The organism is Aeromicrobium panaciterrae (assembly GCF_039537165.1).
In the GTDB taxonomy this organism is placed as follows: Bacteria; Actinomycetota; Actinomycetes; order Propionibacteriales; family Nocardioidaceae; genus Aeromicrobium; species Aeromicrobium panaciterrae.
On the sequence record NZ_BAAAZZ010000002.1, the window covers coordinates 3350159 to 3434489 of the forward strand.

Annotated in this window: 74 protein-coding genes and 1 tRNA gene (1 of these 75 only partly in view); 29 read left to right on the top strand and 46 right to left on the bottom strand. The window is 67.1% G+C overall.

The features are described 5' to 3' along the window. From ABD683_RS17415 to ABD683_RS17425, 3 genes are all read right to left on the bottom strand, one after another. Positions 1–1062: the 5' portion of an RNA polymerase sigma factor gene (locus ABD683_RS17415; protein ID WP_344771335.1), read on the bottom strand. It extends 411 nt beyond the left edge of the window; 1062 of the gene's 1473 nt are visible here — the first part of the coding sequence; its start codon is at positions 1060–1062; its stop codon lies off the left edge, out of view. Between the two features lie 108 nt (positions 1063–1170). Then, the gene (locus tag ABD683_RS17420; RefSeq protein WP_344771336.1) at positions 1171–2649 is read right to left on the bottom strand and encodes a glutamate-cysteine ligase family protein; all 1479 of its coding nucleotides are present in this window, start codon (positions 2647–2649) and stop codon (positions 1171–1173) included. 18 nt (positions 2650–2667) lie between these two features. Further along, positions 2668–3636 carry a DUF4192 domain-containing protein gene (locus ABD683_RS17425; RefSeq protein WP_344771337.1) on the bottom strand — a complete coding sequence of 323 codons (969 nt, stop codon included), beginning with the start codon at positions 3634–3636 and terminating at the stop codon, positions 2668–2670. A gap of 118 nt (positions 3637–3754) precedes the next feature. Here ABD683_RS17425 and ABD683_RS17430 point away from each other — a divergent pair, with 118 nt between their 5' ends. The 3 genes from ABD683_RS17430 to ABD683_RS17440 all read left to right on the top strand — a co-directional run bounded on the left by ABD683_RS17430 (position 3755) and on the right by ABD683_RS17440 (position 8293). Then, entirely contained in the window at positions 3755–5062 is a 1308-nt protein-coding gene (locus tag ABD683_RS17430; RefSeq protein WP_344771338.1) for a DNA polymerase IV, read from the top strand. After that, complete coding sequence (locus tag ABD683_RS17435) at positions 5059–7188, top strand: S9 family peptidase (RefSeq protein WP_344771339.1); 2130 nt, start codon at positions 5059–5061, stop codon at positions 7186–7188. The genes ABD683_RS17430 and ABD683_RS17435 overlap by 4 nt, the downstream gene beginning before the upstream one ends. Before the next feature lie 157 nt (positions 7189–7345). Beyond that, positions 7346–8293: a sigma-70 family RNA polymerase sigma factor gene (locus ABD683_RS17440; RefSeq protein WP_425548519.1), complete on the top strand. Its 948-nt coding sequence runs from the start codon at positions 7346–7348 to the stop codon at positions 8291–8293. On the opposite strand, the gene coaE is transcribed toward ABD683_RS17440, so the two are convergent. The 4 genes from coaE to ABD683_RS17460 form a co-directional block, all read right to left on the bottom strand. Next, positions 8290–8919 carry a dephospho-CoA kinase gene (coaE, locus tag ABD683_RS17445; RefSeq protein WP_344771340.1) on the bottom strand — a complete coding sequence of 210 codons (630 nt, stop codon included), beginning with the start codon at positions 8917–8919 and terminating at the stop codon, positions 8290–8292. The genes ABD683_RS17440 and coaE overlap by 4 nt on opposite strands. A gap of 11 nt (positions 8920–8930) precedes the next feature. Next, a complete protein-coding gene (locus tag ABD683_RS17450) occupies positions 8931–9755 on the bottom strand; it encodes an SH3 domain-containing protein (protein WP_344771341.1) in 825 nt (274 codons plus the stop codon). Between the two features lie 112 nt (positions 9756–9867). Further along, complete coding sequence (locus tag ABD683_RS17455; RefSeq protein ID WP_344771342.1) at positions 9868–10929, bottom strand: phosphatase PAP2 family protein; 1062 nt, start codon at positions 10927–10929, stop codon at positions 9868–9870. A 50-nt stretch (positions 10930–10979) separates the two neighbouring features. After that, complete coding sequence (locus tag ABD683_RS17460) at positions 10980–11948, bottom strand: GlxA family transcriptional regulator (protein ID WP_344771343.1); 969 nt, start codon at positions 11946–11948, stop codon at positions 10980–10982. Positions 11949–12042: 94 nt separating this feature from the next. Between ABD683_RS17460 and ABD683_RS17465 the strand changes: the two genes are divergently transcribed. Beyond that, positions 12043–12180 (top strand): hypothetical protein, encoded by a 138-nt coding sequence (locus ABD683_RS17465; protein WP_344771344.1) that lies wholly within the window; start codon positions 12043–12045, stop codon positions 12178–12180. A 77-nt stretch (positions 12181–12257) separates the two neighbouring features. Here ABD683_RS17465 and rpsA read toward each other — a convergent pair whose 3' ends face one another. The 3 genes from rpsA to pgfA all read right to left on the bottom strand — a co-directional run bounded on the left by rpsA (position 12258) and on the right by pgfA (position 16253). Further along, positions 12258–13727: a 30S ribosomal protein S1 gene (gene rpsA, locus ABD683_RS17470; RefSeq protein WP_344771345.1), complete on the bottom strand. Its 1470-nt coding sequence runs from the start codon at positions 13725–13727 to the stop codon at positions 12258–12260. A 169-nt stretch (positions 13728–13896) separates the two neighbouring features. Beyond that, positions 13897–15159, bottom strand: coding sequence for a M18 family aminopeptidase (locus tag ABD683_RS17475; RefSeq protein ID WP_344771346.1), 1263 nt, complete (start codon positions 15157–15159; stop codon positions 13897–13899). 83 nt (positions 15160–15242) lie between these two features. After that, complete coding sequence (gene pgfA, locus ABD683_RS17480) at positions 15243–16253, bottom strand: cell envelope lipid trafficking protein PgfA (protein WP_344771347.1); 1011 nt, start codon at positions 16251–16253, stop codon at positions 15243–15245. A gap of 206 nt (positions 16254–16459) precedes the next feature. Between pgfA and ABD683_RS17485 the strand changes: the two genes are divergently transcribed. Genes ABD683_RS17485 through ABD683_RS17495 form a run of 3 tightly spaced genes read left to right on the top strand, consistent with a single transcriptional unit; the run spans position 16460 to position 20230 of the window. After that, a complete protein-coding gene (locus ABD683_RS17485; RefSeq protein ID WP_344771348.1) occupies positions 16460–17185 on the top strand; it encodes a class I SAM-dependent methyltransferase in 726 nt (241 codons plus the stop codon). A 3-nt stretch (positions 17186–17188) separates the two neighbouring features. Continuing rightward, positions 17189–19081, top strand: a complete 1893-nt coding sequence (locus tag ABD683_RS17490; protein ID WP_344771349.1) for a hypothetical protein — start codon at positions 17189–17191, stop codon at positions 19079–19081. Positions 19082–19084: 3 nt separating this feature from the next. Beyond that, on the top strand, positions 19085–20230 hold the full coding sequence (locus ABD683_RS17495; RefSeq protein WP_344771350.1) for an acyltransferase family protein: 1146 nt from the start codon (positions 19085–19087) through the stop codon (positions 20228–20230). Here ABD683_RS17495 and ABD683_RS17500 read toward each other — a convergent pair. Further along, a complete protein-coding gene (locus tag ABD683_RS17500) occupies positions 20188–24345 on the bottom strand; it encodes an alpha-(1->3)-arabinofuranosyltransferase domain-containing protein (RefSeq protein WP_344771351.1) in 4158 nt (1385 codons plus the stop codon). The genes ABD683_RS17495 and ABD683_RS17500 overlap by 43 nt on opposite strands. Next, positions 24312–25046: a class I SAM-dependent methyltransferase gene (locus tag ABD683_RS17505; RefSeq protein WP_344771352.1), complete on the bottom strand. Its 735-nt coding sequence runs from the start codon at positions 25044–25046 to the stop codon at positions 24312–24314. Before ABD683_RS17505 ends, ABD683_RS17500 begins: the two co-directional genes overlap by 34 nt. A 159-nt stretch (positions 25047–25205) precedes the next feature. Between ABD683_RS17505 and ABD683_RS17510 the strand changes: the two genes are divergently transcribed. From ABD683_RS17510 to dprE2, 4 genes are all read left to right on the top strand, one after another. Beyond that, entirely contained in the window at positions 25206–26294 is a 1089-nt protein-coding gene (locus ABD683_RS17510; RefSeq protein WP_344771353.1) for a glycosyltransferase family 4 protein, read from the top strand. 391 nt (positions 26295–26685) lie between these two features. After that, positions 26686–27564, top strand: a complete 879-nt coding sequence (locus ABD683_RS17515) for a decaprenyl-phosphate phosphoribosyltransferase (protein WP_344771354.1) — start codon at positions 26686–26688, stop codon at positions 27562–27564. Beyond that, positions 27561–28907, top strand: a complete 1347-nt coding sequence (gene dprE1 / locus ABD683_RS17520) for a decaprenylphosphoryl-beta-D-ribose oxidase (protein WP_344771355.1) — start codon at positions 27561–27563, stop codon at positions 28905–28907. The genes ABD683_RS17515 and dprE1 overlap by 4 nt, the downstream gene beginning before the upstream one ends. A gap of 7 nt (positions 28908–28914) precedes the next feature. Beyond that, positions 28915–29667: a decaprenylphospho-beta-D-erythro-pentofuranosid-2-ulose 2-reductase gene (gene dprE2 / locus ABD683_RS17525; RefSeq protein WP_344771356.1), complete on the top strand. Its 753-nt coding sequence runs from the start codon at positions 28915–28917 to the stop codon at positions 29665–29667. Here dprE2 and ABD683_RS17530 read toward each other — a convergent pair. Continuing rightward, on the bottom strand, positions 29617–31305 hold the full coding sequence (locus tag ABD683_RS17530; RefSeq protein ID WP_344771357.1) for an MmpA family trehalose lipid delivery protein: 1689 nt from the start codon (positions 31303–31305) through the stop codon (positions 29617–29619). The genes dprE2 and ABD683_RS17530 overlap by 51 nt on opposite strands. A 48-nt stretch (positions 31306–31353) precedes the next feature. Between ABD683_RS17530 and ABD683_RS17535 the strand changes: the two genes are divergently transcribed. Continuing rightward, positions 31354–32556, top strand: a complete 1203-nt coding sequence (locus ABD683_RS17535; protein WP_344771358.1) for an MATE family efflux transporter — start codon at positions 31354–31356, stop codon at positions 32554–32556. A gap of 53 nt (positions 32557–32609) precedes the next feature. Here ABD683_RS17535 and polA read toward each other — a convergent pair whose 3' ends face one another. Further along, complete coding sequence (polA, locus tag ABD683_RS17540; RefSeq protein WP_344771360.1) at positions 32610–35273, bottom strand: DNA polymerase I; 2664 nt, start codon at positions 35271–35273, stop codon at positions 32610–32612. Between the two features lie 30 nt (positions 35274–35303). Further along, the gene (locus ABD683_RS17545; protein WP_344771361.1) at positions 35304–35921 is read right to left on the bottom strand and encodes a GNAT family N-acetyltransferase; all 618 of its coding nucleotides are present in this window, start codon (positions 35919–35921) and stop codon (positions 35304–35306) included. 115 nt (positions 35922–36036) lie between these two features. Between ABD683_RS17545 and ABD683_RS17550 the strand changes: the two genes are divergently transcribed. The 5 genes from ABD683_RS17550 (at position 36037) to ABD683_RS17570 (ending at position 41004) form a co-directional block, all read left to right on the top strand. Beyond that, positions 36037–36846 carry a DUF554 domain-containing protein gene (locus ABD683_RS17550; RefSeq protein ID WP_344771362.1) on the top strand — a complete coding sequence of 270 codons (810 nt, stop codon included), beginning with the start codon at positions 36037–36039 and terminating at the stop codon, positions 36844–36846. A 255-nt stretch (positions 36847–37101) separates the two neighbouring features. After that, complete coding sequence (locus tag ABD683_RS17555; protein ID WP_344771363.1) at positions 37102–38331, top strand: branched-chain amino acid ABC transporter permease; 1230 nt, start codon at positions 37102–37104, stop codon at positions 38329–38331. 9 nt (positions 38332–38340) lie between these two features. Then, positions 38341–39336: a branched-chain amino acid ABC transporter permease gene (locus tag ABD683_RS17560; RefSeq protein WP_344771364.1), complete on the top strand. Its 996-nt coding sequence runs from the start codon at positions 38341–38343 to the stop codon at positions 39334–39336. Further along, a complete protein-coding gene (locus ABD683_RS17565; RefSeq protein ID WP_344771365.1) occupies positions 39326–40231 on the top strand; it encodes an ABC transporter ATP-binding protein in 906 nt (301 codons plus the stop codon). The genes ABD683_RS17560 and ABD683_RS17565 overlap by 11 nt, the downstream gene beginning before the upstream one ends. Further along, positions 40228–41004: an ABC transporter ATP-binding protein gene (locus ABD683_RS17570; RefSeq protein ID WP_344771366.1), complete on the top strand. Its 777-nt coding sequence runs from the start codon at positions 40228–40230 to the stop codon at positions 41002–41004. Before ABD683_RS17565 ends, ABD683_RS17570 begins: the two co-directional genes overlap by 4 nt. Positions 41005–41236: 232 nt before the next feature. Here the strand turns inward: ABD683_RS17570 and ABD683_RS17575 are convergent, their stop codons facing one another. The 7 genes from ABD683_RS17575 to ABD683_RS17605 form a co-directional block, all read right to left on the bottom strand. After that, on the bottom strand, positions 41237–42511 hold the full coding sequence (locus tag ABD683_RS17575; protein WP_344771367.1) for an ABC transporter substrate-binding protein: 1275 nt from the start codon (positions 42509–42511) through the stop codon (positions 41237–41239). A gap of 153 nt (positions 42512–42664) precedes the next feature. Then, positions 42665–43285 (bottom strand): ANTAR domain-containing response regulator, encoded by a 621-nt coding sequence (locus ABD683_RS17580; protein ID WP_344771368.1) that lies wholly within the window; start codon positions 43283–43285, stop codon positions 42665–42667. Between the two features lie 27 nt (positions 43286–43312). Beyond that, a tRNA-Leu gene (locus tag ABD683_RS17585) sits at positions 43313–43388 on the bottom strand. Between the two features lie 31 nt (positions 43389–43419). Then, positions 43420–44871 (bottom strand): pyruvate kinase, encoded by a 1452-nt coding sequence (gene pyk, locus ABD683_RS17590; RefSeq protein WP_344771369.1) that lies wholly within the window; start codon positions 44869–44871, stop codon positions 43420–43422. Positions 44872–44936: 65 nt separating this feature from the next. Continuing rightward, positions 44937–46400 (bottom strand): glutamate synthase subunit beta, encoded by a 1464-nt coding sequence (locus ABD683_RS17595; RefSeq protein ID WP_344771370.1) that lies wholly within the window; start codon positions 46398–46400, stop codon positions 44937–44939. Then, on the bottom strand, positions 46393–50937 hold the full coding sequence (gene gltB, locus ABD683_RS17600) for a glutamate synthase large subunit (protein ID WP_344771371.1): 4545 nt from the start codon (positions 50935–50937) through the stop codon (positions 46393–46395). Before gltB ends, ABD683_RS17595 begins: the two co-directional genes overlap by 8 nt. An 83-nt stretch (positions 50938–51020) precedes the next feature. Next, positions 51021–51749, bottom strand: coding sequence for a VIT1/CCC1 transporter family protein (locus tag ABD683_RS17605; protein ID WP_344771372.1), 729 nt, complete (start codon positions 51747–51749; stop codon positions 51021–51023). Positions 51750–51879: 130 nt separating this feature from the next. Here ABD683_RS17605 and ABD683_RS17610 point away from each other — a divergent pair, with 130 nt between their 5' ends. Then, the gene (locus ABD683_RS17610) at positions 51880–52239 is read left to right on the top strand and encodes a DUF805 domain-containing protein (protein WP_344771373.1); all 360 of its coding nucleotides are present in this window, start codon (positions 51880–51882) and stop codon (positions 52237–52239) included. A gap of 57 nt (positions 52240–52296) precedes the next feature. On the opposite strand, the gene lgt is transcribed toward ABD683_RS17610, so the two are convergent. The 4 genes from lgt to trpC are packed head-to-tail and all read right to left on the bottom strand — an operon-like array spanning position 52297 to position 55991. Further along, positions 52297–53130 (bottom strand): prolipoprotein diacylglyceryl transferase, encoded by an 834-nt coding sequence (gene lgt / locus ABD683_RS17615; RefSeq protein WP_344771374.1) that lies wholly within the window; start codon positions 53128–53130, stop codon positions 52297–52299. Between the two features lie 11 nt (positions 53131–53141). Continuing rightward, positions 53142–53939, bottom strand: coding sequence for a tryptophan synthase subunit alpha (gene trpA, locus ABD683_RS17620; RefSeq protein WP_344771375.1), 798 nt, complete (start codon positions 53937–53939; stop codon positions 53142–53144). Next, the gene (gene trpB / locus ABD683_RS17625; protein WP_344771376.1) at positions 53936–55132 is read right to left on the bottom strand and encodes a tryptophan synthase subunit beta; all 1197 of its coding nucleotides are present in this window, start codon (positions 55130–55132) and stop codon (positions 53936–53938) included. Before trpB ends, trpA begins: the two co-directional genes overlap by 4 nt. Positions 55133–55184: 52 nt before the next feature. Then, entirely contained in the window at positions 55185–55991 is an 807-nt protein-coding gene (trpC, locus tag ABD683_RS17630) for an indole-3-glycerol phosphate synthase TrpC (RefSeq protein ID WP_344771377.1), read from the bottom strand. Between the two features lie 107 nt (positions 55992–56098). Here trpC and ABD683_RS17635 point away from each other — a divergent pair, with 107 nt between their 5' ends. The 3 genes from ABD683_RS17635 to ABD683_RS17645 are packed head-to-tail and all read left to right on the top strand — an operon-like array spanning position 56099 to position 57597. Continuing rightward, positions 56099–56488, top strand: a complete 390-nt coding sequence (locus ABD683_RS17635; RefSeq protein ID WP_344771378.1) for a DUF4190 domain-containing protein — start codon at positions 56099–56101, stop codon at positions 56486–56488. Positions 56489–56536: 48 nt separating this feature from the next. Next, entirely contained in the window at positions 56537–57310 is a 774-nt protein-coding gene (locus tag ABD683_RS17640; RefSeq protein ID WP_344771379.1) for a hypothetical protein, read from the top strand. Beyond that, positions 57307–57597, top strand: a complete 291-nt coding sequence (locus ABD683_RS17645; RefSeq protein ID WP_344771380.1) for a DUF4190 domain-containing protein — start codon at positions 57307–57309, stop codon at positions 57595–57597. The genes ABD683_RS17640 and ABD683_RS17645 overlap by 4 nt, the downstream gene beginning before the upstream one ends. Here ABD683_RS17645 and ABD683_RS17650 read toward each other — a convergent pair. The 8 genes from ABD683_RS17650 to hisF are packed head-to-tail and all read right to left on the bottom strand — an operon-like array spanning position 57594 to position 64272. Then, positions 57594–58004, bottom strand: a complete 411-nt coding sequence (locus ABD683_RS17650; RefSeq protein ID WP_344771381.1) for a DUF2752 domain-containing protein — start codon at positions 58002–58004, stop codon at positions 57594–57596. The two genes, ABD683_RS17645 and ABD683_RS17650, sit on opposite strands and share 4 nt — an antisense overlap. An 8-nt stretch (positions 58005–58012) precedes the next feature. Further along, positions 58013–58672, bottom strand: a complete 660-nt coding sequence (locus ABD683_RS17655; protein WP_344771382.1) for an RDD family protein — start codon at positions 58670–58672, stop codon at positions 58013–58015. Between the two features lie 42 nt (positions 58673–58714). Beyond that, complete coding sequence (locus ABD683_RS17660; protein WP_344771383.1) at positions 58715–58915, bottom strand: HGxxPAAW family protein; 201 nt, start codon at positions 58913–58915, stop codon at positions 58715–58717. 38 nt (positions 58916–58953) lie between these two features. Next, positions 58954–59532 (bottom strand): Trp biosynthesis-associated membrane protein, encoded by a 579-nt coding sequence (locus ABD683_RS17665; RefSeq protein WP_344771384.1) that lies wholly within the window; start codon positions 59530–59532, stop codon positions 58954–58956. Next, positions 59529–59867, bottom strand: a complete 339-nt coding sequence (hisI, locus tag ABD683_RS17670) for a phosphoribosyl-AMP cyclohydrolase (RefSeq protein ID WP_344771385.1) — start codon at positions 59865–59867, stop codon at positions 59529–59531. The genes ABD683_RS17665 and hisI overlap by 4 nt, the downstream gene beginning before the upstream one ends. Before the next feature lie 13 nt (positions 59868–59880). After that, on the bottom strand, positions 59881–61701 hold the full coding sequence (locus ABD683_RS17675) for an ABC transporter ATP-binding protein (protein WP_344771386.1): 1821 nt from the start codon (positions 61699–61701) through the stop codon (positions 59881–59883). Continuing rightward, positions 61698–63521 (bottom strand): ABC transporter ATP-binding protein, encoded by a 1824-nt coding sequence (locus ABD683_RS17680; RefSeq protein ID WP_344771387.1) that lies wholly within the window; start codon positions 63519–63521, stop codon positions 61698–61700. Before ABD683_RS17680 ends, ABD683_RS17675 begins: the two co-directional genes overlap by 4 nt. Beyond that, a complete protein-coding gene (gene hisF, locus ABD683_RS17685) occupies positions 63511–64272 on the bottom strand; it encodes an imidazole glycerol phosphate synthase subunit HisF (protein ID WP_344771388.1) in 762 nt (253 codons plus the stop codon). Before hisF ends, ABD683_RS17680 begins: the two co-directional genes overlap by 11 nt. Positions 64273–64321: 49 nt before the next feature. Here hisF and ABD683_RS17690 point away from each other — a divergent pair, with 49 nt between their 5' ends. The 3 genes from ABD683_RS17690 to ABD683_RS17700 are packed head-to-tail and all read left to right on the top strand — an operon-like array spanning position 64322 to position 65914. After that, positions 64322–64978, top strand: a complete 657-nt coding sequence (locus ABD683_RS17690; protein WP_344771390.1) for a hypothetical protein — start codon at positions 64322–64324, stop codon at positions 64976–64978. Continuing rightward, positions 64978–65565: a hypothetical protein gene (locus tag ABD683_RS17695; RefSeq protein WP_344771392.1), complete on the top strand. Its 588-nt coding sequence runs from the start codon at positions 64978–64980 to the stop codon at positions 65563–65565. Before ABD683_RS17690 ends, ABD683_RS17695 begins: the two co-directional genes overlap by 1 nt. 1 nt (position 65566) lies before the next feature. Then, positions 65567–65914: a hypothetical protein gene (locus ABD683_RS17700; RefSeq protein ID WP_344771393.1), complete on the top strand. Its 348-nt coding sequence runs from the start codon at positions 65567–65569 to the stop codon at positions 65912–65914. On the opposite strand, the gene ABD683_RS17705 is transcribed toward ABD683_RS17700, so the two are convergent. Genes ABD683_RS17705 through hisD form a run of 6 tightly spaced genes read right to left on the bottom strand, consistent with a single transcriptional unit; the run spans position 65911 to position 70800 of the window. After that, positions 65911–66432, bottom strand: coding sequence for a DUF1707 SHOCT-like domain-containing protein (locus ABD683_RS17705; protein WP_344771394.1), 522 nt, complete (start codon positions 66430–66432; stop codon positions 65911–65913). The two genes, ABD683_RS17700 and ABD683_RS17705, sit on opposite strands and share 4 nt — an antisense overlap. Before the next feature lie 4 nt (positions 66433–66436). Beyond that, complete coding sequence (priA, locus tag ABD683_RS17710) at positions 66437–67162, bottom strand: bifunctional 1-(5-phosphoribosyl)-5-((5-phosphoribosylamino)methylideneamino)imidazole-4-carboxamide isomerase/phosphoribosylanthranilate isomerase PriA (protein ID WP_344771395.1); 726 nt, start codon at positions 67160–67162, stop codon at positions 66437–66439. 23 nt (positions 67163–67185) lie between these two features. Next, entirely contained in the window at positions 67186–67821 is a 636-nt protein-coding gene (gene hisH, locus ABD683_RS17715) for an imidazole glycerol phosphate synthase subunit HisH (RefSeq protein WP_344771397.1), read from the bottom strand. Next, a complete protein-coding gene (gene hisB, locus ABD683_RS17720; RefSeq protein WP_344771398.1) occupies positions 67818–68417 on the bottom strand; it encodes an imidazoleglycerol-phosphate dehydratase HisB in 600 nt (199 codons plus the stop codon). Before hisB ends, hisH begins: the two co-directional genes overlap by 4 nt. Continuing rightward, positions 68414–69490 (bottom strand): histidinol-phosphate transaminase, encoded by a 1077-nt coding sequence (locus ABD683_RS17725; protein ID WP_344771399.1) that lies wholly within the window; start codon positions 69488–69490, stop codon positions 68414–68416. The genes hisB and ABD683_RS17725 overlap by 4 nt, the downstream gene beginning before the upstream one ends. Beyond that, positions 69490–70800: a histidinol dehydrogenase gene (hisD, locus tag ABD683_RS17730; protein WP_344771627.1), complete on the bottom strand. Its 1311-nt coding sequence runs from the start codon at positions 70798–70800 to the stop codon at positions 69490–69492. The genes ABD683_RS17725 and hisD overlap by 1 nt, the downstream gene beginning before the upstream one ends. 25 nt (positions 70801–70825) lie before the next feature. Here hisD and ybaK point away from each other — a divergent pair, with 25 nt between their 5' ends. Beyond that, complete coding sequence (ybaK, locus tag ABD683_RS17735; RefSeq protein WP_425548520.1) at positions 70826–71317, top strand: Cys-tRNA(Pro) deacylase; 492 nt, start codon at positions 70826–70828, stop codon at positions 71315–71317. A gap of 117 nt (positions 71318–71434) precedes the next feature. Here the strand turns inward: ybaK and ABD683_RS17740 are convergent, their stop codons facing one another. Together ABD683_RS17740 and dnaE are read right to left on the bottom strand one after the other, a co-directional pair. Continuing rightward, positions 71435–71944: a hypothetical protein gene (locus ABD683_RS17740; protein ID WP_344771400.1), complete on the bottom strand. Its 510-nt coding sequence runs from the start codon at positions 71942–71944 to the stop codon at positions 71435–71437. Beyond that, the gene (gene dnaE / locus ABD683_RS17745; RefSeq protein WP_344771401.1) at positions 71941–75468 is read right to left on the bottom strand and encodes a DNA polymerase III subunit alpha; all 3528 of its coding nucleotides are present in this window, start codon (positions 75466–75468) and stop codon (positions 71941–71943) included. The genes ABD683_RS17740 and dnaE overlap by 4 nt, the downstream gene beginning before the upstream one ends. Positions 75469–75593: 125 nt before the next feature. On the opposite strand from dnaE, the gene ABD683_RS17750 reads away from it, so the two are divergent. After that, complete coding sequence (locus ABD683_RS17750; protein ID WP_344771402.1) at positions 75594–75995, top strand: iron chaperone; 402 nt, start codon at positions 75594–75596, stop codon at positions 75993–75995. Positions 75996–76110: 115 nt separating this feature from the next. Here the strand turns inward: ABD683_RS17750 and ABD683_RS17755 are convergent, their stop codons facing one another. Next, the gene (locus ABD683_RS17755; protein WP_344771403.1) at positions 76111–77334 is read right to left on the bottom strand and encodes a pyridoxal phosphate-dependent aminotransferase; all 1224 of its coding nucleotides are present in this window, start codon (positions 77332–77334) and stop codon (positions 76111–76113) included. A 41-nt stretch (positions 77335–77375) separates the two neighbouring features. Between ABD683_RS17755 and ABD683_RS17760 the strand changes: the two genes are divergently transcribed. Both ABD683_RS17760 and ABD683_RS17765 read left to right on the top strand, forming a co-directional pair. Then, positions 77376–78038, top strand: coding sequence for a hypothetical protein (locus ABD683_RS17760; RefSeq protein ID WP_344771404.1), 663 nt, complete (start codon positions 77376–77378; stop codon positions 78036–78038). Between the two features lie 550 nt (positions 78039–78588). Beyond that, positions 78589–79152 (top strand): hypothetical protein, encoded by a 564-nt coding sequence (locus ABD683_RS17765; protein WP_344771405.1) that lies wholly within the window; start codon positions 78589–78591, stop codon positions 79150–79152. A 76-nt stretch (positions 79153–79228) separates the two neighbouring features. On the opposite strand, the gene ABD683_RS17770 is transcribed toward ABD683_RS17765, so the two are convergent. From ABD683_RS17770 to ABD683_RS17780, 3 genes are read right to left on the bottom strand one after another with little or no spacing between them, the layout of a single operon-like run. Further along, on the bottom strand, positions 79229–80170 hold the full coding sequence (locus ABD683_RS17770; protein ID WP_344771406.1) for an RluA family pseudouridine synthase: 942 nt from the start codon (positions 80168–80170) through the stop codon (positions 79229–79231). Next, positions 80167–80697 (bottom strand): signal peptidase II, encoded by a 531-nt coding sequence (lspA, locus tag ABD683_RS17775; RefSeq protein WP_344771407.1) that lies wholly within the window; start codon positions 80695–80697, stop codon positions 80167–80169. Before lspA ends, ABD683_RS17770 begins: the two co-directional genes overlap by 4 nt. After that, on the bottom strand, positions 80670–81071 hold the full coding sequence (locus tag ABD683_RS17780) for a TraR/DksA family transcriptional regulator (RefSeq protein ID WP_344771408.1): 402 nt from the start codon (positions 81069–81071) through the stop codon (positions 80670–80672). The genes lspA and ABD683_RS17780 overlap by 28 nt, the downstream gene beginning before the upstream one ends. A gap of 28 nt (positions 81072–81099) precedes the next feature. On the opposite strand from ABD683_RS17780, the gene ileS reads away from it, so the two are divergent. Then, on the top strand, positions 81100–84300 hold the full coding sequence (gene ileS, locus ABD683_RS17785) for an isoleucine--tRNA ligase (RefSeq protein ID WP_425548521.1): 3201 nt from the start codon (positions 81100–81102) through the stop codon (positions 84298–84300). The last annotated feature ends 31 nt before the right edge of the window (positions 84301–84331 follow it).

An 84331-nucleotide genomic window follows, 5' to 3' on the forward strand; every position in this document is an offset into this window, starting at 1 on the left:
GCGGCCGAGGTCCTGCAGCATCTGGCGCTGGACGCGGGCGAGCTTGTTGATGACCTCGACCATGTGGACGGGGATGCGGATCGTACGGGCCTGGTCGGCCATGGCGCGGGTGATGGCCTGACGGATCCACCACGTCGCGTAGGTCGAGAACTTGAAGCCCTTGGTGTAGTCGAACTTCTCGACCGCACGGATCAGACCGAGGTTGCCCTCCTGGATCAGGTCGAGGAACAACATGCCGCGGCCGGTGTAGCGCTTGGCCAGCGAGACGACGAGTCGGAGGTTGGCCTCGAGCAGGTGGTTCTTGGCACGACGACCGTCGACCGTGATCCACTCGAGCTCTTCGAGCATCTTGGCCGAGATGCGTCCGCCCTTGGCGAGCTTCTCCTCGGCGAACAGTCCGGCTTCGATGCGCTTGGCCAGCTCGACCTCCTGGCCGGCCGTCAGCAGCGAGACCTTGCCGATCTGCTTGAGGTAGTCCTTGACCGGGTCGGCCGTCGCACCGGCGACCATGACCTGCTGCACGGGCTCGTCGGACTCGTCGGCCGCCGAGATCGTGTAGGACGACTTCTCGTCCTCCTTGAGGGTCGGGTCGGTCGCGAGGTCCTTCTCGAACTCCTCGTCCGGGATGTCGGGGAGGATCTTGTTGCCGTCGGCATCGACCTGGACCGCCGGCACCTCGAGCGCGTTGGTCAGGTCGACACCCGCGGGGATGTGCGACTCATCGGTCGAGTCGGTCTTCGCGGCAGCGGCTGCCTTCTTGGCGGGCGCCTTGGCAGCAGGCGCGGCCTTCTTGGCGGGAGCGGACTTCTTGGCGGTGCTGGATGCGGTCTTGGTCACAGTCGTTTCTGTTTTCGCAGTGGTCTTGGGTGTGGACTTCTTCGGCGCAGCCTTGGTGGCTGGAGCCTTCTTGGTCGGCCCAGCCTTGGTGGACGATGCCTTCTTTGCCGCCGCCTTGGCGGGTGCCTTCTTGGCGGGTGTTGCTTCCTTCGTGGACTGCTCCTTCGTGCTGCCGCTGAGGCGTTTGGTGACCGCGCGGAGGCGGGACCCTGATGCGGGATTCACCGGCACGTCAGCCTCACAAATCAGTAGAAGGGCGCAGCAATGAGGCCTGTGGTCAACCTCTGTGCCAAGTGTGACACGTCGGGTCAAAGGAACGCGACCCAGGGCTGCTCAGGCGTGTCGCGGCCAGGTGTGCACCGGCTCCCCCGCGTGCATGAGCTCTTCGTAGCGCTGCGTCGTCACCCGCATCGCTTCGGCGCGGTCAGGAGTCGTACGCGTCTGGTGCTCGAACTCCTGGATGAGCCAGGTCGAGCCGTTGCGGCCTGTCGAGCAGCGGCTCTCCACGATCCCGAGCAGCCGGTCGCGTACGGCCCGGTCGACGCCAAGCTGGTCCAGTCCCACCTCGGCGAGCGGCAACAGGTGCGTCGAGACCAGCTCACGCGCCGGGATGTTGCCCAGGCGCGGCCAGTAGAGCTCGGCCTCGATGCCGGAACGTGAGGCCTCGTGAAGGTTGTCCTCCGCGGTACGAAACGACAGCTGCGACCACACGGGACGCTCGCTTGAAGCCAGGATCTTGACCAGCCCGTAGAACAGCGCCGCATTGGCCATCGTGTCGACCACCGTCGGGCCGGCGGGAAGCAGCCGGTTCTCGATGCGCAGGTGCGGTCGACCCCCGGCGACGTCGTAGATCGGGCGGTTCCAGCGATAGACCGTGCCGTTGTGCAGGCGGAGCTCCGCCAGGCTCGGGACGCGCCCCGCCTCCAGCTCCTCGAGCGGGTCCTCGTCCTCGACGATCGGCAGGAGAGCCGGGAAGTAGCGAACGTTCTCCTCGAAGAGGTCGAAGACCGAGGTGATCCAGCGTTCGCCGAAGAACACACGTGGCCTGACGCCCTGCGCCTTCAGCTCCTCGCTGCGCGTGTCGGTGGCCTGCTCGAACAGCGCGATGCGCGTCTCGTGCCACAGCTGACGGCCGAGCAGGAACGGTGAGTTGGCACCCATCGCAACCTGGGCTCCCGCGATCGCCTGGGCGGCGTTCCACATCGGGGCGAAGTCTTCGGGATCGACCTGCAGGTGCAGCTGGGTGCTCGTACAGGCGGCCTCGGGGATGATCGTGTCGGCCGTCGTGCTCAAGCGGTCGACTCCCTCGATGACGATCTCGATGTCCTCGCCGCGGGCGGCGAGGATCTGGTCGGACAACAGGTGGTAGCGCGGGTTGGCCGACAACGACTCGCGGCTCAGGTGCCCGTCCTGGAGGGTGGGGAGGATCCCGATCATCAGCATGTGCGCGCCGACGTCAGCCGACTTGGCCTGCGCCGCGTTGAGGTCGTCGCGCAGGGTCAGCTCGAGGACCTCGAGTCCCTTGCCCTCGACGCGACTCGGTGGGACGTTGATCTCGATGTTGAACAGGCCCAGCTCGGTCTGGAACGCATCGTCGGCGATCGCCTCGAGCGTCTCGACGTTCTTGAGCGCCGGGTCGCCGTTGGCGTCGACGAGGTTGAACTCGATCTCGACGCCGACATGGGTGTGGTCGACCGTGAGGTCACGCTCGCTCAGCATCCGGGCGAACACGTCGAGGCATCGCCGGACCTTGGCGCGGTAGAGCGTACGGTCCTCGCGACTGAACTCTCGTGCCTCCACGTCCTGGCCCATGCAGCAACACTAGGGCGGTTATCGCTCCTCGGCAGCGATTGCGAACCACCGCTCCGGCGCGATCCCAGCCTCGAGGATCCCGATCAGCGTGTTGGCCGCCCCGTAGTCAGGCGCGACGTCGAGGGCACGTTCCACCGCGATCAGCGCCTGCGCACCGTCCCCCGTCAGCCACGCCGCAAACGCAGCCAGCGTCAGCACTGCCGGCTCGCACGGCGGTACGACGTTTTGCGCGAGCAGGGTGAAAAGGCTCAGCATGGCGGGCGCGTTGTCGCGGGTCATCAGGCTGACGACGGCGTCGCGGACCTCCGTCGTCGAGACCCACACCGAGAGCAGCACGATGTCGTCGTCGCTCAGCCGGAGCCCGGAGAGACCGCGGTCGAGGATGTCTTCCACCGCACGGAACGCCAGGTCGACGAGCCCGTCATCGGGCGAGTCGGCGATCACCGCGATGACCTGCGGGACGACGGCCATCGTCGCGCGCAGGAGTTCTGCGCGACGTGGATCCTGCACCGGCGCGAACCGTGCCACGAGGGCGGCCCGGTCGGGCAGGATCTGCTGACCCGCCGCCACCGCCTTGACGATCGCGAGGTGGTGGTCGGACACCTCGTACGCGATCCCCCGCTCCGGGAAGTCGGGCACGTCGAGCCAATAGCGGCACTTGTCGGCCCTGACCGCCAGGACCAGCTCGATCTCCGCGAGGTGTGGACGCACGGCTGAGAGCAGCTCACGGGCGACGTCCTGCTGCTCCGTCACGGCGACCAGGATGGCGCCTTCCGCACCCTGGTGGCGCAGGTGGCCCGCGACCAGTCGGCCGAGCTGGTCCGCGTCGTCCGGGTGGGGCAGGTCGACGCGCATCCTGAAGCCGAAGCGACGTCTCGGCCCGTGGGTCGCCACGGCCACGAGCGACTCGTACGGCCTGAAGCCGAACAGGGTCGGGAGTGCGTTGAGCACGTCGGAGACGTCGTGGGCCGTATAGGTGTCGGTCATCCCGCCACGCTCGCCTGCTGCCGGCGCCTCGGGCACGACTCGGCGGGTCGCCTGTGGAACTCGCGTCAGTCGTGCCGGGCTGTGCACAGCTGTCGGCACGGCACGACAGACTGTGACCATGCGGTCGACGGCGAGCATCATGCACCTCGACCTCGATGCGTTCTTCGCGTCGGTCGAGCAGCGTGACAAGCCGTCGCTGCGGGGCAAACCGGTGATCGTCGGCGGCATCGGCCCACGCGGAGTCGTGGCGACAGCCTCCTACGAGGCACGTGTGCACGGCGTACGGTCGGCGATGCGTACCGCAGAGGCGCGGGCCCGCTGCCCTCATGCGGCGTTCCTCGGGGGCAGGTTCGACGCCTACCGTGAGGCCAGCCTCCTCGTCATGACGAGGCTCCGCGAGGCCTCGCCGGTCATCGAGCCACTCTCGCTCGACGAGGCCTTCGTCGACCTCGCTGCCGGACCCGACTTCGATCCCGGGGCCGTCCAGCAGACCGTCGACGCAATCCGCGCAGACATCGCCGACCTGACCGGAGGCCTGACGGCGTCGGTCGGCGTCGCGTCCTCGAAGCTGATGGCCAAGATCGCCAGCGAGATCAACAAGCCCAACGGCGTGTTCATCGTGCAGCCCGGCACCGAGGCCGACGTGCTCGGCCCCATGCAGGCCACCGCGATCCCGGGAGTCGGTCCTGCCACCGCCGACAAGCTCCGGCGTGTCGGCATCTCCACGGTCGAAGACCTCCGGTCCCCCAGCGAGGACGAGCTCGTACGCCTGTTGGGCCAGTCGTCAGGACGGTCCCTCTTCAGGCTGGCGCGTGCCGAGGACGATCGCGCCGTCGAGCCCTCTCGCGAGACCAAGTCGGTCAGTGTCGAGGACACCTTCGAGCACGACATCTCCGACCGGGCGCAGCTCGAGATCATCGTCGACCGGATGGCGCGATCGGTGTCCGGGCGGCTCCGCAAGAACGGGCTCTCGGGCCGTACCGTGACGCTCAAGCTGCGCCACCACGACTTCGAGACCCACACGCGGTCCTCCACGCTCGCCAACCCCACCGACAACGCACGCATCCTCGGGGCCACGGCCCGTGCGCTGCTCGAGGCAGAAGACGTGACCAACGGGCTGCGTCTCCTCGGCGTCGGAGTCAGCGGACTCGCCGACTGGGTCCAGGAGGACCTCTTCGCGTCCGAGGACGACGACCTCGAGGAGGAGGAAGCCGCCGAGGCAGCAGACGCGGCTCGACCCACCCGCTACTACCCCGGTATGGACGTGCACCACGACGACCACGGTGACGGCTGGGTCTGGGGTGCGGGGCTCGGTCGAGTCACGGTCCGCTTCGAGACCCGGCACACGCCGCCCGGACCCGTGCACACGTTCAAGGTCGACGACCCCGCACTGGGCGCGGGCCACGCGGGTACGTTTGCCGAATGAACGCGCCCGCACCACGAGCCGAGATCCGACCCATCGTCCGCAGCCACCACGGCGACGACTTCGTCGACGACTACGAGTGGCTGCGCGACAAGGACGACCCGGCGACGCTGGCCTACCTCGAGGCCGAGAACGCCCACACCGACGAGGCGACGGCGCACCTCGAACCACTGCGCCAGCAGATCTTCGACGAGATCAAGGCGCGCACGCTCGAGACCGACCTCTCGGTGCCCGTACGACGCGGCGACTGGTGGTACTACGGCCGCACCGTGGAGGGCCAGCAGTACTCGATCCGCTGCCGGTGCCCGATCGACGACGCCGACGACTGGAATCCGCCGACGCTCGACGCCGAGACACCCATCGAGGGCGAGCAGGTCATGCTCGACTCCAACGTCGAGGCCGAAGGACACGAGTTCTTCTCGCTCGGCGCGTTCAGCGTCAGCGACGACGGCAACCTGCTGGCCTGGAGCGTCGACACCCAGGGCGACGAGCGCTACACGATCAAGGTCAAGGACCTGCGTACGGGCGAAGTGCTCCCGGACGAGATCACCGCGACGAGCGGCGGTGCGACATGGTCGGCCGGCGCGACCCACCTCTTCTACACGACCGTCGACGACGCGTGGCGTCCTCACCAGGTGTGGCGCCATGCCCTCGGTTCCACCGGGGACGACGTCCTCGTGCTCGAGGAGCCCGACGAGCGCTACTTCGTCGGTGTCGGCCGCACCCAGTCCGACCGCTACCTGGTGATCGGTCTGTCGTCCAAGATCACCAGCGAGGTACGAGTCCTCGAGGCCGACGATCCCGAGGGCGAGTTCCGGGTCGTGCTCCCCCGTCAGGACGGTGTCGAGTACTCCCTCGAGCACGCCAACATTGGCGGCCAGGACGTGTTCCTCGTGCTGCACAACGACGGTGCGATCAACTTCGAGCTGGTCTCGGTCCCGGTCGACGACCCGACATCTCGCACGGTGCTCGTTCCCGGCAGTGATGCCGTACGCCTCGAGGACGTCGACGTGTTCGAGGGCCAGCTCGTCCTGTCCTACCGGCGCGACGCGCTGACCCGGATCGGCATCATGCTGATCGACGAGCGCCTGCCCCACGGCATCGGTCCACTGCAGGAGATCCTGTTCGACGAGGAGCTGTTCACCTGCGGCGTGGGTGCCAATGCCGAGTGGGCCCAACCGCTCATCCGGGTCGGTGTCGGATCGTTCATCACCCCGGCGTCCGTCTACGACTACGTCGTCGCCACCGGCGAGCTGATCCTGCGCAAGCAGGCACCCGTCCTCGGCGGCTACGACCCGGCCGACTATGAGCAGCACCGCACCTGGGCCGTGGCCGACGACGACACGTTGATCCCGGTCTCCGTGGTCTGCCGCAAGGACACCCCGCGTGACGGCACCGCTCCGGCGCTGATCTACGGCTACGGCTCCTACGAAGCCAGCATGGACCCAGGCATGTCCATTGCCCGCCTGTCACTCCTGGACCGCGGCTTCGTCTTCTCGATCGCGCACGTACGCGGTGGCGGCGAGCTGGGTCGTCACTGGTACGACGACGGCAAGATGCTGCACAAGCGCAACACGTTCACCGACTTCATCGCGAGCGCCCGCCACCTCGTCGACGAGGGCTGGACCTCGGCCGACCGGCTGATCGCCGAGGGCGGCAGCGCCGGAGGACTGCTGATGGGTGCCGTCGCCAACCTCGCGCCCGACGCGTTCGCCGGAATCGTGGCAAGCGTCCCGTTCGTCGACAACCTCACGACGATCCTCGATCCCAGCCTGCCGCTGACGGTCATCGAGTGGGACGAATGGGGCAACCCGCTGGAGGACCCTGAGGTCTACGCCTACATGAAGTCGTACGCGCCCTACGAGAACGTCGGCGAGCACGCCTACCCCGCGATCCTGGCGGTGACGAGCCTTCACGACACGCGCGTCCTCTATGTCGAGCCGGCCAAGTGGGTGGCCAGGCTTCGAGCCACCAGCAGGACCGAGAAGCCGATCCTGCTCAAGACCGAGATGCACGCGGGTCACGGCGGTGTCAGCGGCCGCTATGCGTCGTGGAAGGAGCGGGCCTGGGAGCTCGCCTGGATCATCGACACGGCGCTGAGGTCGAGGAGCTCCGGCGACGAGCGCTGAAGCGCGCCAGGGAGCGAAGCGACCGTGAGCGTCCCGCGGCGCAACCGCCGCTTGCGAGGCATGGTGAGCCGAAAGGCTCGATGGACAGGTGACATAAGAACCACCTGAGAGCGGAATCCTTGGGGTACGTGTTGCGTTGACATCAGTACAGACTCTGATGGGAGGCGTTCAGTTGAACACCAAGACAGAAGGCAAGGACAGCGTCGGCATGTACCTCGCCGAGATCGCTCGCACTCCCCTGCTCGACGCCGCACGCGAGGTTGAGCTCAGCAAGACCGTCGAGGCGGGACTCTTCGCCCGGCACCTGCTCGAGGAGGGCCGCGTCGGCCGCAAGAAGGGCGGCGCACCCAAGTACGCGACCGAGGAAGAGCTGCAGTGGCTCGCCGACGAGGGTGACCGCGCGGTCCAGGAGTTCATCCAGGCCAACCTTCGACTCGTCGTCTCGATCGCCCGCAAGTACGGACGGTCGGCGATGCCGATGCTCGACCTGGTCCAGGAGGGCAACACGGGGCTCATCCGCGCCGTCGAGAAGTTCGACTACGCCAAGGGCTTCAAGTTCTCGACCTACGCCACCTGGTGGGTGCGCCAGGCGATCACGCGCGGCATCGCGCAGCAGGCCCGGGTCGTACGCCTTCCCGTGCACGTCGTCGAGGAGCTCAACCAGGTGACGGCCGCCCGCCGCAACCTCGAGCGTCAGCTGGGCTATGACCCGGAGCCGCAGGAGATCGCCCTCGAGCTCGACATGGACGTCGACCGCGTCATCGACCTGATGGCGTGGGGCCGTGACCACGTGAGCCTCGATTCCCCTGTCGACGAGGACGGCGACACGTCGTTGGGCGACCTGATCGCCCGTGAGACGGCGCCGGGCCCCGATTTCGCGGTACTCGATGACGAGTCGCGCCAGCTCATCTCGACGCTGGTCGATCATCTCGGCGAGCGCGAGGCCGACATCGTACGAGCCCGCTACGGCCTGCTCGACGGACGCCAGCAGAAGCTCGCCGACATCGGCAAGCGGCACGGCATCTCCGCCGAGCGCGTACGCCAGCTCGAACGCGAGGCCCTGGCGACGCTTCGGCGGATCGCCGATCCGGAGATCGCCGCCTAGAGCGCGCTGTCGCGGCCGGCCCCCTCGGCCGCGGCAGCCCTGAGCACGAGCTCGTCCCAGACCCCCCCGACGATGGAGTCGAGCTCGTCAATCGGGCCGGTGTTGTCGATCAGCAGATCGGCGGCACCGGTCCTTTCTTGTCTCGACGCCTGCGTGGCGATGCGCGAGCGTGCCTCGTCCTCGGACATGTCACGGGTGGCCTTCAGCCGCTCGACCTGGAGGTCGACCGGCACGTCAACCACCACGACGACATCACAGTGCGCGGCCGCGCCCATCTCGACGAGCAGCGGGTTGTCATGGATGACGATGGCGTCGTCGCCCGCGGCGAGCTGCCGCGCGACCGCGAGGTCCCGGATCGCCGGGTGCGTGATCGCCTCGAGGTCGCGCCGCGCCGACTCGTCCGCGAACACCACGGCACCGAGTGCGGGACGGTCCAGCGTGCCGTCGGCGGCAATGACCCCGGAACCAAATCTCTCGGCGATCGCCTGCAGCGCAGGACTCCCCGGCTCGACGACCTCACGGGCCAGCTTGTCGTAGTCGATGATCACCGCGCCGTGCGATGCCAGGAGGGCGCTGACGGTGCTCTTGCCCGAGCCGATACCGCCGGTGAGCCCGACCGTCAGCACGTGCGTGTCCCCTACTTCGCGGCGTTGCCGTAGGTGGTGACGTGCACGTGATCCATGTGGTTGGCCGTCGCGCCGCCACGGTCGCTCATGGCTCGCCAGGAGCCCGAAGTCGCGGGACGCCAGATGTGCTGGTGCCAGATGATGTATTCGATGCCGAGCTCGGCACGATGCTGCTGCAGGAACTCGGCGATGTCGTAGCCGATCGGGTTGCCCGTGCCGACCATGATGTCGATCGCCTGCCCGGTGGCGTGCTCGCCCCGGCCGGCGAGACCGCCGTAGCGGGTGATGCTCGGGAACAGCAGGCACACGGCCCGGTGCACCTTGATGGTGTCGGGGCGCAGGCCACGCTCGACTCCGGAGCCGGAGGCGCACGGCGCCGTACCGAGCGGCATGTCCTTGGCGATGTCCTTGGCGACGACCCAGCGCGGAAGGTCCTTGTGCATGACCTGCGCCCACTCACCCGACGTGACACCCGTGACGTCGACCTTGTCACCGACGCTCAGAGTCGCGAGAACCGGGGAGGACTCACTGGCGGCGGCGTGGATCTCGACAGTCTTCTGCGCGTAGCGCTGGCCCTTGACCAGCTCGTCGGCCGCGGCCTCGTTGAGCAGCGGCGCACGATCGGCACTTCGGCTGACGTCAGCGGGTCCTTGGTCGATCGACGCGGCGATCAGGTCTGCCCTCCCGGAGGGGACGACTGGTTCGTCGGCTCCGCTGACTGCTGCCGCGGTGCCTGCCGACACGATCGCGACCATCCCGATCGTCGGGACGACGTGTGAGGCCATGCGCCGGGTGAGGGCGGGCTTTGCCGCATGCCTGTGGCGTGAAACTGCCACGGTATGACCACCTTGGGGGGTTGACGACTGTCCGTTCAGCTCTCGAGTGAACCATACTTGGTCCGGAGGATCACCTTGATCCCGACATTGCCCGCCTGACGGGTGACCGAGGTCACGAATTGCCCGGTCTGGCGGCAAGACCTTCGGCTCGGGAGCGTCGAGAACGCGGCACGGCCGTCGCATCGGCCTCCCCTGGCTCCTCCGGAGCGGCGAAACGCTCGGCGACCCAGGCCGCCACGAAGCCCATCAGCAGGCCGGCGATGACGTCCGACACGTAGTGCCAGCCGAAGTAGACCGTCGCGACCATCGTGATCACGAGGAATGCCCGCAGTGCCTGCACGATCAGCCGGTGCAGGCCCGCGCGGTGCGCCACAATGCAGGCCGTCGCCGCGATGGCGACGTGGAGGGACGCGAATGCCGCGATGTTCTGCACCGTGTGCGTGTGGGCAGGGTCGGCAAGTACGTCGAGTCGCTCGGTCCACATCGACTGCTGCAACGAGGTCGTGGATGTCGGGGTCAGCTCAGCGAAGTCCTGAGGTCGGTCGTAGATCGGACCGAGAGTCGGCAGGGCGAAGTTGAGGATGACGCCCATGATCCAGTCGAGCGACACGGCGGTCACCCACCACGAGCTGATGCGGTCGCGTCGAGCCCACACCAGTGCGATCGCCAGCGACGCGGGCAGCAGGACGATCCATGCGATGTAGAAGAACGACAGCACATGCGCAGCCACACCCGTGCCGAGCAGGTCATGCAGCAGTGCGGCCGGCCGGTGTCCGCCGAGCATCGCCTTGTCGACCCGGGCCAGGTCGCCGTCGTAGAGGTGGTGGTTGGCGAAGGGGACCATGCCTTTGAGGTTGCGGATCGACGCGTACGTGACGTACCAGCCGATCAGGCCCACCAACATGAACCGGAGGCTGGCCAGCTGCCAACGCTCCCGGGTGACGTCGACGATGCGGGCCCGAACATCACGCCACGACGATGCGCGGATCACGGCACGGGGAACGATGTCGAGCAGCAGTGCCACCAACACGATGGCGGGGAGCCGGATGAAGGTGGGGCCGGTCGACCCGTCCGGATCGCGAAGTGGGAGGTCGACGTACCAGGCAACCATCGCTGCAGCGATGACGCTGCTGACGGCGAGCGCGCTACTGAGCTCTAGACCTGTTCTGCGCACGGTTCGAGGGTAGTCCTTTTGTGGGGTGACTCGCAGTTCGGGGCGGCGCGCTACGCGCCGACTTCGACGGGCTGGATCGTGCCGAACGTCTTGCGGTACTGCTGCGGAGTCGTGCCACGGGCTGCCGTGAAGTGGTGTCGCAGCGTCGCTGCATTGCCGAAGCCGACTCGTGTCGCGATCTGCTCGACCGCCAGCGTCGAGTTCTCGAGCATCTCCTCGGCCAGGTGGAGTCGCTGCGTCGTGAGCCACTGGAGCGGCGTCGTGCCGGTCTCGTCGCGGAACCGGCGCGCGAACGTACGTGGTGACATGTGGGCCTGGGCCGCGAGGCGTTCGACCGACAGCTGCTCGTCGAGGTGGTCGACGGCCCACGCAAGCAAGGGCGAGAGGGTGTCGCACTCCGTCTGCCCCATCGGTGTTCGGACGAACTGGGCCTGGCCGCCGTCGCGGTGCGGCGGCACGACAATGCGGCGAGCGGTCGACGCGGCGACCTTGGCGCCGAACGTCTGGCGCATCAGGTGCAGTGATGCGTCGATCCCGGCCGCCGATCCGGCGCCGGTGAGGATGTTGCCGTCCTGCACGTAGAGCACCTCCGGCCGCACGATCGCCCGGGGATACATCCGTGCCAGCCGGTCGCCGTATCGCCAGTGTGTCGTGCACTCGCGACCGTCGAGCAGCCCGGCCTCGGCGAGCATGAACGCCGCGGAGCAGTGCGCATAGATGATCGCGCCACGCTCGAATGCCGCTCTGGCCACGTCGAGCACCAGCGGGTCATGGTCGAGGAACTCATACTTCGGGGAGAAGCACACCAGGTCAGCGTCAAGCGTGGCCTCCAGGCCAGCGTCGACGTGCAGGTCGAATCCGGCGCGCCCGCGTACGCGACCCGGCCTGGGCGTACACACGCGGAAGTCGAACACGGGGTTGTCGTCCTCGGGGTGATAGGGCTCGCCCCACACCTCACAGATCGAGCCCAGGCCGAACGGCTCGGCTCCGTCCTGGACGATCACGGCAACGGTCTTCATGGACGCGACCCTGCCACATATGTGGCAGGAAATCAACGAATGCTGGCATTACTGCCACTGGTGGCGGGATATTCGCAAGAGCAGAATTACTGCCATGTTGATCCTCATCGCACTTCTGGTGACTGCCGCAGGAGCTGTGCTCGTCGCACAGGTCCGCAAAGACGGGTATGGTTCCCGCCCCGCACCCCGAAGCCACTACGACGACGTCGACCCCCGACCCGTCGCCCTCTGAGCTCGCTCTGGGCGACCCTCCGGAAACACCAGAACCCCCGATCCAATGGATCGGGGGTTCTGGCGTGAGCTGGCGTCCTACTCGGCGCCGCCCGTGAGCTTCTCACGAAGTGCCTGCAGAGCCTCGTCGGATGCGAGCGAGCCCTCCGCCTGCGGAGCATCGGCGTCGCCGGCGGTGTCCGAAGAGTAGTTGGTGGCTTCGCTGGCCTCGGCGCCGGCCTTCTCGGCCTCTTCGATCTGCTTCTTGTGCGCTTCCCAGCGCTCGTGAGCCTCGGCGTACTGCTTCTCCCATGCGGCGCGGGCTTCGTCGAAGCCGTCCTGCCACTCGCCGGTCTCGGGATCGAAACCTTCGGGGTAGATGTAGTTGCCGTCGGCGTCGTAGGACGACGTCATGCCGTAGAGGGTCGGGTCGAAGTCGTCACCGACCGAGGCCTCGGTCTCGTTGGCCTGCTTGAGCGACAGCGAGATGCGGCGACGCTCCAGGTCGATGTCGATGATCTTGACCATGACCGAGTCGCCGATCTGGACGACCTGCTCGGGGATCTCGACGTGACGCTCGGCGAGCTCGGAGATGTGCACCAGGCCCTCGATGCCCTCCTCGACGCGAACGAACGCACCGAAGGGAACCAGCTTGGTGACCTTGCCGGGCACGATCTGGCCGATCTGGTGCGTACGCGCGAAGTGCTGCCACGGGTCTTCCTGCGTCGCCTTGAGCGACAGCGAGACGCGCTCGCGGTCCATGTCGACGTCGAGAACCTCGACGGTGACCTCGTCGCCGACCTGGACGACCTCGTTCGGGTGGTCGATGTGCTTCCACGACAGCTCGGACACGTGGACGAGTCCGTCGACGCCACCGAGGTCCACGAACGCACCGAAGTTGACGATCGAGGAGATGACACCCTTGCGGACCTGGCCCTTGGTGAGCTCGGTCAGGAAGTTCTGGCGTACGGCCGACTGGGTCTGCTCAAGCCAAGCACGGCGCGACAGGACCACGTTGTTGCGGTTCTTGTCGAGCTCGATGATCTTGGCCTCGATCTTCTGACCGATGTAGGGATCGAGGTCGCGCACGCGGCGCATCTCGACCAGCGACGCAGGCAGGAAGCCGCGCAGGCCGATGTCCATGATCAGGCCGCCCTTGACGACCTCGATGACGGTTCCCTCGACCACGCCGTCCTCGGCCTTGATCTTCTCGATGTCGCCCCAGGCGCGCTCGTACTGGGCGCGCTTCTTGGACAGGATCAGTCGACCTTCCTTGTCCTCCTTCTGGAGGACCAGGGCTTCGACGCTGTCGCCGACCGAGACGACGTCATGGGGATCGACGTCGTGCTTGATGGAAAGTTCGCGGGAGGGGATGACGCCCTCGGTCTTGTAGCCGATGTCGAGAAGAACTTCGTCGCGATCGACCTTGACGATGATGCCGTCGACGATGTCGCCGTCATTGAAGTACTTGATGGTCAGGTCGATGGCGGCGAGGAAGTCTTCCTCAGAGCCGATGTCGTTGACCGCAACCTGCGGTGCCGCAGATGGAGTTGCGATGCTGCTTGTCATATAGGAGTTGCTCCGTTGGATGGATGGAATTGATGGGCACGCATGAAAACCCTTGGATCGTGATGATGGTGCACGAGCACGAGCCTGCTCTGTCCGAGGTCGTACAGGCCATTCAGCGCACCTGCAAGCGTACGCGACGAGCGCCCTGAGCGCTAAGTCGGGTCAGTCGTCAGAGCGAAGCGGGAGCAAGGAACGCGGCGAGGGCCCGCGCGTACAGGTCGACGTCGTCCGCGCCCATCATCTCCCGGGCCGAGTGCATGGCCAGCTGGGGTGCTCCGACATCGACCGTGAGGATGCCGGTACGTGCCGCGCTGAGCGGTCCGATGGTGGATCCGCACGGCAGGTCGGCGCGGTGCTCGTAGCGCTGCAGCGGTACGTCGGCCTGCTCGCAGGCGCGTGCGAACAGCGCCGCGCCCGACGAGTCGGTGGCATAGCGGAGATTGACGTTCACCTTGAGCACGGGTCCCCCGCCGACCGCGATGCGATGGAGCGGCTCGTGACGGTCGGCGTAGCTGGGATGTGTCGCGTGTGCCATGTCGCCCGACGCGCACACCGACGCGGCGATCGCGCGATGCTGGTCGTCACGCGAACCGCCGGCGGCGATCACGATGCGCTCGAGCACCGTGGCGAGGAGATCAGACTGCGCCCCGCGCTCGGACGTGCTGCCGACCTCCTCATGGTCGAACAGCGCCAGCACGGGACGCATGCCGGCGACCGGCGTCGCCGAGAGCAACGCCTGCACGCCGGCAAAGCAGGTGACCTGGTTGTCCAGACGCGGAGCCGAGACCAGGCCTGACGACGCGCCCGTGAGTCGGCTCGGAGCGGTGTCATGGGCCATCAGCTCGAACCCGAGGATGTCGCCCGCAGCGACTCCAGCGCGATCGGCGACCCAGTCCATGAAGGAACCGGGCGACGTCGACCAGATCGCGTTGACGTGACGCTGAGGGTCGAGCTCGACACCCTTGCGCTCCGCCGAGAGGTGGATCGCGAGCTGAGGCACCCGCAGGACCGGCTCATCGATGTGGACGAGCCGGTGCTCGCCGCCGCGGAGGGCCAGGCGCCCGGCGATCCCGAGGTCGCGATCGAGCCATGAGTTGAGCCAGGCCCCGCCATAGGGCTCCATCGCCACGACGCCGAGCCCGTCGCTCGTCAGGTCGTGGTGCTGCTTGAGCCGAAGGTTGGGGCTGTCGGTGTGCCCGCCGACGATGCGGAACCCGTCTTGCGGGCTCGAGCTCGACTCGGTCGACCACGCGACGAGCGACCCACCACGCACGACGTAGTAGCGTCCCTGCTCCCCCGGCCACTCGTCGCGCTCGTTCAGCCGTACGTAGCCGGCGGCGTCGAGCCGGGCCGCGACGGTCGCGCACACGTGGAACGGCGTGGGTGACTGGTCGACGAACGTGCAGAGGTCGGCGGCATCGGCGAGAACCATGAAACCCACCCTAGGTCGTGCGAACGCACGGGTGCCGCGCCCCCGGCGGGGACGCGGCACTCGTGGTGGAGAAGTACGACGGGTCAGCGGGTGCCGACGAGCTCTCCCTTGTCTGCCTTGCGGACGCCCTCGGCGTTGCCGCGACGGCTCATGAGACCTGCAGCGATGAGCAGGACGCCCAGGATTCCGCCGCCGACAGGGATCCACGTCTTGACCGCGGTGAGCAGCATCGCCTTGGTCTTGTATTCGTCGACCGACGCCTGGATGGTGTCGTCGGTGAGGCCGAGCGTCGCCTTGGTCGTGGTGGCCCTGCGCTCACCGTTGACCTCGAGGTAGCTGTCCTGGGCCTCCTCGCCCACGATGACGACACCGGTGACGGGATCGACGCTGAACGTGCGGTGGACCGAGTAGATTCGGTCAGCCGTCACGGTCGCCTCGTCGGATCCGACCAGGTCACCGGGCACGTCGATCGTGCCGGTCTTGACGGGCTCGATGGTCTGCTCGAACTTGTAGACCTTCATCCCCTTGACCTTGCCCTCGCCGACGTACGTGGCGTCGACACCCTTCTTGAGGGTGCCGTCCCACCACTGGTAGGTCTTCTTCTGCGTGTCGAACGGGAACTTGAAGTACAAGCCCTCGAACGAGAACGGCTTGGTGATCTCGCCGTCGGACTCGTTGCTGGTGTCCTTGTAGGCGACTGCCTCGCCAGTGTTGGCGTCGAAGGCGACCCGATCGATCGTGCCGCTCAGCGGCGCGTCGGTGGAGTTGCCACAGTCGAAGCTGGGCTTGTCGGTGCATGTGTAGTTGTCCCACACCGCCACGTCGCGACCGAGCTCCTTGCTGGCCTTCTTGCTCGCGTCGACGTCGCCGGTGACCACGGTCGTCGACTTCAACGGGCCAGTGACGACCTTGACTCCTGCAGCCACGTCGAGATATTCGGCATCGTCCCCTGGCGCCGTTGCCGCAACGCTCAGCTGCTCGGTGTTGAGCGGCACGACCGCCAGGCGGTCGTACATGTAGAACTTGGACAAGCCGGCGAGTGCCAGCATGAATGCACCCAAAAACAGCGCAGCTGTCCCCAATTTCTTTCCCACAGTGGGCTCCCTCCACCTGTATTGATCATGTGAACGCTACCAGTCAGGTGGGTCACACCCCTCAACGACGAACGGCGCCGTTTGATGTCGTTTCTCACCCGCGTTTCGGCGTCATGAAGCGGCGTTCGGGCCGTCCAGACATGGACCTCCGATGTGCGAGGATCTGGCAGTGCGACGCATCTGGTCGCGGGTTGAAAGGAATCCCGGTGGACTTCGAGGACGTCCAGCGCGACTGGACCCGGCTCGGCAAGGACGACCCCCTGTGGGCGGTCCTGATCATGCCCGGAACCAAGGACGGACGGTGGGATCCCGGCGAGTTCCTGGCCACGGGCCGCATCGAGGTCGATGCCGCGCTCGCACACCTGCGATCCGTCGGGGGTCCGGCGTCGTTCGACCGCATCCTCGACTTCGGCTCGGGTGCCGGGCGCTTGAGCCAGGCTTTGGCCGCGCACGGATCAGTGACGGGTGTCGACATCTCGGCGCCGATGATCGAGACCGCACGGTCGCTCGATCCCCGCGGCACCTGCGAGTTCGTGCTCAACACCCGCCCCGACCTCAGCCTGTTCGACGACGCGTCGTTCGACCTCGTCTACTCCAGCCTGGTCCTCCAGCACATGCCTGAGCATGTCGGCACCGTGTTCCTGGAGGAGATGTGCCGGGTGCTTCGCCCCGGTGGCGCCCTGGTGATCCAGGTCGTGTCGACCCCGACGCTCAGCATCAAGGGCCTGGCGTTCCGCTACGCGCCCCGTCGTCTGCTCGGGTGGGCGCAGACCCGCCTGCTGAGCTATCCCGCGCCCATGCACATGCAGGGCTACCCGGACACGAAGTTTGCACGCATCGTCGCGAGCTCGCTCGACATCCTGGACAGCGAGACGGACGAGACGTACGGCGGGCACTGGGTCAATCGCCGGCACTACGCGATCAAGCGCTGAACCGTGTCCACCACGACTGACTCCCCCGCGTCCGCGACACCGTCCGCAGCGGCCAGGCGATCTGGGCTGCGGACCACGACGCTGGTCACGATCGGCGCGCTGGCAATCCTGCTCGCCCAGCTGGCGATCCGTACGATCCTGGGGCGCCACGGCTACTTCAGCCTCGATGACTTCGTGTTCTACACGAACGCGTCCCACTCAGACCTCTGGGACCACGACTTCCTGATGACGCCCTACAACGGGCACGTCATGCCCGGCGCATTCGCATGGGTGTGGATCAGCACCAAGCTGGCACCACTCGACTTCAACGTCGTGTTCGCAACCATGATGGCGTTCCAGCTCGTTGCGGGACTGTTGATGTGGCACCTTCTGCGTCTGATGTTCGGCAACCGCCCGGCGATCCTCCTGCCACTGGCCGTGTTCGCCTTCTCGCCCATCACCCTGCCGGCGTCGTGGTGGTGGGCGGCGGCGATCAACCAGCAGCCGCAGCAGATCGCGATGCTTCTCGTGCTGATCTGTCATGTCCGATACGTACGCAGCGGCCGCTGGGTGTGGGCCCTGGCCGGACCGGTCGCCCTCGCAGTGGGCCTGCTCTTCTTCGAGAAGACTGCGGTGATCGTCCCGTTCGTCGGACTGCTGACCTGGCTCCTCTTCAGCGAGGGGTCGCTGCTCAGGTCGTTGCTGACCGCGCTGCGTCGATACTGGCTGACCTGGATCGGCTACGTCGTCGTGCTGGTGCCCTACACGGCCTACTACGTGCTGAATGTCCCCGACCAGGCATCGACCAAGCCGACATCCGCCGGCTACCTCGAGCTGCTCGACACCGTCATCCGCAAATCTCTCCTGCCCGGGTTGCTCGGCGGACCATGGCGTTGGTCCGACACCGGCGTGGTCGACAGCAGCGCAAACCCCCATCCGCTGATGCAGCTCCTTGCGTTCGTCGTCGTCGGCGTCGTCGTGGTGCTGTCGGTCATCGTGGGACGCTCGACCGCCATTCGGGCATGGATCCTGTGCGCGTTCTACCTGCTGGTCCTCACGACACTGCTGACGTTGACGCGCGGCGGCGTCATCGGTGGCATGGTGATCGGTTCGGAATACCGCTACCTCACGGACTTCTGCCTGATCGCCGCACTGTGCGGTGCACTGGCGTTCCTTCCGGCGCAGTTCGCACCGTGGTGGCGCACGCAGAACGACGACACCCACCTCCCGATCCCGCGCACGATCTCCGGCCTCGAAGTCAGCCCGTTCGCGGCACTGCTGGTGGTCATCCTGATGGCCGGCTCGGTGTGGTCGGCCCACCTGTTCGCCGACCGGTGGACCAACAGTCCCACGCGGACGTACGTCGCGAATGCCACCCGGACCATGCAGGACCTGAAACCCGGCGACAAGCTGTACGACGGTGCCGTGCCCACCGCCGTGGTGTGGAAGCTCCTCCCACCGGCCAATGTCCCGAGCAACATCCTCGGGCCGCTCGGCCTCGACGCCCCGACGCTGGCCCCGGGCGAGACGACGAGTCGCCTGCGCGAGTTCTCCGCGGTGGGCGAGCTCGAGCCGGTCCACATCGAAGGCGTGAGCCCGAAGGTCTTCGACTCCCCCGACTGCCTCGCGACGATCGCCGGCAAGGCGCGCACCCTCCCGCTCGCCGCCACGATGTTCGAATGGCCCTGGATCATGCAGATCGACTACGTGGCACCTCACTCGGGCACGCTGACGATTCGCGCCGGCACGACCACCACCACGGGTGTCATCGGGGGCCCCACGGGCAAGAACCATGACCTCCGCACGATCTATGCTTCACTCAGTGGCCCCTATGCCTCGGTCACCCTCACGGCTCCCGGCAACGACTTCTGCATCAAGCGACTCTCGATCGGGAATCCCCAACCGAGTGGATGGTGAACCATGACGACTCCCACGCGTGAGCGAGTCGCACACCTGTCCACGACGTTCCCCGCGCTGACGGGGCTGCGTGCGGTTGCCTCGGTCGCGGTGGTCGTGACTCACGTCGCCTACTGGACGGGCCGCTACCAGACCGACACGATCGGCCTGTTCTGGGCGAGGCTCGACTCCGGGGTGGCCCTGTTCTTCGCCTTGTCGGGATTCCTGCTCTTTCGTCCGTGGATCAGCCGACTCGTCGACGAGGCGCCATATCCGGCCACGGGCCGCTACGCCTGGAACAGGATCTTGCGGATCATTCCCGCCTACTGGATCGTGGTCGCGTTCGGCCTCGCACTCGTCGATTCACAGACGGGCAACGGCGTCAGCGGCATCGTTCGACACCTCACGCTGACCCAGATCTACGGATCGGGACACCTGCACGGCGGGCTGACCCAGACGTGGAGCCTGGCCACCGAGATCGCGTTCTACGCGCTGCTGCCCCTCCTCGGGTGGTTCGTCGTGTGTGTGGTGTGTCGGCGCACGTGGCGCCCGGCCCGCATACTCGTGTTCCTCAGTGCGATGTGCCTGCTCAACTTCGCCTACTACGTGCTGGCCTATCATCTTGACGGCATCAGCCCGTCGAGCCTGATGTGGCTGCCGGGCTTCCTCAGCTGGTTCGCGGTCGGGATGGCACTCACCGTGATCGTCGCGATGGCACGGACGAACGACGGCTGGGCGCGGCGTCTGCTCGCGATCGCGGCCGACTCGCCCGTCGCCTGCTGGATCGCCGCACTTGCCCTGCTCGCCCTGGCCTCGACACCCATGGCCGGTGTGCCGTCGCTCTACCAGGAGAGTGCCGGGACAGCCATCACGCGCAACGTCCTTTACGCGGGCATGGCGTTCCTCATGATGATTCCGCTGGTGACCGACAGGCCCAACCTGATGCAGCGGGCCCTCTCGTGGTCGCCCATGCAGTGGCTGGGCACCATCTCGTACGAGCTCTTCCTCGTGCACGTGATGCTCCTGGAGCTCGCGATGCACCTGCTCGGATTCGAGACCTTCACCGGCTCGATGCTCCTGGGCTTCATCGTGACGATGGCGATCAGCGTCCCGGCCGCGTGGGCGCTCTACCGCGTGCTCGATGCCCCGTTGAGACACTTCCACCGCTGAGCCGACGGCCACGGGGCGCAAGCGATCGCCAGCGCGGCGAGCACGAGAATCTGTGTCACGGGTCGGTCACCGAGATAGTCGCCCACGCCACCAGCTCGTCGTACGACCACGAGTGCACCCGCGACCCCGAAACCCACCACCAGCAGGCCCGCGGCCACCGGAGACACGAACCAGAACCGCCGTGCCGCCAGCGTGACCAGCACGGCCACGGTGCCGATCGCTGCACCGACCGTGCCCCCGATCAGTCCGAGGCCCACCATCACGAGCAGCGACTGGGCCACGCGCGACTGCGCTGCCCGGATCACGATCGACCGCTCCGGGCGACGCCGTCCCAGAAGCAGGGCCAGGACGGCCAGCAACCCCAGCAGGACGAAGCCGGCGAGGAGAGCTCCGCTGAAGATCGTCGAAGGGACGTACGTCAGCGTGACGACACCGGCCGCGCCGGCCGGCACCACGAAGCCCTGTTTCCAGCCGTCGATCGTCACCGGATCAAGCTTCTTGCCGTGCAGCTTCGCCACCCAGCCCGCGTTGATGTTCTCGTTGACGGCGAGGTAGGACACCTCGTCCCGCTGAGGAACCGGCACCTTTCGGTCGTCGTCGGTCCAGCGCGTGGGTGACAACGAGATGGCGCCCGCAACGGTCGACGGGCCGGAGCCGGCCCGCGTGAGGGCGACCTGCGTGGGACGCCACGCATCATCGGACAGGAGGGTCATGTCGTGCATGCCCGGGGACAGCTCTGCCGAGCCGCCGCACAGCGTCAGGTCGACGGGGCGCCCGGCCAGCAGGTCCTCGCTCGGCGCTGCCACCGACGTCTCATAGATGACATCGTCGATCTGCACTCGTGGCCCGACTCCGCACGGCGCGACGATCTCGCGCTTGGTCAACGGCGGGTTGGAGGCGACGCCTCCGTCGACCAGGATCTCGCTGATGCCGATGTTCAGGAACGTCAGCTCGCCCGTGGCCGCATCTGCCGTCGCGGTGCGCTCGTCACCCGTGAACTCAAGCTTGAACGACGTGGCCTTGGTGGCGGGGAAGTCGACGTGTCCGTCTGGCGGCACCAGGCGCCGGTAGCTGTGGCGGCCGATCGTCACCACGACGCTCGCGGGTCGCGACGCAGCCATGCGGTCGGCGTAGACGAATCGCAGGCTCGACACGGTTCGCTGCTCGCCGAGCTTGACCGAAATCGACGGTGCATCGTCGCGGAAGCTGGCCACCCACGTCGTACCCGGGTCACCGTCGACCAAGGCGAACGAGTTGGCGTCGACGAGATCGAGTGCACTCGAGGAGGCCTCAGCCGTGACCTCGCCCGTCGCGAGCTTCCGGTAGATCGAGTTGACCCTGTCGCCCGGTCGCATCGCGGCCCGAGCCGTCACGGTGAACGTCCCGCCCCGTTCGAGCATGAACGAGCGCTGGACGCCGTGGTCGTCTTCCCCTCCGCGGCGAACACCCGGACTGCAATGAGTCGGCTCGTCCGTGACCCTGACACAACCGTCGTGGTAGCCGGCGGTGTTGGTGGCGAGGACGACATCGGGTCCACCCACGATGTCGTCAGGAGTGGCCACACGGTAGCGGATCGGTAGGTCGTCGACGCTGAGCTCGGCGACACGTACCGGCACGAGGCTGTCGTCGGACCTGGTGAACCGCAGTTGCAGCTTGCTGGTCACACGGCGGTCGATGTCGATCGTCCAGACATCCGGGTCCGTCGTGCTCTGCTCGGCGTCGAGGAGCGTCCCTTCTCCGTCGACCTGCGCCGCGATGCGACGGATGTCAGGACCGTCGCCGGCGCGCATCCGGACGGAGACCCTGGAGGCCGCGATGGGGTCGTCCAGCGTGATCGTGACGGTCTGTGGGGTGGCGATGGTCTCGGGCAGTGTCGACCAGAACGTCCCCGAGTCGCCGTCGAACATGGCGCGTACGGATCGGTCCTGTCGGATGACGCCGAAGCTGTCCGCATCCGACAACGATGACGATGCGACGACACTGCGAACACCGACCCACTCCCCCTGCGAGCCGTGCCTGCTGACCGAGTAGGGCACGTAGTCGGGGAACTTGCGGCCCAGCGTGAACAGGTCCCGGGCTGTCATGGTCGACGACTGGTTGTTGCCGATGCGTCCGAAGCTGACCTCACGGCGACGGTAGGAGTCGGTCAGGTATGACGGGCCCGACGGGACTGCACCGCCCTTGGCCAGGTCGCCCGACATGATCGTCGCCCCTGACGGCAGCTGATCGTCGTCGGCCAGGTCGAGGAGCGACTGCGAGTCACCGCTGACGACCGACGCGTCGGAGACGGAGGTGAGCGATGCCCGGTCGGGAGTCGTGGTACCGACGGCCCAGATCTCGACAGCGTGCCGAGGTGGGCTGAGGTTGGCATCGTTGAGCGTCGCCGTCTGGCTCGTGGCATCGATGACCGGACCAAGGCGCTTGACGATCGTGAACCCTGGCGACTGCGACAGCACCTGCTCGACGAATCCCGTACGTGTGTGAGCCTCGGCGCCTGAGAGGTCGTGCCGGACCACGACATAGCCGAAGCCCTGTCGGGCGAGGTAGTCAGCGAATCCTGGGGATGGTTGACCGGCCGCGAACTGACGCTCGATCGAGTCGAGCATCCGAATGTGACCTGCTGGTGTCAGCGGGATCGTGTTGCGGACCTCCCACTCCGAGGAGGTGAGCGCCTGCAGTATCTCGTCGTTCGTCGTGCCCCAGATGTAGCGACCGAAGCGAGCACCGGGCGCAAGGAGTGCTCGACCGTTCGGGTGGTCGTCAAGCCACTTCCCTGTCTCCGACCAGTAGGTGGGCACCGACGCATAGCTGTCGCTGGGGCCGAGTCGCCCGATGACGGCGGTCGACGCCACCCCGACGACGGCGAGGGCGACGATCCCCGGCCACAGGACGGATGCGATGTCTCGCTCGGCCCAGGCGCGCCGAAGATCGAACCTGCTGAGCAGGGACACCACGCCGATCGACAACGCAAGCCGAATCAACACGTCGAACTTGTGCACATTGCGAAGAGGCGAGAGTGCTCCGTCAAGAGCCGCGTTCTGCGACTCGGCGAACCATCCTTCAACCGTGCTGAGATGACCGAAGGTCACCATCGCAACACCGACCAGGAGACAGGTCACGACCCACAGCCGTTCGGCCGACCGGAGCAGCATCACCCCGAGGAGACCGGCTCCGGCCACGACCACCGTGTTGGCGATCAGTGCGCCGCTGGAGACCAGATCGGCACCGATCTGCCACGGAGATCCGAATCCTCCCGAGATGAAGCCCACCCAGTGGGACGTGCCACGAACCGTCTCGATGAGGTTCGTGACCCGGGTCGTCTCCGCCGCGGTCTCGATGTAGTCGAGGAAGTCGGGGCTGAATCGTCCGAGCATCAGCAACGGCACGACCCACCACAGTGTCGCTGTCGCGACGAAGAGAGCCCACCACGCAGCCAGCTTGGCGACCGTACGGTCCCACCGCCTGGTCAGGAACCAGAGGACCGCAGGCAGCACCGCCGCGAGGTTGACCGCGCCGTTGACGCCGCCCATCAGCCCGACCGCGAGCGCCGACAGCGCTGCTGCCCGTGCCAGGCCCTTGCCGCGGCCCGACGCGACCGTCACGAGGGGCACCAGAACCCACGGTGTCAGCGCCGCCGGATAGCCCTCAACCGATGCGGCACCCAGGACACCGAGGATGCGTGGCGCGAGCGCGTACGACAGCGCACCGACGTACCGGCTCCAGCTGGTGCCGATGTCGAGCGCGACCAACAACCGGTGAGCACCGAGGAACGCGATCGACAGCAGCGCCGCCCACCAGACCCGTTGGGCGACCCATTCGGGAAGGTGGAGGACGTCGAACAACGCGAAGAATGGCCCCATCGGGAACAGGTAGCCATAGGCCTGGTTCTGGACCTGCCCCGCAAACCCGCTGGCGTCCCACATGTGGAACGCACGTTCCATGAATCCAACCGGATCGATCGTCAGATCTGCCTTGGTGTCGCCGACGAGCCGCCCGGGTGACTGGAGGACGCACACGACCAGGAACACCAGGCAGGTCGTTGCTCGCCGTACGGCCCAACGTCGGTCCGTGCTCTCCGGCATCACGTCTTGCGCAGGACGATCGCGAGATTCCATGTCACCACCTCGCGCAGGCCCGGGATCCGCAGCACCCACCACGCCCAGCGAGGGAGGTATCTCGGGATTGTCGCGACGACGTGGCCGCCTGTCTGGCTGCGGGCCCATGTGAGGCCGGCTGACGCAGTGATGACGAACAGCGACTCCCCGAACTTGTTCTTGGGGGGTTTGCCGTTCTTGCGCTCGTAACGCCGGGCGGCACGGTGACCCCCGAGGAAGTGCCACGGCGCGGTCTCATGTCCGCCGTGCCATCCGTACCAGAGCGTGTAGGACAGGAACACCAGCCCGCCTGGCTTGGTGACGCGCACCATCTCGTCGGCCATCGTCCAGGGCCTGTTGACGTGCTCGAGCACATTGGACGAGTACGTGACGTCGAAGCTGCCGTCGGCGAACGGCAGCTGCATGCCGCTGCCGAGCACCGTGCCGGGCTCGGGGTCGCCGAGTCCCGACAGCTCGCCGAGATCGGCATCGAGCGAGTTGTAGGTTGCGCCGTCAGCGCGGAAGGCGTCGGCGAAATAGCCCGGTCCCCCGCCGACGTCCAGGACCCAGGCCCCGTCGAGGTCGGTGTACGTGGCGATCTGGTCGACAGAGTCGCGAGCCAGCGTGCCGTAGAAGTGATCGGGGTCGGTCTGCTCGACCTTGAACGCCTTGTAGAGGCTCAGGGACCGCCGAAACGTGGGGCGAAACGGCTGGACTGGCACTGGTCCAACGTTACCCGAGGGGTCGTTCACCTCTGGTAGAATCCATTAGCTGCGTTGAGGGACGCAACGCGTGGAGTTTGGGAGAACGCCACGGAGGGAGCAACGCCGGGCGGTTCCGCCGGCAGCTGAGGGAGGCGCCGGTTTCGGCCGGGCAACGCTATGCACGTACTTTTCTGCAACTGGCGCGACACCAAGAACCCTGAGGGTGGCGGTTCCGAACGCTACGTCGAGAACATGGCACGCGGCCTCGCCGAACGTGGCCACACTGTCACCATCGCCTGCGCGACCCACGATCGTGCCCCGCGCACCGAAGTCGTCGACGGGGTCCGCTTCGTTCGACGTGGCAGCAAGATGGACATCTACCTGCGTACGTTCTTCGCGCTCCTGCTCGGCCGCTACGGCAAGGTCGACGTTGTCGTTGACGTGCAGAACGGCTTGCCGTTCTTCACCCGCCTGGCCACCCGCAAACCCGTCGTGGTGCTGGTCCACCACGTCCACCGCGAGCAGTGGCCGGTCGTCTACCCCGGCCCGGTCGGCAAGCTCGGCTGGTGGATCGAGAGCGTCCTGTCACCGCGGCTCTATCGCAAGAGCAAGTATGTCGCCGTGTCGACCGCGACACGTCACGAGCTCATCGAGCTCGGCGTCGACCGCGACCGGATCACGATCGTCCACAACGGCAATGATCCTGCGCCGATCGTCGAAACGGTCCGGTCAGCCACGCCACGGGTCAGCGTCGTCGGTCGGCTGGTGCCCCACAAGCAGGTCGAGCACGCGATAGACGCGGTCGCCGAGCTCAGCGCGACGCATCCCGAGATCACGCTCGACGTCATCGGGGCGGGATGGTGGCATGACGAGCTCGTCGAGTACGCCGCACGGCGCGGTGTCGACCGACATGTCACGTTCCACGGATTCGTCGACGACCAGACCAAGCACGAGCTGCTCGCGCAGTCATGGGTGATGGCTTTGCCGTCGCTGAAGGAAGGGTGGGGCATCGTGATCGGCGAGGCCGGTACGCATGCGACCCCGACCGTGGCCTACAGCACGGCCGGCGGCACCACCGAGTCGATCGATCACAAGGACTCCGGCGTGCTCGCCGACGACCCGACCGAGTTCACCCAGGCGATCCGTCAGCTGGTGGAGGACCGTGAATGGCGTGAGTTCCTCGGTCAGGGAGCGCTGACGAAGTCGCGGTCCTTCACCTGGGAAGCGTCACAGAGCGAGTTCGCCGGAGTCGTTCTCAGCGCGTGACACCAAGACCCCAGGGCGGTGTCCTCCGGGAGGCTCGTCCTGCGTGTTCGCGGAATGCAAGAAGCGGGCGCCCCCGAGGGGCGCCCGCTTCTCATCTCAGAGATCAGTTGGATCCGTAGCTCACGTTGCTTGTCGTGTCCCGATGAGCCGAGCCAGCGTTTTCCTGGGACTTCACGACGCCCACAACGGTCGCTCCAGCCAGACCAAGTCCTGCCACGATGGCGATGATGCCACCGGTAATAGTTCCCACGGTGCCGCGAGTTTTGTTTGCCACAGTTGAGTCCCTCCCTCAATCAGATCGAGCCTACCAGCGTCTCGGGGTCACCCTCAAAATCCACGCGCCTCGCTCACGGGGCACGTGGCCCACGGTCCGCACTACGCTGAGCAGATCATGCCGAGCCGTTTGCGCACCGCTCACGCCATCGTGCGCACCATGCGTCCGAGGCAGTGGGCCAAGAATGTCCTCGTGGTCGCGGCGGCGCTCGCGGCCGGTGTTCTCGGTGACGACAACAACATCGCGATCATCATCGGTACGTTCGTGGCGTTCACGCTCGCGGCGTCGGCTGTCTATCTCTTCAACGACGCGCGTGATGTGGACGCCGACCGCAAGCACCCGCGCAAGAAGCTCCGTCCTGTTGCCGCCGGCCAGCTGTCGGTGCGCACGGCCGTGACAGCTTCGGTTGTCGTGGCTGGCGCCGGACTCGGGCTCGGCACGGCGATCGACCGCGACCTCGGCGTCACCCTGGCGGTCTATGTCGTGATCCAGGTCGCCTACGCCCTGTGGCTCAAGGATCAACCTGTCATCGACCTCGCGATCGTGTCGGCGGGCTTCCTGCTTCGCGCGATCGCCGGCGGTGTCGCGGTCGACGTGCCCCTGTCGCAGTGGTTCCTGCTCGTCGCGTCCTTCGGGTCGTTGTTCATGGTCGCGGGCAAGCGCTACTCCGAGCTGCGGAGTCTCGGCACGGAGATCGGCACCCGGCGCACCCTCGAGGAATACTCCGTCTCCTACCTGCGATTCGTGTGGAGTCTCGCCGCCGCCGTCACGATCACGGCCTACAGCCTGTGGGCGTTCGAGATCAAGAACGAGTCCGGCGTCGACTGGCAGGCGATCTCGATCGCGCCGTTCGTCATGGGTCTGCTGCGCTATGCCGTCGACATCGATCGTGGACTCGCCGACGAGCCCGAGGAAGCCGTGCTCCGCGACCGCGTCCTCCAGGTCATCGCCGTGAGCTGGCTCGTGATCTTCGCGATCGGTGTCTACTCCACATGAACGAGTCACTCACCGGCTGGGGCGGTACGAGCGCCAGCACCGCGCGCGTCGAACGGCCCGCCGATCTCGAGGCGCTGCGCAACGAGCTCAGAGCGGTCGGCGATCGGGGTGTCATCACCCGCGGTCTGGGGCGCAGCTACGGCGACCCGGCGCAGAACGCCGGCGGAACCGTGCTCGACCTGACCGAGTGGGACTCCATCCTCGACATCGACACGCGAGCGCCTTCCGTACGCGTCCAGTCCGGCATCAGCCTCGACCGACTGCTCCGCGCCCTCCTCCCCCTCGGGCTCTGGCTCCCGGTCGTGCCCGGCACCCGCCACGTGACGGTCGGCGGGGCGATCGCCGCGGACGTGCACGGCAAGAACCACCACGTCGACGGCAGCTTCGGCAACCACGTGTCCTCGTTCGACATCCTGCTGGCGTCTGGCGACACCGTGACGGCGACTCCGGACGGCAACGACGCCGAGCTCTTCTGGGCGACGGTCGGGGGCATGGGGCTGACCGGAGTCGTGCTGGAGGCGACGATCCGGCTCAAGGAGGTGGAGACCTCCTACTTCGTGGTCGACACGCGGCGCGCCCGCAATCTCGCCGAGGTGCTGGCTGCGCTCGAGACGGGCGACGACAGCTACACCTACTCCGTCGCGTGGTTCGACACCGCGACGACGGGAGACTCGCTCGGCCGTGGCGTCGTCATGCGCGGCAACACGGCGCCCCGTGAGGCCCTGGATCCTGAGAAGCGCCGATCCGCCCTCGAGTTCGCTGCACCGCAGCGCGGTCGCGTGCCCGTCGAGCTGCCGGTGGGCCTGGTCAACCGGTTCACCGCCAGGGGGTTCAATGCGCTCTGGTACGCCACGGCTCCACGGCATCGTACCCACGAGATCCAGGACATCACGCAGTTCTTCCATCCGCTCGACATCATCGGTGACTGGAACCGCGTCTACGGTCCCAAGGGTTTTTGCCAGTACCAGTTCGTCGTGCCGTCCGGCGAGGAAGCAGCGTTCACCACGATCGTCGAGACGATCGCCCGGTCAGGCCACGTCTCGTCGCTGAACGTGCTCAAGCGCTTCGGCCCCGGCAACCGCGCACCGCTCTCGTTCCCGATGGCCGGTTGGACGCTTGCGGTCGACCTTCCCGTACGCGCTGGACTCGCCACGTTGCTCAACCACCTCGATCAGATCGTCCTTGCCGCGGGAGGGCGGGTCTATCTCGCCAAGGACTCCCGCACCTCAGCTGCTGCGATCGCCCGGATGTATCCCCGGATCGACGAGTTCCGTACGGCACGAGCTCGATTCGACCCGACCAGCACCTTCCGTTCAGACCTGTCACGACGACTCGACCTGTGAGGCACCCATGATCAACGCGCTCGGCACACCACAGCACGTGCTGCTGCTCGGCGGCACGTCCGACATCGCCCTCGCAATCGCCGAGGCCTACGCCGCGCAAGGGCCCGGGCTGACGGTGACTCTCGCGGCGCGCGCCGGAGAAGGTCGCGATGCTGCCGTCGGCCAGCTCCACGCAAGGGGTTGCGCCGTAACGGCCCTCGACTTCGAGGCGCTCGACACCGCGAGCCACGGTGCACTGATCGCCGGGATCGAGGACGACATCGACATCGCGGTCGTGGCCTTCGGGCTCCTCGGTGATCCCGAGGAGGCGTGGACCGACGTCCACGTCGCCCGCGAGCTCGCCGAGGTCAACTACGTCGGCGCAATCACGACCGGGGTCGCCCTCGCCGCCCGCATTCGTACGCAGGGCCACGGCGTGATCGTCGCTCTCTCGAGCGTCGCCGGCGAGCGTCCTCGCCGCTCCAACTTCGTGTACGGCTCCACCAAGGCCGGGTTCGACGCGTTCTACACCGGGCTCGGGGAGGCGCTGCGCGAGCTGGGTGGCCGGGTGCTGGTGGTCCGCCCCGGCTTCGTGAGATCCAAGATGACCAAGGGACTCGAACCCGCTCCGCTCGCCACCACGCCCGAAGCGGTTGCCGAGGCGGTCGTGAGCGCCGTACGCGACGGCAAGGAGCAGATCTGGGTCCCCGGCACGATGCGGGTCGTGATGTCAGGCCTCCGGCACGTCCCGCGGGCGATCTTCCGCAGGCTCCCGGTCTGATCGGCGGAACGCGGCGACGACACCGCCGAGCAATGTCAGCCCGGCCAGGATCCACGCCGACGCCATGATGCTGCGATGGCCCTCTGAAGTCGCTGCCGAGGCTGCGCCCGGAAGGGTGAACACACGGAGCCCATCGTCGTTCACGTCGAGCTCGTCGGCCCCCTCCACCAGGCTCAACGCCTCGTCAGCCCCAGGGGCCTCGGTGTCGACCACAATGATGCCGATGTGCTGGTTCGGCAGCTCGCCGAGGACGTTCGCTCCCCCGAGTACGTCCTTGATCAGCCGGGCACGCGGGTCCTCCCCCTTGATCGTCGTGCCGGACACGTCGAGCTCGTCGTTCGTGATGGTCGTGCGATCGAAGAACCGGCCAGCGGGGTCGAACACCGGTGTGTCGTGGTTCCAGTCCGGTTGGCGATAGGACGAGAACGGAAGCACCAGGATGTCGCCGCCGACATCGCTGTCCTGAATTGCCGCACGCGCGTTCGACCACGCAGCAGGGTAGGTCACCGGCTCGAGTCGGCCGGCCACACCCCAGGCAAGATCAGGGAGCGCGGCGAGCGGAAGCATGACTCCCAGCACCGCGATCGGTGCTGACCACGGCCGGGCGCGGTGAAGGAGGGCACCGACACCAGCTCCGAACGCGACTGCCTGCAGTGGCACCACGAGTGCAAGCCATCGCGTCCCGTCGCGAACGAGACCGCCGCCGGGCACGTCCCGGACGATGCGCTCGATCACATCGGGTGCGAGCCAACCTGCGAGTGCCATCGCAACACCCACCGCGCCGGCCGACACGAGCACGCCGAACGATCGCCGATCGTCACGCCACATCGTCACGATGCCGACCAGGACGACAACGCCGATCAACGCAGCCAGGACAGCCGTGAGTCCGAGTGTGCGCGACGTTGGCACCACTTCGGAGTTCCAGATCCCTCCGAGTGTCAGGACCGATCCCGCACGGCCGAGGTGACCCTCGCCTCGGGCTGCGAACAAGTCGACCGCTGCGGGATCGGATCGTCCGCCCGCGTGCAGCACGCCGGCGGCGATCCACGGAAGGTTGAGGAGTCCCGTCAGGGCGAGCACGGGAAGGATGCGCCTTCGCCCGGCGAGGAGCACGACCACCAGACCCATGATTCCTGTGGCGGGTGACAGCGCGGTTCCGGCGAGTGCGAGCACCACGACGGGCCAACGCGCACCGTCGAGCAGTGCCCAGGCCAACCAAGCAAGCGCCGCGGTTGCCAGCAGCAGCGGCCACTGGCCCAGCACCAGCCGCTCGGCCACGAACGGGTTCCAGACCGCGAACGTCGCACCAGCCAGCTGGGCCGCCAGCGGCCGCTCACGAAGCAGTCGGCCGACACCCGTCGCCAGCAGGAACAGGGCGGCGACCAGCACGATCCGTTGCACGATCGCCGCGGGAATCACCGCGCCCAGCAATCCGACGACGGCATCTGACGGCACAGCCCTCGGCAGCGCAGACCCGAGGCCCCAGATCTCCGGACGACCGAGGTCCAGGTGCGGGACCCAGACCATGTCGTACGACAGGACGTACCCGTGTCCAAGCAGCGGCGCACACACCGCGAGGGCGAGGACCGCGGCCCAGATGGGCACGATCGCACGACGGAGATCACCGGGGAGCGACACGTCGGCCCTTTCGTCATGGCGTTGGCCAGCCACGGCTATTGTGCCGTGGTGAGGTCCAAGCGGCAGGCGATGACCGGTGGAACTCTCGTCGCCGCAGGAATGATGGGCATGAACCTTGCGGTCTACGGGTTCAACATCGTCTCGGCACGCATGCTCATCCCGCAGGAGTTCGGCGCACTCACCGCCCTGTTCGGCATCATCCTGGTCGGCAACGTCGCCTCCCTCGGCCTGCAGGCCGTCACGGCACGGCGACTGGCGGTCGATCCCCTGAACCGCGACCAGATCATCAGCGCGACCGCACGGGTCACGTTCACGGTGGCCGCTGCCGTGGGGGTGCTCGTCGCGCTTCTCACCGTCGTGCTGACGCCGGCACTCAAGCTCGACAGCTACTGGCCGGTGATCCTGTGCGGTGCGACGCTGGTGCCACTGACGATCATGGGCGCGGAGGCCGGCGTCGCGCAGGGAACGTCACGGTGGGGATCACTGACCGCGATCTACCTGGGCAACGGCATCGGGCGTGTCATCGGCGGAACGCTCGCGCTGGCCGTCTCCCCCACCACGACGTCGGCGATGATCGGCATCGCCCTGGGGTCCTGGCTTCCCGTCGCGGCGGGCGCGAGGCTCCTGCTGGGCCACTCCGACTCCGGCCACCCGATCAGCCGCCGCCCGCTGTTGCGTGAAGCCGTGCTGTCGACGCACGCGCTGCTCGCGTACTTCGTGCTCAGCAACATGGACTCGCTGATCGCGCGCAACCGCTTCGATGTCCACGACAGCGGCTTGTACGCCTCGGGGCTCATCCTCGCCAAGGCTGCGCTGTTCTTCCCACAGTTCGTCAGCGTCGTGCTGTTCCCCGACCTCGCGCGCGCCACGACTCATCACGCCCGCCTGCGGGCAGTCACCCTCGTCGCCGGCTTCGGGGCGCTGGCGGTGGCGGCCACGGCCGTCCTCCCGCATGTGGCGCTGATCCTGGTCGGTGGCGACAAGTACGCCGACGTCACCGACCGGCTGTGGCTGTTCGCCCTCGCCGGCTCACTGCTCGCGATCGTCCACCTGCTGGTGTTCGACGCGCTGGCCCGGCACGCACACGGCATCGTCTTCATGCTCTGGGGAGCCGTCGCGGCGGTCGTGGCTGTCGCGTACGGGCTCGACGTCAGCTTCACGGGCCTGGTGCTCACGGTCACCGTTGTCGCCGCAACCCTGGCCGCAATCGTCTGGATCACCCCCGGCGAGCGCGGAGACGTCGCGTCCTGAAGTCTGCGGGCCGATGGCTCGCCCGTAGCGCCGTCCGCGTCACACTCGCTGAGTCAGTGGCCGGCTTCGTGCCAGGTCCTGCCGATGCCCACGGACACGTCGAGCGGCACCGACATGTCAGCGGCCGACGCCATCTGCGCGCGTACGACCTGCTCGACCTGCTCGAGCTCACCCGGTGCAACCTCGAACACGAGCTCGTCGTGCACCTGCAGCAGCATCCGTGACGCGAGTCCGGCCTCGTCGAGGGCACGCTCGACGTTGAGCATCGCCACCTTGATGACGTCGGCGGCGGAGCCCTGGATCGGTGCGTTGAGCGCCATGCGCTCGGCCATCTCACGGCGCTGGCGGTTGTCGCTGACGAGGTCAGGAAGGTAGCGGCGGCGGCCCAGGATCGTCTCGGTGAACCCGGTCTGACGCGCCTCGTCGACGAGTCCGCGGAGGTAGTCGCGTACGCCACCGAACCGGGAGAAGTAGTCGTCCATCAGACCCTGCGCCTCGCTGGTGGAGATGCTGAGCTGGGCGCTGAGGCCGTAGGACGACAAGCCGTAGGCGAGACCGTAGTTCATCGCCTTGATGCGCGCCCGCAGCTCGGTGTCGACCTCCTCGGGCGGGACCGAGAAGACCTTGGACGCCGTCACGGTGTGGAAGTCCTCGCCGGACTTGAACGCCTCGATCAGGTCGGCGTCCTCCGACAGGTGTGCCATGATGCGCATCTCGATCTGGCTGTAGTCGGCCGTCAGGAGCGTCTCGTAGCCCTCGCCGACGCAGAACGCCTCCCGGATGCGCCGACCCGATGCGGTGCGGATCGGGATGTTCTGCAGGTTGGGATCGTTGGAGCTCAGGCGACCCGTGGCGGCGATCGTCTGCGCGTACGTCGTGTGGATGCGCCCGTCGGACGAGATCGACTTGCGCAACCCGTCGACCGTCTGGCGCAGCCGGGTGACGTCGCGGTGCTCCAGCAGGTGCTGGAGGAACGGGTGCTCGGTCTTGACGTACAGCTGTTGCAACGCCTCGGCATCGGTCGTGTAGCCAGTCTTGGTGCGCTTGGTCTTGGGCATGTTGAGCTCGTCGAACAGCACGACCTGGAGCTGCTTGGGCGAACCGAGGTTGATCTCCCTGCCGCCGATGGCGGCGTAGGCCTCCGAGGCGGCATCAGCGGCGCGCGCGGCAAACTCCGACTCCAGCGAGATCAGGTGGTCGTCATCGATCGCGATGCCTGCACGCTCCATGCGGGCGAGGGTCGCCACCAGGGGCAGCTCGACCTCGCGGATCAGCGGTGTGCCGCCGACCGACTCCACTTCCTCGTCGAGCACCACCGAGAGGTCGAGCGTGGCCCGCGCACGCAGCATGCCGGCCTCGGCTCCTGCATTGTCGGTGTCGAGCGTCAGCTGGCCCGAGTCCTCGGAGTCGTCGCGCAGCTCCCGCTTGAGATAGCGCACCGAGAGGTCGGCGAGATCGTACGAACGCTGGTCGGGGCGCACGACGTAGGCCGACAGCGCGGTGTCGGCGGCAACACCGCGCAGCGTCCAGCCGCGGACCGCGAGCGCCAGCGCAGGGCCCTTCACGTCGTGCAGGACCTTGGGTCGCTCGGGATCTGCAAGCCAGTCCGCGATCGCAGCGTCGTCGTCCGGGGTGATCTCGTCGGCGTTGATCCAGGCGGCGGAGGTGTCGGAGGCGACGGCCAGGGCGACGACATCGCCCGTGCCTCGGCCCCAGGAGCCCTGCACGTGCAGCCCGAGGCGTACGCCGGGCTTGGAGTGCTCGGCCAGCCACGCCGGGACTCCACCGGGTTGGAGGTTGACGCCGTCGAGGTCGAACCCCTCCTCGGTCTGCGGCTCGACCTCACCGAACGCCTCGAACAGGCGGACCCGCAAGGCATTGAACTCGAGCGCGTCAAAGACCGTGTGGATCGCCTCACGGTCCCAGACCGTGTCGAAGCCGAGATCGGCTGGTCCCGCCGGCAGGTCGAGGTCACGGATCAGTGCATTGATGCGCCGGTTGCGGAGCACGTCGTCGAGGTGCTCACGGAGAGACTCCCCCGCCTTGCCCGGGATGTTGTCGACGTCGGCGACGAGCGCATCGAGGGTGCCGTACTGGTTGATCCACTTGGCGGCAGTCTTGGGGCCGACGCCCGGCACGCCCGGCAGGTTGTCGCTGGTCTCACCGACGAGTGCCGCGATGTCGGGATAGTGGAACGGCGCGACGGCGTACTTCTCCTCGACCGCGGCGGGAGTCATGCGGACGAGATCGGACACTCCTTTGCGGGGATAGAGGACCGTTGTCGTGTCGGTGACGAGCTGCAGCGCATCGCGGTCGCCGGTGCAGATCAGGACCTCCATGCCGGCCGACTCGGCGCGCGTCGTCAGGGTGCCGATGATGTCGTCGGCCTCGAAGCCGACCTTCTCGAACGTCTGGATGTGCAGGGCATCCAGGATCTCCTTGATCAGCGGGATCTGGCCGCTGAACTCCGGCGGCGACTTCGAGCGGTTGCCCTTGTAGTCGGCGTACTGCTCGAGGCGAAACGTCTGGCGAGAGACGTCGAACGCCACCGCGACATGCGTGGGCTTCTCGTCGCGCAGCACGTTGATCAGCATCGAGGTGAACCCGAACACCGCGTTGGTGCTCTGTCCTGTCGTCGTCGAGAAGTTCTCGACAGGAAGGGCGAAGAAGGCGCGGTAGGCGACGGAATGACCGTCGATCAGCAGTAGGCGGTCCACACCGGTGACTCTATGACACGGCTCGGACAGTCAGCGACGGGTGCCAGCGCCCAGCGCATCGGCCTGGCGGCGGCGCAGCGTGCGGCGTACGGCGATCAGCTTGCCCGTGTCGCGCGAGTTGGTGGCCTTGCCCGTCAGCCGCGAACGGAGCTTGCTGGCCTGGATCGCCCGGACGATCGCGATCTGGTTGAAGCCGATCTTCGCGAGATAGCGCTGGGGCTCGCGGGAGTGCACCGGGATCGATGCGACGACGATCTCGCAGTTGTGGTCCTCGCCGTGGTGAGCCGCGGCCGACAGGAGCATCGAGGCGACCGAACGGCGCCGGAATCGCGGCGACACCTGGATCTCGGTGACGATCAGGACCCGGGTGAGGCTGATGGGCGTCAGGGTGTTGAGCGAGAAAACTGTCGCACCGACGATCTCCTCGTCCGAGACGGCCACCACGATGCGCTTGTTGGGCTGGCCGAGGTTGACGTCGAGTGCGGCGGCAGCCTCGGCGACGCCGGGCTCGCGCCACAGTGCCTGCTGCGTGAATGCCTCCGAACCCTCGTCCTTGCTGGCGGCAGCACACTCAGACCACAGCGCGATCAACGCAGCTGCGTCATCACGGTCCGCGTCCCGCAGGACGATGGGATTTCTGGCCGACATAGGATCCTGATTCTGTCCATGACACCGGGGCGAGCCCGGCGCGAATGTCACACTACCGCTGGGCGCTGCTGTCGTAGTTGAAAAGTTGTCGATCGAGCATCGAGGGAGACCATACATGTTCACCGGGGCCGGCACGCTCACCAACGTTGCGACGGTGATCGCCGGATCCGGGCTCGGGCTGCTCATCGGTCATCGACTGAGTGAGCGCGTACGTTCCACCGTGACCTCGGCACTCGGACTCGTGACGCTGCTCATCGCGGCGCAGTCCGCGTTCGCGGTGTCCGATCCGGAGCTCATCGACGCGGTCGGGAGCAGTGCACCGGTCCTTGTCGTCCTCGGCTCCCTGGTGATCGGCGGAATCGTCGGATCGTGGTTCCGCCTCGAGGACAGGCTCGAGGATGCCGGCGGTTGGCTCCAGCGCAAGCTCGTACGCCGAGGCCCCCTGAGCCCTCCGGAGCCAGACGTCCCCAGCATCCTGGAAGCCGACGCGGCCACACCTCCAGCCAGCGCCGGGCGGGAGCGGTTCGTCGAAGGATTCGTGATCAGCTCCCTGGTCTTCTGCGTCGGGCCCCTCACGATTCTCGGCTCGATCAACGAGGGACTGGGCAATGGCGCCGACCAGCTCCTGCTCAAGGCCGTCCTCGACGGGTTTGCCTCGCTGGCGTTCGCGGCGTCGTTCGGGATCGGGGTGATGGCGTCAGCCTTGTCCATCGCGGTCATCCAGGGGACCTTGACCGCGCTCGGAGCGTTGCTCGGCTCGTTCCTGCCCGATGCGCACCTCCTCGCACTCACGGCCACGGGTGGGTTGATCCTGGTCGGAGTCGCGTTCCGATTGCTCAACCTCAAGGCCATTCCGGTGGCTGACCTGCTCCCCGCGCTGGTCATCGCACCCATCCTGTGCCAGATCGCCGTGGCGGTGAATTGATCGCAACCGAACTGTTACCTGCCAACAACTCGACAAGGCATGCGCTGCTCCATCACGGGGCTATAGTCCGTTGAATCATCCGCAAACCTTCCAGGCAATGCCGACAGGAGTACATGCGTGCGAATGCGACTCGCGGCCCTACTCGCAGCAGTGGTGGGAGTGTCCATCCTCCTCGGTCCGGCGCCGGCGCTAGCCACGGCGACACCGACACCCACACCCTCCGCGGGCACTGCAACACCCGACCAAAACCCGATCGTGGACGGTCAGAACGTCACCGTCACGCTCAAGGACCTCAACGGCGGCAAGGGTGAGCCCCAGCCGGTTCCCGGTGTCGAGCTCACGGTCTACGCCGACAAGAAGGGCGGCAAGGTCCTCGGCACGCAGGTCACCGACAAGCTCGGCCGGGTCAGCATCGCGATCCCCGGCAACGGCGTGTACGTCGTCGAGCTCGAGCCGGACACGCTGCCAGAAGGTGTCAAGCTCAGCGGGGCGGGTGAGACCGACAAGACCATCACGGCGCGCCTCGGCGGCAGCAACTTCGTCCAGTTCCAGATCGGCGCAGTTGTCGTCAAGGCGGCGTCGTTCAGCAGCAAGCTCACCGACGCCACGACCTCGGGCCTCAAGTACGGCTTGATCATCGCGCTGGCAGCGCTCGGGCTGTCCCTGATCTTCGGCACCACGGGCCTCACCAACTTCGCCCACGGCGAGCTCATCACCTTCGGCGGCATCGTGACCCTCGGCTTCAACCGCGGGCTCGGCTTCCCGGTGATCGTGGCCGGTTTGCTTGCCGTGCTTGCCTCGGCTCTGTTCGGGTTCGCCCAGGACCGTGTGTTGTGGCGGCCGCTCCGCAACCGCGGCACCGGACTGATCGCCATGATGATCGTGTCGATCGGCTTCGCCCTGCTGTTGCGCAGCATCTACCAATACACGGTGGGCGGCAGCACCGAGACCCTGAGCCAGTACGTCGCACAGGGGCGCACCGACTACGGGCCGATCGCGCTCTCCGACAAGGAGGTCGCGATCTTCGGCATCTCGATCGTCACCCTGGTCGTCACCTGCATCGCCCTGATGCGTACCCGGCTCGGCAAGGCCATGCGGGCCGTGTCGGACAACCCGGCGCTCTCCGCCTCGTCCGGCATGCGCGTCGACGGCGTCATCTCGGCCGTCTGGATCCTCGGCACCGCCCTCACCGGGCTGTCGGGCGTGCTCCTCGCGGTCCAGCAGCAGGTCAACTTCCAGATGGGGTTCAAGATCCTCCTGCTGGTCTTCGCCGCGGTCACCCTCGGTGGCCTCGGCACGATCTGGGGCGCGCTGCTCGGCTCCCTGGTCATCGGCCTGATGGTCGAGGTGGCCCCGGTCCTCTCGATCGGCGGCTGGCACCCGGTCCCGGCCTCCATCAAGGATGTCGGGGCCCTCCTCGTGATGATCCTGATCCTGCTCGTCAGGCCCCAGGGCATCCTCGGCAAAGCTCAGCGGATCGGATAAGGGGGAACCATGGACTTCGGAACAGTCATCGACGCCGCCTTCTCGGCGGCCCTCGGCCCCCAGGCCATCGTCTTCGCACTCGCCGCGATCGGGCTCAACGTCCATTTCGGCTACACCGGACTGCTCAACTTCGGTCAGGCCGGCTTCATGTCGATCGCCGCATTCGGTCTCGCCGTCAGTGTCGTGACCTGGGACATCAACTTCTGGCTCGCGGTCGCGATCGGGCTCGTGGGTTCGGTCGTGCTGGCACTCGTGCTGGGTGTGCCGACGCTGCGCCTGCGCGCCGACTACCTCGCCATCGTCACGATCGCAACGTCGGAGATCCTGCGGCTCATCTTCGGCGCCGTCGAGTTCAAGGACACCTTCGGTGGGTCCAACGGCCTCACCGGGTTTGCGAGCACCTACAAGGACCTCAATCCCTACAACGACGGCCTTGACCTCGGTTTCGTGTCCTTCAGTCGCGGCGACATGTGGAACATCACGGTCGGCTGGTCGCTGGTCGCGATCTGCTGCCTCATCGTGTGGTCCCTGATGCGCAGCCCGTGGGGTCGCGTGCTCCGCTCGATCCGTGAGGACGAGGACGCCGTACGTTCACTGGGCAAGAACGTCTTCGCCTACAAGATGCAGGCACTCGTGCTGGGCGGCCTCTTCGGTGGCATCGCCGGCATCTACCACATCCTCAAGCAGGGCTCGGCCGTGCCGACCGACTTCAACACGACGTTCACGTTCTACGCCTATGCAGCGCTGCTGATCGGTGGCGCCGCACGTGTGCTCGGACCGGTCGTCGGCTCGATCATCTTCTGGTTCCTGATCGCCGGCCTCGGCTCGTTCTTCGGCCAGGCCACCTCGGGCGCCGATCCGTTGATCCCCGACTTCATCATGACCAACACCCAGTCCAGCCTCATCCGGTTCATCATGCTCGGCTTGGGCCTCATGCTCCTGATGATCTACCGACCACAGGGGATCTTCGGAGACCGAAGGGAGATCGCGATCGATGCCCGTTGAACTCAGCAACGCACGCAAAGCACTCGAGGGCGTACCCGCCGAACCAGGGGCTCCCAAGCCCGATCCGATCGTCAAGGGCAGCAACATCGTCCGTACGTTCGGCGGTCTCCGGGCCGTCGACGTCGAGCACATCGAGATCCAGCGAGGCGTCATCACGGCCCTCATCGGTCCCAACGGTGCCGGCAAGACCACGCTGTTCAACCTGCTGACCGGCTTCGACGCCCCCGACGAGGGCAGCTGGTCGTTCAACGACAAGCAGCTCGGCAAGGTGCCGGCCTTCAAGGTGGCACGCCTCGGCATGGTCCGCACGTTCCAGCTGACCAAGGTGCTCTCCAAGCTCCGCGTCATCGACAACATGCTCCTGGGAGCGACCGGACAGCGCGGCGAGAAGTTCTGGTCAGCGCCGTTCAAGAGCCTCTGGAGCTCGCAGGAGGACGAGATCACGACGCGTGCCGACGCACTGCTCGAGCGGTTCAAGCTCGACGCCAAGCGCGAGGACTTCGCCGGATCGCTCTCCGGCGGCCAGCGCAAGCTGCTCGAGATGGCACGCGCTCTCATGGTCGACCCCGAGCTGATCATGCTCGATGAGCCCATGGCGGGCGTCAACCCGGCGCTCAAGCAGTCACTGCTCGGTCATGTGAAGTCGCTGCGCGACGAAGGACGTACCGTCCTGTTCGTCGAGCACGACATGGACATGGTCCGCGACATCTCCGACTGGGTCATCGTCATGGCGCAGGGACAGATCGTCGCCGAGGGCACTCCCGACTCAGTCATGGCCGACCAGCGCGTGATCGATGCCTATCTGGGCGCCCACCACGACACCGACATCACCGAGGTCGACATCGAAGAGCTCGAGGAGCTCGCCGAGGCCGAGCTCGACGAGGAGGCAAAATGACCGAGACCTCGGAGTCGACCGAGCGCGACAAGCACCTCGCCCACGCCGAGGGCGCTGTCCTGCGGGCTGACAACCTCGTCGCCGGCTATCTCCCCGGCGTCAACATCCTCAACGGCGCCGACCTCTACTGCCAGCCGGGCGAGCTCGTGGGCATCATCGGCCCCAACGGCGCCGGCAAGTCGACGCTGCTCAAGGCGCTCTTCGGCCTGGTCAAGATCCACGAGGGCAACGTCCAGCTCAACGGTGAGGACATCACCGGCCAGCGTGCCGACCAGCTGGTGTCCAAGGGCATCGGTTTCGTGCCGCAGAACAACAACGTGTTCCCCAGCCTGACGATCGAGGAGAACCTCGAGATGGGCTGCTATCAGGAGCCCAAGAGGTTCAACGAACGCTTCGGGTTCGTCACCGACCTGTTCCCGCGCCTCGGAGAGCGTCGCAAGCAGCGCGCCGGTCAGCTGTCGGGTGGTGAGCGCCAGATGGTCGCGATGGGCCGCGCGCTGATGATGGATCCGGCGGTGCTGCTGCTCGACGAGCCGTCTGCCGGCCTCTCCCCTGTCCTGCAGGACGAGGTGTTCGTGCAGACGCGCAACATCAACAAGGCGGGCGTCTCGGTCGTCATGGTCGAGCAGAACGCCCGACGCTGCCTGCAGATCTGTGACCGTGGCTACGTGCTCGACCAGGGCCGCAATGCCTACTCCGGCACCGGCAAGTCACTGGTCAACGACCCCAAGGTCATCGAGCTCTACCTGGGCACGCTGGGCCAGAACGCCTGAGACCGAGCGCGCTCCGCGTGTGAGCTCGAAGCGCCGCTGACGACGTGTGAGCGTCCCGCGGCGAAACCGCCAGCTTGCGAAGCGTCGTGAGGTGAGCTCCCCACGTGGGCACATCAGCTCACCGCACCACACCGCGGCCTGCCCGGGCACGCAGGGCCGACCGGACACAGCAAGACCCCCGGCACCGAAGCACCGGGGGTCTTGCCTGTTCAGGCGGTTGTGATCCTTCGGATCAGATGTTGCCCTTGATGTACTTCACGGGCGAGATCTTGTTCGCCGCGTCGTACTCGTAGATGCCGATCGATGCCGCCGTCGGGCTACCGGTCTTGCCGAACTCGATCTCGCCGGAGACTCCGTCGTAATCGATGTCAGCACCCTTGTCGTCCTTCAGGAGCTTCGCGCAGGCGTCGAACGACGTGCACTTCTCGCCGCCCTTGCTCACGTTGATCATTTCCTTGGCGATTGCCTCACCCGAGTCGTCACCAGCAGCGATCGCGGCAAGAGCAGCGAGGACCGTGGCGTCGTAGGACTCACCCGCGTACGAGTAGTCCTTCAGGTCAGGGTTGACCGTCTTGAGGCGAGTCTTGAACTCGTCACCCGAGTCGGCGCCGGGGATCGTTCCCTTGGTGCCCTTCAGCGTTCCCGGGGGAAGCTGCTTGGTACCGGTGGTGCTGTAGTCCGAGGTGTTGCCGTCGACGAAGTACGTCGGAACGTCCTTCGGGCCAGCGCCGGCCTGGATCAGCTTGGGAATGATCGTCGTGGTCTCGTCGAACGCGATCAGGACGACTGCGTCGGCCTTGGCGTCGGCGATCTGCGTGATCTGCGTGTCGCCCGGGCCGTTCTTCTCGTCGTAGAGCACCGAGACGGCGACCTTGGAACCTGCGTCTTCGAGGTTCTTCTTGACTTCCTTGGCCAGCGTCTCGCCGTAGGCGTCCTGGCGCGCCAGGATGGCGACGTTCTGACGTCCGTCCTCGATGAGGAGGTTGGCGAGCACGGCACCCTGCAGGATGTCGGAAGGAGCCGTACGGAAGTACAGGTCGGGCTTGGAGTAGTCACCCTCGTCGAACGACGTCGACGTGTTGGCGGGCGAGATCTCCACCGTGCCGGCCGACATGATCTTGTCGATGACGGTCAGCGAGACGCCCGAGGAAGCAGCACCGACGATGACGTCGGACTTGGCCTTGAGCAGCTTGTCAGCCTCGGCCGGAGCGATGCCGGAGTCGGTGTCACCCGAGTCGGCCTTGACGCCGACGACGTCCTTGCCCAGAACGCCACCAGCGGCGTTGATGTCCTTGATTGCGAGGTCGACGCCAGCGAACTCCGGCGGGCCGAGGAACGCGAGGCTACCGGTCTGCGGGAGGAGCTGACCAACGGTCAGGACGCCGTCTCCCTTGGCGGCAGGCGCGTCACCTTCACTCTTGTCGTCGCTTCCACCACACGCAGCGAGCACGAGAGCTCCCGCTGCAGCGATAGCAGCAAGACGATATGTCTTGTTACTGCGCTTCATCAATCCTCCGGATAAATAGAGAGTCCAGGGCACTCACGTGCCCAAGAGCGTCAATGTATGTCCGAACGTAGTCGCCGACGGGTGCATTTGCATCGGACTTCTCAGGTTGAGAGACAACGTCATCGAGTTGTAACCAAGGCAAATTTGAGGCCCTCAGACGCCCTGACCTGCGGCTTCGCCGAGGCCCGGGCCATGGTCGATCACGCCCTGCGCGACCTGCAGCATGGGAATCCTCAGATCCATGGCTGTGCGCTGGATCCAGCTGAACGCCTCGGGCTCCGTGAGCCCCAAGGCCTCCTGCAGCAACGACTTGGCCCGCTCGACCGCCTTGCGGGTCTCGAGGCGGCCCGTGAGGTCACCGACCTCCTTCTCGAGCGCCGCGATCTCGCCGAATCGGCTCATCGCCATCTCGATCGCCGGAACGAGGTCCGACTTCGAAAACGGCTTGACGAGGTAGGCCATCGCCCCCGCGTCCCGGGCCCTCTCGACGAGCTCACGCTGGCTGAATGCCGTCAGCATGACGACCGGCGCAATGCGCGCGGCTGCGATCTGCGAGGCTGCGGCGATGCCGTCGAGCTTGGGCATCTTGACGTCCATCACCACGAGGTCGGGGCGGTGCTCCATCACGAGGGCGATCGCAGCCTCGCCGTCGCCGGCCTGACCCACGACGTCGTAGCCCTCCTCGGCGAGCATCTCGGCGAGGTCAAGGCGGATCAGTGCCTCGTCCTCGGCAATCACGACCCGAGGAGCCGAAGCGCGGCTGGAGCTGGACACGTCGGCAGGCTATCCCTTCGATGTCAATGGTGTCCCGGGTGGGATTCGAACCCACACTGGATCGGGTTTGAGCCGATTTCCTCTGCCGTTGGGATACCGGGACAGGCAGCCGCTCAACCCTATCGAACGGAGCTTCAGCCCTGGGGGTCGCCGTAGGCCGGCGCGACCCTGTTGATCGCGTCACCCATGTTGTGGATGCGCAGGGCGTTGGTGGAGCCCGGGATTCCGGGAGGGCTGCCGGCGACGATGACGACCTGCTGGCCCTCGCCGCACCGGCCGATCTCCAGCAGCGCCTTGTCGACCTGCAGGACCATGTCGTCGGTGTGCTTGACCTCGGGCACCAGGAACGTCTCGATGCCCCAGCTCAGCGCCAGCTGGTTGCGCACCTTCGGGTCAGGCGTGAACGCGATGACCGGCACACGAGAGCGGTAGCGCGTCATACGCCGTGCCGAGTCGCCCGTCGTGGTGAACGCGACCAGGAAACGGGCATCGACCGCCTCCGCGACCTCGGAGGCCGCCCGGCAGATGACGCCAGACTTGGTGCGCGGTTTCCACACGAAGGCCGCCATGCGCGGCAGTCCGTGGTCCTCGGTCGACTCCACGATGCGAGACATCGTGTTGACGGTGTGGATCGGATAGTCGCCCACGCTCGTCTCACCCGAGAGCATGACGGCGTCGGCGCCGTCGAGCACGGCATTGGCGACGTCGGAGGCCTCGGCGCGAGTCGGACGCGGCGCGGAGATCATCGACTCGAGCATCTGGGTCGCGACGATGACCGGCTTGGCGTTGCGGCGGGCCTTCTCGACGATCAGCTTCTGCACGATCGGTACGTCCTCGAGCGGCAACTCGACGCCGAGGTCACCGCGGGCCACCATCACGCCGTCGAACGCGTCCATGATGCCGTCGAGGTTCTGCACGGCCTGCGGCTTCTCGATCTTGGCGATGACGGGGACGACGATGCCCTCCTCGTCCATGATCTTGCGCACGTCGTCGTAGTCAGCCGCCTCGCGCACGAACGACAGCGCGATGAAGTCGACGCCGAGGTGCAGCGCGAAGCGGAGGTCGTCGACATCCTTCTCGCTCATCGCGGGCACGCTGACCATGACACCGGGGAGGTTGATGCCCTTGTTGTTGCTGATCTGGCCCGCGGTCTCGACGGTGCAGGTGACGTCTGTCTTGGTCACCTTGGTGGCGCGGAACCGCATACGCCCGTCGTCGATCAGGATCTCGTCCCCGGGACTGACATCGCCGGGCAGGCCCTTGTAGGTCGTGGAGGAACGCTCGGAGTCGCCGAGAATGTCATCTGTCGTGATCGTGAAGGTGTCACCGACCGCGAGGTCGACAGGTCCGTTGGAGAACTTGCCGAGCCGGATCTTGGGACCCTGCAGGTCGGCGAGAATCGCGATGGCCTTGCCGTGCTTCTCGGCAGCCTCGCGCACCCACGCATAGTTCTGCTCGTGGTCAGGCTGCTCGCCGTGGCTCATGTTGAGTCGCGCGACGTCCATCCCGGCTTCTGCCAGCTGAAGGATCTTGTCGGCTCCCGCGACCGCTGGACCGAGGGTGCAGACGATCTTTGCTCTACGCACGACATCAACCTATCGAGTTGGCACGGCTACCCGCGAGTCACTTAGTGGTTTGAGACAACTTATTCTTAGACCGTGAGCGGACGGGCGGTCGGAGGGATCGGCGCAGGCAGGCTGGTGGACCCCGAGAGGTACGCATCGACGCCTGCCGCAGCCGACCGGCCCTCGGCGATCGCCCACACGATCAGCGACTGGCCGCGACCCGCGTCACCCGCGACGAACACTCCGTCAACCGACGACATGTAGCTGTTGTCGCGCTTGATGTTGCCGCGTTCGTCGAGCTCGACGCCGAGCTGGTCGACCAGCCCCTCGGTCTCGGGGCCCGTGAATCCCATCGCGAACAGGACGAGCTGTGCCGGGATGACCTGCTCGGTGCCCTCGATCTCGGTGAGCTTGCCGTCGATGAACTCGACCTCGACGAGCTTCAGCCCCGAGACGTTTCCGTCCTCGCCGAGGAACTCCTTCGTCGAGACCGAGTAGACGCGCTCCCCGGCCTCTTCATGGGCCGACGACACGCGGTAGATCATCGGGTAGGTCGGCCAGGGCTGGTTCTCAGGGCGCTCCTCCCCCGGGTTGGGCAGGATCTCGAGCTGGGTGATCGACGCGGCACCCTGACGCACCGACGTGCCGAGGCAGTCTGCACCGGTGTCGCCGCCGCCGATGATCACGACATCCTTGCCGGTGGCCACGATCTGGCCTTCGACCTCTTCACCCAGTGCGACGCGATTGGCCTGGGGAAGGAAGTCCATCGCCTGGTGGATGCCGCCGAGCTCACGACCCGGCACGGGCAGGTCACGGCGTACGGTCGCGCCGATCGCCAGGACGACGGCGTCGTAGCGGTCACGCAGCTGCGAACCGGTGAGCGTGTCACCGACCTGGACGCCGGTACGGAACACCGTGCCCTCGCGCTCCATCTGGTTGATGCGGCGCTCGACCTGGATCTTCTCCATCTTGAACTCGGGAATGCCGTAGCGCAGCAACCCCCCGGGCTTGTCGTCGCGCTCATAGACCGCGACGGTGTGGCCCGCACGGGTCAGCTGCTGGGCCGCGGCCAGGCCGGCCGGACCGGAACCGACGACCGCGATGGTCTTGCCGGTCAGCCACTCGGGCGGCTCGGGCCGGACCTGACGGTCATCCCACGCCTTGTCGATGATCGAGACCTCGACGTTCTTGATCGTCACGGCATCGCGGTGGATCGCCACGACGCACGCAGTCTCGCACGGAGCCGGGCACAGTCGGCCGGTGAACTCCGGGAAGTTGTTGGTCGCGTGCAACCGGTCGAGCGCCTCGTCCCAGTCCTCACGCCAGACGAGGTCGTTCCACTCCGGGATCAAGTTGCCCAGCGGGCAGCCGTTGTGGCAGAACGGGATGCCGCAGTCCATGCAGCGACCGGCCTGCTCGCTGATGATCGGCAGCAGAGCCTTGCCGGGCCCACCGGGGTAGACCTCTTTCCAGTCCTTGATGCGTTCTTCGACGGGTCGCCGCGGCGCCAGCTGTCGGGGAGTCGTGATGAAACCGCGTGGGTCAGCCACGTGCAGCCACCTCCATCATTCGTGTCGTGGTGTCTTCGTCTGACAGTCCCTCGGACTCGGCTTCCGCACGGGCCTCGAGGACGAGCCGGTAGTTGACCGGCATGATCTCGGTGAAGCGTTCGAGCGAATGCTCCCAGGAGCCGAGGAGCTGCTCGGCGACGACCGATCCGGTCTCCTCGAGATGCCTGCTCACCAGGGACTTCAGTGCCACCGCCGCTTCACCGTCGACAGCCCGCAGCTCCACCATCTCGGTGTTGACCAGGGTCTTGTCGAGGTCGAGTACGTACGCCGCGCCGCCGCTCATGCCGGCCGCGACATTGCGGCCGGTCGGCCCGAGGATCACGACGCGTCCACCGGTCATGTATTCGCAGGGGTGGTCGCCCACTCCTTCGACGACAGCACTCGCGCCGGAGTTGCGTACGCAGAACCGCTCACCGACCTTGCCGCGCAGGAAGATCTCGCCTCCGGTCGCGCCGAAGCCGATCACATTGCCGGCGACGATCTGCGCCTCGGCCGTGAACTGCGCGTCCCGAGGGGGCCGCACGATGATGCGCCCGCCGGACAGGCCCTTGGCGACGTAGTCGTTGCCATCGCCCTCCAGCCGCAGCGTGATGCCCGAGGGCAGGAACGCGCCGAACGACTGGCCGGCCGACCCAGTGAAGGTCAGGTCGATCGTGTTCTCGGGCAGCCCGGCACCCCTGTAGCGCTTGGTGACCTCGTGGCCGAGCATCGTGCCGACCGTACGGTTGACGTTGCGGATCTCGAGCTGTGCGCGCACGGGTTCCCCACGCTCGAGCGCATCCGTGCTCAGCGCGATCAGCTCGTTGTCGAGCGCACGGTCGAGGCTGTGGTCCTGCGTCGTCGTACGGTGCAGCGAGGTGCCCTCCGGCAGCTCGGGCACGAACAGGATCGGCTCGAGGTCGAGTCCGTCGGCCTTCCAGTGGTCGACAGCCTTGCGGACGTCGAGCACCTCGGCGTGACCCACCGCTTCGTCGATCGAGCGGAAGCCCAGCTGCGCCAGGTGCTCGCGCACCTCTTGGGCGATGTAGGTGAAGAAGTTGACGATGTACTCGGCCTTGCCGGAATACATCTCACGCAGCGCCTTGTTCTGTGTCGCCACGCCGACCGGACAGGTGTCGAGGTGGCAGACCCGCATCATGATGCAGCCGCTGACCACCAACGGGGCCGTGGCGAAGCCGAACTCCTCGGCACCGAGCAGCGCCGCGATGATGACGTCACGCCCGGTCTTGAGCTGGCCGTCGCACTGCACGACGATGCGGTCGCGCAGCCCGTTGAGCAGCAGCGTCTGCTGGGTCTCGGCGAGGCCGAGCTCCCAGGGTCCACCGGCGTGCTTGAGCGACGTCAACGGCGATGCGCCGGTGCCGCCGTCGTGCCCGGAGATCAGGACGACATCGGCCTTGGCCTTCGACACGCCGGCCGCGACCGTACCGACACCCACCTCCGACACGAGCTTGACGTGCACCCGTGCCGAGGGGTTGGCGTTCTTGAGGTCGTGGATCAGCTGCTTGAGGTCCTCGATCGAGTAGATGTCGTGGTGCGGCGGCGGCGAGATGAGGCCGACGCCGGGCGTCGAATGACGCGTCTTCGCCACCCAGGGGTAGACCTTGGGACCGGGCAGCTGGCCGCCCTCGCCGGGCTTGGCACCCTGCGCCATCTTGATCTGGATGTCGTCGGAGTTCGTGAGGTACTCCGACGTCACGCCGAAGCGGCCCGACGCCACCTGCTTGATCGACGAGCGACGTGCCGGGTCGTACAGGCGGTCGGGGTCCTCACCACCCTCGCCGGTGTTGGACTTGCCGCCCAGCTGGTTCATCGCGATCGCCAGGGTCTCGTGCGCCTCCTGGCTGATCGAGCCGTACGACATGGCACCCGTCGAGAAGCGCTTGACGATCTCTGCGACCGGCTCGACCTCGTCGATCGAGATCGGGGCACGCTCCCCCGCCTTGAACTCGAACAATCCGCGCAGCGTCATCAGCCGTTCCGACTGGTCGTCGACGCGCGAGGTGTATTGCTTGAAGATCTCGTACGAGCCGGTGCGCGTCGAGTGCTGCAGACGGAACACCGTCTCGGGGTCGAACAGGTGCTCCGGACCCTCGCGACGCCACTGGTACTCGCCGCCGATCTCGAGCTGGCGGCGCGGACTCGCGATACCGCTCGTCGGATAGGCCTTGAGGTGGCGCGAACGCACCTCGGCGGCGATGACGTCGAGGCCGGCCCCGCCCAGCTTGGACGACGTACCGGTGAAGTATTCGTCAATGAGCTCGTGCGAGAGCCCGACGGCCTCGAAGATCTGCGCACCGGTGTAGGACGCCACCGTGGAGACGCCCATCTTGCTCATGACCTTGAGCACGCCCTTGCCCAGCCCGTACGCGAGGTTGCGCACGGCCTGCGCCGGTGCCACGCCCTCAACGAAGATCCGCTCACGGGCGAGGTCCTCGGCGGACTCGAGTGCGAGGTAGGGGTTGACCGCCGTGGCGCCGTAACCGATCAGCAGCGCGACATGATGCACCTCGCGTACGTCACCGGACTCGACGATCAGGCCCGCCTGCGTGCGAAGCCTCTCGCGCACCATGTGATGGTGCACGGCGCCCGTCAGGAGCAGCGACGGGATCGGCGCCAGATCGGCGTTGGAGTGACGGTCCGACAGCACGATGATGCGGGCGCCCTCGGCGATTGCGGCCGACACGTCGGCGCAGATCTCCTCCAGGCGGGCCTTGAGGGCGGCGCCGCCACCGTCGACCTCGTACAGGCCGCGAACGACGTGCACCGAGAAGCCCGGCATGTCGCCGTCCTTGTTCATGTGGCGGATCTTGGCGAGCTCGTCGTTGTCGACGACGGGAAACGGCAGCTGCAGCATGCGGCACGACGCCGGACCGGGAGCCAGCAGGTTCTTCTCCGGACCGATCGTGCCCGCAAGCGACGTGACGACTTCTTCACGGATGGCGTCCAGCGGCGGGTTGGTGACCTGCGCGAACAGCTGCGAGAAGTAGTCGAACAGCAGGCGGGGTCGGTCCGAGATCGCGGCGATAGGCGTGTCGGTGCCCATCGACCCGATCGCCTCGCCGGCGGAGCGTGCGATGGGGGCGATCAGGATGCGCAGCTCTTCCTCGGTGTAGCCGAACACCTGCTGGCGCCGGGTGACCGACGAATGCGTGTGGACGATGTGCTCGAGGTCCGGGAGGTCCTCGAAGCGTACGAGACCGCTGTAGAGCCACTCGTCGTACGGGTGCTCGCCGGCGAGGGTGTTCTTGATCTCGTGGTCCTCGATGATGCGGTGCTCGGCGAGGTCGAGGAGGAACATCTTGCCCGGCTCGAGGCGGCCCTTGCGGGTGATCGTGCTCTGGTCGATGTCGAGGACGCCGGCTTCGGAGGCAAGCACGACGAGGCCGTCCTCGGTCACCCAGTAGCGGCCGGGACGCAGCCCGTTGCGGTCGAGCACGGCACCGACCTGGTTGCCGTCGCTGAACGTGACGCAGGCAGGACCGTCCCACGGCTCCATGACGGATGAGTGGAACTCATAGAACGCGCGACGCGCCTCGTCCATGTCGTTGTTGTTCTCCCACGCCTCCGGGATCATCATCATCACGGCGTGCGGGAGCGGGCGGCCACCGAGGTGCAGCAGCTCCAACACCTCGTCGAACGAGGCGGTGTCGCTGCCGTCGGGGTCGCAGATCGGGTAGAGCCGGCTGAGGTCGCCCGGGATCAGGTCGCTCTCCAGCAGCGCCTCTCGCGCGCGCATCCAGTTGCGGTTGCCGCGCGCGGTGTTGATCTCGCCGTTGTGCGCGACGAACCGGAACGGGTGCGCCAGCGGCCAGCTCGGGAAGGTGTTGGTCGAGAAACGGCTGTGCACGATGGCCAGCGCCGACTCCATCCGCTCGTCGCGGAGGTCAGGAAAGAAGTTCTCGAGCTGCTCGGTCGTCAGCATCCCCTTGTAGACGAGGGTGCGGCTCGACAGTGACGGGAAGTAGACATCGAGCTCGTGCTCGGCGCGCTTGCGCAGGCAGAACGCGACGCGGTCGAGCTCGATGCCCGTGAGCTCCTCGCCCGCGGAGGTGACGAACATCAGCGCGAACGCCGGCATCGCACCGCGTGACATCGAGCCGAGGATGTCGGGGTTGACCGGGACCTCACGCCAACCGAGGACCGTCAGACCCTCCTCGACCGCAATGGCCTCGATGCGCAGCTTCGCCGCTGCAGCAGCCTTGTCGTCGAGAGGCAGGAACGCCATGCCCGCGGCGTACGCGCCCAGCTCGGGGAGCTCCACGCCACCGACCGCGCGCAGGAACTTGTCGGGGACCTGCATGAGGATGCCGGCGCCGTCCCCCGTGTCGGGCTCGCCGCCGACCGCGCCTCGGTGGTCGAGGTTGCGCAGCGCGGTGAGGCCCTTGGCGACGATGTCGTTGCTCGCCACACCGGTCAGCGTGGCGACGAACGCGACACCACAGGCGTCGTGCTCGTTGGCCGGGTCATACAGACCTTGCGCCGGGGGCGTTGTCGAAAAACTCTTGACGCTCATGCTGGGCCTCTCACGTCATCACGGGTGGAACTCACACACCGGGGACGACGTTGGCCTCGGACAGCAAACACAGTTTACATGCGTCACGACAGACTCCGCCCCACCGCCTCGCCGACAAGGTATGTGAGCCCTGCCGCAGCGCCGCCGAGCAGGAGCTGTCGCACACCGCCGAACAGCCAGGAGCGAGCCGTGAGGCGGGTGACGATGGCACCGCAGGCGAACAACGCCACGAGGGAGAGCCCGATCGCCAGCCACGGCGACTCGACACCGAGGAGGTAGGGCAGCAGCGGGATGATCGCGCCCACCGCGAAGGAGAAGAACGACGACCCCGCGGCCAGCATCGGCGACGCCAGGTCGTCGACGTCGACCCCGAACTCCTCGCGAGCGTGGACACGTACTGCCTGCTCGGGATCCTCGTGGATCTGCTCGGCCATCTCTCGCGCGGTCTCCTCATCAACACCCTTCTCGACGAACATCGCCGCGAGCTCGGCCGTCTCACCACGCTTGTTGTCGAGGATCTCCTCTCGCTCGATGTCGACCTGGGCCAACGCGAACTCCGACTGGCTCGCCACCGAGGTGTACTCCCCCGCCGCCATCGAGAAGGATCCGGCGGCGAGGCCCGCCAGGCCGGCCAGGACGATCGGCTTGGTGTCGTCGGCCGTCGAGCCTCCGACGACGCCCATGATCAGGGCGAAGTTGGATACCAAGCCGTCCATCGCACCGAACACGGCCGGCCTGAGCCAGCCTCCGGTGACATCGGGGTGCTCGTGGTCGATCTCGTCGGGATCAGGCAGGGCTGCAGTCTCTGACATGGTGCGACCGTACGACGACCGGCCCGTCCACGTCACCGAAGGTCAGGCTCGCCTACCGAGCAAATGTGACGCACCTGACACTAGAAAGCCGATACCTTGTCCGCATCCACCACACCTATCCGGAGAGCACATGAATCTCGAACAAGCAGTCAGAACAGTTCTGTCCAAGTACGCCGACTTCTCGGGCCGCGCTCGCCGCTCAGAGTTCTGGTTCTGGGAGCTCGCCGTCATCATCGCCTCGATCATCGGCGGCATCATCGACGCGATCATCGGTGCCCAGATCTTCCAGATCATCATCGGCCTCGGCACGTTGATCCCGAGCCTTGCAGTGGGCGCTCGCCGCCTTCACGACATCGACAAGAGCGGCTGGTGGCAGCTGATCGGCATCATCCCGATCGTCGGCTGGATCATCCTCATCGTGTGGTGGGCCACCGACGGCAAGCCGGACAACCAGTACGGCCCCAACCCCAAGGGTGCGGCCACGGCCTGACGCCCGACCTGCAACGACCCGGCACCTCGCGGTGCCGGGTCGTTCGTCGTGCAAGGGCTACTCGGACTCGGCCGGCTCGACGTCCGCAGGCTTGTCGTCACGAGTTCGGTTGCGGGTGGCGACGAAGTACGCCGTGGCCAGCAGGAACAGGACGATCGACGTCCAGACGTTGAGCCGGAACGGTCCCAGGTGGTTGACCTCGTCGATGCGCAGCTGCTCGATCCAGAAGCGGCCCGCGGTGTAAAGCATGACGTACAGCGCGAACGCCCGCCCGCCCGTGAGCTTGAGCTTGCGGTCGATCGCGATCAGCAGGGCAGCGGCGCCGAGGTTCCAGAGCAGCTCATACAGGAACGTCGGATGGAAGGTCGCGAACTGGGTGTAGCCATCGGGGCGGTTGGCGGCGTCGATCTCGAGCCCCCACGGCTTCGTGGTGGGCTTGCCGAACAGCTCCTGGTTGAAGTAGTTGCCGATGCGGCCGATCGCCTGCGCCACGAGCAGGCCGGGCGCCAGGGCGTCGGCGACCGACGAGAACGAGACTCCGTAGCGGCGGCAGGCGATGACTGCGCCGACCGCGCCGCCGGCGATGGCTCCCCAGATGCCGAGACCGCCGTTCCAGATCTTGAACACGTCGATGGCACTGCGGCCGTCGCCGAAGTAGAGCTCGGGGTCGGTGATCACGTGATAGATGCGGGCACCCACGATGCCGAACGGGATCGCCCAGATCGCGACGTCGCTGATCAGGCCCTCGCGGCCCCCACGCGCCGTGAAGCGCTTCTCACCGATCCAGATCGCGACCATGGCGCCGATGATGATCCCCAGGGCGTACGCGCGCAGCGGCAGCGGGCCGAGGTGCCACACGCCGTCGGACGGACTCGGGATGAAGGTAGCCACCGTGTGCACGTTCAGTTCCTTTCGACGCCGGCGCGCAGATCGCGGGCGAGGGTACGGATCGCGTCGAGTCCGGCGGACTCGTCGGGTGCGTCCAGCAGACAGCGTACGAGGGCGGACCCGACGATCACGGCGTCGGCGAACTCCGCGACCTCACGAGCCTGCGCCCGGTTGCTGACACCGATGCCGACACCGATCGGCTTGTCGGTCACCTTGCGCGTGCGCGCCACCAGCTCGGGAGCCAGGGTGCTGGTCTGCTCGCGCGCACCGGTGACACCCATGACAGCTGCGGCGTAGATGAAGCCGCTGGAGGCTTCGGCGGTCATCGCGAGCCGCTCGTCGGTCGACGACGGGGCGACGAGGAAGATACGGTCGAGGCTGTGCTCGGCCGACGCGTCCATCCACTCTCCCGCCTCGTCGGGCGTCAGGTCCGGCGTGATGAGACCCGATCCGCCCACAGCGGCCAGATCGGCGGCGAACCGATCGACGCCGTAGCGCTCCACCGGGTTCCAGTAGGTCATGACCACGGTCGGTGCACCCGTCGCGACGCACGCACCGACGACGTCCAGGACGTCTGCGGGGCGCGTTCCCGCGGTGAGCGCCTGACCGGCGGCCGCCTGGATGACGGGGCCGTCCATCACCGGGTCGCTGTAGGGCAATCCGATCTCGACGAGGTCGACGCCTGCCTCGACCATCGCCTCGATCGCGGCGATCGACGCGGCCTTCGACGGGAAGCCCGCAGGCAGGTAGCCGACGAGGGCGGCACGGTTCTCGGCACGGGTGCGCTCGAACAGCGCGGCGATCTGGCTCATGAGAGCAGCCCGAAGTACTGCGCCGCGGTGTGGACGTCCTTGTCGCCGCGGCCCGAGAGGTTGACCAGGATCGTGGAGTCGGGGCCGAGCTCCTTGGCCACCTCCAGGGCACCGGCCAGCGCGTGCGCCGACTCGATCGCCGGGATGATGCCCTCGGTCTTGCAGAGCAGGTCGAACGCCGACATCGCCTGCGCATCGGTCGCCGGTCGGTAGTCGGCCCGCCCGATGGAGGCGAGATAGGAGTGTTCCGGACCGACGCCGGGATAGTCCAGTCCGGCCGAGATCGAGTGCGACTCGATCGTCTGACCGTCCTCGTCCTGCAGCAGGTAGGACCGCGCGCCGTGCAGGACGCCGACGTCGCCGCCGGTGATGGTCGCGGCATGGCGGCCGGTCTCGACACCGTCACCGCCCGCTTCGACGCCGACCAGCCGTACGTCGCTGTCGTCGATGAACGCGGTGAACAGACCGATCGCGTTGGACCCGCCACCGACGCACGCGACTGCTGCGTCAGGGAGCTTGCCGGTCAGCTCGAGCACCTGGGCACGCGCCTCGTCGCCGATGCCGCGCGTCAGGTCACGCACCATGCTCGGGAAGGGGTGCGGACCGGCAGCGGTGCCGAACAGGTAGGACGTGGTGTCGACGCTGGCGACCCAGTCACGCAGGGCCTCGTTGATCGCGTCCTTGAGCGTGCGGCTGCCACTGGTCACCGAGATGACTTCGGCGCCGAGCATCTGCATGCGTGCGACGTTGAGCGCCTGGCGTTCGGTGTCGACCTCGCCCATGTAGACGGTGCACTCGAGATCGAGGTAGGCGCACGCCGTCGCCGACGCAACTCCATGCTGTCCCGCGCCCGTCTCGGCGATCGCCCGAGGCTTGCCGATGCGCTTGGCCAGCAGCGCCTGGCCGATCACGTTGCGGATCTTGTGGGCACCGGTGTGGTTGAGGTCCTCGCGCTTGAGCAGGATGCGGGCGCCGGCTGCCTCGGAGAACCGGTGAGCCTCATAGAGCGGGCTCGGGATGTTGGCGTACTCGCGCAGCATCCGGTTGAGCTCGTTCATGAACGTCGGGTCGGCCTTGGCGTCCTCCCAGGCCGCGGAGAGCTCGTCGAGGGGGGCGATCAGGGCTTCGGGCATGAATCGCCCGCCGAAGCGGCCGAAATGCCCGCTGGCGTCGGGTTGTGCATATGAGGTCATGGATGTGCTTTCGGGGAGCAGGGGTCAGGACTCGAGTAAATTCGGCTAACCCTCACCAGCGGTGCTGCAGGGCGGGATGGGCTCCCGCGGCGACGAGATCGGCGACGCTGGCGCGCGGATCGTCGTCTCGGACCAGTGTCTCGCCGACGAGCACGACGTGCGCTCCACACTTGGCGTACTCGATGACGTCGTGCGGACCACGTACGCCGGACTCGGCCACCTTGACGACGTTGTCGGGGATGCGTGGCGAGAGGCGCTCGAACGTACGCATGTCGATCTCGAGCGTCTTGAGGTTGCGGGCGTTGACACCGATCAATGTGGCACCCGCGTCGACCGCACGGTCAACCTCTTCCTCGTCGTGCACCTCGACCAAAGCGGTCAGGCCGATCGACGTGGCGCGTTCGATCAGGCTCTCCAGCACGGTCTGCTCGAGCGCGGCCACGATGAGCAGCGCCATGTCGGCGCCGGCGGCGCGGGCCTCCCACAGCTGGTAGGACGTGGTGATGAAGTCCTTGCGGAGCACCGGGATGTCAACGGTGCCGCGTACGGCGCGCAGGTCGTCGAGCGTGCCACCGAAGCGACGCTGCTCGGTGAGGACGCTGATCGCGGCGGCTCCACCAGCGGCGTAGTCGGCGGCGAGCGCGGCAGGATCCTTGATCGTGGCGAGCGTGCCCTTGCTGGGGCTCGAGCGCTTGACCTCGGCGATCACGGAGACGCCGTCGCCGCGGAACGCCGGCATGGGGTCGAGTGCGGGATGCTGGCGGGACGCCAGGACCTTGAGGTCGTCGAGCGAGGTCTGCTCCATACGTTGTTGGAGGTCCTCAGCTGCGCCGGCGAGGATGTCATCGAGCACCGACATGGAACCTCCCCTTCGACCGTTGGCGTTCGTATTTCAAGAGTAGACCCGTACGAGCGTGCGCCCGCCAATGACCCCCTGCTCCCCCCGGCGTCGCTATGCTCGCCGCCATGACGTCGAACGAGCCACCTCCGCAGGACCCGTACAACTCGACAAGCGGCCTGCCGTCGTACGGCTCGGTCCCGCCTCCTCCCGAGGGCGGTTATCCACCGCCACCGCCCGGTGCTGGAATGCCCGCGCCGGGCAATTACGGCATGCCGCCACAGCAGAACAAGAAGGCCATGTGGTCGATGATCCTGGGCATCATCTCGCCACTGTGCTGCGGCATCATCCTCGGTCCGGTCGCGATCATCCTGTCGCGCCAGGCCAAGACCGAGATCTCCTACTCGCGCGGCCAGCAGACCGGCGAGGGCATGGCGACCGCGGGACTTGTGCTCGGGATCATCGGCACGATCGTCTGGACGCTGATGACAATCGCCCGCATCGCGACGTACGCCTGATCCGCTCGAGCGGGTTCTCGACAGGATGACAATCACTATGCTCACGGCATGACGACGAGCGACGACCAGAATCCGAGCACGAACGGTCTGCCGAGCTACGGATCGATGCCACCTCCCCCACCGTCAGGGTCCATCCCGCCACCGCCTGCACCCGGCAACCCTGCGCCTGTCCCGGGCGCGTCCGGCTTCCAGGCCTCCGATGCCATCGGCTACGGCTGGAAGAAGTTCCAGGACAACGTGGGCCGGATCCTGCTGGCGATCCTCGCGCTCATCGTGTTCACGGTCGTCGTCGAGCTCATCGCCGGAGTGATCACCGGCAGCGGCTTCGACGAGGACGCCAACGACTTCTCCATCGGTGGTTCACTGTTTCGGATCATCACGCTCTCAGGTGGGTTCATCGCCTCCGCGTTCGTCATTCGCGGCGCGCTCGACATCACCGAGGGCAGGAAGTTCGACATCGCCTCGGCGATCAAGCAGCTCAACATCGTCAACGTGCTGCTGACATCGCTGCTCGTTGCCGTGATCACCTCGATCGGATACGCCCTGCTGTGGATCCCGGGGATCATTGCCCAGTTCCTCCTGCTGTTCGCGGTCTACTTCGCCGTCGACAAGGGGACCAACGCCATCGACTCCGTGAAGTCGAGCTTCACCCTCGTGAAGGACAACATCGGTGCGACGATCATGCTGATCCTTCTCTCGATCGTCGTGGCGATCGCAGGACTCATCGCCTTGTGCATCGGCCTGCTCGTCGCTCTGCCGGTGATTGCCATCGCCTGGGCATACGCCTACAAGACGCTGCTCGGGGAGCCGGTAGCCGCGTGACCGCTGACCCGGGGCTGCCGCCGGATTCCGCTGGCGGTGACGCCCAACGGGTCAACCGCAAGGCGGTCTACAGCGTGGTGTGCGGCTTCGCTGCGTTCGGCGTGCTCTGGGCGTTCCCGTTCGGGGCCTTCGTGCTGGGCGTGCCCGCCGTGACTGCGGGTGTGCATGCACGCCGCGAGATCGCGCTGGGTCACGGGAGCGAGCGCGGCGACACCCTCGCGGTCGCCGGGATCACCGCCGGCGCGACGACCATCGCGCTGATGGTGATCTCGGTGCTGCTGCCCTAAGGCATCAACCAGGAGCCGAACGGCAGGTTGCGCACGACGCCGAAGACCGCGAACGCCCCGATCACGACCAGGCCCATCCTGGTCGTCAGCACGATCATCGGACCGCCGTGACCCCGCAGCCGCCGGATCACCCACAGGACCCACGCGACTGCGAGGACTCCGACCAGGACGACGGCCAGGACGTTGCTGCTCAGAGCGCCGACGAAGTCGCCGCGGGTGAGGTTGTTGATCGCGCGCAGGCCGCCGCAGCCCGGACACGGCTTGCCGGTGAGCTCGAGGAACGGGCAGAAGCCGTACGACCCGGACTCGTGCGGGTCGTGGAAGTGCAGGAGGGCGAACGCCCCCACGCCGACGGCGCCGGCGATGGCCGGGTCACGCAGCGACGCGCGCTGCGCGACCGGAGCCATCGGCGGGCTCATTTCTTGATGACGACCGAGCCGGCGATCATGTCATGCCAGGTCTGCTTCTTGGCGTCCCAGAGCGGCCACAAGTAGTCGAGGAAGCACAGGCCGCCGAGGATCGCGGACATCAGCCAGCGCAGGAACGCCTTGCCGGCACCGAGGAACTGACCCGTGTCGTCACGGACGACCTGGATGCCAACCATTGACTTGCCGACGGTCTGTCCTTTGCGACCCTGGCGAAACACCACATTCCAGATCTGGAACGCGAAGATCGCCACGTACCCGAGGATCATGACGACGATGCCGACCGGCTCGACGCCGGTGGTGGTGTTGGTGATCGGATCGGTTTCGGCGTCCTTGAACGCCAGAACAACACCCACGCCGATCGGGATGACGCCGATGGCGAATCCGATGATGCCGTCGAGGAGGTAGGCGCCCACGCGGGACCACCAGCCGGCGTACTCGCCCCACGGCGAGCCCTGCGGCGGCGGTGCACCATAGGGCTGCTGCGGTGGCGGCTGGTAGCCGGGAGGCGGCGGAGGCTGGTAACCCGGCGGCGGAGCCTGGTAGCCGGGTGGCGGAGGCTGGTAGCCCGGCGGCGGGGGCTGGTAACCCGGCGGCGTGGGCGGCTGCTCGGGACCTGGGTAACTCGGGTACTCCGGTGGCTGGGTCATGAGGTCACCCTTCTCGCTGGGACGTGACGAATCGTGTGCGAGCTAGTGGTGCTCTGCGGCGCGGTCGACTCCGTAGCCGGCCGCTGCCATTGCCTTGCCCACCAGTGCCGAGAGCAGCGTGATGGCGCAGCCGATGATGAAGAGCACCCAGTTGGGGTCAGGGATCAACGCGACTCCGCCGATGGTGATGCCGGCAAGGCACAACAGGACGGCGGTCCAGGCGGCGGGCGATGATCCGTGCATGTCGGGATTCTCCTCGTGGGTCGTGATCTTGGCTCAGACTACTGGGTCGGGTCGCGGCCTTCGTCCAACGCCTTCCACATGTCGTTGTCGTCGTGCTCTGCCTGCGCACCGGGACGTACGGGAGGTGCGTCGTAGCGACTCCCCATGGTCGGCCACACCGCGGCGAACCGGGTCGTCACGGCACCCAGCACGGCGGCCAGCACGAACGCCGCGATCGCGACCCACGACCAGGCGGTACGGGTCGTGTCGCCCGGGAGGTTGCCGCCCGTGAACGACGGTGACTTCTCAACGGCGGCCTTGAGCGTGTCGTCCACCGCGCCGCTCGCGAACACGATGAACGACAACGCCACCAGCGCCACGATCACGGTCAGGACGCCGACGACCCGGCGGACGCGTCGGGACGCCGCCAGGACCGCCAGTGCGGAGGCGACGATCACCAGCGAGAGCGCGGAAGCCAACGGGTGCGCGTCGGAGCCGGTGGCCGTGACCTTCTCGCTCGAAAGCCCCTCGGCGACGACAGTGCCGCGCACCCAGGTGCGCCCCAGCGCGAAGAACGCGAGACCGCCGGCGGCCAGCGTGCCGAGCACGACCGGGGCATAGAGGCGGCGCGGAGTCACAACAGCTGGTCCGCGTCGAAGCAGGTGCGATCACCGGTGTGGCACGCAGGCCCGGTCTGATCGACGATGACCAAGATGGTGTCGCCGTCGCAGTCGAGGCGGACCTCGCGTACGGACTGGGTGTTGCCGGAGGTCTCGCCCTTGACCCAGTAGTCCTGACGGCTGCGGCTCCAGTAGGTCCCGCGACCCGTCGTCAGGGTGCGATGCAATGCCTCGTCATCCATCCAGCCGACCATGAGCACGTCACGGCTCTCGGCATCCTGGACGACGGCGGGCACAAGGCCATCAGCATCGCGCTTGAGGCGCGAGGCGATGGCCGGATCGAGGGAGCTCACGGAGTCCAGTCTGTCAGGCGGGTTCGACAACTGTGTGCGAGGCGAGCGACGCCTGCGCGATCCAGCTGCTGTGCAGTCGTGCGTAGACGCCGCCGGCCGTGACGAGCTGGGCGTGGGTGCCGTCCTCCACGAGCTTGCCGGCATCGAACACGAGCACACGATCGGCGTTCTCAGCGGTGGACAGGCGGTGGGCGATCGTGACGCTGGTCCGGCCGTCGAGCAGCCTGTCGAGCGCGCGTGTGGCCCGCAGCTCGGTCTGCGGGTCGACCGCGCTGGTGGCCTCGTCGAGGACGATGAACTCGGGATCGGCGAGCGCCGAACGTACGAGGGCGACCAGCTGACGCTCACCGGCAGACAACGACTCGCCGCGCTGTCCGACCTCGCTGTCGAGCCCGCGTGGGAGGGTCGCGAACCAGTCGGCGAGACCGAGGCCGTAGATGACGTCGGTGAGCTCGACGTCGGTGGCGTCCTGCTTGCCATAGAGCAGGTTGGCGCGCAGCGTGGCGTCGAACAGGAAGCCCTCCTGCGGCACCATCAGGATGTGCTGGCGGAGCTCCTCGAACGACACCGTGCTGATGTCGCGCCACTCCCCCGGCAGTCCGAGTTTGACGGTGCCCGCGGTCGGGTCCATGAGCCGGGTGAGCAGCTTGGCGAATGTCGTCTTGCCCGAGCCCGTCTCGCCGACCACGGCTACCCGCTGCTGCGGCTGGATCGTGACGTCGATGCCCTTGAGGACGTCGGGACCGTCCGGGTAGGCGAAGGTCACCGTGTCGAAGTGTGCTCCAAGTGTGCCTGCGGGCAGCGCGACACCGGTGTTGCCGGGATCGACGACGTCGGCCGGGGTGTCGAGCAGCTCGATGACCCGCCGCCACGACGCGATCGCGTTTTGCGCGTCGGTCAGCACCTGCGTCGCCATCTGCACCGGGCCGACCAGCAGCCCCACGAGGAACGCGAACGCGATGACGGTACCGATCGACAGGTCGCCGCGTACGCCGAGGATCACGCCGAACGCGATGACTCCGGCATTGGCGAGTCCTCCCGCCACGCCCGCAGAGGCGAACGTGACGGCGACAAGACGCTGCGCCCTGACGTTGGCGTCGAGGTTGCCGGTGATTCCGGCGTCGACCCGCTCCTGCGTACGACGCTCGATCGCGTAGGCACGGACGACCGATGCGCCGACGACAGGTTCGGCGATGACGGCCAGCATCTCGCCGACGGTGCGACGGACGATGTCATAGGCACGGCTGAGCCGGTCGGCGAACCACTTGAGGCTGATGAACAGCGGCAAGAAGGTCACCAGCACGACGATCGTGAGCTGCCAGGAGTAGTAAGCCATGATCGCGGTGGCGACCACGATCTGACCGACGCTGATGACGAGCATGATCCCGGTGAACTGCAGGAACTGCGAGATCTGGTCGATGTCGGAGGTCACGCGCGACACCAGCACGCCGCGCCGCTCGGCGTTCTGCGTCAGCATCGACAGGTCGTGCACGTGACGGAACGCATCGACGCGCATCTGCGCCAGACCGGTCTCACTGGCGACGAACAGGCGTACGCGCATCCAGTAGGCGATCAGGCCGGTGGCGATGATCAGGGCTGCTGCACCGCCGAGATAGCCCGCGACGTCGCTCAGCTTGGTCTCGCCACCGTCGCCCAGCCCGGAGTCGACCGTGACCTGGATCAGGATGGGCACGACCGACCCGCCGATCGTGCTGAGGATCGCAAGGAGCATCGTCAGCCCGAGGCCGTCCTTGATCGCCGGCGACAACGACAGTCCGCGGCGGACGATGGCGATGCCGGTCAGGCGGTCGGCCCCGTCGGTGATGTCGCTCATGACAGCGCCTCCCTCGCGAGGTCGTAGGCGTTGACGAGGTTGCGGTAGTCGGCCGAGCGCGCGATCAGCTCGTCATGGCTGCCGCGGTCGGCGATCACGCCGTCGTCGAGAAACACCACCTCGTCTGCGAGGGCAATCGTGGCTTTGCGGTAGGCGACCACCAGCACGGTGGGACCGTCCTCGTCGGAGGTGTGTGCGGCGAGCGCCTTGAGGATGCGCTGCTCGACCTCCGGGTCGACGGCGCTGGTCGCGTCGTCCATCACGAGCAGCCGCGGCCGGCGTACGAGGGCGCGTGCCAAGGACAGCCGCTGACGCTGCCCACCCGACAGGGTGGTGCCTCGCTCGCCGAGCTCGCTGTCGAGCCCGCGCGGGAGCGCCGAGACGAAGCCGTCGGCCTGGACGGTACGCAGCGCCGCCCAGACGTCCTCGTCGGGGTGGTCGCCGCCGAGCGTGACGTTGGATCGGACGCTGTCGTCGAACAGGAACGTGCCCTGCGGCACGACCGCGATGGCACGCGCCAGCTCGTCGTGGGTGAGGTCGCGGATGTCGACGTCGTCGACCAGGATCGCGCCGGCTTGAGGGTCGACGAGACGCGTCAGCAACGACGTGAGCGTGCTCTTGCCGCTCCCGGTCGCACCGACGACGGCCACGACCTTGCCGGGCGCAACGTCGAGGTCGATGCCCTTCAGGACATCGCGGTCGGCATCGGCGAATCGGAATGACACGTCGTTGACATGGAGCGTCACGGGCCCGGAGCCGGGCAGCGACGCGTCGCCGTAGGTCATCGAGCCCTGCTCGTCGAGCACCGACTCGACACGATTCCAGCCGACGACGCTGCGCGGGAGCTCTCCGAGCACCCAGCCGATGGCGCGTACGGGGAAAGCCACGACCGTGAAGAGGTAGGCGACCGACACGACGTCACCGGGCTCGGCGGCGCCACTGGCCACCCGTCCGACGCCGAGGATGATGACGAGGAGGATGCCGAAGCTCGGGAGTGCCTCGAGCAACGGGTCGAACATGCTGCGGATGCGGCCGGCCTCGATGTTGGCGTCGCGCAGGTCTTCGGTGACCTGCTGGAACCGCGCGGTCTCGTCGTTCTCACGGCCGAGCGACTTCACGACCAGCGCGCCGTCGAACGACTCGTGCGCCACGGAGCTGACCGCTCCGCGCAGCGACTGGGCGTGGGCGACCTTGGGCGACAGCCAGCGCTGGTAGTAGACGTTGATGACGAACAGCAGCGGGAACACCACCAGCCCCACGAGCGTGAGCACCACGTCGGCGGCGAGCATCGCGACGATCGCGGCAACCAGCATCGCGATGACACCGATCGCCATGGGCAGCGGCATGAACACCGCCCACGCGGCCTCGACGTCGGCGTTGGCGTTGGAGAGCAGCTGCCCCGTGGGGTGGCGGTGGTGCCACGACATCGGCAGGGCGAGGTACTTGCGGGTGACCTTGCGCCGGTAGGAGGCGATGAGGCGGTAGTAGACAATGCCGCCGATCAGCCGGCGGCCGATGACGCCGAGGGCTCGCAGGATGGCCACCGCCATGAACAGCGCGATCGCGGCGAACAGTGCACCTTCGGCGACGTCACCGCGGTCGAACGACGGCCGGATGACGTGGTCGGTCGCCCAACCGAGGACCCAGGCGTCGGCGACCGTCATGGCCCCGAAGATCAGGGAGCCGACGACCGAGATCGAGAAGAGCAGCTTCTCGTCGCGGATGCCCCGGCCGAGCAGGCTGACGCCCCGACGGGTGATGCGGCTGTGGTCGTCGGTTCCGAGATCGGTGTCTGGTGTGTCGGTCGTGCTATCGGACACTGTGGCCTGCTGCTCGCAACGTGTCTTTCACCTGTCTGATGGTCAGCTCGCCGAAATGGAACACACTCGCGGCAAGGACGGCGTCAGCGCCGGCATCGATGGCCTGCGGGAAGTGCTCCAGCCGGCCGGCGCCACCACTCGCAATGAGTGGCACTTGTGTAACGCCACGGACGGCCCGAATCATTTCCAGGTCGAAGCCATTCTTGGTGCCGTCGGCGTCCATCGAGTTGAGCAGGATCTCGCCGGCACCCATCTCGGACGCCGTGCGGGCCCATTCCACCGCATCAAGGCCGGCCGACGTACGGCCGCCGTGCGTCGTGACCTCGAAGCCGCTCGGTTGCTGGGTGCTGCGGCGAGCGTCGACGCTCAGCACGAGCACCTGGTTGCCGAAGCGCTGCGCGATCTCGGCCACCACGTCGGGTCGTGCGATGGCAGCGGTGTTGATCGCCACCTTGTCGGCGCCGGAGCGCAGCAGGCGGTCGACGTCGTCGGCCGTGCGTACGCCGCCCCCGACGGTCAGCGGGATGAACACCTCGTCGGCGGTGCGGCCCACCACGTCGTAGGTCGTCGACCGGCTGTCGGACGATGCGGTGATGTCGAGGAAGGTCAGCTCGTCGGCGCCCTCGGTGTCGTAGACCTTGGCCATCTCCACGGGGTCACCCGCGTCACGCAGGTCGACGAAGTTGACGCCCTTGACCACCCTGCCGTTGTCGACGTCGAGACACGGGATGACGCGTACGGCAAGACTCACCCGTCGAGCGTATCTGCCCAGGCCGACGGGTTTTCACTACGCTCTATCCATGTTGACTGGATGGAACGCGAAACACACCCTTGCCGCGATCGCGATGCTTCTGGTCTTTGGCCTGGTCCTGGCGTTCGTCCTCAATCGCAATGGCGACGACGACACCCCCGAGGCCACCCCCACGCCGACCACCCCGACAACCACCACGGCGACCACAGACGCACCCGCTCCTGGGACAGAAGAGCCATTCGTGGTTGCACCCGGCCGGGTCGGTGCCGCAAAGGTCGGCATGACGATCTCCGAGGCCGCCTCGACGGGCCTCTTCAACACCAATGTCGACCACGGTGCAGATGACTGTCGCGGCGTCGCTCCTCTGGAGTGGAAGCCGCCCGCCGGTGCGGGCCTCGACGTGTTCGTGAACGACTCCGTCACGATCGTCACGATCGTCTCGATCGGCATCAGCAAGGACGGCCCCAGGACAGCCAAGGGCATCGGCGTCGGCAGCACCCTCGCCGAGGTGCGGAGCGCCTACGCGGACCTGACGCCCCTCGAGGAAGCAGGCTTCGGCCAGTCCGGCAACTACGTCGTCGACGGCGACCGCTACCTCGGCTTCCTGTTCAACGAGAACGAGTCAGACGCGAGCGACTCCTCGAAGGTGGTCTTCATGGAGGTCACCAAAGGTCACAAGCCCGAGCTGATCCGGGACGGTTGCTGATGCGCCGCTCTTTGGCGGGGGCCGCTGCACTGATCCTGCTCCTTGCTGGGTGTGGCAACTCCGACGGGCCGTCGACCTCCCCGACCACGCCCGCACCGACCTCAACGACGATGACCGCGGTGCCCGACCCGGCCGACCTCGTTGTACGTCCCGGCAGAATCGGAGGCGTCGCGGTGGGCATCAGCCAGGCTGCCGCCGTAGACACCGGGATGTTCGACGCAGATGTCGACGGCGTCGAGGGTTGCACGTTCCAGCTGCAGTGGAAGAAGCAGTACGTCGGGCTCGACGTACTGACCGACGAGGACGGCAACATCACCTCGCTCGGTGTCACCGAGGGTGGGCCCAAGACCTCGGCAGATGTCGGCGTCGGCAGCACGCTTGCCGAGATACAGGCGGCCTACCCCGACGCCACGAACCCTGCAGAGCTCGGCTTCGGCCAGGCCGGCGTGATCCAGACACTCGGCGACGACCACATCGGCTTCCTGTTCGGCGACACCACGGTCGCGTCGGTCAAGCCGGTCTCGAAGGTGACGTTCATGGAGGTCACCTCCGGTGATTCACCGCAGCTCATGCGGAGTGGTTGCTGACGTGGCAGAGACGTTCCTGTGCGACTACTGCCGCGCTGCCATCGATCCTGGTCTGGACTCCTCCCTCCTTGTCGGGGTGCACCGACGTGTCGATGCAGACGAATGGGGCGACCCTCCCAGCGAGGTGGTGTCGGGCAAGGAGATCGCCTTCCGCTACTGCAGCCAGCAGCACGCCGGTCTGCACCTCGAACGCATTCCGCTCCCCGTCTTCTCCAGGACCGAGGATGACGTGACGACCGAAGAGGCAGTGTGGGCCGTGGTGGTCATCGGTGTCGTGGCCGCTGTGGGCGCACTCGCGGTGTATGGCGGCGTCCAGTTCTGGCAAGAAGTGGCCAGCGGCTGGTTCTAGTCGAGGTCTCGGGTCGTACGACGGGTCTCGGCAATGTTGTCCGCGATGTCCTTGATCCGTGATGCGGCGTTGTCACGCGTCGACCGATAGACCAGCCACGACCACAGGATCGGGATCACCGGCCAGATCGCCCACCAAGGAGCTCCGGCGAGACTCGTCGCCAACCAGATCGCAATGGACGAGACCGTCAGGAACAGGAAGCGGTTGCGGGCGTTGCGGAGCTCGCGGCCATACTTCACGACGGCCTTGGGCTGGATGTCCAGCGCCACCGGGTTCGGCGTGAAGTCGTCCGCCGATGCGACGAGGTCGGCGATCAGCTCGTGGACCTCGCCGAGCGTCCCGATGCTGAGCGCGACGCCGAGGCGATTGTCGTACTCCGTCAGGGTCAGCCGGCCATCGGCGAACGCATCGCGGAGCACCGAGCCGGCGATGTCGCGGTCGGCGTCCGTGGCCTTGAGTGTCGGCGACGTGCGCGGGTCGGCCGAGAACGTCACCCAGAGGTCATCCGACGCCGTCATCCGATCAGACCGCCCGCACCGCCGTGAGTGCCTCGGGCAGCGTGAACGCACCGGCGTACAGTGCCTTGCCGACGATGCTGCCCTCGACGCCGATCGAGGTCAGTCCGGCGATCGCACGAAGGTCGTCCAGGCTGGAGACGCCGCCCGATGCCACCACCGGCTTGTCGGTGGCTGCGCACACCTGGCGCAGCAGCTCGAGGTTGGGACCTGCCAGCGTGCCGTCCTTGGTGACGTCGGTGACGACGTAACGCTGGCAGCCATCTCGCTCAAGTCGCTCCAGCACCTCGAACAGGTCGCCCCCCTCCTGGGTCCAGCCGCGGGCGGCAAGCGTGTGGCCGCGGACGTCGAGCCCGACGGCGATCTGGTCGCCATACGTCGCGATGGCCTGTGCACACCACTGCGGGTCCTCGAGCGCTGCCGTGCCGAGGTTGACCCGGGTGCAGCCCGTTGCGAGCGCGGCCCGGAGCGAGGCGTCGTCGCGGATGCCGCCCGACAGCTCGACCTTGACGTCCAGCCGGCCGACCACATCGGCAAGCAGCTCACGGTTCGAGCCCTTGCCGAACGCCGCATCGAGGTCGACCAGGTGGATCCACTCGGCGCCATCGGTCTGCCACTGCAGGGCGGCGTCGAGCGGCGAGCCGTACGAGGTCTCGCTGCCGAGCTCCCCCTGCACCAGGCGCACGGCCTGTCCATCGGCAACGTCAACGGCGGGAAGGAGTTCGAGAGTCACCGGAGCAGCGTATCGGTGACTGGTCAGAGGGTCGCGAGCCAGTTGCGCAGCAGCTGTGCGCCGGCGTCGCCGGACTTCTCGGGGTGGAACTGTGTCGCCCACAGCGGACCGTGCTCGACAGCCGAGACGAAGCGGTCGGTGCCGTAGTCAGTCCACGTCACCGCGGGTGGCTTGAGGGCAGGCGGCTGCGACAGCACCCAGTCACGAACACCGTAGGAATGCACGAAGTAGAACCGTTCGTCCTCGATGCCGGCGAACATCTGCGATCCGTCACCGGGCACGACCGTGTTCCAGCCCATGTGCGGCACGATCGGCGCCTGCAGCCGCTCCACCACTCCGGGCCACTCGCCGCACCCCTCGGTGCGTACGCCGTGCTCGATGCCCTCGGCGAACAGCACCTGCATGCCGACACAGATCCCCAGCACAGGACGGCCCGCAATCAGCCGGCGCTCGATGATGCGTACGCCGTCGACGCCCACCAGCCCGGCCATGCAGGCGGCGTACGCACCGACGCCCGGGACCAGCAGCCCGTCGGCCTCGGCGGCAACCTTTGCGTCGCTGGTCAGCTCGGCGTCGGCTCCGGCACGCTCGACGGCACGTACTGCCGATCGGAGGTTGCCTGAGCCGTAGTCGAGGACCGCGACGCGCGGTCGTGTCAAAGCGCGCCCTTGGTGCTGGGGATGCCTGACTCGCGAGGATCGATCGCGATGGCGTCGCGAAGTGCACGAGCGACGGCCTTGAACTGGGCCTCGGCGATGTGGTGCGGGTCGCGTCCGTCGAGCAGGCGAACGTGCATCGTGATCGCGGCGTGGTGTGCGATCGACTCGAAGACGTGTCCGGTGAGCGCGCCGGTGTATTGGCCACCGATGATCGCGGCGATCTGGCGGTCGGGCTCGCCTGAGTGCACGAAGTAGGGACGTCCGGAGACGTCGACCACCGCCTGCGCGATGGACTCGTCGAGGGGTACGAGGGCGTCACCGTAGCGGCGGATGCCGATCTTGTCGCCGAGCGCTTCACGCAGTGCTTCGCCGAGGCAGATCGCGGTGTCCTCGACCGTGTGGTGCGCGTCGATGTGGATGTCGCCTTCGGACCGTACGGTCAGGTCGATCAGCGAGTGACGCGAAAACGCCGTCAGCATGTGGTCGTAGAAACCGACGCCGGTCGAGATGTCACTGGTGCCGGTCCCGTCGAGATCGACCTCGACGACGACGTGCGACTCGGAGGTCTTCCGTTCGATGCGAGCAGTGCGCGTCATGCCGTGACCTCCTGTAGTGATTGCTTGAATGCGGCGTTTTCGGCTGGCGTGCCGACTGACACACGCAACCATCCTTCGGGTCCAGTCTCCCGTATCAGGATGCCGCGGTCGACCAGGGCCTGCCAGATGGCGTGTCGGTCGTCGAATCGTCCGAACAGGATGAAGTTGGCATCCGACTCGGCGACCTCGTGCCCCTCGCCTCTCAGCCAGGCGGCGAGCTCGTCACGGGACGTACGGATCTCGTCGACCTTGGCCAGCAGCTCGTCGCCGTGCGCCAGGGCCGCCACGGCGGCGGCCTGCGTCACGGCTGACAGGTGGTAGGGCAGCCGCACGATGCGGAGAGCGTCGATGACTGCGGCGTCCGCGGCGACGTACCCGAGCCGCCCACCGGCCAGTGCGAATGCCTTGCTCATCGTGCGTGAGACCAGGAGTCGTGGGAACTCGTCGAGCACCTCGAGGGCGCTGGGTGTGCCGGCCCGGCGGAACTCGGCGTATGCCTCGTCGACCACCACGACACCCGGTGCCGCCTCCACGACGGCGCGTACCGTCTCCAACGGGAGTGCCGTCCCGGTCGGGTTGTTGGGCGAGGTCAGCAGCACGACGTCGGGCTTCTCTGCGGCGATGAGCCCCAATGCCCGCTCGAGGTCGATCGTGAAGTCTTCCTCGCGCTGTCCGGTCACCCAGCGGGTGTGGGTGTCGCGGGCGTACTCGGGATACATCGAGTAGGTCGGGGCGAACGACAGCGCGGTACGACCGGGTCCGCCGAACGCCTGCAGGATCTGAAGCATGACCTCGTTGGACCCGTTGGCGGCCCACACCCGGTCGGCCGTCAGTCCGTGACCGAGGTAGGCGGCCAGCGCCGTACGCAAGGCCGTCGCCTCCCGATCCGGGTAGCGGTTGAGGCCCGTCGCTGCGATGCGCACGGCCTCGGCGATGTCAGCGGCGACCTGTGCGCTGGGGGCGTAGGGGTTCTCGTTGACGTTGAGGTTGATGACGTCGGGGATCTGCGGCGCACCGTAGGGCTCGAAGTCCCTGAGATCGTCGCGGATCGGGACCCAGTCGGGAACCGGCATCAGCGTGCCGTTCGGATCGACACGGCGGCGCCGTGCGACGGGAGGTTCTCCGCCTCGGCGAGCGCGACGACGTGATCGCCGACCTCGCGCAGGGCGTCGGCGGAGTAGGTCACGACGTGCATGTTGCGGCAGAACGCGCGCACCGACAGACCCGACGAGTGGCACGCGCAACCCGCCGTGGGCAGCACGTGGTTGGATCCGGCGGCGTAGTCGCCGAGCGACACCGGGGTGTGGGAGCCGACGAACACGGCACCCGCGTTGACGATGCGGGCGGCGACATCGCCGGCGTCGACCGTCTGGATCTCGAGGTGCTCGGCGGCATAGGCGTTGGCGACGTCGACGGCCTGGTCGATGTCGCGTACGAGCACCGTGGCCGACTGCTGGCCGGTGAGAGCCGTACGGATGCGGTCGGCGTGCTTGGCCGTGGCGACCTGCGACTCGAGCTCCACGTCAACCTGGTCGGCGAGAGCCTCACTGCCGGTGATCAGCACGCTGGCGGCCATCGGGTCGTGCTCGGCCTGGCTGATCAGGTCGGCGGCGACGAAGGCGGCATCGGCTGTGTCGTCAGCGATGATCGCGATCTCGGTCGGACCAGCCTCCGCATCGATGCTGACGGTGCCCTGGAGGTATCTCTTGGCCGCCGCGACGTAGATGTTGCCGGGACCCGTGATGAGGTTGACGGCGCGACACTCGCCCGCGCCGTAGGCGAACATCGCCAACGCCTGCGCTCCTCCGGCGGCGTAGACCTCGTCGATGCCGAGCAGCGCGCATGCGGCGAGGATCGTCGGGTGCGGCAGACCGCCGAACTCCTTCTGTGGCGGACTGGCCAGCGCGATGCCGGGCACCCCGGCGACCTGGGCAGGCACGGCGTTCATGACCACGGTGCTCACCAGCGGTGCGAGGCCGCCTGGCACGTAGAGGCCGACGCGCTGCATCGGCACGATGCGGCGTTCGACGACGGCTCCGGCCGACAGCTCGCTGGTGATGGTCTGCTCGAGCTCTGCCTCACAGGTCTGGCGCAGCCGACGTACGGACTCCTCGAGTCCCGCTCGCACACCGGCGTCCAGCTCCCCCAGGGCCTTGGCCAGCGCCTCCGCGGGTACGCGCAGCTGTGCGGGGCGGACGCCGTCGAGCTTCTCGCCCGCGTCGAGGACGGCATCGACGCCGCGCGTACGTACGTCCTCGCAGATCGGTTTGACCGTCGCCAGCGCCTGCTCGACATCGAGCTCAGCCCGCGGCACGGCAGCGCGATAGACCCCCTGACTTTCGTCGGGAGTGGGCTGGAGGTTCCTCGCATCGAGGCGGCGCATCACCCGGCAAGTCTATGGTGGGCATGTGGGAGCCAACACGAAGCCCAACGACGCGACACCGGCGTTCATCGCGCTCCACCGCGCTGACGTCGCGTTCACGGCGCACACCTACACGCACGACCCGCGGGCGGAGTCGTTCGGGATGGAGGCCGCGGAGGCGCTCGGAGTGGAGCCGGCACGCGTCTTCAAGACGCTGATGGCAGTCGTCGACGGCAAGCTCTGCGTCGGCATCGTCCCCGTCATGGGCTCCCTCGACCTCAAGGCGCTGGCGGACGCACTCGGCGGCAAGAAGGCGCAGATGGCCGACGCCGCCCAGGCGCAGCGGGCGACCGGCTACGTGCTCGGTGGCATCTCGCCGTTCGGCCAGAAGCGCCAGCACCCGACCGTCGTCGACCGTTCCGCAACCAAGTGGCCGACCGTGTTCGTGTCGGGTGGCCGGCGTGGTCTCGATGCCGAGCTCGATCCGGCCGACCTCGTGCGCGTGACGTCAGCCGTGCTGGCCCGGCTGGCTCGCTAGGGTCTGTCTCCCGATTGGCCGCCGCTGGTGATCCGCGCCCCGGCTGACGAGGCAGGAGGACAACGCCGTCAGGCGGGATGCGGGGCCGCGAACCGGCGGTGCATTGGGAGACACACCCTAGACACCCTGGTGGACGCCGGCGTACTCGTCGTCACCCTTGCGCATCCAGGTGGTCAGCAGCACTCCGAGCACCCCGAAGACGGGCCACGCGACGAACGGTGCGATGCCGTCGACCTTGAGCCTGGACGGCAGATGATCACCGACCGACGGATTGACGGCCTCGCGTGGCCCCACCGGGCCGAGGGCGATCCCCACGCGCCACGCGATGACCGCAGCCACCAGCGTCACCATGACGACCAGAGGGGTGAGCTTCCAGCCGAGGTCCTCGAGCACGAGGGTCGTCACGATCCCCCACACCAACGAGACGATGATCCCGGCGATGACGAACACGACGATGACACCGAACTGGTCACGTGCGGCGATCTCGGTGAGCACGATGCTGCCGTCGGCCCTCACCTCCCACTCGGCCGGCTTGGCCAGCGCCTCCCACACGACGCCCGTCGCCACCCCCAGCAACAGCATCGCGATGACGGTGGACACCAGTCGCGTCGCGGAAATGGGCTTCACGACAGACAATGGGGACCCAGCAGCTCTTTGAGATCGGCGATCAGCGACGACGACTGCGCCACGCGCAGCGAGTCGTCCAGCCGCATGACCTTGGTGGTGCCGTTGCCGACCAGGCGCAGGTGCACCTCGGCGGTGCCCGGGTGGGCGGCCAGCACCTGCTTGAACGATCCGATGGTGTCGGTCGTGCAACGCGCCACCGGCAGGCTCACGACGAGCGGCGTGTCGGGCCGGCCGTCACCCATGGCGGGCATCGTGACCTCGAGGGCATTGACCTCGATGCCGTCATCCTTGCGCCGGATGCGGCCCTTGACGACGACGATCGTGTCGGGGATCAGCACCGGCACCGCGAGCTGGTAGGCGCCCGGGAACACCATCACCTCGATGCCGCCCTCAAGGTCCTCGAGCGTGATCGACGCCCAGCTGTCACCCTTCTTGCTCATGCGGCGCTGGACGCCGGTGATCAGACCACAGATGCGTACCGTGCTGCCGTCGGGTCGCTCGGCGTCGGTCAGCAGCTCGCCAACGGTGCAGTCGCTGCTCGCCTTGAGGACGTGCTCAAGACCCTGCAGCGGGTGGTCGGAGACATAGAGGCCCAGCATGTCGCGCTCGTAGGCCAGCAGCTGTGTCTTGTCCCACTCCGGCATCGTCGGCACCGTCACCGTCACGCCGGTGAACTCGTCGTCAAGGCCGCCGAACAACGAGTCCTGGCCGATGGCGGCGTTGCGCTTGAGGTCGATGTGCTGGTCGACCGCCTCCTCCGCGATCGAGGTCAGCGCCCGCCGGCGATGGCCCAGCGAGTCAAATGCCCCGGCCTTGATCAGCGAGTCGAGCACGCGCTTGTTGCAGACATGGGTCGGCACCTTGTCGAGGAAGTCGGCGAAGTCGGCGTACGGCCCCTCCGCGCGCCCCTCGACGATTCCGGCGACGACGTGCTCGCCGATGTTGCGGATGGCGCCCAGGCCGAAACGGATGTCGGGGCCGACCGACGTGAAGTTGGAGACCGATTCGTTGACGTCCGGCGGCAGCACCTTGATGCCCATCCGACGGCACTCGTTGAGATAGATCGCCGACTTGTCCTTGTCACCGCGCGTGCTGGTCAGCAGTGCCGCCATGTATTCGGCCGGGAAGTTGGCCTTGAGGTAGGCGGTCCAGTAGGAGATCACGCCGTACGCGGCCGAGTGCGCCTTGTTGAACGCATAGTCGGAGAACGGGAGCAGGATCTCCCAGAGGGTCTTGACTGCGGCCGGGGAGTAGCCGCGCTCGAACATGCCGGCCTCGAAGCCGGCGTAGAGCTTGTCGAGCTCGGACTTCTTCTTCTTGCCCATCGCGCGCCGGAGGTTGTCGGCTTGGCCGAGAGAGAATCCGGCCAGGACCTGGGCGATCTCCATCACCTGCTCCTGATAGACGATCAGTCCGTACGTCTCTCCGAGCACCTTCTCCAGCGGCTTCTCGAGCTCGGGGTGGATGGGATCGATCGCCTCGCGGCCGTTCTTGCGGTGGGCGTACTTGTTGTGGGAGTCGGCGCCCATCGGGCCGGGCCGGTAGAGCGCACCCACCGCCGAGATGTCCTCGAACTTGTCGGGCTTCATGCTGCGCAGCAGCGCCCGCATCGGCCCGCCGTCGAGCTGGAACACGCCGAGCGTGTCACCGCGCGACAACAGGTCGTAGGTCGCCGGGTCGTCGAACGTGAGGTCTTCGAGGACCAGGTCGATCTCGCGGTTGCGCTTGATGTTGGCGAGCGCGTCGTCGAGCACCGTGAGGTTGCGCAACCCCAGGAAGTCCATCTTGACCAGCCCGAGCGCCTCGCACATCGGGTAGTCGAACTGCGTGATGACCGCGCCGTCCTGCTCGCGCTTCATGATCGGCATGATGTCGATCAGCGGGTCGCTCGACATGATCACGCCGGCCGCGTGGACGCCCCATTGCCGGATCTGGCCCTCGAGGCCCAGCGCGGTCTCGTAGATCTTGCGGACCTCGGCGTCGGACTCGTGCAGCGCCCGGAACTCGGCGGCATCGTTGTAGCGCTTGTTGGACTTGTCGAACATCTCCTTGAGCGGGACGCCCTTGCCCATGATGTCGGGGGGCAGTGTCTTGGTGATGCGCTCGCCCATCGCGAACGGGTAGTCGAGCACCCGGTTGGCGTCCTTGATCGCGGCCTTGGCCTTGAGACGGCCGAACGTCGCGATCTGGGCGACTCGCTCCTCGCCGTACTTGTTGCTGACGTAGCGAATGACCTCGCCGCGCCGGCGCTCGTCGAAGTCGATGTCGAAGTCGGGCATCGACGGGCGTTCGGGATTGAGGAAGCGCTCGAAGATCAGTCCGTGCGTCAGCGGGCACAGGTCGGTGATGCGCAACGCGTAGGCAGCGATCGAGCCGGCGCCTGATCCGCGTCCCGGCCCGACCCGGATGCCGTTGTCCTTGGCCCAGTTGATGAAGTCGGCCACGACGAGGTAATAGCCGCAGTAGCCCTTGCCGGTGACGACCTCGAGCTCGTACTCGGTGCGGGCGCGTACCTCTGGGGTCAGCAGGTCTCCCGGGTAGCGGGACTCGATGCCCTTCCAGACCTCCTTGGCGAACCAGCTGGCCTCGGTCTCCCCGGCCGGCACCTCGAATCGCGGCATGTAGCCACCGTTGGACTCGGTGAACTCGACGTTGCACCGCTCCGCGATCAGGAGCGTGTTGTCACAGGCTTCCTTGAGGTCGAAGCGGTCTTCCCAGAGGTCACGCATCTCCTTGGCGGACTTGATGTAGTAGCCACCACCGTCGAGCTTGAAGCGCTTGGGATCGCCCAGTGTCGTGCCCGTGCCGATGCACAGCAACGCGTCGTGGGCCGTCGCATCGTCGGGTGAGACGTAGTGCGAGTCGTTGGTCGCGATGACCGGGAGCCCCAGGTCGGCCTTGAGCTTGAGCAGGCCGTCGCGTACGCGCGCCTCGATCTCGAGCCCGTGCTCCATCAGCTCGAGGAAGAAGTTGTCCTTGCCGAAGATGTCCTGGAACTCCGCAGCAGAGGCACGAGCCTTCTCATAGTTGCCGATGCGCAACCAGGTCTGGATCTCACCCGACGGGCAACCCGTCGTGGCGATGATGCCCTTGCCGTACTGCTGCAGCAGCTCACGGTCGGCGCGCGGCTTGCGGTATTGCCCCTCGAGGCTCGCGTAGGAGGCGATGCGGAAGAGGTTGTGCATGCCCTCGGTCGTCTCCGAGAGCAACGTCATGTGCGTGTAGGCGCCGCGGCCGGAGATGTCGTCCTCGCCGCCCTTGTTCCACTGGACGGCCTTCTTCTCGTGGCGCGAGATGTTGGGCGCGAGATAGGCCTCCATGCCGATGATGGGCTTGACCCCGTGCTTGCGACCCTTGGCCCAGAAGTCGTAGGCGCCGTGCAGGTTGCCGTGGTCGGTCATGGCGATGGCAGACATCCCGAGCTCTGACGTGCGCTCGAACAACGGGTCGAGCAGCGCGTGGCCGTCCAGCATCGAGTACTCGGTGTGCACGTGCAGGTGCACGAAAGGTGAGTCACTCGACATCGAAAACGGGCCTCCTCGGCGTGATCTTGGGGGAAGGGCTTCAGCCTAGTCGGGCGCTCCCCACACATTCCGACGGCTCGCCAAGGAAGTTTGGTGTACGGCTCCAACTCCGATCTACTGAGCACATGACAGAGCACCCGGACCGCGAGAAGAGGTCGTTCACCTCGGTGGACGAATACATCGATGCCGCGCTGATGGGTGTGGATGAGCGACTGGTCGAGATGCGCCGGATCATCCGCGCTGCCGCTCCCGGCACCGAGGAGACGATCAGCTACAACATCCCGGCCTACACGTCCGACGGTGTCGTCGTGGTCCAGTTCGCCGGCTACGCCGAGCACACGTCGCTCAACTTCTTCCCGACGGCCGGCGTGTACGCAACCTTCAACGACGAGCTCGCCGCGTACAAGACCAGCAAGTCGGCGATCCGGTTCCCGCTCGATGAGCCGTTGCCGGTCGACCTGATCGACGCGATCGTACGATTCCGCGTCAACGAGGTCGCCGACTACGTCGCCAGCCGGAAGCGCTGAGTCACAAGATTCCCAGCAGCACCTCTGTTCCTGTCACCTCACCCTCGTTGCAACAAGGGAGGAGTGCCAGTTTTCGTGGTGATGCTGGGAATCTTGTGACGCCCAGGACTGCGGTCTAAGCCTGCTGGTAGCCGCTGAGGAAGTGCCCGAGACGCTGGATGGCCTCGGCGAGGTCGCGCGCCCAGGGCAGCGTCACGATGCGCAGGTGGTCGGGGTCGGGCCAGTTGAAGCCGGTGCCCTGCGTCAGCAGGATCTTCTCCTGCTCCAGCAGGTCGAGCGCGAGCTTCTGGTCGTCCTTGATCGGGTAGACCTCGGGGTCGAGCCGCGGGAACACGTACAACGCACCCCGCGGGCTGACGACGCTGACGCCGGGGATCTTGTTGAGCTCGGCCACCGCGGTGTCGCGCTGCTCGAGGAGCCGGCCGCCGGGGAGGATCAGCTCCTTGATCGACTGGTAGCCGCCGAGAGCGACCTGGATCGCGTTCTGTGCAGGCACGTTGGGGCACAGTCGCATCGAGGCGAGCAACGTGATGCCTTCGAGGTAGTCCTTGGCCTCGGCGAGCGGACCGGTGGCAACCAGCCAGCCCGCGCGGTAGCCACAGACCCGGTAGGCCTTGGACAGCCCGTTGAACGTCATGGTCAGGACATCGGGAGCGACACTCGCCATCGGGATGTGCGCGGCGTCGTCGTACAGGATCTTGTCGTAGATCTCGTCCGACATGAGCACCAGATCGTGCTTGCGGGCAAGGTCGGCGATCGCGGTCAGCGTCTCGCGCGTGTAGACGGCGCCCGTGGGGTTGTTGGGATTGATGACCACAATGACCTTGGTGCGGTCGGTGATCTTGGACTCGAGGTCGGCGATGTCGGGATTCCAGCCGTTCGCCTCGTCGCAGCGATAGTGCACCGGCACGCCGCCGGCGAGGTTGGTGACGGCAGTCCAGAGCGGGTAGTCGGGTACGGGGATCAGCACCTCGTCGCCGTTGTCGAGCAGCGCCTGCAGCGCCATCTGGATCAGCTCGGACACGCCGTTGCCCAGCCAGACGTCGTCGATGTCGATGACTGGGAAGCCGTCCTGCAGCTGGTAGTGGTGCACGACGGCGCGGCGGGCTGACTGGATACCCCGGGAGTCGGAGTAGCCCTGGGCCGTGGGCAGTCCGGCGATGACGTCCTGCAGGATCTCGGCCGGAGCATCGAATCCGAAGGGCTGCGGATTGCCGATGTTGAGCTTGAGGATGCGCTGTCCCTCGGACTCCATGGTGGCGGCTCGTGCGTTGACGGGTCCGCGGATGTCGTACAGGACATCACGCAACTTCTCGGACTGGCGCACGATTGAGGTCATAACGCCATTGTCCACGACCGTCCTCGCACTAGATTGCAGGCGTGACGAAACTGATCCTCGCCTTCCACGGCGCAGACCTCGCCCTTGACGACGCCGACCTCCGTACGCGGCTCGCCGCGACCGGTGTCACGCGATACCAGCTCAACGTCGACGACGAGCCGGTCGCCGCTGCGTTGCGGTTCGGACCCGGTGAACCGATCACGGCGTTCGTGGCGCTGTGGACCGACGGCAACCCGGAGGAGGCCGTCGCGATCCTCACCGACCTCGACGCGGGCCTGCACGCTTGGCGGGTCACCGAGCGCCGCCCGATCGAGCCGCCCGCGGTGCCCGACGGCGAGCGCGCCGATGCGCTCGCCAACATCGCGGTGCTCCGGCGGCCCGAGGGCATGAGCCGTGATGACTACATGGACATCTGGATCGGCAGCCACTCGCAGATCGCGATGGACACCCAGAACACGTTCGGCTACATCCAGAACATCGTCGACAAGGCGCTGACGCCCGACGCCCCCGAGATCTCCGCAATCGTCGAGGAGCTCTTTCCCATGGCGGCGTTGACCGACGTGCACGAGTTCTACGGCAGTGGCGGCGACGACGAGGAGCTCAACCGTCGCATCACCACGCTGATGACCAGCGTCGCGCGTTTCGGCGCCGACACCGGCCTCGACCTCGTACCCACGAGCCGGTACGTCTGGGAGCTCGCCTAGGTCACACCGTGGTGACTCGCTGAGAGTGACGTTTGCGGGAGTATTTGGTCAGATCTCCCCCTAAAACGTCACACTCAGAGTTGACTGTGGACGCACATACGCGGGTTGGTTCGAATCGTCGCAGACTCCTGCCATGGCCGAGCACCCGTTTGTCGTCCCGCAACGGTCGGCGAGTGTGCTGGCAGGCGGAGCAACTAGCGATGAGATTCGCGGTCCCCGCTACGAGCGCCGCTCCCACGGGCTGCATCTTCCGACGGGCGTCGAAGGCGATCCGGTGCTGATGCGGGTTGCAGACGCAGTCGGCCTGATGACGTCGTCATGCCTCCTAGGCGGTTGGGCCTCGCTTCATGCACAAGGCAACACCTGGTTCGATGGCTTGGACGCTCACGGCACAACACGTCGCGCGTTGATTCATTGCCAGCCGGGATCTCAGCTCCGGCACCGATCAATAGTCCAGCCGTTCCGGGGGCTCGTGCATCCGGACGAGATCATCGAGTTCGAGACCTTTTCACTCACCACGATGGCGCGGGCGGCCTTTGACGAGATGCGGATGGCCACGAATGTTCGAGATGCTGTCGTGGTCCTGGACATGGCGACGAGTACGACGATCGCGAGACCTCATACGACGATCGAGCGCGTCGCCGACGTGATTCAGAGCCACCACAAGGTCCGCGGTCTGGTCCAGGCGCGCAAAGCTCTCGCGCTCGGATCAGCGCGCTCGGCAAGCCCGTGGGAGACGCGTACGCGTCTGCTCGCCGAGCTCGACGCGGGAGTGCCACGGCTTGCCGTCAACGTGCCCGTCTTCGACACGTTTGGGGGCCTCCTGGGTATCGCCGACCTGCTGGACGAGCAGTCGGGCCTCGTCATCGAGTCGGACGGTGCACATCACCGCGACAGCGAGACGCACACTGAAGACAACCGGCGCGAAGAGAAATTCGAACGAAGTGGGCTCGTCGTCTCACGAGTCACCTCGCTGGACCACAAGGATCGCTGGCGAACTGTTGGGCGGATCGCGGCGGCACGGCGTGACGCTCTCGCGACAGCCAAATGCGAGTGGACGACCGCGAAGCCGGGGTGGTGGCAGACCTGGGCACCGGGCCGTCGCTGGGACTGAACGCGCTGAGTGTGACGTTTGAGGGGCAAGAATCCCAAAAGGACCCCGCGAACGTCACACTCAGCGGGGGCCTGCGCTAGTCGGACGCGCGGACGACCTCGAGCGCGTGCACGAGGTCGTCGGGATAGACCGACTCGAACTCGACGTGCTCGCCGGTGCGTGGGTGGATGAAGCCGAGCCGGAAGGCGTGGAGCCACTGCCGGTCGAGACCGACCCGCTTGGCCAGCGTCGGGTCGGCGCCGTACATCAGGTCGCCGACGCACGGATGGTGCAGTGCGCTCATGTGGACGCGGATCTGGTGCGTACGACCCGTCTCGAGGTTGATCGTCAGCAGGCTGGCGAACCGGTGCGCCTCGAGAGTGTCGTAGTGCGTGACGCTCTCGCGCCCGCCGTCCTTCACGGTGAACTTGAAGTCGTGCTTGGGGTGACGGGCGATGGGGGCGTCGATCGTGCCCATGTGCGGATCGGGGTGACCCTGCACGAGCGCGTGATAGGTCTTGTCGACCGAGCGGTCACGGAACGCCTGCTTGAGCACGGTGTAGGCGTGCTCGGACTTTGCGACGGCCATCAGTCCACTGGTGCCCACGTCGAGCCGGTGCACGATGCCGCGGCGCTCCGGGGCACCCGACGTCGAGATGCGTACCCCGATGCCCGCCAGGTGGTCGAGCACGGTGGGCCCGTCCCAGCCGACACTCGGGTGGGCGGCGACGCCGACCGGCTTGTCGACCACGACGATGTCGTCGTCCTGGAACACGATGCGCATGCCCTCGACCTCGGAGGGTACGACGACCGCTCGACGCGGCGCCGGGATCGACACCTCGAGGATCGAGCCGGGGTGCACCCGGTCGGACTTTGCCGGAGCGTGTCCGTCGATCAGCACGTGCCCGTCGGCGACGAGCTCACTCGTACGCGTGCGGGACAGGCCGAGCAGGCGCGCCAGGGCGCTGTCGATGCGCTCCCCGTCGAGTCCCTCGGGGACAGCCAGCACCTTGTGCTCGAGCTCGATCTCCTCGGTCATGTGGCATCACGTGTGCCGTCCATCGAGATGCCGCGCCAGGAGCGCCAGACGATGATGATGGCGGCGAACGTGAGCGCGATGTCGGCGACGTTGCCCACGAAGATGCCGTAGTCGATGAAGTCGACGACGTGTCCCTTGAACGGCGAGGGCTGGCGGAAGATCCGGTCGGCGAGGTTGCCGAGGGCGCCGGCGAGCAGGAGCCCGAGTCCGATCGCCCAGCCGCGGTCACGCAGGCGGGTGGCCATACGGACGACGGCGATGCACACTGCGACCGCCACGAGACTCAGCACCAGGGTGAAGCCCGTGCCGGTGCTGAACGCGGCACCCGCATTGCGGAACAACGTCAGTGACAAGACGTTGGGGATGAGCTCGACCGGCGCACGATCCTGCAGCTTCTCGACCGCGACGTACTTGGTGACCTGGTCGACCACCAGCGTCAGGGCGGCGACGATCGCGAAGAGCCGAATTGAAGTGTGGGTTGTCGGGCCGCTGTCAGGGCTCAGCGACGTTCCTCGCGCTGCTTGCATGTCATGCACAGTGTCGCACGGGGGAACGCCATCAAACGATTCTTGCCGATCGGCTCACCACACACCTCGCACTGGCCGTAGACACCCTTGTCGAGCCGGTCGAGCGCCTTCTCGGTCTGCTGGAGCAGCTCCCGCTGGTTGGCGGCGAGGGACATCTCGGCGTCGCGCTCGAGGCCCTTGGAACCCACGTCGGCCTGGTCGTTGCCGGCACCGTCGACACCGTCGCGGAGGAGATCCTGCAGCTCGCGGGCCGACTGGTCGAGCTCACCGCGCAGTCGGGTGAGGTCGCTCTCGAGCTCCGTACGGACGGCCTTGGCCTCAGCAGCGGTCCAGGGCTTTTCGTCGGCGCGTACGGCCAGCTTCGTGTTTGGCATGCAGGAAGGTTAGACCCCCGCTCGGACAATGCCAACTCGCACCGCCGAAGGCCCGGCGCCCGTCACCCGTAGAATTGAGGGTGTGACCTCGCACGCGTCCTACCGCCCCGTTCCCGCCCACGTCGATCTGCCGGCGATGGAGCGCGAGATCCTCGATCTCTGGACTGATCAGGGCACGTTCGCAGCCTCGCTCGACACCCCTGACGACGCACCTCGCTGGACGTTCTACGAGGGCCCGCCGACCGCCAACGGCACCCCCGGAACGCACCACGTCGAGGCGCGCGTCTTCAAGGACGTGTTCCCGCGCTTCAAGACGATGCAGGGCTACCACGTCGACCGCAAGGCCGGCTGGGACTGCCACGGCCTTCCCGTCGAGATCGCGGTCGAGAAGGAGCTGGGGTTCAACGGCAAGCCCGACATCGAGGCGTACGGCATCGCCGAGTTCAACGCCAAGTGCCGCGAGGCCGTCGTACGCAACACCGACATGTTCGAGGACATGACACGCCGAATGGGCTACTGGGTCGACATGGAGCATCCCTACCGCACCATGGAGCCCGCGTACGTCGAGAGCGTCTGGTGGGCGCTCTCCACGATCTTCAAGAAGGGTCTGCTGACCGAGGACTTCCGCGTCGCGCCCTACTGCCCGCGCTGCGGCACCACCCTCTCGGACCACGAGCTCGCGCAGGGCTACGAGACAATCACCGACCCGTCGGTCTACGTACGATTCCCGCTGACCTCGGGGCCCCTGGCCGGCAAGGCGTCGATGCTGGTCTGGACCACGACCCCGTGGACACTGGTCTCCAACACCGCCGTCGCGGTCAATCCCGGCGTCACGTACGTCGTGGCGACCGATGGCAACGAGACGCTCGTCGTCGCCGAGCCGTTGCTGGCCAAGGCACTCGGCGAGGGCTGGACCGCCACCGGCGAGTCGTTCTCCGGCACGGAGATGGAGCGCTGGACGTACGAGCGCCCGTTCGACCTCGTCGCGTTTCCGGCGCCCGCACACTTCGTCGTGCTCGGCGACTACGTCACGACCGAGGACGGCACCGGCCTGGTTCACCAGTCCCCCGCCTTCGGTGCCGACGACATGGCGGTGTGCAAGGCGTACGACCTGCCGGTCGTCAACCCGATCACCCCCGATGGCCACTTCGAGGCCGACGTGCCGCTGGTCGGCGGCCAGTTCTTCAAGACCGCAGACCGCGTGCTCGCCGACGACCTCGCCGCCCGCGGCCTGATGTTCAACGAGCTGGCCTATGAGCACTCCTACCCGCACTGCTGGCGGTGCCACACGCCGTTGATGTATTACGCGCTTCCCGCCTGGTACATCCGCACGACCGAGGTCAAGGACCGGCTGCTGGCCGAGAACGCCAAGACCAACTGGTTCCCCGAGACGATCAAGAACGGCCGTTACGGGGACTGGCTGACCAACAACATCGACTGGTCGCTGTCACGCAGCCGCTACTGGGGCACTCCCCTGCCGATCTGGCGCAACGACGCCGATCCGTCCAAGCTCGTCTGCGTCGAGTCGCTCGCCGATCTCTCGCAGCTGACCGGGCGCGACCTGTCCGACCTCGACCCGCACCGCCCGTTCATCGACGAGGTGACGTTCGAGGTCGAGGGCGAGGCAGGAACGTACCGCCGCGTCCCCGACGTCATCGACGCGTGGTTCGATTCGGGCTCGATGCCGTTCGCCCAGTGGGGCTACCCGCACGTGGACGGCTCGAAGGAGGAGTTCGAGCGCGCCTACCCGGCCCAATACATCTGCGAGGCGATCGACCAGACCCGCGGCTGGTTCTACTCGCTGATGGCGGTCGGCACCCTGGTGTTCGACGAGAGCTCCTACGAGAACGTCGTCTGTCTCGGCCACATCCTGGCCGAGGACGGCAAGAAGATGAGCAAGCACCTCGGCAACATCCTGCTGCCGATGCCGCTGATGGACGAGCACGGCGCCGACGCGCTGCGCTGGTTCATGGCGTGCTCCGGTTCGCCGTGGGCCCCCCGCCGCATCGGCAACAGCGCCTTGACCGAGGTCGTGCGCAAGGTGCTGCTGACCTACTGGAACACCACCGCGTTCCAGGCCCTCTACGCCGGCGCCAGCGACTGGACGCCCGGCAGCCCGGCCCTCGAGATCGCCGACCGTCCCGCGATGGACCGTTGGATCCTCGGCGAGGCACATCGTCTGGCACAGCAGGTGACCGAGGCACTCGAGGAGTTCGACACGCAGCGAGCCGGCGCGCAGATCGCGTCGTACGTCGACCTGCTCTCCAACTGGTACGTCCGCCGTTCGCGGCGCCGCTTCTGGGCCGGCGACGCCTCGGCGCTCACGACGCTCCACGAGACGCTGTACGTCGTGACACTGCTCATGGCTCCCCTGACACCGTTCATCACCGAGCGCGTCTGGCAGGACCTGTTCGCCTCGACGTCCGACGAGCTGCCGCCGTCGGTGCACCTGGCCACCTGGCCCGAGGTGGACGGCTCGCTGATCGACGACACGCTCGACGCGCAGATGCGACTGGCACGCCGAGTCGTCGAGCTGGGTCGGGCTGCCCGTGCCGAGGCGAAGGCCAAGACGCGGCAGCCGCTGCGCCGCGCCGTCGTCGGATCGCAGGCGTACGCCGTGCTGACCCCCGAGCTGCGCGCCGAGATCGCCGAGGAGCTCAACGTACGAGAGCTCGAGTCGTTCGAGACGACGGGCGACCTCGTCGACCACTCCGCCAAGGGCAACTTCCGCAACCTCGGCAAGCGCTTCGGCAAGGAGACCCCCAAGGTCGCCGCCGCCATCGCGGCCGCCGATGCGGGACGCATCGCCGCCGAGCTGTCAGCCGGTGACAGTGCGACGGTCGAGGTCGATGGTGAGACCGTGACGGTCGGCCCCGACGACGTGATCATCGCCGAGCACCCGCGTGAGGGCTGGTCCGTGGTCAACGACCAGGGCGAGACGGTCGCCCTCGACCTCGAGCTGGACGACGAGCTGCGACTGGCCGGTCTCGCCCGCGAGGCGATCCGGGTCATCCAGGAGGCCCGCAAGTCCTCCGGCTTCGACATCAGTGATCGGATCGACGTCGTGTGGACTGCCGACGCCGCAATGGCGGAGGCCATCACGACGCACGAGAAGCTCATCGCCGACGAGGTGCTCGCGACCCGTATCGGTCAGGACGCAGGCGTCGACCACACGTTCACCGACAACGACCTCGGACTGGGCTTCACCCTCGCCGTCGTGACGGCCTAGCACCGCACGCACGACGAACGGGCCGCCTCCC

Bases quoted from the DNA above. Each gene is read 5' to 3' on its own strand.
- ABD683_RS17770 (WP_344771406.1), bottom strand. From the start codon at position 80,170: ATGACCGAGGAGATCGAGCTCGAGCACAAGGTGCTGGCTGTCCCCGAG.
- ABD683_RS17560 (WP_344771364.1), top strand. From the start codon at position 38,341: ATGGACTTCGGAACAGTCATCGACGCCGCCTTCTCGGCGGCCCTCGGC.
- ABD683_RS17605 (WP_344771372.1), bottom strand. From the start codon at position 51,749: ATGTCAGAGACTGCAGCCCTGCCTGATCCCGACGAGATCGACCACGAG.
- ABD683_RS17750 (WP_344771402.1), top strand. From the start codon at position 75,594: ATGACAGAGCACCCGGACCGCGAGAAGAGGTCGTTCACCTCGGTGGAC.
- ABD683_RS17570 (WP_344771366.1), top strand. From the start codon at position 40,228: ATGACCGAGACCTCGGAGTCGACCGAGCGCGACAAGCACCTCGCCCAC.
- ABD683_RS17425 (WP_344771337.1), bottom strand. From the start codon at position 3,636: ATGACCGACACCTATACGGCCCACGACGTCTCCGACGTGCTCAACGCA.
- ABD683_RS17465 (WP_344771344.1), top strand. From the start codon at position 12,043: ATGTTGATCCTCATCGCACTTCTGGTGACTGCCGCAGGAGCTGTGCTC.
- ABD683_RS17705 (WP_344771394.1), bottom strand. From the start codon at position 66,432: ATGACGGCGTCGGATGACCTCTGGGTGACGTTCTCGGCCGACCCGCGC.
- ABD683_RS17435 (WP_344771339.1), top strand. From the start codon at position 5,059: ATGAACGCGCCCGCACCACGAGCCGAGATCCGACCCATCGTCCGCAGC.
- ABD683_RS17420 (WP_344771336.1), bottom strand. From the start codon at position 2,649: ATGGGCCAGGACGTGGAGGCACGAGAGTTCAGTCGCGAGGACCGTACG.
- ABD683_RS17650 (WP_344771381.1), bottom strand. From the start codon at position 58,004: ATGGCTCCGGTCGCGCAGCGCGCGTCGCTGCGTGACCCGGCCATCGCC.
- ABD683_RS17725 (WP_344771399.1), bottom strand. From the start codon at position 69,490: ATGCCGGTTCCCGACTGGGTCCCGATCCGCGACGATCTCAGGGACTTC.
- dnaE (WP_344771401.1), bottom strand. From the start codon at position 75,468: ATGTCGAGTGACTCACCTTTCGTGCACCTGCACGTGCACACCGAGTAC.
- ABD683_RS17500 (WP_344771351.1), bottom strand. From the start codon at position 24,345: ATGGAATCTCGCGATCGTCCTGCGCAAGACGTGATGCCGGAGAGCACG.
- hisB (WP_344771398.1), bottom strand. From the start codon at position 68,417: ATGACGCGCACTGCTCGCATCGAACGGAAGACCTCCGAGTCGCACGTC.
- ABD683_RS17430 (WP_344771338.1), top strand. From the start codon at position 3,755: ATGCGGTCGACGGCGAGCATCATGCACCTCGACCTCGATGCGTTCTTC.
- ABD683_RS17460 (WP_344771343.1), bottom strand. From the start codon at position 11,948: ATGAAGACCGTTGCCGTGATCGTCCAGGACGGAGCCGAGCCGTTCGGC.
- ABD683_RS17640 (WP_344771379.1), top strand. From the start codon at position 56,537: ATGACGACGAGCGACGACCAGAATCCGAGCACGAACGGTCTGCCGAGC.
- ABD683_RS17575 (WP_344771367.1), bottom strand. From the start codon at position 42,511: ATGAAGCGCAGTAACAAGACATATCGTCTTGCTGCTATCGCTGCAGCG.
- trpA (WP_344771375.1), bottom strand. From the start codon at position 53,939: ATGAGCCAGATCGCCGCGCTGTTCGAGCGCACCCGTGCCGAGAACCGT.
- ABD683_RS17660 (WP_344771383.1), bottom strand. From the start codon at position 58,915: ATGCACGGATCATCGCCCGCCGCCTGGACCGCCGTCCTGTTGTGCCTT.
- ABD683_RS17695 (WP_344771392.1), top strand. From the start codon at position 64,978: ATGCGCCGCTCTTTGGCGGGGGCCGCTGCACTGATCCTGCTCCTTGCT.
- ileS (WP_425548521.1), top strand. From the start codon at position 81,100: ATGCCAACTCGCACCGCCGAAGGCCCGGCGCCCGTCACCCGTAGAATT.
- ABD683_RS17765 (WP_344771405.1), top strand. From the start codon at position 78,589: ATGGCCACGAATGTTCGAGATGCTGTCGTGGTCCTGGACATGGCGACG.
- ABD683_RS17475 (WP_344771346.1), bottom strand. From the start codon at position 15,159: ATGGTTCTCGCCGATGCCGCCGACCTCTGCACGTTCGTCGACCAGTCA.
- ABD683_RS17510 (WP_344771353.1), top strand. From the start codon at position 25,206: ATGCACGTACTTTTCTGCAACTGGCGCGACACCAAGAACCCTGAGGGT.
- ABD683_RS17655 (WP_344771382.1), bottom strand. From the start codon at position 58,672: ATGACCCAGCCACCGGAGTACCCGAGTTACCCAGGTCCCGAGCAGCCG.
- ABD683_RS17690 (WP_344771390.1), top strand. From the start codon at position 64,322: ATGTTGACTGGATGGAACGCGAAACACACCCTTGCCGCGATCGCGATG.
- rpsA (WP_344771345.1), bottom strand. From the start codon at position 13,727: ATGACAAGCAGCATCGCAACTCCATCTGCGGCACCGCAGGTTGCGGTC.
- ABD683_RS17610 (WP_344771373.1), top strand. From the start codon at position 51,880: ATGAATCTCGAACAAGCAGTCAGAACAGTTCTGTCCAAGTACGCCGAC.
- ABD683_RS17675 (WP_344771386.1), bottom strand. From the start codon at position 61,701: ATGAGCGACATCACCGACGGGGCCGACCGCCTGACCGGCATCGCCATC.
- lspA (WP_344771407.1), bottom strand. From the start codon at position 80,697: ATGCAAGCAGCGCGAGGAACGTCGCTGAGCCCTGACAGCGGCCCGACA.
- ABD683_RS17440 (WP_425548519.1), top strand. From the start codon at position 7,346: ATGGGAGGCGTTCAGTTGAACACCAAGACAGAAGGCAAGGACAGCGTC.
- ABD683_RS17565 (WP_344771365.1), top strand. From the start codon at position 39,326: ATGCCCGTTGAACTCAGCAACGCACGCAAAGCACTCGAGGGCGTACCC.
- trpB (WP_344771376.1), bottom strand. From the start codon at position 55,132: ATGACCTCATATGCACAACCCGACGCCAGCGGGCATTTCGGCCGCTTC.
- ABD683_RS17755 (WP_344771403.1), bottom strand. From the start codon at position 77,334: ATGACCTCAATCGTGCGCCAGTCCGAGAAGTTGCGTGATGTCCTGTAC.
- dprE1 (WP_344771355.1), top strand. From the start codon at position 27,561: ATGAACGAGTCACTCACCGGCTGGGGCGGTACGAGCGCCAGCACCGCG.
- ABD683_RS17550 (WP_344771362.1), top strand. From the start codon at position 36,037: ATGTTCACCGGGGCCGGCACGCTCACCAACGTTGCGACGGTGATCGCC.
- gltB (WP_344771371.1), bottom strand. From the start codon at position 50,937: ATGAGCGTCAAGAGTTTTTCGACAACGCCCCCGGCGCAAGGTCTGTAT.
- ABD683_RS17545 (WP_344771361.1), bottom strand. From the start codon at position 35,921: ATGTCGGCCAGAAATCCCATCGTCCTGCGGGACGCGGACCGTGATGAC.
- dprE2 (WP_344771356.1), top strand. From the start codon at position 28,915: ATGATCAACGCGCTCGGCACACCACAGCACGTGCTGCTGCTCGGCGGC.
- trpC (WP_344771377.1), bottom strand. From the start codon at position 55,991: ATGTCGGTGCTCGATGACATCCTCGCCGGCGCAGCTGAGGACCTCCAA.
- hisD (WP_344771627.1), bottom strand. From the start codon at position 70,800: ATGCGCCGCCTCGATGCGAGGAACCTCCAGCCCACTCCCGACGAAAGT.
- ABD683_RS17635 (WP_344771378.1), top strand. From the start codon at position 56,099: ATGACGTCGAACGAGCCACCTCCGCAGGACCCGTACAACTCGACAAGC.
- ABD683_RS17495 (WP_344771350.1), top strand. From the start codon at position 19,085: ATGACGACTCCCACGCGTGAGCGAGTCGCACACCTGTCCACGACGTTC.
- ABD683_RS17780 (WP_344771408.1), bottom strand. From the start codon at position 81,071: ATGCCAAACACGAAGCTGGCCGTACGCGCCGACGAAAAGCCCTGGACC.
- ABD683_RS17515 (WP_344771354.1), top strand. From the start codon at position 26,686: ATGCCGAGCCGTTTGCGCACCGCTCACGCCATCGTGCGCACCATGCGT.